The 115,343-nt window shown below is 38.6% G+C and carries 124 protein-coding genes and 1 pseudogene (1 of these 125 running past the window's edge); 102 read left to right on the forward strand and 23 right to left on the reverse strand.

What is annotated here, in order from left to right; translation table 11 throughout:
* The 7 genes from QFZ28_RS10215 to spo0A form a co-directional block, all read left to right on the forward strand.
* A protein-coding gene (locus QFZ28_RS10215; RefSeq protein WP_307194526.1) for a polyprenyl synthetase family protein crosses the window boundary here: on the forward strand, positions 1–839 show its 3' portion. It extends 55 nt beyond the left edge of the window; only the last 839 of its 894 coding nucleotides appear in the window; the start codon falls outside the window, past its left edge; the stop codon is at positions 837–839.
* Between the two features lie 169 nt (positions 840–1,008).
* Complete coding sequence (dxs, locus tag QFZ28_RS10220; protein ID WP_307196995.1) at positions 1,009–2,901, forward strand: 1-deoxy-D-xylulose-5-phosphate synthase; 1,893 nt, start codon at positions 1,009–1,011, stop codon at positions 2,899–2,901.
* A 2-nt stretch (positions 2,902–2,903) separates the two neighbouring features.
* Positions 2,904–3,743, forward strand: a complete 840-nt coding sequence (locus QFZ28_RS10225; protein ID WP_307194527.1) for a TlyA family RNA methyltransferase — start codon at positions 2,904–2,906, stop codon at positions 3,741–3,743.
* A gap of 146 nt (positions 3,744–3,889) precedes the next feature.
* Positions 3,890–4,339, forward strand: a complete 450-nt coding sequence (ahrC, locus tag QFZ28_RS10230) for a transcriptional regulator AhrC/ArgR (RefSeq protein ID WP_307194528.1) — start codon at positions 3,890–3,892, stop codon at positions 4,337–4,339.
* Between the two features lie 15 nt (positions 4,340–4,354).
* Positions 4,355–6,055: a DNA repair protein RecN gene (recN, locus tag QFZ28_RS10235; protein WP_307194529.1), complete on the forward strand. Its 1,701-nt coding sequence runs from the start codon at positions 4,355–4,357 to the stop codon at positions 6,053–6,055.
* Between the two features lie 97 nt (positions 6,056–6,152).
* Positions 6,153–7,451 (forward strand): SpoIVB peptidase, encoded by a 1,299-nt coding sequence (gene spoIVB / locus QFZ28_RS10240; protein WP_373428057.1) that lies wholly within the window; start codon positions 6,153–6,155, stop codon positions 7,449–7,451.
* A gap of 313 nt (positions 7,452–7,764) precedes the next feature.
* Entirely contained in the window at positions 7,765–8,556 is a 792-nt protein-coding gene (spo0A, locus tag QFZ28_RS10245) for a sporulation transcription factor Spo0A (RefSeq protein ID WP_307194531.1), read from the forward strand.
* Positions 8,557–8,616: 60 nt separating this feature from the next.
* Here spo0A and QFZ28_RS10250 read toward each other — a convergent pair whose 3' ends face one another.
* Entirely contained in the window at positions 8,617–8,754 is a 138-nt protein-coding gene (locus QFZ28_RS10250) for a YycC family protein (protein ID WP_307194532.1), read from the reverse strand.
* A gap of 42 nt (positions 8,755–8,796) precedes the next feature.
* Here QFZ28_RS10250 and QFZ28_RS10255 point away from each other — a divergent pair, with 42 nt between their 5' ends.
* Complete coding sequence (locus QFZ28_RS10255; RefSeq protein WP_307194533.1) at positions 8,797–9,525, forward strand: glycerophosphodiester phosphodiesterase; 729 nt, start codon at positions 8,797–8,799, stop codon at positions 9,523–9,525.
* 9 nt (positions 9,526–9,534) lie between these two features.
* Here QFZ28_RS10255 and QFZ28_RS10260 read toward each other — a convergent pair whose 3' ends face one another.
* Positions 9,535–9,777 (reverse strand): DUF2627 domain-containing protein, encoded by a 243-nt coding sequence (locus tag QFZ28_RS10260; protein WP_307194534.1) that lies wholly within the window; start codon positions 9,775–9,777, stop codon positions 9,535–9,537.
* Between the two features lie 194 nt (positions 9,778–9,971).
* Between QFZ28_RS10260 and QFZ28_RS10265 the strand changes: the two genes are divergently transcribed.
* The 12 genes from QFZ28_RS10265 (at position 9,972) to QFZ28_RS10320 (ending at position 26,079) form a co-directional block, all read left to right on the forward strand.
* Complete coding sequence (locus QFZ28_RS10265) at positions 9,972–12,047, forward strand: sigma-54 interaction domain-containing protein (protein WP_307194535.1); 2,076 nt, start codon at positions 9,972–9,974, stop codon at positions 12,045–12,047.
* A gap of 132 nt (positions 12,048–12,179) precedes the next feature.
* Entirely contained in the window at positions 12,180–13,088 is a 909-nt protein-coding gene (yqiS, locus tag QFZ28_RS10270) for a phosphate butyryltransferase (protein WP_373428123.1), read from the forward strand.
* 28 nt (positions 13,089–13,116) lie between these two features.
* Complete coding sequence (gene bcd / locus QFZ28_RS10275; protein WP_307194536.1) at positions 13,117–14,211, forward strand: branched-chain amino acid dehydrogenase; 1,095 nt, start codon at positions 13,117–13,119, stop codon at positions 14,209–14,211.
* A 59-nt stretch (positions 14,212–14,270) separates the two neighbouring features.
* The gene (gene buk, locus QFZ28_RS10280; RefSeq protein ID WP_373428058.1) at positions 14,271–15,407 is read left to right on the forward strand and encodes a butyrate kinase; all 1,137 of its coding nucleotides are present in this window, start codon (positions 14,271–14,273) and stop codon (positions 15,405–15,407) included.
* A gap of 20 nt (positions 15,408–15,427) precedes the next feature.
* Entirely contained in the window at positions 15,428–16,849 is a 1,422-nt protein-coding gene (lpdA, locus tag QFZ28_RS10285; RefSeq protein WP_307194538.1) for a dihydrolipoyl dehydrogenase, read from the forward strand.
* A 40-nt stretch (positions 16,850–16,889) separates the two neighbouring features.
* A complete protein-coding gene (locus QFZ28_RS10290) occupies positions 16,890–17,885 on the forward strand; it encodes a thiamine pyrophosphate-dependent dehydrogenase E1 component subunit alpha (protein WP_307194539.1) in 996 nt (331 codons plus the stop codon).
* A 12-nt stretch (positions 17,886–17,897) separates the two neighbouring features.
* A complete protein-coding gene (locus QFZ28_RS10295; RefSeq protein WP_307194540.1) occupies positions 17,898–18,881 on the forward strand; it encodes an alpha-ketoacid dehydrogenase subunit beta in 984 nt (327 codons plus the stop codon).
* Positions 18,882–18,896: 15 nt separating this feature from the next.
* Positions 18,897–20,210, forward strand: a complete 1,314-nt coding sequence (locus QFZ28_RS10300; protein WP_307194541.1) for a dihydrolipoamide acetyltransferase family protein — start codon at positions 18,897–18,899, stop codon at positions 20,208–20,210.
* A 131-nt stretch (positions 20,211–20,341) separates the two neighbouring features.
* Positions 20,342–22,222, forward strand: a complete 1,881-nt coding sequence (locus QFZ28_RS10305) for a methylmalonyl-CoA mutase subunit beta (protein ID WP_307194542.1) — start codon at positions 20,342–20,344, stop codon at positions 22,220–22,222.
* Positions 22,203–24,401 carry a methylmalonyl-CoA mutase gene (gene scpA / locus QFZ28_RS10310; protein WP_307194543.1) on the forward strand — a complete coding sequence of 733 codons (2,199 nt, stop codon included), beginning with the start codon at positions 22,203–22,205 and terminating at the stop codon, positions 24,399–24,401. Before QFZ28_RS10305 ends, scpA begins: the two co-directional genes overlap by 20 nt.
* Positions 24,402–25,520, forward strand: a complete 1,119-nt coding sequence (gene meaB, locus QFZ28_RS10315) for a methylmalonyl Co-A mutase-associated GTPase MeaB (RefSeq protein WP_307194544.1) — start codon at positions 24,402–24,404, stop codon at positions 25,518–25,520.
* Between the two features lie 121 nt (positions 25,521–25,641).
* Positions 25,642–26,079: a BrxA/BrxB family bacilliredoxin gene (locus QFZ28_RS10320; RefSeq protein WP_307194545.1), complete on the forward strand. Its 438-nt coding sequence runs from the start codon at positions 25,642–25,644 to the stop codon at positions 26,077–26,079.
* 368 nt (positions 26,080–26,447) lie between these two features.
* Here the strand turns inward: QFZ28_RS10320 and QFZ28_RS10325 are convergent, their stop codons facing one another.
* On the reverse strand, positions 26,448–27,614 hold the full coding sequence (locus QFZ28_RS10325; RefSeq protein ID WP_307193212.1) for an IS256 family transposase: 1,167 nt from the start codon (positions 27,612–27,614) through the stop codon (positions 26,448–26,450).
* 459 nt (positions 27,615–28,073) lie between these two features.
* On the opposite strand from QFZ28_RS10325, the gene QFZ28_RS10330 reads away from it, so the two are divergent.
* From QFZ28_RS10330 to QFZ28_RS10350, 5 genes are all read left to right on the forward strand, one after another.
* Entirely contained in the window at positions 28,074–28,856 is a 783-nt protein-coding gene (locus QFZ28_RS10330) for a transporter substrate-binding domain-containing protein (RefSeq protein WP_307194546.1), read from the forward strand.
* A 72-nt stretch (positions 28,857–28,928) separates the two neighbouring features.
* A complete protein-coding gene (locus QFZ28_RS10335; RefSeq protein ID WP_307194547.1) occupies positions 28,929–29,588 on the forward strand; it encodes an amino acid ABC transporter permease in 660 nt (219 codons plus the stop codon).
* On the forward strand, positions 29,581–30,303 hold the full coding sequence (locus QFZ28_RS10340) for an amino acid ABC transporter ATP-binding protein (protein WP_307194548.1): 723 nt from the start codon (positions 29,581–29,583) through the stop codon (positions 30,301–30,303). The genes QFZ28_RS10335 and QFZ28_RS10340 overlap by 8 nt, the downstream gene beginning before the upstream one ends.
* A gap of 57 nt (positions 30,304–30,360) precedes the next feature.
* Complete coding sequence (locus tag QFZ28_RS10345; protein ID WP_307194549.1) at positions 30,361–31,344, forward strand: aromatic acid exporter family protein; 984 nt, start codon at positions 30,361–30,363, stop codon at positions 31,342–31,344.
* 23 nt (positions 31,345–31,367) lie between these two features.
* Positions 31,368–31,883, forward strand: a complete 516-nt coding sequence (locus QFZ28_RS10350; protein WP_307194550.1) for a L,D-transpeptidase — start codon at positions 31,368–31,370, stop codon at positions 31,881–31,883.
* A gap of 45 nt (positions 31,884–31,928) precedes the next feature.
* Here the strand turns inward: QFZ28_RS10350 and prli42 are convergent, their stop codons facing one another.
* Positions 31,929–32,024, reverse strand: a complete 96-nt coding sequence (prli42, locus tag QFZ28_RS10355) for a stressosome-associated protein Prli42 (RefSeq protein ID WP_307194551.1) — start codon at positions 32,022–32,024, stop codon at positions 31,929–31,931.
* Between the two features lie 162 nt (positions 32,025–32,186).
* On the opposite strand from prli42, the gene mce reads away from it, so the two are divergent.
* From mce to QFZ28_RS10375, 4 genes are all read left to right on the forward strand, one after another.
* Positions 32,187–32,591: a methylmalonyl-CoA epimerase gene (gene mce, locus QFZ28_RS10360; RefSeq protein ID WP_307194552.1), complete on the forward strand. Its 405-nt coding sequence runs from the start codon at positions 32,187–32,189 to the stop codon at positions 32,589–32,591.
* A 7-nt stretch (positions 32,592–32,598) separates the two neighbouring features.
* The gene (locus QFZ28_RS10365; protein WP_307194553.1) at positions 32,599–34,149 is read left to right on the forward strand and encodes an acyl-CoA carboxylase subunit beta; all 1,551 of its coding nucleotides are present in this window, start codon (positions 32,599–32,601) and stop codon (positions 34,147–34,149) included.
* Positions 34,150–34,221: 72 nt separating this feature from the next.
* A complete protein-coding gene (locus QFZ28_RS10370; protein WP_307194554.1) occupies positions 34,222–35,343 on the forward strand; it encodes a tripeptidase T in 1,122 nt (373 codons plus the stop codon).
* Between the two features lie 76 nt (positions 35,344–35,419).
* Positions 35,420–36,697, forward strand: coding sequence for a DNA polymerase IV (locus tag QFZ28_RS10375; protein WP_307194555.1), 1,278 nt, complete (start codon positions 35,420–35,422; stop codon positions 36,695–36,697).
* Between the two features lie 43 nt (positions 36,698–36,740).
* Here QFZ28_RS10375 and zwf read toward each other — a convergent pair whose 3' ends face one another.
* Entirely contained in the window at positions 36,741–38,210 is a 1,470-nt protein-coding gene (gene zwf / locus QFZ28_RS10380; RefSeq protein WP_307196997.1) for a glucose-6-phosphate dehydrogenase, read from the reverse strand.
* A gap of 195 nt (positions 38,211–38,405) precedes the next feature.
* Here zwf and rnz point away from each other — a divergent pair, with 195 nt between their 5' ends.
* Positions 38,406–39,329 (forward strand): ribonuclease Z, encoded by a 924-nt coding sequence (gene rnz / locus QFZ28_RS10385; RefSeq protein WP_307194556.1) that lies wholly within the window; start codon positions 38,406–38,408, stop codon positions 39,327–39,329.
* A gap of 69 nt (positions 39,330–39,398) precedes the next feature.
* Here the strand turns inward: rnz and namA are convergent, their stop codons facing one another.
* Together namA and proC are read right to left on the reverse strand one after the other, a co-directional pair.
* Positions 39,399–40,418: an NADPH dehydrogenase NamA gene (gene namA / locus QFZ28_RS10390; RefSeq protein ID WP_307194557.1), complete on the reverse strand. Its 1,020-nt coding sequence runs from the start codon at positions 40,416–40,418 to the stop codon at positions 39,399–39,401.
* Between the two features lie 76 nt (positions 40,419–40,494).
* A complete protein-coding gene (gene proC, locus QFZ28_RS10395; protein ID WP_307194558.1) occupies positions 40,495–41,340 on the reverse strand; it encodes a pyrroline-5-carboxylate reductase in 846 nt (281 codons plus the stop codon).
* A gap of 302 nt (positions 41,341–41,642) precedes the next feature.
* On the opposite strand from proC, the gene QFZ28_RS10400 reads away from it, so the two are divergent.
* A complete protein-coding gene (locus QFZ28_RS10400; protein ID WP_307194559.1) occupies positions 41,643–42,605 on the forward strand; it encodes an MBL fold metallo-hydrolase in 963 nt (320 codons plus the stop codon).
* Between the two features lie 9 nt (positions 42,606–42,614).
* Positions 42,615–43,412: an SDR family NAD(P)-dependent oxidoreductase gene (locus QFZ28_RS10405; RefSeq protein WP_307194560.1), complete on the forward strand. Its 798-nt coding sequence runs from the start codon at positions 42,615–42,617 to the stop codon at positions 43,410–43,412.
* Positions 43,413–43,438: 26 nt separating this feature from the next.
* Here the strand turns inward: QFZ28_RS10405 and QFZ28_RS10410 are convergent, their stop codons facing one another.
* Positions 43,439–43,633, reverse strand: coding sequence for a YqzH family protein (locus tag QFZ28_RS10410; RefSeq protein ID WP_307194561.1), 195 nt, complete (start codon positions 43,631–43,633; stop codon positions 43,439–43,441).
* 165 nt (positions 43,634–43,798) lie between these two features.
* On the opposite strand from QFZ28_RS10410, the gene QFZ28_RS10415 reads away from it, so the two are divergent.
* Positions 43,799–45,058, forward strand: a complete 1,260-nt coding sequence (locus tag QFZ28_RS10415; protein WP_307194562.1) for a Y-family DNA polymerase — start codon at positions 43,799–43,801, stop codon at positions 45,056–45,058.
* 107 nt (positions 45,059–45,165) lie between these two features.
* Positions 45,166–45,501: a YolD-like family protein gene (locus QFZ28_RS10420; protein ID WP_307194563.1), complete on the forward strand. Its 336-nt coding sequence runs from the start codon at positions 45,166–45,168 to the stop codon at positions 45,499–45,501.
* Positions 45,502–45,551: 50 nt separating this feature from the next.
* Here the strand turns inward: QFZ28_RS10420 and QFZ28_RS10425 are convergent, their stop codons facing one another.
* The 3 genes from QFZ28_RS10425 to QFZ28_RS10435 all read right to left on the reverse strand — a co-directional run bounded on the left by QFZ28_RS10425 (position 45,552) and on the right by QFZ28_RS10435 (position 48,569).
* Entirely contained in the window at positions 45,552–46,676 is a 1,125-nt protein-coding gene (locus tag QFZ28_RS10425; protein ID WP_307194564.1) for a cupin domain-containing protein, read from the reverse strand.
* A gap of 79 nt (positions 46,677–46,755) precedes the next feature.
* Complete coding sequence (locus QFZ28_RS10430) at positions 46,756–47,706, reverse strand: fumarylacetoacetate hydrolase family protein (RefSeq protein ID WP_307194565.1); 951 nt, start codon at positions 47,704–47,706, stop codon at positions 46,756–46,758.
* Positions 47,707–47,807: 101 nt separating this feature from the next.
* The gene (locus QFZ28_RS10435; protein WP_307194566.1) at positions 47,808–48,569 is read right to left on the reverse strand and encodes an IclR family transcriptional regulator; all 762 of its coding nucleotides are present in this window, start codon (positions 48,567–48,569) and stop codon (positions 47,808–47,810) included.
* A gap of 179 nt (positions 48,570–48,748) precedes the next feature.
* Here QFZ28_RS10435 and QFZ28_RS10440 point away from each other — a divergent pair, with 179 nt between their 5' ends.
* Together QFZ28_RS10440 and QFZ28_RS10445 are read left to right on the forward strand one after the other, a co-directional pair.
* Positions 48,749–49,942: an FAD-dependent monooxygenase gene (locus tag QFZ28_RS10440; RefSeq protein ID WP_307194567.1), complete on the forward strand. Its 1,194-nt coding sequence runs from the start codon at positions 48,749–48,751 to the stop codon at positions 49,940–49,942.
* A 77-nt stretch (positions 49,943–50,019) separates the two neighbouring features.
* Positions 50,020–50,514, forward strand: a complete 495-nt coding sequence (locus tag QFZ28_RS10445) for a DinB family protein (RefSeq protein ID WP_307194568.1) — start codon at positions 50,020–50,022, stop codon at positions 50,512–50,514.
* A 53-nt stretch (positions 50,515–50,567) separates the two neighbouring features.
* On the opposite strand, the gene QFZ28_RS10450 is transcribed toward QFZ28_RS10445, so the two are convergent.
* Positions 50,568–50,774 (reverse strand): CDGSH iron-sulfur domain-containing protein, encoded by a 207-nt coding sequence (locus QFZ28_RS10450; protein ID WP_307194569.1) that lies wholly within the window; start codon positions 50,772–50,774, stop codon positions 50,568–50,570.
* 138 nt (positions 50,775–50,912) lie between these two features.
* Between QFZ28_RS10450 and QFZ28_RS10455 the strand changes: the two genes are divergently transcribed.
* Positions 50,913–51,245: an iron-sulfur cluster biosynthesis family protein gene (locus tag QFZ28_RS10455; RefSeq protein WP_307194570.1), complete on the forward strand. Its 333-nt coding sequence runs from the start codon at positions 50,913–50,915 to the stop codon at positions 51,243–51,245.
* Between the two features lie 392 nt (positions 51,246–51,637).
* Here QFZ28_RS10455 and QFZ28_RS10460 read toward each other — a convergent pair whose 3' ends face one another.
* The gene (locus tag QFZ28_RS10460) at positions 51,638–52,549 is read right to left on the reverse strand and encodes an alpha/beta hydrolase (RefSeq protein WP_307194571.1); all 912 of its coding nucleotides are present in this window, start codon (positions 52,547–52,549) and stop codon (positions 51,638–51,640) included.
* 358 nt (positions 52,550–52,907) lie between these two features.
* Entirely contained in the window at positions 52,908–53,048 is a 141-nt protein-coding gene (locus QFZ28_RS10465) for a hypothetical protein (protein ID WP_192649748.1), read from the reverse strand.
* A 217-nt stretch (positions 53,049–53,265) separates the two neighbouring features.
* Here QFZ28_RS10465 and QFZ28_RS10470 point away from each other — a divergent pair, with 217 nt between their 5' ends.
* The 4 genes from QFZ28_RS10470 (at position 53,266) to QFZ28_RS10485 (ending at position 56,200) form a co-directional block, all read left to right on the forward strand.
* Positions 53,266–54,453, forward strand: a complete 1,188-nt coding sequence (locus tag QFZ28_RS10470) for an acetyl-CoA C-acetyltransferase (RefSeq protein WP_307194572.1) — start codon at positions 53,266–53,268, stop codon at positions 54,451–54,453.
* A gap of 28 nt (positions 54,454–54,481) precedes the next feature.
* Positions 54,482–55,171, forward strand: a complete 690-nt coding sequence (locus QFZ28_RS10475) for a CoA transferase subunit A (RefSeq protein WP_307194573.1) — start codon at positions 54,482–54,484, stop codon at positions 55,169–55,171.
* Between the two features lie 23 nt (positions 55,172–55,194).
* The gene (locus QFZ28_RS10480) at positions 55,195–55,851 is read left to right on the forward strand and encodes a 3-oxoacid CoA-transferase subunit B (protein WP_307194574.1); all 657 of its coding nucleotides are present in this window, start codon (positions 55,195–55,197) and stop codon (positions 55,849–55,851) included.
* Between the two features lie 94 nt (positions 55,852–55,945).
* Entirely contained in the window at positions 55,946–56,200 is a 255-nt protein-coding gene (locus tag QFZ28_RS10485) for a YqkE family protein (protein WP_307194575.1), read from the forward strand.
* A 23-nt stretch (positions 56,201–56,223) separates the two neighbouring features.
* Here the strand turns inward: QFZ28_RS10485 and QFZ28_RS10490 are convergent, their stop codons facing one another.
* The gene (locus QFZ28_RS10490; RefSeq protein WP_307194576.1) at positions 56,224–57,135 is read right to left on the reverse strand and encodes an aldo/keto reductase; all 912 of its coding nucleotides are present in this window, start codon (positions 57,133–57,135) and stop codon (positions 56,224–56,226) included.
* Between the two features lie 64 nt (positions 57,136–57,199).
* Positions 57,200–57,331 (reverse strand): Z-ring formation inhibitor MciZ, encoded by a 132-nt coding sequence (gene mciZ / locus QFZ28_RS10495; protein WP_307194577.1) that lies wholly within the window; start codon positions 57,329–57,331, stop codon positions 57,200–57,202.
* Positions 57,332–57,403: 72 nt separating this feature from the next.
* On the opposite strand from mciZ, the gene QFZ28_RS10500 reads away from it, so the two are divergent.
* From QFZ28_RS10500 to QFZ28_RS10590, 19 genes and pseudogenes are all read left to right on the forward strand, one after another.
* Positions 57,404–57,958, forward strand: coding sequence for an NUDIX hydrolase (locus tag QFZ28_RS10500; protein ID WP_307194578.1), 555 nt, complete (start codon positions 57,404–57,406; stop codon positions 57,956–57,958).
* Positions 57,955–59,118 carry an endonuclease Q family protein gene (locus QFZ28_RS10505; protein ID WP_307194579.1) on the forward strand — a complete coding sequence of 388 codons (1,164 nt, stop codon included), beginning with the start codon at positions 57,955–57,957 and terminating at the stop codon, positions 59,116–59,118. The genes QFZ28_RS10500 and QFZ28_RS10505 overlap by 4 nt, the downstream gene beginning before the upstream one ends.
* A 125-nt stretch (positions 59,119–59,243) precedes the next feature.
* Positions 59,244–59,888, forward strand: coding sequence for a stage II sporulation protein M (spoIIM, locus tag QFZ28_RS10510; protein WP_307194580.1), 645 nt, complete (start codon positions 59,244–59,246; stop codon positions 59,886–59,888).
* 110 nt (positions 59,889–59,998) lie between these two features.
* Positions 59,999–60,463, forward strand: a complete 465-nt coding sequence (gene fur, locus QFZ28_RS10515; protein ID WP_307194581.1) for a ferric iron uptake transcriptional regulator — start codon at positions 59,999–60,001, stop codon at positions 60,461–60,463.
* Between the two features lie 148 nt (positions 60,464–60,611).
* The gene (locus tag QFZ28_RS10520) at positions 60,612–60,839 is read left to right on the forward strand and encodes a YqzK family protein (RefSeq protein WP_307194582.1); all 228 of its coding nucleotides are present in this window, start codon (positions 60,612–60,614) and stop codon (positions 60,837–60,839) included.
* Positions 60,840–60,844: 5 nt separating this feature from the next.
* Positions 60,845–61,762, forward strand: coding sequence for a site-specific tyrosine recombinase XerD (gene xerD, locus QFZ28_RS10525; protein WP_307194583.1), 918 nt, complete (start codon positions 60,845–60,847; stop codon positions 61,760–61,762).
* 217 nt (positions 61,763–61,979) lie between these two features.
* Positions 61,980–63,165 (forward strand): annotated as a pseudogene (gene deoB, locus QFZ28_RS10530) (phosphopentomutase).
* Between the two features lie 13 nt (positions 63,166–63,178).
* Positions 63,179–64,000 (forward strand): purine-nucleoside phosphorylase, encoded by an 822-nt coding sequence (locus QFZ28_RS10535; protein ID WP_307194584.1) that lies wholly within the window; start codon positions 63,179–63,181, stop codon positions 63,998–64,000.
* Positions 64,001–64,022: 22 nt separating this feature from the next.
* On the forward strand, positions 64,023–65,327 hold the full coding sequence (locus QFZ28_RS10540; RefSeq protein WP_307194585.1) for a pyrimidine-nucleoside phosphorylase: 1,305 nt from the start codon (positions 64,023–64,025) through the stop codon (positions 65,325–65,327).
* Positions 65,328–65,451: 124 nt separating this feature from the next.
* Positions 65,452–66,621, forward strand: coding sequence for a D-alanyl-D-alanine carboxypeptidase family protein (locus QFZ28_RS10545; protein WP_307194586.1), 1,170 nt, complete (start codon positions 65,452–65,454; stop codon positions 66,619–66,621).
* A gap of 140 nt (positions 66,622–66,761) precedes the next feature.
* On the forward strand, positions 66,762–67,112 hold the full coding sequence (gene spoIIAA, locus QFZ28_RS10550; protein ID WP_307194587.1) for an anti-sigma F factor antagonist: 351 nt from the start codon (positions 66,762–66,764) through the stop codon (positions 67,110–67,112).
* Between the two features lies 1 nt (position 67,113).
* Positions 67,114–67,554 (forward strand): anti-sigma F factor, encoded by a 441-nt coding sequence (gene spoIIAB / locus QFZ28_RS10555; RefSeq protein ID WP_034677305.1) that lies wholly within the window; start codon positions 67,114–67,116, stop codon positions 67,552–67,554.
* A gap of 12 nt (positions 67,555–67,566) precedes the next feature.
* Positions 67,567–68,325: an RNA polymerase sporulation sigma factor SigF gene (gene sigF, locus QFZ28_RS10560; RefSeq protein ID WP_034677308.1), complete on the forward strand. Its 759-nt coding sequence runs from the start codon at positions 67,567–67,569 to the stop codon at positions 68,323–68,325.
* Positions 68,326–68,412: 87 nt separating this feature from the next.
* The gene (locus QFZ28_RS10565) at positions 68,413–69,033 is read left to right on the forward strand and encodes a stage V sporulation protein AA (RefSeq protein WP_307194588.1); all 621 of its coding nucleotides are present in this window, start codon (positions 68,413–68,415) and stop codon (positions 69,031–69,033) included.
* Entirely contained in the window at positions 69,023–69,445 is a 423-nt protein-coding gene (locus QFZ28_RS10570) for a stage V sporulation protein AB (RefSeq protein WP_307194589.1), read from the forward strand. Before QFZ28_RS10565 ends, QFZ28_RS10570 begins: the two co-directional genes overlap by 11 nt.
* Before the next feature lie 62 nt (positions 69,446–69,507).
* The gene (locus tag QFZ28_RS10575; RefSeq protein WP_307194590.1) at positions 69,508–70,107 is read left to right on the forward strand and encodes a stage V sporulation protein AE; all 600 of its coding nucleotides are present in this window, start codon (positions 69,508–69,510) and stop codon (positions 70,105–70,107) included.
* Positions 70,070–71,554, forward strand: coding sequence for a spore germination protein (locus QFZ28_RS10580; RefSeq protein ID WP_307194591.1), 1,485 nt, complete (start codon positions 70,070–70,072; stop codon positions 71,552–71,554). Before QFZ28_RS10575 ends, QFZ28_RS10580 begins: the two co-directional genes overlap by 38 nt.
* Positions 71,555–71,719: 165 nt before the next feature.
* Complete coding sequence (lysA, locus tag QFZ28_RS10585) at positions 71,720–73,024, forward strand: diaminopimelate decarboxylase (RefSeq protein WP_307194592.1); 1,305 nt, start codon at positions 71,720–71,722, stop codon at positions 73,022–73,024.
* A gap of 375 nt (positions 73,025–73,399) precedes the next feature.
* Complete coding sequence (locus QFZ28_RS10590; protein WP_307194593.1) at positions 73,400–73,750, forward strand: GNAT family N-acetyltransferase; 351 nt, start codon at positions 73,400–73,402, stop codon at positions 73,748–73,750.
* 24 nt (positions 73,751–73,774) lie between these two features.
* Here the strand turns inward: QFZ28_RS10590 and QFZ28_RS10595 are convergent, their stop codons facing one another.
* Complete coding sequence (locus QFZ28_RS10595) at positions 73,775–74,365, reverse strand: DUF309 domain-containing protein (protein WP_307194594.1); 591 nt, start codon at positions 74,363–74,365, stop codon at positions 73,775–73,777.
* Between the two features lie 50 nt (positions 74,366–74,415).
* Positions 74,416–74,505: a YjcZ family sporulation protein gene (locus tag QFZ28_RS10600; protein WP_179156986.1), complete on the reverse strand. Its 90-nt coding sequence runs from the start codon at positions 74,503–74,505 to the stop codon at positions 74,416–74,418.
* A 198-nt stretch (positions 74,506–74,703) separates the two neighbouring features.
* Between QFZ28_RS10600 and QFZ28_RS10605 the strand changes: the two genes are divergently transcribed.
* The 17 genes from QFZ28_RS10605 to QFZ28_RS10685 all read left to right on the forward strand — a co-directional run bounded on the left by QFZ28_RS10605 (position 74,704) and on the right by QFZ28_RS10685 (position 90,624).
* The gene (locus QFZ28_RS10605; protein WP_307194595.1) at positions 74,704–75,477 is read left to right on the forward strand and encodes a segregation/condensation protein A; all 774 of its coding nucleotides are present in this window, start codon (positions 74,704–74,706) and stop codon (positions 75,475–75,477) included.
* The gene (scpB, locus tag QFZ28_RS10610) at positions 75,464–76,051 is read left to right on the forward strand and encodes an SMC-Scp complex subunit ScpB (RefSeq protein WP_307194596.1); all 588 of its coding nucleotides are present in this window, start codon (positions 75,464–75,466) and stop codon (positions 76,049–76,051) included. The genes QFZ28_RS10605 and scpB overlap by 14 nt, the downstream gene beginning before the upstream one ends.
* Before the next feature lie 102 nt (positions 76,052–76,153).
* Complete coding sequence (locus QFZ28_RS10615; RefSeq protein WP_307194597.1) at positions 76,154–76,573, forward strand: hypothetical protein; 420 nt, start codon at positions 76,154–76,156, stop codon at positions 76,571–76,573.
* A 33-nt stretch (positions 76,574–76,606) separates the two neighbouring features.
* Positions 76,607–77,095 carry a YpuI family protein gene (locus tag QFZ28_RS10620; protein WP_307194598.1) on the forward strand — a complete coding sequence of 163 codons (489 nt, stop codon included), beginning with the start codon at positions 76,607–76,609 and terminating at the stop codon, positions 77,093–77,095.
* A 106-nt stretch (positions 77,096–77,201) separates the two neighbouring features.
* On the forward strand, positions 77,202–78,092 hold the full coding sequence (locus tag QFZ28_RS10625) for a superoxide dismutase (RefSeq protein ID WP_307194599.1): 891 nt from the start codon (positions 77,202–77,204) through the stop codon (positions 78,090–78,092).
* Positions 78,093–78,237: 145 nt separating this feature from the next.
* On the forward strand, positions 78,238–79,383 hold the full coding sequence (locus QFZ28_RS10630) for a D-alanyl-D-alanine carboxypeptidase family protein (protein ID WP_307194600.1): 1,146 nt from the start codon (positions 78,238–78,240) through the stop codon (positions 79,381–79,383).
* Positions 79,376–79,963, forward strand: a complete 588-nt coding sequence (locus QFZ28_RS10635; RefSeq protein ID WP_307194601.1) for a nucleoside recognition domain-containing protein — start codon at positions 79,376–79,378, stop codon at positions 79,961–79,963. Before QFZ28_RS10630 ends, QFZ28_RS10635 begins: the two co-directional genes overlap by 8 nt.
* 5 nt (positions 79,964–79,968) lie before the next feature.
* Positions 79,969–80,505 (forward strand): spore maturation protein, encoded by a 537-nt coding sequence (locus tag QFZ28_RS10640; RefSeq protein WP_307194602.1) that lies wholly within the window; start codon positions 79,969–79,971, stop codon positions 80,503–80,505.
* 203 nt (positions 80,506–80,708) lie between these two features.
* Entirely contained in the window at positions 80,709–81,446 is a 738-nt protein-coding gene (rluB, locus tag QFZ28_RS10645; protein ID WP_307194603.1) for a 23S rRNA pseudouridine(2605) synthase RluB, read from the forward strand.
* A gap of 104 nt (positions 81,447–81,550) precedes the next feature.
* Entirely contained in the window at positions 81,551–82,075 is a 525-nt protein-coding gene (resA, locus tag QFZ28_RS10650; RefSeq protein WP_307194604.1) for a thiol-disulfide oxidoreductase ResA, read from the forward strand.
* A gap of 23 nt (positions 82,076–82,098) precedes the next feature.
* Positions 82,099–83,730, forward strand: coding sequence for a cytochrome c biogenesis protein ResB (gene resB / locus QFZ28_RS10655; protein WP_307194605.1), 1,632 nt, complete (start codon positions 82,099–82,101; stop codon positions 83,728–83,730).
* Complete coding sequence (ccsB, locus tag QFZ28_RS10660; RefSeq protein ID WP_307194606.1) at positions 83,731–84,915, forward strand: c-type cytochrome biogenesis protein CcsB; 1,185 nt, start codon at positions 83,731–83,733, stop codon at positions 84,913–84,915.
* Positions 84,916–85,089: 174 nt separating this feature from the next.
* Entirely contained in the window at positions 85,090–85,806 is a 717-nt protein-coding gene (locus QFZ28_RS10665; RefSeq protein WP_132089697.1) for a response regulator transcription factor, read from the forward strand.
* Positions 85,803–87,584, forward strand: a complete 1,782-nt coding sequence (locus QFZ28_RS10670; RefSeq protein WP_307194607.1) for an ATP-binding protein — start codon at positions 85,803–85,805, stop codon at positions 87,582–87,584. Before QFZ28_RS10665 ends, QFZ28_RS10670 begins: the two co-directional genes overlap by 4 nt.
* Positions 87,585–87,895: 311 nt before the next feature.
* Positions 87,896–88,447 (forward strand): RNA polymerase sigma factor SigX, encoded by a 552-nt coding sequence (gene sigX / locus QFZ28_RS10675; protein WP_307194608.1) that lies wholly within the window; start codon positions 87,896–87,898, stop codon positions 88,445–88,447.
* Positions 88,422–89,591 carry a hypothetical protein gene (locus QFZ28_RS10680; protein WP_307194609.1) on the forward strand — a complete coding sequence of 390 codons (1,170 nt, stop codon included), beginning with the start codon at positions 88,422–88,424 and terminating at the stop codon, positions 89,589–89,591. The genes sigX and QFZ28_RS10680 overlap by 26 nt, the downstream gene beginning before the upstream one ends.
* A 313-nt stretch (positions 89,592–89,904) precedes the next feature.
* Positions 89,905–90,624 carry a peptidoglycan DD-metalloendopeptidase family protein gene (locus QFZ28_RS10685; protein ID WP_307194610.1) on the forward strand — a complete coding sequence of 240 codons (720 nt, stop codon included), beginning with the start codon at positions 89,905–89,907 and terminating at the stop codon, positions 90,622–90,624.
* Positions 90,625–90,795: 171 nt separating this feature from the next.
* Here the strand turns inward: QFZ28_RS10685 and QFZ28_RS10690 are convergent, their stop codons facing one another.
* Entirely contained in the window at positions 90,796–91,044 is a 249-nt protein-coding gene (locus QFZ28_RS10690) for a ferredoxin (RefSeq protein WP_063251244.1), read from the reverse strand.
* Between the two features lie 235 nt (positions 91,045–91,279).
* Here QFZ28_RS10690 and QFZ28_RS10695 point away from each other — a divergent pair, with 235 nt between their 5' ends.
* The 5 genes from QFZ28_RS10695 (at position 91,280) to QFZ28_RS10715 (ending at position 95,614) form a co-directional block, all read left to right on the forward strand.
* Positions 91,280–92,317: a helix-turn-helix domain-containing protein gene (locus QFZ28_RS10695; RefSeq protein ID WP_307194611.1), complete on the forward strand. Its 1,038-nt coding sequence runs from the start codon at positions 91,280–91,282 to the stop codon at positions 92,315–92,317.
* Positions 92,317–93,825: a RecQ family ATP-dependent DNA helicase gene (locus QFZ28_RS10700; RefSeq protein WP_307194612.1), complete on the forward strand. Its 1,509-nt coding sequence runs from the start codon at positions 92,317–92,319 to the stop codon at positions 93,823–93,825. The genes QFZ28_RS10695 and QFZ28_RS10700 overlap by 1 nt, the downstream gene beginning before the upstream one ends.
* Complete coding sequence (locus QFZ28_RS10705; protein WP_307194613.1) at positions 93,822–94,430, forward strand: CPBP family intramembrane glutamic endopeptidase; 609 nt, start codon at positions 93,822–93,824, stop codon at positions 94,428–94,430. Before QFZ28_RS10700 ends, QFZ28_RS10705 begins: the two co-directional genes overlap by 4 nt.
* Positions 94,423–95,070 carry a LysM peptidoglycan-binding domain-containing protein gene (locus tag QFZ28_RS10710; RefSeq protein WP_307194614.1) on the forward strand — a complete coding sequence of 216 codons (648 nt, stop codon included), beginning with the start codon at positions 94,423–94,425 and terminating at the stop codon, positions 95,068–95,070. The genes QFZ28_RS10705 and QFZ28_RS10710 overlap by 8 nt, the downstream gene beginning before the upstream one ends.
* Before the next feature lie 88 nt (positions 95,071–95,158).
* A complete protein-coding gene (locus QFZ28_RS10715) occupies positions 95,159–95,614 on the forward strand; it encodes a DUF2663 family protein (RefSeq protein ID WP_307194615.1) in 456 nt (151 codons plus the stop codon).
* A 33-nt stretch (positions 95,615–95,647) separates the two neighbouring features.
* On the opposite strand, the gene QFZ28_RS10720 is transcribed toward QFZ28_RS10715, so the two are convergent.
* From QFZ28_RS10720 to QFZ28_RS10730, 3 genes are all read right to left on the reverse strand, one after another.
* Positions 95,648–96,217: a manganese catalase family protein gene (locus QFZ28_RS10720; RefSeq protein WP_307194616.1), complete on the reverse strand. Its 570-nt coding sequence runs from the start codon at positions 96,215–96,217 to the stop codon at positions 95,648–95,650.
* A gap of 153 nt (positions 96,218–96,370) precedes the next feature.
* Entirely contained in the window at positions 96,371–96,631 is a 261-nt protein-coding gene (locus tag QFZ28_RS10725; RefSeq protein ID WP_307194617.1) for a spore coat protein CotJB, read from the reverse strand.
* Positions 96,628–96,858 (reverse strand): spore coat associated protein CotJA, encoded by a 231-nt coding sequence (locus tag QFZ28_RS10730; protein ID WP_307194618.1) that lies wholly within the window; start codon positions 96,856–96,858, stop codon positions 96,628–96,630. The genes QFZ28_RS10725 and QFZ28_RS10730 overlap by 4 nt, the downstream gene beginning before the upstream one ends.
* Before the next feature lie 209 nt (positions 96,859–97,067).
* Between QFZ28_RS10730 and QFZ28_RS10735 the strand changes: the two genes are divergently transcribed.
* From QFZ28_RS10735 to fni, 15 genes are all read left to right on the forward strand, one after another.
* The gene (locus QFZ28_RS10735; protein WP_307194619.1) at positions 97,068–97,310 is read left to right on the forward strand and encodes a hypothetical protein; all 243 of its coding nucleotides are present in this window, start codon (positions 97,068–97,070) and stop codon (positions 97,308–97,310) included.
* 71 nt (positions 97,311–97,381) lie between these two features.
* The gene (locus tag QFZ28_RS10740; RefSeq protein WP_307194620.1) at positions 97,382–98,155 is read left to right on the forward strand and encodes a metallophosphoesterase; all 774 of its coding nucleotides are present in this window, start codon (positions 97,382–97,384) and stop codon (positions 98,153–98,155) included.
* A gap of 42 nt (positions 98,156–98,197) precedes the next feature.
* On the forward strand, positions 98,198–99,109 hold the full coding sequence (locus tag QFZ28_RS10745; RefSeq protein WP_307194621.1) for a MerR family transcriptional regulator: 912 nt from the start codon (positions 98,198–98,200) through the stop codon (positions 99,107–99,109).
* 71 nt (positions 99,110–99,180) lie between these two features.
* Entirely contained in the window at positions 99,181–99,762 is a 582-nt protein-coding gene (locus QFZ28_RS10750) for a genetic competence negative regulator (protein WP_307194622.1), read from the forward strand.
* Between the two features lie 214 nt (positions 99,763–99,976).
* The gene (locus QFZ28_RS10755) at positions 99,977–101,254 is read left to right on the forward strand and encodes a Glu/Leu/Phe/Val family dehydrogenase (protein WP_307194623.1); all 1,278 of its coding nucleotides are present in this window, start codon (positions 99,977–99,979) and stop codon (positions 101,252–101,254) included.
* Between the two features lie 86 nt (positions 101,255–101,340).
* Positions 101,341–102,300, forward strand: a complete 960-nt coding sequence (locus tag QFZ28_RS10760) for a YpdA family putative bacillithiol disulfide reductase (protein ID WP_307194624.1) — start codon at positions 101,341–101,343, stop codon at positions 102,298–102,300.
* A gap of 21 nt (positions 102,301–102,321) precedes the next feature.
* Positions 102,322–103,278, forward strand: coding sequence for an asparaginase (locus QFZ28_RS10765; protein WP_307194625.1), 957 nt, complete (start codon positions 102,322–102,324; stop codon positions 103,276–103,278).
* Between the two features lie 95 nt (positions 103,279–103,373).
* The gene (gene prsW / locus QFZ28_RS10770) at positions 103,374–104,063 is read left to right on the forward strand and encodes a glutamic-type intramembrane protease PrsW (RefSeq protein ID WP_307194626.1); all 690 of its coding nucleotides are present in this window, start codon (positions 103,374–103,376) and stop codon (positions 104,061–104,063) included.
* An 89-nt stretch (positions 104,064–104,152) separates the two neighbouring features.
* On the forward strand, positions 104,153–105,031 hold the full coding sequence (gene sleB / locus QFZ28_RS10775; protein ID WP_307194627.1) for a spore cortex-lytic enzyme: 879 nt from the start codon (positions 104,153–104,155) through the stop codon (positions 105,029–105,031).
* 14 nt (positions 105,032–105,045) lie between these two features.
* Entirely contained in the window at positions 105,046–106,398 is a 1,353-nt protein-coding gene (gene ypeB, locus QFZ28_RS10780; RefSeq protein ID WP_307194628.1) for a germination protein YpeB, read from the forward strand.
* Between the two features lie 64 nt (positions 106,399–106,462).
* Positions 106,463–106,639 carry a YpfB family protein gene (locus QFZ28_RS10785; protein ID WP_307194629.1) on the forward strand — a complete coding sequence of 59 codons (177 nt, stop codon included), beginning with the start codon at positions 106,463–106,465 and terminating at the stop codon, positions 106,637–106,639.
* A 153-nt stretch (positions 106,640–106,792) separates the two neighbouring features.
* Positions 106,793–107,467, forward strand: coding sequence for a (d)CMP kinase (gene cmk / locus QFZ28_RS10790; RefSeq protein WP_307194630.1), 675 nt, complete (start codon positions 106,793–106,795; stop codon positions 107,465–107,467).
* Between the two features lie 2 nt (positions 107,468–107,469).
* On the forward strand, positions 107,470–108,051 hold the full coding sequence (locus QFZ28_RS10795; RefSeq protein ID WP_307194631.1) for a lysophospholipid acyltransferase family protein: 582 nt from the start codon (positions 107,470–107,472) through the stop codon (positions 108,049–108,051).
* A 129-nt stretch (positions 108,052–108,180) separates the two neighbouring features.
* Entirely contained in the window at positions 108,181–109,320 is a 1,140-nt protein-coding gene (gene rpsA / locus QFZ28_RS10800) for a 30S ribosomal protein S1 (RefSeq protein ID WP_307194632.1), read from the forward strand.
* Between the two features lie 12 nt (positions 109,321–109,332).
* Positions 109,333–110,391, forward strand: coding sequence for a type 2 isopentenyl-diphosphate Delta-isomerase (fni, locus tag QFZ28_RS10805; RefSeq protein ID WP_307194633.1), 1,059 nt, complete (start codon positions 109,333–109,335; stop codon positions 110,389–110,391).
* A 30-nt stretch (positions 110,392–110,421) separates the two neighbouring features.
* Here fni and QFZ28_RS10810 read toward each other — a convergent pair whose 3' ends face one another.
* Positions 110,422–110,565, reverse strand: a complete 144-nt coding sequence (locus QFZ28_RS10810) for a YpzI family protein (RefSeq protein WP_306073551.1) — start codon at positions 110,563–110,565, stop codon at positions 110,422–110,424.
* Between the two features lie 110 nt (positions 110,566–110,675).
* Between QFZ28_RS10810 and QFZ28_RS10815 the strand changes: the two genes are divergently transcribed.
* The 5 genes from QFZ28_RS10815 (at position 110,676) to QFZ28_RS10835 (ending at position 115,039) form a co-directional block, all read left to right on the forward strand.
* Entirely contained in the window at positions 110,676–111,284 is a 609-nt protein-coding gene (locus QFZ28_RS10815) for a YphA family membrane protein (RefSeq protein WP_307194634.1), read from the forward strand.
* A 195-nt stretch (positions 111,285–111,479) separates the two neighbouring features.
* Positions 111,480–112,790 (forward strand): ribosome biogenesis GTPase Der, encoded by a 1,311-nt coding sequence (gene der / locus QFZ28_RS10820; RefSeq protein WP_307196998.1) that lies wholly within the window; start codon positions 111,480–111,482, stop codon positions 112,788–112,790.
* 23 nt (positions 112,791–112,813) lie between these two features.
* The gene (locus tag QFZ28_RS10825) at positions 112,814–113,869 is read left to right on the forward strand and encodes an NAD(P)H-dependent glycerol-3-phosphate dehydrogenase (protein WP_307194635.1); all 1,056 of its coding nucleotides are present in this window, start codon (positions 112,814–112,816) and stop codon (positions 113,867–113,869) included.
* Positions 113,870–114,112: 243 nt separating this feature from the next.
* Complete coding sequence (locus QFZ28_RS10830; protein ID WP_307194636.1) at positions 114,113–114,298, forward strand: DUF2768 domain-containing protein; 186 nt, start codon at positions 114,113–114,115, stop codon at positions 114,296–114,298.
* Positions 114,299–114,328: 30 nt separating this feature from the next.
* A complete protein-coding gene (locus tag QFZ28_RS10835; protein ID WP_307194637.1) occupies positions 114,329–115,039 on the forward strand; it encodes a hypothetical protein in 711 nt (236 codons plus the stop codon).
* The last annotated feature ends 304 nt before the right edge of the window (positions 115,040–115,343 follow it).

Below are 115,343 nucleotides of genomic sequence, written 5' to 3' on the forward strand. Positions count from 1 at the left end.
CAGAGCTTCGAATCTTGGTGGAAAAGCTGAATGCACCTCCTATTCTTAAAGAAGCGATGCAATATTCTCTTGAAGCGGGCGGAAAAAGAATCCGTCCTTTACTGGTATTTGCTACCCTTGCTGCTTTTGAAAAAGATCCAAAAATCGGACTCATGGCAGCCGCTGCAATTGAAATGATTCATACTTATTCGTTAATCCATGATGATTTGCCGAGTATGGACGATGATGATCTTAGAAGAGGCAAGCCTACGAATCATAAAGTATTTGGTGAAGCTATTGCTATTTTAGCTGGAGATGCATTACTAACCTACAGCTTCGAGGTAATCGGCCAAATTCCAGAGAAAATCGCTTCGGGTGAAACGAAACTCCAATTGGTAATCGAAATGGCAAAAGCTGCTGGCAGTGAAGGAATGGTGGGCGGTCAGGTGGCAGATATGGAAGGAGAGGGAAAAACTCTCACCATGGAAGAGCTTGAGTATATCCACATTCATAAAACAGGAAAGCTATTAAAATTTAGTGTTATAGCAGGAGCATTGCTAGGTGGGGCAAATCAAGCTCAATTGGAAAACCTATCTGCATTTGCCCATTATCTAGGGCTCGCTTTCCAAATACAAGACGACATTCTCGACTTAGAAGGAAATCAAGCGTTATTAGGTAAACCGGTTGGAAGTGATTCCACTAACGAGAAAAGCACCTATCCACAGCTATTATCCATGGAGGGCGCGAAGAAGGCGTTAAAACAGCAATTGGACCTTTCTAAACAATACCTAGAAGAGACTGGACTTAACATACATTTACTTAAAGAAATCGCTGACTTAATAGCATCAAGAGACCACTAAATAACTGGTATTTGAACAACAACGTAATTGTGTTATAATTATTGTCAATGTATAAAACGTTGTCAATGCCGTTACCACTTTTTTGTGTTAGCGGCTATTTTTACTAATTTGAGAAAAGAGCCTTATTAGGTGAACTGAAAGAAAAAGTATGAAAGTGAGTGGTCCAAACATGGATCTGTTATCAATAAAAGACCCTTCCTTTTTAAAAGGGATGTCAAATCAAGAATTGGAGGTACTAAGTCAAGAAATACGCCAGTTCTTGATTGAAAAGCTGTCTGTTACTGGAGGCCATATTGGACCGAACTTAGGTGTTGTCGAATTAACCATTGCCTTACATAAATGTTTCGACAGCCCCAAGGATAAATTTATTTGGGATGTAGGACATCAGTCCTATGTTCATAAAATTCTTACAGGAAGAGCTTGTGAATTTGATACATTGCGTCAATTTAAAGGACTGTGCGGCTTCCCAAAAAGAATCGAAAGCGAGCATGATGTTTGGGAAACAGGGCATAGCTCAACCTCCCTTTCAGCCGCAATGGGGATGGTTATAGCCAGAGACTTGAAAAAAGAGAGTTCCTTTGTCGTACCTATCATTGGAGATGGTGCGTTAACTGGAGGAATGGCATTAGAAGCATTAAACCATATTGGCCATGAAAAAAAGAATATGATTGTCATTCTGAACGACAATGAAATGTCCATTGCGCCAAATGTTGGTGCTCTTCATAATATTCTTGGTCAATTACGTACAGCTGGTAAATACCAATGGGTTAAGGACGAGCTAGAATTGTTATTGAAGAAGGTACCAGCTGTTGGAGGGAAACTGGCAGCAACGGCGGAACGTGTGAAAGACAGTCTTAAATATTTATTTGTTTCGGGCATGTTCTTTGAGGAGATGGGATTTACCTATTTAGGCCCGGTGGATGGACATGATTTTGAAGCTTTATTCGAAAACTTCCGGTATGCAAAAAAAACCGAAGGACCAGTCCTTCTTCATGTCATTACGAAAAAAGGGAAAGGTTTTCACCCTGCGGAAAGTGATAAAAAAGGTACTTGGCATGGTACGGGTCCTTATAAGATGGACACAGGAGCTTTTGTTAAATCAGATAAGGCCCCTCCAGCCTGGAGTAGTTTAGTAAGTGAAACAGTTCGCAAGCTTGCTCGTGAAGATGAGAGGATTGTCGCGATAACGCCTGCTATGCCAGTTGGGTCAAAGCTAGAGGGCTTTGCTAGTGAGTTTCCTGAGAGAATGTTTGATGTCGGGATTGCCGAACAGCATGCTGCTACGGTTGCGGCTGGATTGGCGACTCAAAATATGAAACCATTTTTAGCGATTTACTCAACCTTCTTACAACGAGCTTATGATCAGATTGTTCATGATATTTGCCGTCAAAATTTAAATGTTTTTATTGGAATCGATCGAGCAGGTTTAGTAGGTGCAGATGGTGAAACGCATCAGGGCGTATTTGATATTGCTTTCTTAAGACATGTTCCTAATATTGTTTTAATGATGCCAAAAGATGAAAACGAAGGACAGCATATGGTTTACACTGCGATGACCTATGATGGTGGTCCAATTGCGATGAGATTTCCAAGAGGTAATGGATTAGGTGTACCGATGGATGAAACATTCAAGAGCATTCCAATCGGTACATGGGAAGTCTTGAAGGATGGCGAGGATGCCGCAATCTTAACGTTTGGTACAACAATACCAATGGCCCTTCAAGCTGCAGAAACGCTTGAGAAACAAGGTGTTTCGGTGAAAGTAATAAACGCGCGTTTCATCAAACCCTTAGATGAAAAGATGCTCGATGAGTTATTCTCAAATAATATCCCTATCCTGACTATTGAGGAAGCGGTACTGCAGGGTGGTTTTGGTAGCTATGTTCTTGAATATGCGCATGAAAAAGGTTATTACCATCAAGCAATAGACCGAATGGGGATTCCTGACCAATTTATCGAACATGGTGATGTAGAGTCACTTCTAGAAGAAATTGGTATGACTACTTCAGAGGTTGTAAGAAGAATGACCATACTCGCACGAAAAAAACAACAAAGGGCCTAACCATGAAGAACAAAGAACGATTAGATGTATTATTGGTTGAAAGAGGATTAGCAGAAACGAGAGAAAAAGCAAAACGTTCAATAATGGCAGGACTTGTTTATACAAACGAAGAACGGTTAGATAAACCTGGCGAGAAAGTAAAAATAGATATCCCCCTAATGATTAAGGGAAATGTACTTCCCTACGTCAGTCGAGGTGGTCTTAAACTAGAAAAGGCATTGAAGGTATTTGATGTCTCAGTTAAAGATAAGATTATGCTCGACATTGGTGCTTCAACGGGAGGATTTACTGATTGTGCCCTGCAGAATGGTGCAAAAATGTCCTATGCGTTGGATGTAGGTTATAATCAGCTGGCTTGGAAGCTTCGTCAGGATGAACGAGTAGTAGTAATGGAAAGAACTAACTTCCGATATGTAACACCTGCAGATTTAGCGGGTGAAATGCCTAATTTTGCGACGATAGATGTTTCTTTTATTTCATTAAAATTAATATTACCTGTCTTAAAAACGCTGCTTGTACCTGGCAGTGACATTGTGGCACTTGTTAAGCCCCAATTTGAAGCAGGCCGGGAGCAAGTCGGGAAAAAAGGTATTGTACGTGATGAAAAAGTACATCTACAGGTAGTCAATAAAATTGTTGATTTTGCTCTTGAACAGGGATTCAATGCTGTTAATTTGTCCTTTTCTCCGATAACCGGTGGAGATGGAAATATTGAGTTTCTCCTTCACCTTAAATGGATAGGAGAGCAGCAAGCTGGTCAAAATCAATTACCTGCCGAGCCGGTGCAAATTGTAAAAGACGCTCATCAGGAATTTAAATCTAAACAAGATGTGGAAGGATAAGCCTGTGCTTGTCCTTCCTTTTTGATATTGACCTTTTTTCGAAAAATATTAATTGTACTTCCTTGGCAAAATGGGCTAACATATGGGTATAAGCGACATTTTTGTACAAATTACGTAAATGTTTTGATGATTATGGGGTGAATGGATTGAATAAGGGTCAACGTCATATAAAAATAAGAGAAATTATCACATCTAATGATATTGAAACACAAGATGAGCTTGTTGATGCATTAAAAAATGCTGGGTTTAATGTGACACAAGCTACAGTTTCTCGAGATATTAAAGAACTGCATTTGGTTAAAGTTCCGTTATTAGATGGGAGATACAAATATAGCCTTCCAGCCGACCAAAGGTTTAATCCATTGCAAAAATTAAAAAGATCATTAATGGATGCTTTTGTTCGCATAGATTCCGCGGGTCATTTGCTGGTAATGAAATGTCTGCCTGGTAATGCTATGGCAATTGGTGCACTATTAGACAACCTTGATTGGGAAGAAGTACTTGGAACCATTTGTGGTGACGATACCATTTTAATCATTTGTCGTACACCAGAAGATACAGAGACTATCACAAACCGGTTCCTTGACATGCTTTAATAGGGGGAATAAACCTTGTTATCAGAATTATCGATTAAGAACTTTGCTATCATTGAAGCCCTTTCCATTTCTTTTGAAAAAGGGCTGACCGTTTTAACAGGAGAAACAGGTGCAGGCAAATCCATTATTATTGACGCTATCCACTTGCTCGTAGGCGGCAGAGGCTCCGCTGAGTTTGTCAGACATGGAGAGGAAAAGGCGGAAATTGAAGGTCTTTTTCAAATTAATGAGGACCATCCTTGTCATTCAAAGGCTTTTGAGTTTGGGATAGAAATTGAAGAAGGAATGGTTATTTTACGAAGAGATATCTCACGTTCGGGCAAAAGTGTTTGTAGAATCAATGGAAAGCTAGTGACCATATCAACTCTTCGTGAAGTTGGATCAACGCTAGTAGATATACATAGCCAGCATGAACACCAAGATTTAATGGATGAAAGCAGGCATTTACTATTGCTTGACCAATTTGGATTTGAAGAGATTTCTCATTCACAGGCAGAATACCAGGAAGTGTTTCACCGCTATGAACAAACGTCTCAGAAGCTTAAATCATTAAGTGAAAATGAGCAAAAAACCGCACATCGCCTTGATCTCATTCAATTTCAGTTTGATGAGATTCAAAAGGCAAAATTAAAGCTTAATGAAGATGAACAACTCTTTGAAGAAAAAAGAAAACTTGCGAATTTCGAGCGTGTATTCGAGGCGGTTCAATCCAGTTATAATGCCCTTACAGGAGAACAAAAGGGGCTTGATTGGATTAGTATGGTTATGGGGCACCTTGAAGACGCTGCTGCATTAGACTCCTCTTATAAAGAAATATATGAATCCGTTATGAACAGCTTTTATCATTTAGAAGATGCTTCCCGTACATTAAGAAATGAATTAGACGGATTAGAATATGACCCGCAGCGTTTAAATGAGATTGAAGAGAGATTAAATGAAATTAATCAATTAAAGCGGAAGTATGGAAAAACGATTGAGGAAATTTTAGAATATGCCGCTAAGATTGAAGAAGAAATCGAAACATTGCAAAACAAAGAAACACATATAGGTCAATTAGAAAAGCAATTAACATCCATTAAAAAGGACTTAACCATTGAGGCTCAAGTGTTAACTGAGCTTAGAAAACGCTGGGCTGATAAACTAACTTCCTTAATACATAATGAGTTAAAAGAGCTTTACATGGCAAAAACGGTGTTCGAAATCCGCTTTGAATCGTTTTTACCTCATTTTTCAAAAAACGGAGTCGATCACGTAGAGTTTTATATCTCCACAAATCCTGGTGAACCGTTAAAGCCTCTATCGAAGATTGCCTCAGGCGGGGAGCTATCAAGAATCATGCTGGCACTAAAGAGTATTTTTTCAAGGCATCAGGGTGTTACCTCGATTATCTTTGATGAGGTGGATACAGGAGTCAGCGGCAGGGTGGCTCAGTCGATTGCCGAAAAAATTTATAATGTAGCGGTTGATTCTCAGGTATTATGTATTTCTCATTTACCACAAGTGGCTGCTATGGCAGATACACATCTTTTTATTTCTAAGGTTACCGAAGGCGGCCGGACAAAAACTTCAGTAAGTCCACTTAGTTTCGAAGAGAAAATAAAGGAAATTGGCCGCATGATTTCAGGTGCAGAGATTACGGATTTAACAAAGAAACACGCTGAAGAATTGTTGTTTTTGGCTTCCGAAAATAAAAAAATTGAAAAGCTTCCCAATTAGGGGAGCTTTTTTATGTTGTATCAGGTTATAAATGGCGCTGATGCAGGCAAAATTAAAGATGTAGCCATTTCTATAGTGTGAAACAGAAGCGAGGAGAGTGAAGATTTTGAAGTTAGAAATAATTAGAAAGATCATTGGTGGAATTCTCCTTGTTTCATTAATCAGCGTTTTATTTAATCAGCCATTACAGCAATACCTTGATATACCAAAGACCATTACAGTTTTTGAAGGACAAGATTATACTTTCCAAAAGGCTGTACCGGTTTCAGCCTCTTTAGTATCTCACAATCCGAATATCTCACTTGAACAAGATCAAAACTATGTTTCCCTAACAGCCAGCGAAAATGGCAAAGATGAAATGTTATTGGAATTTGCAGGAATTCCCGTAAAAAAGGTCGATGTAAATGTCTTAAAGGATTTCAGAATCCAGCCAGGAGGACAGTCCATTGGTGTTAAATTAAACAGTGTTGGCGTATTGGTCGTAGGTCACCATTTAGTTAATACCGAAAATGGGAAAAAATCACCTGGAGAAATTGCAGGAATAAAAATCGGTGATATCATTACCGAAATCAATGGAAACAAAATTGAAAAAATGACAGATGTCGCTCCCTTTGTACAAAATGCAGGACAAAGCGGGCAAGCATTGGATATGGTAATTAGCAGGGAAAGTGGGAAGTTCACCACGAAACTTACTCCACTAAAAGATAAGGGAGAAAACTCCTATAAGCTTGGTCTGTATATTCGTGATTCAGCAGCAGGTATTGGTACTATGACTTTTGTTCATCCGCAAACGAAAAAATATGGTGCCTTAGGGCATGTAATCTCTGATATGGACACGAAGAAACCAATTGTTGTTGAAGATGGTCAAATCGTTCGTTCAACCGTTACCTCTATTGATAAGGGAAGTAATGGTGATCCTGGTGAAAAGCTAGCACGTTTCTCTACAGATCGTGAAATTGTCGGAAACATCACAAAAAATAGTCCATTTGGCATATTTGGAGTGTTAAATAAAGACTTAAAAAACGGTATTATGGATAAACCGTTGCCAATTGCTCTTTCTCATCAAGTAAAAGAAGGGCCGGCCAAAATCTTAACCGTTGTAAATGATGACAAGGTTGAAGAATTTGATATTGAAATTGTCAGCACGATCCCGCAGAAATTTCCAGCAACAAAAGGCATGGTATTAAAAGTTACCGACCCAAGTCTTCTAGAAAAAACTGGAGGAATCGTTCAGGGAATGAGCGGAAGTCCTATTATCCAGGATGGTAAGCTGATTGGTGCCGTAACACATGTCTTTGTCAATGACCCAACCTCCGGTTACGGAGTACACATTGAATGGATGTTAAATGAAGCAGGAATTAACATATATGAAAAACCACAGGAAAAGGCAAGTTAAAAAGAAAACCGAAAGCGTCTAGGCGCTGTAACTAGAATTTTAAGATTAAAACAAAATAGGCGATGCACGCCTATTTTGTTTTATATTAGATTATTCGACAAAAGATTGGAATAATAAGGCATAAATGCAAATTTAGTCGAAATTTAAAGGAAAACAAAGAAAAGATAAGATTTTATCACTATTTTAAGAATTATTAAAAAAACTAGAGGAATTTTAGTTGCATTGTCGAATTTCTAATTTAGAATAGAATTAAGACAATAAAGATAAATGATAAATAGAGATATGACCATCTGGATTTGAGGAGGAAATAAAGGTGAAAAAGATTAAAGTATGTGTCGTTGACGACAATAGGGAATTAGTGGGGTTATTAGAGGACTATATTTCGTCCCAGGATGATATGGAGATTGCAGGTATCGCTCATAATGGTCAGGATTGTTTAGATCTACTTGAATCAACGGATACGGATGTACTCGTTTTAGATATTATTATGCCTCATCTGGATGGATTAGCCGTTCTAGAACGCTTAAGAGAATTGAAAAAAGGCGCGATTCCTAACGTTATTATGTTGACTGCATTTGGTCAAGAAGACGTTACAAAGAAGGCTGTAGAGCTTGGAGCTTCTTATTTTATCTTAAAGCCGTTTGATATGGAGAATTTAGGAAATCATATCCGTCAGGTTAGTGGTAAAAGCAGTCAGGTTAGCCGCAAGGTTCCGACTGGAAATTACCGGTCACATACTGAACACAAACCAAGAAATCTAGATGCGAGCATTACAAGCATTATTCACGAAATTGGCGTTCCTGCACATATTAAGGGATATTTATACTTACGTGAGGCTATTTCAATGGTTTACAATGATATTGAATTACTGGGGTCTATTACCAAGGTATTATACCCTGATATTGCAAAGAAATATAATACGACTGCAAGCCGCGTGGAACGTGCTATCCGCCATGCAATCGAGGTAGCATGGAGCCGTGGAAATATCGATTCCATTTCCTCTTTATTCGGGTACACCGTAAGCATGTCAAAAGCTAAACCTACAAACTCGGAATTTATCGCTATGGTTGCGGATAAACTTCGTTTAGAGCATAAGGCCTCTTGAAGAGATCAATAATATAAAGAAGAAAAGCCTTCATTTTCAAAATGAGGGCTTTTTCTGTGGTTATTTATTTTCTTTTTCTAGTTCCATTAATTTTTGAATAAGTATATGCTGAGGCATATGCATAAGTTGTTCTAACGGTACATTTAATTTTTTGGCAAGCTTAACAGCCGTTTCAGGTGATAATTGCAAAGGTTTCATTGTAAGATTCTGCCTCCAATTTTTTAGTCAGGAAGTGAAGAAATGACACAAATTTTTGCTCATCGAGGTTATTCTGCTCTCTTTGCAGAAAATACTATGAATGCGTTTATAGCTGCAGAAAAGGCAAATGCAGATGGTTTAGAGCTCGATGTCCAATTAACCAAAGACGGTGAAGTTGTGGTCATTCATGATGAAAAAGTAGACCGGACAACAACTGGTTCTGGCTTTGTAAAAAATTTTACATTTAATGAGATACGACAGTTTAATGCCAATAAAAAAGGTGTGAAAAAAGAACCCATCCCGTCTTTGGTTGAGGTTCTTGAATGGATGCAATCCAATCAATTAGTTTGTAACATAGAATTGAAAAATAATCTATTACCGTATGAAGGCATAGAAGAAAAGGTCATTAGGCTTGTTCGAAAAAATAACTTAATGGATCGGATTATCATTTCTTCTTTTAATCATTACAGTATCGTCCTATGTTATCGGACAGCACCCGAAATTGAGACAGCGCCACTATTTAATGAGCGAATTTATATGCCGTGGATTTATGCAAAATCTATCCGTGCAAAAGGGATTCACCCAAAATTAGCTTCGGTATCAGATGATATAATTAAAGGTGCAATGGAAAATGGAATAGCAGTTAGACCATACACTGTCAATAAAGAGGCAGACATTAACAGACTTTTAAAAATCAACTGTACAGCCCTTATCACAGACGATCCGGTAAAGGCATTAAAAATGAAGAAACAAATGGAAAGGAGACCCTAAATGGTCTCTTTATTTTTTTGTGTTTGAAAACCTCGTTTGTACTTTATTTCTCTTCCTGTCACGATGAAAAATGAAGCCGGCGACAAACCCTAAACCACCAATGAATAAAATCAGACCTAATAGAAATTGGAGCCATAAGAAAGGGATTGGGCTTTGTAAAATCCCAAATGTCATATCGCGCATTAATTTAATCCCATAACCAGCTAAAAAGCCTGGAATAACCAATATAAGTAGAGCAACAATCCGCCTCATAATTAAATCCTTCCAATTGTTTTATAAGTTATAAAGTTATAAGAATTATACCTTCAAAAGAAATATTAGTACAAGGATATAATTTGTCAAGGTAAGTAAAAAAATATAAAATAGATAATGAAAAATATTGCATGTTTTCGATTATGTTGGTGTGAAAAAGTTTTCTTTTTCAAATATAATAAAGGGGCGAAAAAATGCAAAATGTTATGATTGTTGGTGCCGGAAAGGGTGGTACAGCGGTCCTTAAATTACTTAATGAAACCGAAGTTCTGAATGTTCAGGTTGTCATTGACAGAAACTTAGATGCACCTGGGATAGTATTGGCACAAAGTGAAGGGATAAAGACCGGAACCGACTGGAGGCCATATTTAAATGAACAGATTGATATCATCATAGAGGTAACTGGAAATGAACATGTCTTTCAAGAGCTAAGGAGCACTAAGGATAAGAAAACGGTTTTAATTCCTGGTAGTGTGGCTTTTCTTCTCGCAAAGCTTCTTGAAGAAAAGGAAGAATTAATCGTTAAACACCAGAATTCCTCCTATCAGCAAGAACTAATCTTCAATGCCACAAATGATGGGATGTTGGTAATCGATTCTAAGGGGTTTGTGATTTTATTTAATCGTCGAGCAGAAGAAATGACCGGTGTAAAACGCGACCAAGCGATTGGTAAATACGTTGTTGAAGTAATTCCACAAAGTAGACTTCCTATAATTCTTGAAACCAGAAGAATAGAGAAGAATCAAGAAATGATTTTAGGGAACGGACGAAAAATTATCACAACCCGCATTCCAATCATTGAAGAGAACGGAACGTTAATTGGTGCATTTGCCGTTTTTAAAGATATCACAGAAGTAGTGAATCTTGCCGAGGAAATTACCGACTTAAAAGAAATTCAAACCATGCTTCAGGCAATTATCCACTCTAGTGATGACGCGATCTCAGTAGTGGATGAAAACGGAAGGGGTCTTCTCATTAATCCGGCGTATACCCGTCTAACCGGGTTAACACAAGAACAAGTCATTGGACACCCAGCAACAGCTGATATATCTGAAGGCGAAAGTATGCATATGAAGGTTCTTCAAACAAGAAGAGCAGTCCGCGGGGTCCCAATGCGAGTAGGAGCAAATAAGCGGGAAGTTATTGTTAATGTCGCCCCAATTATTGTAAAAGGGAAACTAAAAGGCAGTGTTGGCGTTATTCATGATATGTCAGAAATAAAATCTCTAAACCGGGAACTAAACCGCGCACGACAAATTATCCGCACGCTTGAAGCCAAGTATACCTTTGAGGATATTATCGGCAGTTCTGAGGAAATGATGCTTGCGATTGAGCAGGCTAAGCTTGGTGCTAAAACGCCGGCAACCGTCCTTTTACGAGGTGAATCCGGTACTGGGAAAGAATTGTTTGCCCATGCCATACATAATGCAAGTGATCGAAAATACAACAAATTTGTACGAGTTAATTGTGCTGCCATTTCAGAAACCCTTCTAGAGAGTGAATTATTTGGTTATGAAGAGGGGGCGTTTTCCGGGGCAAAAAGAGGGGGAAAACGGGGCTTTTTTGAAGAAGCAAATAACGGAAGTATTTTTCTGGATGAAATAGGTGAACTTTCAGCGAATACTCAGGCGAAATTACTAAGAGTATTGCAAGAAAATGAAATCATTCGGGTAGGCGGAACAAAGCCCGTTCCGATAAATGTTAGAATCATTGCAGCAACCCATGTGAATCTTGAAAAAGGAATTGCAAAAGGTTCTTTTAGGGAAGACTTATACTATCGTTTAAATCGTATGCCTATACATATACCGCCTCTCAGGAATCGAAAAGAAGAGATTCCTGTTTTGTGTGAAAGACTTATCCAAAAAATTAATCGTGATTATGGAAGAAATGTGGAGGGCGTTGCCCAGGCTGCGCTCATAAAATTAATGAATTATGATTGGCCGGGGAATGTACGGGAATTAGAGAATATTCTTGGCCGGGCAATGATTTTTATGAATTATTATGAAACATTCATTAATATACATCATCTCCCTGAACTAAGGCCTAAAAAAACGGGAACGGAGCCACAAGTATCGGACCATAGTGAATCAATCCAGCAAAATCGATCCTTAACTGCAATGGTTGAAGATTATGAATCTGAAATTATCCAGCAAACACTTCAACGTTTTAATGGAAATAAGACAGCCGCTGCTAAAGCGCTGGGTTTGTCCGTGAGAAATCTTTATTATAAGTTAGAAAAATACAAACTTGAAAATAATAGCATGCAATAAATTTCATAGTATGAAAATAATTGCACTACTTATTCTGATTTATAAAGCGTTTTCACAGTGTTTAACTTGGCACGGAATTTGCATATTACGTATATGGAGTGGGAGTTGAAGAGAGAAAGGGTTGATGACAACTTGTTGCTTGAATCGCTGATAAACAAAGCAGCCCAACTGGATGATATCACGGTAGCTGTTGCAGTGGCCGAAGATGAAGAAGTCATAGAAGCCGTGACCGAAGCATTAAAGAGTAATCTTGCCAATTTTATATTATTTGGTGATAATGAAAAAATTACTACGATATTGAATGTAAAAAACAAAGACGGACAAAAAAGCAACAAAAAACTTACTATTGTTCATACAGATTCAAACACGATGGCAGCAGAACTGGCAGTTAGGGCTGTGTCCAATAAGGAAGCAAATGTGTTAATGAAAGGGAATATCACTACCAGCGTTCTTTTAAAAGCTGTTTTAAATAAAGAATACGGTTTAAGAACGGGAAATATTCTATCACACGTGGCCGTGTTTGAAATTCCAGATTACAACCGGTTTACCATTATTACAGATGCAGGGATGAATATTGCCCCCAATTTAGAGGAAAAAGCACAAATGATAAGAAATGCTGCAGCCATAGCACGGGCCGTTGGAATAGAATATCCTAAAGTTGCTCCTATAGCCGCTGTTGAAGTGGTAAATCCAGCCATGCAAGCGACTGTTGATGCTGCCGCATTAACGATAATGAACAAACGAGGGCAAATCACCGGCTGTATTGTAGATGGTCCTTTAGCCTTGGATAATGCCGTTTCTGCTTTAGCTGCTGAACACAAAGGGATCCATAGTGAGGTAGCGGGTAGAGCTGATATTTTATTAGTTCCCGCCATTGAGGTTGGAAACGTCTTATATAAGTCATTGATTTATTTTGCAAAAGCAAAAGTAGGGGCTGTCATCGCCGGGGCAAAGGCTCCCATTGTATTAACCTCTAGAGCGGATTCGGCGGAAAGTAAGCTGTATTCACTGGCACTCGCTATCTGCTCTGTTACTAAATAGATTTTTAACTAAAGGGAGGATTTTTAACATGGAAATTTTCAAGTACTTAGAACAATATGATTATGAGCAAGTTGTATTTTGCCAAGATAAACAATCTGGATTAAAAGCAATTATTGCGATACATGATACAACATTAGGTCCGGCCCTAGGCGGTACCCGTATGTGGACATATGAATCAGAGGAAGCAGCCATCATTGACGCATTACGTTTAGCAAAAGGAATGACATATAAAAACGCAGCAGCAGGGCTAAATCTTGGCGGTGGCAAAACCGTTATTATTGGTGACCCGCGGAAGGATAAGAATGAGGAAATGTTCCGTGCGTTCGGTCGATATATTCAAGGGCTAAATGGAAGATATATTACCGCAGAAGATGTTGGAACAACGGTTGCAGATATGGATTTAATTCATGAAGAAACAGACTATGTAACGGGAATTTCACCAGCATTCGGTTCTTCTGGTAATCCTTCACCTGTTACTGCTTATGGTGTTTACCGCGGAATGAAAGCCGCTGCTAAAGCAGCCTTTGGTTCGGATTCTCTTGAAGGAAAAGTGATAGCAGTTCAAGGTGTTGGAAACGTTGCTTATAATCTTTGCCGTCATCTTCACGAAGAAGGCGCACAATTAATCGTAACGGATATCAACAAGGAAGCTGTCCAGCGTGCAGTGGAAGAATTTGGAGCGCGTGCAGTAGATCCAAATGAAATCTATGGTGTTGAATGTGATATTTATGCCCCATGTGCGCTTGGTGCAACGGTAAATGATGATACCATTCCACAGTTAAAAGCAAAAGTAATTGCTGGAGCAGCCAATAACCAGTTAAAGGATACTCGTCATGGAGATATCATTCATGAAATGGGCATTATTTATGCTCCTGACTATGTTATAAATGCAGGCGGCGTAATCAATGTAGCGGATGAGCTTTATGGCTATAACCATGATCGTGCAATGAAGAAAGTAGAGACCATTTATACAAATATTGAAAAGGTTATTGAGATTTCTAAACGAGATGGTATTCCTACCTATTTAGCTGCAGATCGTATGGCAGAGGAAAGAATCGAGAGAATGCGTAATTCTCGCAGTCAATTCCTCCAAAATGGTCATCATATTTTAAGCCGTCGTTAATAAAAGCGGAAAGGGCAGAGCGCTGAATGAGTACTTCAGCGTCTTTTCCCCATAACTAAATGTTAAATGTAAAAAAATGGAGGTCAAATACGTTGCCTGATACTAAATATCGAATACTCGTCATCAATCCAGGTTCCACTTCCACTAAGATCGGGGTCTTCGATAATGAAATTTCCATTTTTGAAAAAACAATTCGTCATGATTCAGAAATGATTAATTCATTTGATAATATTATTGATCAATATGAATTTAGAAAAAATACAATCCTGGAAACACTGGATAATGCCGGGATTAATATATCGAAGCTGAGTGCAGTTTGTGGACGCGGCGGTTTGCTTCGTCCGATCGAAGGTGGCACCTATGCAGTAAATACTACTATGCTGGAGGATTTGCGGACTGGTTTTGCCGGGCAGCATGCATCGAATCTTGGTGGTATTATTGCCTACGAAATTGCTTCTGGTTTAAATATTCCTTCCTTTATTGTTGACCCCGTTGTTGTAGATGAACTTGAACCAATTGCTAGAATATCTGGGTTTTCCTTAATTGAGAGAGTAAGTATTTTTCATGCTTTAAACCAAAAAGCTGTTGCACGAAGAGTTTCAAAAGAATTAGGAAAAAAATATACCGAATTAAACCTTATTGTTACCCATATGGGAGGCGGGATTACCGTTGGCGTACATAAGCAAGGAAAAGTCATTGATGTAAACAATGGCCTACATGGTGATGGTCCTTTTAGCCCTGAACGCGCTGGAACTGTTCCAGTGGGAGATTTAGTAGCACTATGCTATTCAGGTCAATACTACCGTGATGAAATCATGAAGAAACTGGTCGGTCAAGGGGGGCTTGTGGGTTACCTTGGAACCAACGATGCAGTGGAAGTTGAAAAAAGAATTGAAGCAGGCGATGAACAGGCGTCGCTGATTTACGAAGCAATGGCATACCAAGTGGCAAAGGAAATAGGAGCAGCGAGTGCGGTATTAGCTGGAAAAGTGGATGCGATTGTGTTAACTGGCGGTCTTGCTTATGGTAAAGGATTTGTGAAATCCATCACCGATAGGATTAATTGGATTGCAGATACGATTGTCCATCCAGGCGAAAATGAACTTCAAGCACTAGCCGAAGGTGCACTAAGAGTTTTGCGTGGAGAGGAAAGAGTAAAAGAATATCCTGGTACATTTAAAAAAGCAAAAATCTAATTACATGGGGAGGAAATACAGTGTCACAAGAATACGATTTAGTCATTCTTGGCGGTGGTACTGGTGGTTATGTGGCTGCCATTCGTGCCTCTCAGCTTGGCTTAAAAACAGCAATAGTAGAAAAAGGAAAACTTGGAGGAACATGTCTTCATAAAGGATGTATCCCAAGCAAAGCTCTTCTCCGAAGTGCTGAGGTTTATGCAACAGCTAAGCATAGTGAAGATTTCGGTGTGATTACAAGTGAAGTGTCCTATAACTTTGGAAAAGTACAGGAGAGAAAAAATAAAATCATTGAACAACTTCATAAAGGTGTACAACATCTTATGAAGCAAGGGAAAATTGATGTATATGAAGGGCTGGGCAGGATATTGGGGCCATCGATTTTTTCACCGATGCCGGGAACGATTTCGGTTGAAATGAATAATGGCGAAGAAAATGAAATGCTCATTCCAAAAAATGTTGTTATTGCTACAGGTTCAAGGCCTAGAACGCTTCCTGGACTTGAAATCGATGGAGAGTTTGTTATCACCTCTGATGAAGCATTGGAACTTGAATCTTTACCTGCTTCAATCATTATAGTTGGCGGAGGTGTCATCGGAATAGAATGGGCATCCATGCTTTCTGATTTCGGCGTTGAAGTAACAGTTATTGAGTATGCAGACCGGATTATTCCTACTGAAGATAAGGAAATCTCTAAAGAAATGCAGCGCCTGATGAAGAAAAAAGGTATTAAGCTGGTAACAGGAGCTAAGGTCCTGCCTGAAACCCTTGTAAAAGGCGATGGCGTTGCGATTTCTGCAGAGGTAAAAGCGGGATTGAAAGAATTTAAGGCAGATAAACTGCTCGTTTCTGTTGGTCGCCAGGCAAATGTCGAAGGAATCGGTTTAGAAAACACAGAAATCCAGGTTGAAAAAGGATTTATTGTAACGAATGAATTTTACCAAACCAAAGAGTCTCATATATATGCCATCGGTGATGTGATTGGTGGTATGCAGCTGGCACATGTTGCCTCCCATGAAGGTATAATTGCAGTCGAGCATATTGCTAGAAAAGATCCTTCCGAGCTTAATTACAATCTAGTTTCAAGATGTATATATAGCAATCCTGAGGTTTCAAGTGTTGGGATTACTGAGGAGCAGGCAACAGAAAAGGGTCATAAAGTAAAAGTGGGCAAATTTTCATTCCGAGCAATCGGGAAGGCTCTTGTATTTGGAGAATCCGATGGTTTTGTCAAAATTGTTGCTGATGAAGAAACCAATGATATTTTAGGGGTGCATATGATTGGTCCACATGTCACTGACATGATTACAGAAGCAGGGTTGGCAATGGTATTGGATGCTACTCCGTGGGAAATTGCTCATACGATTCATCCGCATCCAACGTTGTCAGAAGCGATTGGGGAAGCTGCACTAGCAGTGGACGGAAGAGCAATTCATTCTTAATTATTCATGTATGTAAAAACATATGGGAGGTAAAAAATAAATGGCTGAAAATCGTCATCATGCATTAGGTTTAAGTGATGAAAAGGTTTTGGAAATGTATGAAACTATGCTTTTAGCCCGCCGGATTGATGAACGGATGTGGCTATTGAATCGTGCGGGTAAAATACCATTTGTTATTTCATGTCAAGGACAAGAAGCTGCACAAGTTGGTGCAGCATTTGCCCTTGATAAGGAAAAAGATTATGTGCTCCCCTATTACCGCGATATGGGAGTAGTCTTAACATTTGGAATGACACCAAAAGAACTAATGCTATCTGGTTTTGCGAAAGCGGAGGACCCGAACTCAGGCGGCCGGCAAATGCCTGGGCACTTTGGGCAAAAGAGAAATCGCATCGTTACTGGATCATCTCCTGTAACCACTCAGGTTCCGCATGCTGTCGGTGTAGCGTTAGCAGGGAAAATGGAAAGGAAGGATCTTGTAACCTTTGTAACCTTTGGTGAAGGGTCTTCAAACCAAGGAGATTTCCATGAAGGAGCTAACTTCGCTGGTGTTCATAAACTCCCTGTTATTTTCATGTGTGAAAATAATAAATATGCGATATCTGTTCCGATTGAGAAACAATTGGGATGTGAAAAAGTATCTGATCGTGCTATCGGTTACGGTATGCCAGGATTCACTGTTGATGGAAACGATCCATTAGAGGTGTATAAAGTCGTGAAGGAAGCAGCAGAACGCGGCCGTCGGGGTGAGGGTCCATCACTAATAGAGACAATCTCTTACAGATTGACACCACACTCTTCTGATGATGATGACCGTTCATACCGTGCTCCAGATGAAGTGGCTAAAGCGAAAACGAAGGATCCAATTATTACCTTTGGTGCCTATTTAAAAGAAACAGGTGTAATGAATAATGAATTGGAAAAAGAAATTAACGACCGTGTGATGAAGCAAGTGAACGAAGCCACTGATTATGCTGAGAATGCACCGTATGCAGCACCTGAACACGCGTTGAAATACGTTTATGGTGATAAGTAAGGGGGATGTAACATGGCAGTAATTTCATATATAGATGCGGTCACAATGGCCATTCGTGAAGAAATGGAACGTGATCCAAAAGTATTTGTACTTGGTGAAGACGTAGGGGTAAAAGGCGGAGTTTTTAAAGCTACTCAGGGCTTATACGAACAATTTGGTGAAGAGCGTGTCATCGATACACCACTTGCTGAATCTGCGATTGCCGGGGTAGGAATCGGCGCTGCGATGTATGGAATGAGACCAATTGCTGAAATGCAATTTGCTGATTTTATTATGCCTGCTGTGAATCAAATTATTTCAGAAGCGGCAAAAATTCGCTATCGTTCAAATAACGACTGGAGCTGCCCAATGGTCATTCGTGCTCCATATGGCGGCGGCGTACATGGCGCCCTCTATCATTCACAATCAGTTGAGGCAGTTTTTGCGAATACACCAGGATTGAAAATTGTAATGCCATCAACGCCTTATGATGTGAAAGGGTTACTAAAAGCAGCTATTCGTGATAACGATCCAGTGTTGTTTTTTGAGCATAAGAGGGCATACCGATTAATCAAGGGAGAAGTACCGACCGATGATTACACATTGCCTATCGGAAAAGCGGATGTAAAACGTGAAGGTGAAGATATTACAGTAATTACTTATGGGCTATGTGTTCATTTTGCCCTACAGGCAGCTGAAAAATTAGCCAAGGATGGAATCTCTGCACATATTCTCGACCTCAGAACAGTGTATCCATTAGATAAAGAAGCAATCATTGAAGCGGCTGCTAAAACGGGTAAGGTATTACTGATCACAGAAGATAATAAAGAAGGCAGTATTATTAGTGAAGTATCTGCCATCATTGCCGAAAATTGCTTATTTGATTTAGATGCGCCAATTATGCGCCTTGCAGGACCAGATGTCCCTGCCATGCCATATGCACCAACAATGGAGAAGTTCTTTATGGTTAATCCAGACAAAGTTGAAAAAGCAATGCGTGAGCTCGCAGAGTACTAATAGGAGGTTGGGATCTTGGTAATCGAACAAATTAAAATGCCTCAGTTAGGGGAAAGTGTAACCGAAGGAACAATCTCGAAGTGGCTGGTTTCTGTCGGAGATAAAGTAAACAAATACGATCCATTAGCTGAAGTTATGACAGATAAAGTAAACGCAGAAGTTCCTTCTTCTTTCACAGGTACCATTAAAGAATTAGTTGCGGAAGATGGTGACACACTCGCGGTCGGAGAAATCATTTGTACCATTGAGGTCGAGGGAGGGACTGCTGAAGAAGTAAGTGTAAGTGAGCAAAAAGCAGATGTGTCTGAAACCGTTGCAGTTCCACAACAAACTGAGCAAGGTAACAAAGCCCGTTATTCACCTGCTGTTCTAAAGATTTCTCAAGAACATGGAATTGATTTAACGCAGGTGAAAGGCACCGGCGCGGGCGGCCGTATTACACGGAAAGATTTATTGAAATTAATTGAATCTGGTAACATTCCAACTGCAGTAGTAAAGGCAGAAGCACCTAAGCAGGCAGAGGAGGCTCAACCTGCTGCAGTACAAGAAAGGGTACCACCTGTTTCAACTCAGCCAGCTTCATCTCCAAAGAAGCCAGTTCCTGCTCCGAGTATCCCTGTCGCAGCAGGCGATATTGAAATACCAGTTACAGGAATTCGTAAAGCTATCGCTGCCAATATGCTTCGCAGTAAACATGAGGCTCCGCATGCCTGGACCATGATAGAAGTAGACGCAACCAATCTTGTAGAATACCGGAATTCCTTGAAAGATGAATTTAAGCAAAAGGAAGGCTTCAATTTAACATTCTTTGCCTTTTTCGTAAAAGCTGTTGCGCAAGCTTTAAAGGAATTCCCACAGATTAATTCCATGTGGGCTGGAGATAAAATTATCCAGAAGAAGGACATCAATATCTCGATTGCGGTTGCAACGGATGACGCATTATATGTACCAGTTATTAAGAATGCTGATGAGAAGACCATTAAGGGAATTGCCCGCGAAATATCTGAGTTAGCTATAAAAGTAAGAACCAATAAGCTTCGGTCAGAGGATATGCAGGGTGGAACGTTTACAGTCAATAATACTGGGTCATTTGGTTCAGTGCAATCAATGGGAATCATCAACTACCCTCAGGCAGCGATTCTTCAGGTAGAATCAATTGTCAAGCGTCCTGTTGTTATGAATAACAATATGATTGCTGTTCGGGACATGGTGAACCTATGCATGTCACTCGACCACAGAGTATTAGACGGACTCGTTTGCGGCCGGTTCTTACAACGAGTAAAGGAAATCTTAGAAAACACTTCAAAATCTACAACATCAATCTATTAGAAAATAACCGCCGCCGATATGGCGTCGGTTATTTTTATTGCTTGATATGTCCATCTATCTTACAATGAAACTAAGTTGAATTTATTGAATATTAGTTTAATTCTCAAATTTCTAGGAAGGGGAGGCTGTGTTTGGATAACTTTCGGAATCAAACTTTTCCTTTAAAGACGACAGAGGACTGGGCATCAAAAGCCGAGGAATCTTTAAAGGGGAAAAGTATTGAAACATTAAAAAGCAGTACTTATGAAAATATAATTTTGAAACCGCTTTATTCACGGCAAGATAATCAAAAAGTACCGGACTATCCAGGAGGTTCAGATTTTCGTAGAGGTATTGATCCATTAGGATACGTAACAAATGATTGGAAGGTAGCACAGCGAATTTCATATCATTCTATTGACGAATTAAAGGAAAAGCTCCATGGAGGAGTTGAAAAAGGTCAAACAGCTCTTTCATTTGAAGTTTCAGAGTCACTAATTGAATCAAAAGAAACGATAAATCAACTACTTGGAGATTTACCTTCTGCATTCCCATTTGCTGTTAATGGAAGAGGAATGCTGTCAACATGGCTAGCAGCATTAGTAGCACGTGAAGGAAGCCCAAACCAAGTTAGCGGCTATGTGGCAAGTGATCCCTTATCTTTGTTTGCGAAGGATGGATTCATTGCAGAAGACTTTTTAGAGGGTTGGATGGATGATATAAAGCTTGCAAATGAAAAACTACCAAAATTACGGACAGTATTAATAAATACCTCAACCTACCATCAAGGCGGTGCCAATGCCGTTCAAGAATTGGGAATTGCAGCCGCTACCGGTACATTCTATCTACAGAGTCTATTAGATAGAGATATGAAGTTAGAAGATGTTCTAGGAAAAATGATTTTTCAATTCTCAATTGGCAGTAATTTCTTTATGGAGCTGGCAAAAATGCGTGCAGCACGTATTCTATGGAATAAGATTACGCAAGTTTATGAGGCTGATCCTAAGGACCGGGGAATGCATATTACTGCAGAAACGTCTTCGTACACAAAAACAGTTTATGACCCATATGTTAACCTTCTTCGTGCTGGAAATGAGGGATTCGCAGCAGTAGTCGGAGGAGTCCAATATCTTCACATAACTCCTTTTGATGCTCTAACAGGGAGTTCCCAGCTTTCAGAACGAATAGCAAGAAACACACAAAACATACTGAAGGATGAAGCCCATCTTCGAACAATTGTAGACCCTGCAGGAGGCTCTTGGTACATAGAATCATTAACAACAGAACTTGCAGAAAAAGCATGGCAGTATTTTCAGCAGATTGAAGCAAAAGGCGGTATGTTGGAAGTATTGAAATCGGGCTGGTTACAAGACGAAATAGAATCTGTTCAGATTAAACGGGAGAAGGATGCTTTTACAAGAAAACAAAGTATTGTTGGAACAAACGTATATTCTAATCTTGCGGAAGTGGCTGGTCAGGTTATTGAACAAACATTTGATAAACATTTATGTGTTGATTCTGCTAATACAATTAAGATAAGGACAATTAAGCAAACGAGATTATCAGAACCATTTGAAAAACTGCGTAAAATTAGTGAAGAAATTGAAAGTGAATCAGGTTCTAAACCTCAAATCGGCATGATTTGCCTCGGGGAGTTAAAATACTATAAACCTAGGTTAGATTTCATGAGAGGATTCGCTGCTGCTGGTGGAATTGAAACGGTCGATAGTGGGTCTATTACCTCTTTAGAATCTGCCAAACAATTTGTTCTAAGAAAAGACACAAAATATTTTTGCTTGTGCGGCAGTAATGATCAATATGAATCATTTGGACACGAAATTCTATCTATGCTAAATAGAGAATTTCCAAATCGGACTTTTTACTTAGCGGGTTTGCCAGACAAAGAATTGCAAACAAAATGGGCAAATGAAGGGATAAGGCAGTTTATTCATATAAAAAGTAACTGTTATGAAATTCTTTCAACCATTCTTTCAGAAATGGAGGTGGCACTAAATGAGCGCACACAAGCCTGATTTCCAAAGTATTTCCTTGTTTGATGAACAAGACTTCATTACAAAAGAACAATGGCAGGAACAAGCTGAAAACGAAATTAACGCCTCCATTGATGATTTACTATATGAAACTAACGAACAAATTAAGCTTAAACCGCTCTATACATCTGTAGATCGAAAAGGGATAGAGCATTTGGATGATCTGCCTGGTGTCCCTCCGTATACACGTGGACCCTACCCGACTATGTATGTGAACCGTCCTTGGACAGTTAGACAATATGCTGGCTTTTCAACTGCTGAGGAAAGCAATGCCTTCTATCGCCGTAACCTGGCGATGGGGCAGAAAGGCTTATCAGTCGCTTTTGATTTAGCCACACACCGGGGCTATGATTCAGACCATCCGCGCGTTGTCGGTGATGTTGGCAAAGCAGGGGTTGCGATTGATTCAGTGCTCGATATGAAGACACTTTTTGATGGAATTCCATTGGACCAGATGTCGGTTTCTATGACGATGAACGGTGCGGTGTTGCCGATTCTTGCTTTTTTCATTGTTACAGCTGAGGAACAAGGAGTCACACAGGATAAGTTGTCCGGGACGATTCAAAATGATATTTTAAAAGAGTATATGGTCCGTAACACGTATATTTATCCACCTGAGATGTCAATGAAAATCATCGCAGATATTTTTGAGTATACTTCCAAATATATGCCAAAGTTTAATAGTATCAGTATTTCTGGCTATCATATGCAGGAGGCTGGGGCGCCTGCTGACTTGGAATTAGCTTACACTCTTGCTGATGGGTTGGAGTATGTAAGGACCGGGCTGAAGGCTGGTATTGAGATTGATAAATTTGCGCCGCGATTGTCCTTTTTCTGGGCAATAGGAATGAATTATTTTATGGAAGTGGCTAAAATGCGGGCTGCTCGTTTAATCTGGGCAAAAATGATGAAATCATTCGAGCCGAAAAATGAGAAATCAATGGCACTCAGAACTCATTCCCAAACTTCAGGTTGGAGTTTGACGGAGCAAGACCCATTTAATAATGTCATTCGTACCTTACTTGAAGCACATGCTGCGGCAATGGGACATACGCAATCCCTTCATACTAATGCTTTGGACGAAGCAATTGCCCTGCCAACTGATTTCTCAGCTCGAATAGCCCGTAATACACAATTATTTTTACAAGAAGAAACAGGTATTACCAATGTAATTGATCCTTGGGCTGGGTCTTATTATGTTGAAAAGCTGACACAAGAATTAGTAGAAAGAGCTTGGACACATATTGAGGAAATTGAAAATCTAGGCGGTATGGCCAAAGCGATCGAGACGGGCCTTCCAAAAATGAGAATCGAAGAAGCTGCGGCAAGGAGACAAGCACAAATCGATTCTGGCAAAGAAACGATTATAGGAGTTAACAAGTATCGTCTTGAGAAGGAAGAAGCCATTGATATATTGGATATTGATAATACGGCAGTTCGATTAAAACAAATTGAGAAACTAACAGGCTTAAAGGCTGGCCGTGATGATGCCAAGGTAGCAGAAGCGTTGGCCGCTCTAACAAAGGGTGCTGAAACGGGTAAAGGCAACTTGTTAGAACTTGCGGTTCAGGCTGCAAGAGTTCGCGCCACCTTAGGTGAGATTTCCGATGCGATTGAGAAGGTTTCCAAGAGACATAAAGCTGTGATTCGCTCTATTAGCGGGGTGTATAGTAAAGCATTTTCAAACGAAGAGGAAATTAGCGAAGTGAAAAAAATGACCGATGAATTTCTTGAGAATGAAGGCAGAAGACCAAGAATTCTCATTGCGAAAATGGGGCAGGATGGACATGACCGTGGTGCCAAGGTCATTGCCACCGCCTTTGCTGACCTAGGGTTTGATGTTGATATTGGTCCATTATTCCAGACCCCGGAAGAAACGGCCCTGCAGGCAGTAGAAAACGATGTTCATGTTATTGGAATGAGCTCATTGGCCGCAGGTCATAAGACCTTATTGCCACAACTTGCACTTGAGTTAAGAAAGCTCGGTCGTGAAGACATATTGATCGTCGTTGGCGGTGTAATTCCAGCACAGGACTATCAATTTTTATATGAAAATGGAGCCTCGGCTATTTTCGGACCAGGAACGATTATCCCAGTTGCTGCCCAAAAGGTGATAAAAGAAATTTATAAGCAGCTTGGCTATGAGGAAGTGGAAAAATAGATGTCTGAGGATAGGAAACCGGAATGGAGCGATCCAAATGAACCGGAAAAATTCTCAAGTATAATAAAAAGGGGACTGGAACTGGAAGGTCAGCCAGTCACCATTGATAGAAACACCGTCTACAAGAAACGCAAGTCTATGGAACCAACGATTGAAGCATTAGTTGATGGGGTTCTCTCGGGAAATAGAGGCCAGCTCGCTCGTGCCATCACACTGGTTGAAAGTAATGCTGAACAACATTTTCATAAGGCACAGGAGCTTCTGCAAAAGCTCCTGGTCCACAGTGGTAAAGCGGTTAGAATTGGGATAACGGGTGTGCCTGGTGCTGGGAAAAGTACATTTATCGAAGCGTTTGGCACCTACCTTTGTGACCTTGGCTTACGAGTTGCAGTGCTGGCGATTGATCCGAGTTCAAGTCTTAGCGGCGGTAGTATTCTTGGCGACAAAACCAGAATGGAGAAATTGTCTCGAAATCCTAGGGCTTTTATTCGTCCTTCGCCGACAGCTGGAAAATTAGGCGGAGTACATCGTAAGACTCGAGAGGCGATGTTGATATGTGAAGCGGCTGGATTCGATGTAATCTTAATCGAAACAGTTGGTGTTGGTCAGAGTGAAGTAATTATCCGGGATATGGTTGATTTTTTTATGCTCCTTGTACTTACTGGCGCGGGTGATGAATTACAGGGCATGAAGAAAGGAATTATGGAACTGGCAGACGCGGTCCTTGTTCATAAAGCAGATGGAGCTAATAAAGAAAAAGCAGAGCTTACTAGAAAAGAATATGGCCGTATCCTGCACTTTCTTCAGCCTGCTACAAAAGGTTGGTCATCAAAAGCTTATACCTGTTCCTCTCTAACCGGGGAAGGAATTAGAGAGATTTGGGACGTCATTAGGGATTTTGAAGCGAAAGGAAAGTCCTCTGGAGTGTTTGCAGAAAGACGAAAAGGACAGCAGCGTGATTGGATTTATTCGTTAATTACTGATCAACTTCATTACAGCTTCTTCCACCATCCTGGGGTAAAATCCAAATTGCCGCAATTAGAAAATGAAGTAATGGCTGGAGAAAAAACTGCTGCTACTGCAGTGGAAATTTTATTTAAAACATTCTTACAAAACTAATGCAAGCGACTGTTGATTAGTTGACAGTCCTCTTTTTTGAAAAATAGTCTAATTCATTTGGAAAAAACCTATTTTTACTGTTATCATATAGTTATATCGACATAAATTAGGAGTGAAAAGTATGAGCATGGATTTCAATTTTTTCATGAATGATGTTGTGACTCAAGCGCGTAATGAGATAACAGCAGCTGGCTATAAAGAACTAAGAACACCTGAAGAGGTTGAAGAAGCGCTTGAACAAAAAGGTACAACCTTAGTGATGATTAACTCTGTATGTGGTTGTGCAGGCGGCATAGCACGCCCAGCGGCGGCTCATGCCCTTCATTATGATAAACGTCCTGATCATTTTGTTACCGTTTTTGCAGGACAGGACAAAGAAGCAACAGAAAAAGCACGCAGCTATTTTACAGGTTATCCACCATCCTCACCATCTTTTGCCTTATTAAAAGACGGAAAAATCGTTTCAATGGTTGAAAGACACCAAATTGAAGGCTACGATCCGGCTACAGTAGTAGCAAGACTGCAAAAAGAATTCGAAGAAAACTGCGAAGAGCTATAAATAGTAATAAAATGGGCTAGTCTCCTTAACAGGAGGCTGGCTCTTTTTTTATTTAAGGCTCTGTTATTATTATTGTTGATTTTCGTGTAGGGTTGAGAATTCATAGGCGGAGAATTTCCGGCTATTGTCATAGAGGAAAGTCAAGTCCTTGATTTTGTGTAAATTTGCTAAACAATGTTTTCAACCAAAATTTTGTTATGTCAAATATATATGATCAGCCGACTTATCCCCTTAACATTTTTCGAGCGTTACTTCCATGGGTTTCAATCTCCATATCCAGTCAAGGGTGTCAAAGGCGGTTTTTCCTTTGATAGCCTTGACTGGATATGGAATAATCCATAAATGGAAGTACGTTGAAAATTAAACAACTACCTTTTAATAGATTTCTGCTTTGAATAATTGGTTTCTTGATAATGCATTAAAACAGCTCCTACTAAACGAAAGGCAGATTGTGTATTTGGGTAAATACGAATTACCTTTTCTCTTCTTCGGACTTCCTGATTTAATCGCTCAAGAGAATTTGTACTACGGATATGACACCGGATTTCTTCTGGGTATTCCATGTATTGTATGGTATCTTCGAAACCTTCATCTAATATTTTCAGAGCTTGTTCGTATTTAGGATTATCCCCAAACTGACTCATCAGTTCACCTTTAAAATTCCGCATATCCTCAATTGTGACTGCTTCAAAAATACGCTTAATCATCATACGTATTTCCGCTGAATCCTTTTTTGGAAGCCTTTCTATGATATTACGTTTAAAATGGACGTTACACCTTTGCCAGCTAGTCCCAATAAATTCACGTTGAATCGCTTTTTGAAGCCCTTGGTGAGCATCTGAAATGACTAGCTTTGGGGATTGAAGACCACGTGATTTAAGTTGTTGGAGAAAGCGACTCCAACTTTCATAACTCTCCGCATGATCCACACTTAACCCAAGAATTTCACGTGTTTTGCTTTCAGTGATAGCAGTTGCGATATAAACAGCCTTAGAGACGACACGATGATGTTCACGCACTTTTATGTACATTGCATCTACGAAAACAAAAGGATAATACCTTAAATTTAAGGGCCGTTTGGCCCAGTCATTAATAATAGGATCAAGCTTCTGAGTAAGTGAAGAAACAAACGATTTTGACTTACTTTCACCACAAAGTTGTTCCACAATATGTGTAACTTTACGTGTAGAAACGCCATTGATAACCATCTCTAGCATAGAGAGAACTAATGCCTGGTCACAACGTGCATATTTCTCAAAAACCGAAGGTGAAAACTCACCATTTCGAGTCCTAGGAACCTTAAGTTTTATTTTACCGATACTCATCGTTAAGTCACGTTCGTAGTAGCCATTTCGGTAATCACGACGCTCATCAGAGCGTTCATACGCGGCAGCGTGTAAATAATCATTTCTTTCTTTCTCCATGTACTCATTCAAAACCAGAACAACAGCTGATTTAACAACGTTGTCTATATTTGAATTCATTACTGAGTCTTTTAAAATTTCCATATCTAGGCTAAACTGTAATTGGGTCATTTTTATTCCTCTTTTCTATGTTTATCGTCGTTGTTAAACAATGTAGCCAAGTAGGATAAAAATGACCCCTTTTCTTTTTACACAATTATACGGACTTAATCTAGAGGAACCTTAAGAAGCAGATATAAGCGGAGATATTCCGGTTAACTGCTTTAAATAAGACAAATTCCAAGGATTTGGACACAATAAGCGGAAAAACTCCGCCTATTTTTAAGGAAATATGGTTATTTTCCAATTTAAACGGAAATTCTCCGCTTACTTTCCAAACACAGTAAAATCAACATTCAGTTTTAACAGAGCCTTATTAAAAAAAAGTAATAATAATTTTTTAAAAATATACTTGCATAATTATTTTACCTTGTGTTAAAATTCACTACGTTGCATAAATATTAAACTTAAACTCTTTAAAGTTAGTGTATTATTATAATTAATTTTCTGAAAATTATAGGAGGAAAACAAATGAAAAAGATAATTGGTTTATTCTTAATAATGATTTTAGCTGTTGGTGTACTGGCAGCGTGTGGTGAAACCAAAGAGGATAATGCAGGTGCAGGTGATAAAAAGACACTAGTGATGGCAACCTCAGCAGATTATGCACCATTTGAATATATTGAATCAGATAAAAGTGACGAAATTATTGGCTTTGATGTTGATTTAGCCAATGCGATAGCTGGAAAACTTGGCTATGAAGTTGAAATAATAGATATGGATTTTGGCGGTTTGATTCAATCACTTAAATCTGGACAAGCAGACTTTGTATTAGCAGGAATGACTCCAACGGAAAAAAGAAAGAAAAATGTAGATTTCAGTGATATCTACTATACAGCACAGCACATGGTTATCTCTAAAAAAGAAAGTGGAATTGCAACAGTAGAAGACTTAAAAGGTAAAACAGTTGGCGTTCAGTTAGGTTCTATTCAAGAAGGTAAAGCAGAAGAAATTAATAAAACAGTAACGATTACAGTGGAAAACCGTAACCGTATCCCAGAACTTATTCAAGAACTGAAAGCCGGTCGTTTTGACGCTATTATTATTGAAGATACAGTGGCTAAAGGATATCTTGATAAAGAAGCTGATCTAACTAGCTTCACCATCAGCGATAACCCAGAAGAAGCAGGATCAGCGATTGCATTTCCAAAGGATAGCGATTTAACAGAGAAATTTAACAAAGAGCTTCAAAAAATGAAAGAAAACGGTGAACTACAAGAATTGATTGTTAAATGGTTTGGCGGGGAAAACTAAGTTGTATCCAAGACGTTCAGAAGTCTTCTGAACGTCTTACTAATTTTATTATTTAGAGAGGACGGCAGATGAATGAACTTAGATTTCACGCAATTCATTCCTTCGATGCCATACATTTTAGAGGGAATACTTGTTACACTTAAGATTGTCATCCTGGCAGGGATATTAGGATTTATTTTAGGAATTATCCTTTCCCTATTTAAAATAAGTAAATTCAAATTTCTGGGCTGGTTTGCGGATATCTATACCTCGATTTTTCGTGGTACTCCATTAGTTTTACAGTTGATGTTAATCTATTATGGTTCGCCACAGTTGATTGGGTATCAAATTGAACCATACACAGCTGCGATTTTATCCTTTGCTCTTAATTCTGGTGCTTACATATCTGAAATTATCAGAGCAGGGATCCAGGCGATTGATAAAGGACAGCAGGAAGCGGCAATGGCTCTAGGTGTACCTTACACAAAAATGATGTGGGATATCATCCTGCCGCAAGCCCTTAAAAATATCCTCCCAGCATTAATGAATGAATTTATTACGTTAACGAAAGAATCTGCGATTGTTACCACAATCGGAGTAATGGATATTATGCGTCGTTCGTATCAAGTTGGAGCAGAAAACTATTCATTCTTCGAGCCATTATTGATTGCTGGTTTAATCTATTACTTAATGGTTGTGACATTGACCTTCCTAGGAAAAGCGGTTGAAAGGAGAATGAGACGCAGTGATTAAGGTAGAAAATTTGCATAAAAATTACGGTAAGCTTGAAGTTTTAAAGGGCATCACCACGGAAATTAAAGCTGGAGAAGTGGTTGCAATTATTGGACCTTCTGGTTCAGGAAAGTCAACCTTCCTGCGCTGCATGAACCTTCTTGAAAACCCAACAAGCGGAAGAATTCTAGTAGGGGACCAAGATGTAACCGATAAAAAGACCAATATCATGAAGGTACGGCAGAATGTTGGTATGGTTTTTCAACATTTTCATTTATTCCCGCATAAGACTGTTTTGGAGAACCTTACCTATGCACCAATTAAGGTAAAAGGATTATCAAAAGCAGAAGCAGAAAAGATTGCTTTTGATTTGTTGGAACGAGTTGGATTATCGGAAAAAGCAACAGAATACCCGACCAGATTATCTGGCGGGCAAAAGCAGCGGGTTGCGATTGCAAGGGCACTAGCAATGGAGCCGGAAGTGATGCTCTTTGATGAACCAACCTCTGCTCTTGACCCAGAAATGGTGAAGGAAGTATTAGAGGTTATGAAATCCCTCGCACATACTGGGATGACAATGGCTATTGTAACCCACGAAATGGGCTTTGCTCGTGAGGTAGCTGACCGAGTACTGTTCCTTGATGGAGGAGTGTTGGTAGAAGACGCAAATCCGCAAGAATTTTTCAAAAACCCCAAGAGCAAACGTGCACAAGATTTCTTGCAAAAAATGCTATAAAAAGGATAAGCTAAAGATGGTCAATGCTGATCATCTTTTTTTATTTAGGAGAAACTTATGAAATTTCGTATTGGTTACAGAACATTAAAAACAGCCGCAGGCACGGCCATTTCTATTTTGATTGCCCAACAGCTCGGTCTTGATAACTTTGCTTCTGCAGGTATTTTAACGATTCTTTGTATTCAAGTAACGAAAAGAAGATCATTACGAACAGCCTGGGACCGATTTTTAGCTTGTGTTTTGGTTATGCCCTTTTCTGCTCTCTTTTTTGAGACGATTGCCTATCATCCCATCGTCATTGGTATCATGCTGTTGTTCTTTATCCCGACTGTGGTTATGCTTAAAGCAACCGATGGTGTCGTTACCAGTAGTGTCATTATTCTGCATATATATTTGGCTAATCATATATCTTTAGCTCTTTTTCTTAATGAGCTTGGTGTGATTATAATTGGAATTGGCGTTGCGCTTATTATTAATGTCTACATGCCAAGTGCTGATAATAGATTAAAACAATATCAAACGAGAATGGAAGAGAACTTTAAAGTCATCTTTTGTGAAATGGTTAAATTCTTAAGAACTGGAGAAAGTGACTGGTCAGGTAAAGAAATCACCGAAACGGCGAAGTTGATTGAGGAAGCAAAATCGCTTGCCTATCTTGATGTAGAAAATCATGTACTGAGAGAAGATAATGACTATTTTCATTATTTTAAAATGAGGGAAAAGCAATTTGAACTTATAGAAAGGGTTTTACCAATTGTTACATCACTAACTGTGACGTTACCACAGGGCAAGATGATAGCTGAATTTCTTGAGGAATTGTCTGAAAATATAAAACCAGGTAATACGGCTCATATTTATCTCGGAAAATTAAAAGAGATGAAAAAGGAATTTGAAGAAATGGAGCTTCCAAAAACAAGAGAAGAATTCGAAGTTCGTGCCGCGCTTCTCCAATTAGTGAAAGAGATGAATGAATACTTGATTATTAAGAGTTCCTTTAAAACTTCAAAATGGAATAAAGCGAAGAAAGTTGAAGCAAGCTAAGGAAAAAATGGCAGGTGGATTTTATGATAAAGATACTATCGCCAATCCTGTTTGCTTTTTTTATTTCACCTCTTTGGCCGCTTGGACCAAATCCTCTCCCTGGTGACCCTTTCGTTATTGTCAATAAAACAACAAATGAATTGGCGTTGATTGATGAAAACAAAGTCCAAACAGTTGTGAGTGTTGGTACTGGTAAAACAAAGGAGTTAACACCAGAAGGGCTTTTTACGATAACGGTAAAAGCGGAACACCCGTATTATCGTCGTAAGGATATTCCCGGAGGCGACCCTAGAAACCCGCTTGGATCTAGATGGATAGGTTTTGATGCAGATGAAACAGATGGAAGAATATACGGAATTCATGGTACCAATCAGCCTGCCTCCATCGGTAGATATGTATCACAAGGATGTATTCGTACACAGAATGAAGTCATTTCTTCCTTGTACCCCTTAATTCCATTAGGTACAAAAATATTGGTCACTTCTACAAGTAAATCCTTCGAGCAGCTCGCGAAAGAAAATGGAGCCATCAATAAATAGTAAAAGGGACTGTTCTTCGGAACAGTCCCTTGTCTATGTTTTTAATTAAATAAATTGAGCAATCCCAATTAGGAGAGTTGAGGCTAACATAGCAATTAACATTAAATATACGACTATTTTTCTTGTTCTCTTCTTAATCATAGTGGGTTCCCCCTTTATATTAAATAGCTTTATTTATATTTTACAGGGAAAAGCCCAATTGAACAATGGAACAACCTCTCATTTTGGGAAGGAATTATGAATTTTTTAGCGAATATGGTAATTGTCGAAACTATTTAAATTTTTAAAAATAGAGGGGTAAATATGATAAAAAAGGTAGACCACATTGGAATTGCTGTTCGCTCACTTGAGACCACCCTGCCATTTTATACAGATGTCCTTAAGCTTCCTTTATTAGGGATTGAAGAAGTCGAAAGTCAAATGGTTAGAGTTGCTTTTTTGAAAGCAGGGGAAACAAAACTTGAGCTTTTAGAACCAACAACAAAGGAAAGCCCAATAGCCCAATTTATTGAAAAACGTGGTGAGGGGATACACCATATCGCTTTGGGCGTTAACTCTATTGAAGAAAGAATAATGGAGATGAAAGAAAAAGGTATTCGGATGATTGATGAAGAGCCAAGGATTGGTGCTGGAGGAGCACATATTGCCTTCATGCATCCAAAGTCAGCAACGGGTGTATTGGTTGAGCTATGCGAAAAGAAGGGGTGAAGGGTAAATGATAGATATCTACGAGAAAATAAATGAATTATATGATAAACGCCGGGAAGTCGAGCTTGGCGGCGGTGACGAAAGAATCGAGAAACAACATGAGAAGGGGAAATTAACTGCAAGGGAACGAATTGAGCTTTTGGTAGATAAAGGGTCATTCGTTGAATTAAGTCCATTTATTGAGCATAGGACGAATGATTTTGGTCTGGATGAACAGAAAGGCCCTGGTGATGGCGTTGTTACTGGTTACGGAAAAGTAAATGGGCGTCCAATCTACTTATTTTCACAAGATTTTACTGTATTTGGCGGTGCCCTTGGGGAAATGCATGCAAAAAAAATAGCGAATGTGATGGATTTAGCTGCTAAAAACGGTACACCTTTTGTTGGCCTAAATGATTCCGGAGGAGCACGAATTCAAGAAGGGGTTGTTTCACTAGACGGTTACGGTCATATATTTTATCGAAATGCGATTTATTCTGGTGTCATTCCGCAAATTTCTGTGATCATGGGACCATGTGCGGGAGGGGCAGTCTATTCACCTGCGATTACTGATTTCGTATTTATGGTTGAAAAAACAAGTCAAATGTTTATTACTGGTCCAAAAGTAATCGAAACGGTAACGGGTGAAAAGATTTCTGCTGAAGACCTTGGCGGTGCCCATGTTCATAATAGTATAAGTGGAAATGCACATTTTGAAGGTGCTTCTGAGCAGGAGGTATTAGAAGAGGTTCGAAAGCTTCTCAGCTATCTTCCACAAAATAATGAGGAAAAGGCACCAAGACTTGCGGCAGATGTTGAAAATGATTATCGTCCGGACTTGACGGATGTTATTCCTTTCGATGCCATTCGTCCTTATGACGTTCGTAAGGTAATTGAACAAGTAGCAGACGCGGACTCTTTTATGGAAATTCAAAAAAACTTTGCAAAAAATATTGTCGTTGGCTTTGCGCGGATTAAAGGGGAAACAGTCGGTCTTGTTTGCAACCAGCCCAAGGTTATGGCAGGCGGGCTTGACATTAATTCATCTGACAAAGCAGCAAGATTTATACGCACTTGTGACTCGTTTAATATTCCGATTATTACCTTTGAGGATGTGACCGGCTTCTTCCCAGGAGTTAAACAGGAGCATGGAGGTATTATTCGCCACGGTGCCAAGATTCTATATGCCTATTCGGAGGCGACTGTTCCGAAACTGACGGTTATTTTGAGAAAAGCATATGGAGGCGCATATGTAGCACTTAATAGTAAGTCAATCGGGGCCGACTTAGTTTTTGCGTGGCCAAATGCCGAAATTGCCGTAATGGGTCCACAGGGGGCTGCAAACATCATTTTTGCAAAAGAAATCCAGAATAGTGATAACCCTGAACTGGTTAGACAGCAAAAGATTGAAGAATACCGCGAGAAGTTTGCCAATCCGTATGTGGCGGCAAGCAGAGGGATGGTCGATGATGTCATTGACCCTCGTGAAACAAGAATAAAAATTATCCAAGCATTAGAAATGCTTCGTAATAAAAAAGAATCAAGACCATACAAAAAACACGGGAATATTCCACTCTAAGCTTTGATTTGATGACAACTATCCGAAGGAGTATACTTATACAGTGAGTACATAAAACGGAGGGTCATTCTGATGATTAATCATGAACGTCTTTTAAATGAATTTTTAGAGCTGGTCCAAATTGATTCAGAAACTAAATACGAAACTGAAATTGCGAAAGTATTAAAACAAAAATTTACCGATTTAGGTCTAGATGTGTTTGAAGACGATACAACGGCTGTAACAGGTCATGGAGCAGGAAACTTAGTTTGTACCTTAGCAGCGACTAAAGACGGCGTAGAACCTATTTATTTTACTTCTCATATGGATACAGTAGTTCCGGCACGAGGAGTTAAGCCATCTATTAAAGACGGCTATGTTGTTACAGATGGAACAACAATCTTAGGTGCTGATGATAAAACTGGGTTAGCCGTGATGCTAGAAACGATTCGTGTACTAAAAGAACAAAATATTCCTCATGGACAAATCCAATTTGTCATTACGGTGGGAGAAGAATCTGGTCTCGTAGGAGCTAAAGCACTTGATTCTTCATTATTGAAAGCAAAGTATGGCTATGCATTAGACAGTGATGGTTTAGTAGGAAATATCGTGGTTGCTGCACCGACCCAAGCTAAGATTAAAGCAGTAATTTACGGTAAAACTGCCCATGCTGGCGTTGCACCTGAAAAAGGAGTTTCTGCGATTACCATTGCTGCGAAATCGATTGCGAGAATGCCATTAGGCAGAATTGACTCCGAAACCACAGCAAACATCGGCCGCTTTGAAGGTGGTACACAAACGAATATCGTTTGCGACCGTGTAGATATTCTAGCAGAAGCCCGTTCACTCATTGCTGAAAAAATGGAAGCACAAGCTGCTAAAATGAAAGAAGCTTTTGAAACCGTAGCTTCTGAAATGGGTGGAAGAGCTGAAGTTGAAGTTGAAGTTATGTACCCTGGCTTTAAATTTGCCGAAGGGGATCAAGTCGTTGAGATTGCACGTAAAGCCGCAGCGAAAATTGGGCGAAGCTGTGAATTGCAGCATAGCGGAGGCGGGAGCGATGCCAACGTGATTGCAGGCTTTAATATTCCAACCGTTAACCTGGCTGTCGGTTATGAAGATATTCATACTACAAATGAACGTATGCCGATTGAAGAATTAAACAAGCTTGCAGAAATGACGATTGCGATTATCGAAGAGGTTACTAATCAATAAGGATACGTTAGAGGAGAGCGAAATCGTTCTCCTTTTTGTATACTAGAGATACCATAGTTTTAGGAGAAGTGCGCGTATGAAGGAAATGTATCCAAAAAAGGGCAGAGTCATTCTACACGTTGATATGAACAGTTTTTACGCTTCGGTAGAGATGGCGTATGACTCAGAATTGAAGGGGAAACCAGTTGCGATTGCTGGAAACGTGGAGGAGCGCAGAGGGATTATTATTACCTGCAGCTATGAAGCAAGAAAATTTGGAGTCAAAACTACCATGCCCCTGTGGGAAGCAAAGAAGCTCTGTCCGCAGTTAATTATTAGGAAGCCTAATTTTGATCGTTACCGGACAGCCTCTATCGCCATGTTTGAGATTCTTAGGAATTATACTGAAATGGTTGAACCTGTATCGATTGACGAAGGATATATGGATATTACTGATTCTTATGAGCTTGGCAGTCCGATTGAAATCGCCCAAAGTATCCAAAAAAGAGTTCTCGAACAGCTTGATCTGCCGTGCAGCATTGGAATCGCTCCTAATAAATTTTTGGCAAAAACAGCTTCTGATATGAAAAAACCGATGGGAATAACAATACTTCGTAAGCGTGACATCCCTTCCGTTTTGTGGCCGTTAAATACAAGCGAGATGCATGGTGTGGGTAAAAAAACTGCTGAAAAGTTAACGACCATTGGTATTCATACGATTGGAGAATTAGCAGCTGGCAATGAGATACAGCTTAAATCACTGCTCGGGATTAATGGAATCCGCATAAAGGAAAGAGCAAATGGAATCGATCATCGACCAGTCGATCCTGAATCGGTGTCTGATTTTAAGAGTATTGGAAATTCCACAACGCTGCCAAAGGATACAAGCAATCAACAAGAATTGTATCGGGTATTGGAAGCATTGGCAGAAACTGTTTCAGTAAGGTTAAAGCGAAAAAATGTCCTAGCTACAACTCTGGGCATTACTATTCGTTTTAAAGATCGAAAAACCATTACCCGCAGTAAGAAACTTTCTAATCCCATGCAGAACAAAGAAGATATTGCTTCTCTTTCGAAGCAAATTTTCCTCAAAGCTTGGAATGGGAACCCTGTTCGTTTATTAGGCATTACAGGCTATGATTTAGTAGAGCAGGATTTAGCCTTTAAACAGCTGGATTTATTTTCGTTTGAAAAAGACGCTAAAAAGGAACCGTTAATGAAAACACTAACCACTTTACGTGATAAATATGGGAAAAGTATTATTGGAAATGCTGGTACTCGAAAAGTAAGTAATACTGATAATGTTGGTACCGGAACGAGCTTTAATAAAGACTTTCTCCGTTCCTTCCCTCAAAAAAAGAAGGAAGACGACTAAAAGCTCCGCAATTGTTTTAATAACAAATGCGGAGCTTTTCGTATTATTTACAGATATCTACATCTAAATCGGTTACAGGCCACCAGAAAAATCCGTCTTTTTCTAACAGTTCATCAGCAGCTTTCGGCCCCATTGAACCAGATTCATAATTTGGATAGTCTTCGGCTTTCGTTTTTTCCCATACTTCAGAAATATTATCAACAAACGCCCAAGAATAGGCGACTTCATCCCAGTGTGTAAAGTTAGTTGCGTCACCGCGCATGCAATCATAAAGAAGCTTTTCATAGCCTTCAGGCGTGTTCATTGCATGAATTCCAGTGTTAGCAAAGCTTAATTTGACTTCCTGAGCATCGAGATGTCCACCAGCTTTTTTAGCGTTAAGATGGAGAGTGATACCTTCCTCTGGCTGAATATGGATGACAAGCAGATTAGGGTTCAACAGTTTCTCTGGCTGATAATAAAGGTTCATAGGAATGTCTTTAAATTGAACAACAATCTTTGTTGATTTTGTGGTCATTCTTTTACCAGTTCTAATGTAAAAAGGCACACCAGCCCAGCGGAAATTATCAATCATAATTTTTCCGGCTACAAAAGTCTCTGTATTGGACTCTTTGTCTACCATTGGTTCTGCACGATATTCAGGAACCTGTTGCTCATCGATCAAACCGGCACCATACTGTCCGCGGACAAAATATTTATTTATTGTTTCCCCTTTGATCATTCTTAATGAACGAAACACTCGCACCTTCTCAGAACGAACCTCATCTGTTGTCAATTTAATCGGAGGCTCCATTGCAAGAAGTGCCACCATTTGCATGATATGGTTTTGAACCATATCCCGAAGAGCACCGCTTGTTTCATAGTAACGGCCTCGTTCTTCCACCCCAAGTACTTCACTTGAGGTAATTTGAATATTGGAGATATAACGGTTGTTCCACAAAGGTTCGAAAATGGCATTTGCAAAACGAATTACTTCGATATTCCGAACCATTTCTTTACCTAAATAGTGATCGATTCGGTAAACTTCGCTTTCTGAAAATGCCTGGCGGATTTGTGTGTTTAACACCTTTGCAGATTCTAAGTCGTGTCCGAATGGTTTTTCAATTACCAATCGTTTGTACCCCTTAACATCTGTTAAACCATCTGATTTTAAATGTAGGGCGATTGGGCCGAAAAATTCAGGAGCCATCGCAAGATAGAAAATCCGGTTTCCTTCCAAATCATATTGATCATCAATTTGCTGTGCTAAATTTTTTAGGTTTTGATATGAGCCGGAATCAGCTACATCATGTGACTGATAATAGAAGTGGGAGATAAACTCATCGATATTCTCCTTTTTCCCAAGAGCAGTTAGTACCGAGTCCTTTACAGAATTCTGAAACTCTTCCGTAGTTAAAGGTCTCCTTGCTACGCCTATAACGGCAAATTTGTCTAATTTTCCTTTTTGAAACAATCGGTAAAGGGACGGAAAAAGTTTCCGAACGGCTAAATCTCCTGTTGCACCAAATATCATAATTAATGAAGTCATATTCTTAGGTTGTTCCACGATAAATACCTCTCTTTATATGTATTCAATTTAGATTTCGCAAAAATTAACTGAAGCATGTATTCAAATCTATTCCTTTAAAAGAGAATATACGTACAAAGGGCAATAGTGCAAGCGATATGCTATATTATTTATATTATTATTGGGAAAGGCGGGTTTAAATTGGACATCTTATTTTTAGGCACTGGTGCTGGTATTCCAGCTAAGCTTCGTAATGTTACTTCTATTGCCTTAAAACTACTCGAAGAACGAGGAGCCATTTGGTTATTTGACGCCGGTGAAGCGACCCAGCATCAAATTTTACATACGTCGATCAAGCCTCGCAGGATCGAGAAAATATTCATAACCCACCTTCATGGTGATCACATCTATGGTCTTCCTGGTCTATTAGCCAGCCGTTCTTTTCAAGGCGGAGAATCAGAAGTGATTGTTTATGGACCTAAAGGTCTAAAACAATATATCACCATAAGCCTTACAGTCAGCCAAACCTACTTAAAATACCCACTAAAAATCGTCGAAATCGACGAAGGGGTTATTTTTGAAGATGAACAGTTTACTGTCGAAGCTCGACTTTTAAATCACGGCATTCCCTCTTATGGGTATCGGATTATCGAGAAAGATAAACCAGGGACTCTTTTAGCGGAAAGACTTGTCGAGGCGGGAGTACAGCCAGGACCGATTTTCCGGAAAATTAAAGAAGGTGAAACCGTTACACTAGATGATGGTACCATTATTGTACCATCCGATTTTCTTGGTCCGGATATAAAGGGTCGGATTGTCACGATTCTTGGCGATACAAGGTATTGTGAGAACGCAATTCTTTTAGCTAAGGACGCAGATTTATTAATTCACGAAGCAACCTTTTCCAAGGGGGAAGAAAAGCTTGCCTTTGATTATTTCCACTCGACCACTCATCAGGCTGCAAAAGTGGCGAAACAAGCCGGCAGTAAGCAGCTCTGTTTGACCCACATCAGCTCACGCTACGATCGACAAGCCTGGGCTGAATTAGTTGCGGAAGCACAAGAAGTCTTTGCGGAAACAGACATTGCAGAAGACTTTAAAGAAATAAATATACCAAGTAAATGAATGATTTCGGGATATATCCGAGATGACTATATTCTAGCTATTAAGACGGCCAAAAGCCGTCTTTATTGATTATTTCCAGCCAAGTACATATTGTTCGGGTCCTTCAATCGATACACCCAGTTCCTTGGCTGCAGTTCTTGGCCAGTAAGGGTCACGTAATAATTCCCGAGCTAAAAATACTAAATCGGCACGCTCATTTTGAAGAATTTCCTCTGCTTGAATACCGGTTGTAATCAATCCCACTGCTCCTGTAGATATTTCTGCACCATTTCTAATGGTTTCAGAGTAAGGGACTTGATAGCCGGGATATACATTAATCTGTGCGGGTACAACTCCTCCAGAGCTTGGATCAATTAAATCTACGCCTTGTTCCTTCATCCATTGGCTGAAAAATACGTAATCTAGCGGTGTTAATCCCTCTTCATGATATTCATGTGCAGAAACCCGCACAAATAGCACTCCACCCCACACTGTTTTAATTGCTTCAATTACTTCACGAAGGAAACGGTACCGATTTTCAGGACTGCCACCGTATTCATCGGTTCTTTTATTTGATAGCGGTGAGAGGAACTCATTAATTAAATAACCGTGAGCACCATGTATCTCAATAACATCAAAACCAGCTTTTGCGGCCCGTCTCGCTCCTTTTTTAAAAGCTTCAACCGTTTCCTTGATATCCTCTTTTGTCATTTCTTTCGGCGTTTTCATTTTTTCATTAAAAGCTAAGGCCGAAGGGGCGATAATTTCACCTTCTAGGACTGCCTTTCTACCCGCGTGTGCAAGCTGGATACCTGTTTTAGCACCATGCTCCTTCATTAAGCTAACGAGTTCTGTTAAGCCTTCAATGTGGTCATCATTCCAAATTCCTAGATCCCTAGGCGAAATCCTACCCTGTGGAGAGACTGCAGTTGCTTCAACAATAATCAGACCTACTTGACCAACAGCTCGACTTGTATAATGAGTGCGGTGCCAGTTTTGAATATGACCATCTTCGTTATGACTGGAATACATGCACATCGGCGCCATTACAATTCGATTTTTCAGCGTTACATCCTTAATCTTATAAGGAGAAAATAATTTTGCAGACATTTTGAACCTCCTACATCATTAATTTTTGGCCACTTTTCATTGAGTTTTTACCCTAGTTTAAAGCAATAGATAAAAATTAGGAAGTTGGTTCAGTAACTTCGAGCTGTTCACGTAGTGCCGCTCCCATTTTTTTCGATTGGGCTGTTGCCGCCTTAATACAAGAAATGAACGCTTGCTGGACCTGATGTTCTTCAAGTACTTTGACACCTGCCTCTGTTGTACCGCCTGGGCTTGTTACATCTCTTCGTAACTGTTCAGATGATTTAGTGGAGTTTTTCACCATCTCAGCTGCTCCGATTAACGTTTGTACAATTAATTCACTCGCCATATCCTTATCGAGTCCAACCTCAACAGCACTTTTTTCCATTGCTTCTATAAGGTAATAAATATACGCAGGTCCGCTGCCTGAGAGTCCTGTAACAGCGTCAAGCTGTTCCTCTTCTACAAAAGTAGTCAAGCCGACTGTTCCAAACAGATCTTTCATTAATTCAATTTGCTGAGGGGTAACTCGTTCATTTACGGCAACGGCAGTGGCAGATTTACCAACGGCTGCTGATGTATTTGGCATTGCTCTAACAACCGCAATCGGTAATCTTGCTAATGTCTCAATCGTACTCATCGACACACCGGCTAACACAGAAACTACCAGCATACTTTCGGTTAAATATTCACGAATATATTGGATGGCGGTTGCGGAATCCTTTGGCTTCATCGATAAAATGACGATGTCAGCCCCTGCAAACAATTCGTTTAAATCGTAAGTGGTACGGACGCCATACGTATCACTCAGCCTTTTCAACCGCTCTTCATTTGAATTATTTGTAACCCATATATTCTTTCTATCAATCAAACTATTTTCAAGAATCCCTGAAATAAATGCTTCAGCCATCGAACCGGCACCGATAAATGCGATCTTTTTCATAAAAATTGCCCCCTCATATTTTCCTTATAAAACAAAAAGACCCCTCATCCGAAAAGGACGAAAGGTCTAGCTTCCGTTCATTTACTGGTCTTAATTATCGTGAATGACGAATCAAATTTTATTAGTGATTATCCAAGATAACGGCTCTTCTGTCAAGTGATATAAATCTGAATTTTTTATTTATTTTAAATTTATTATGCAAAAATAATGACAATCGAAAGGGAAATTCGTTACACTTACTATATAATAATTGTCAAAAAATGTTCACATTCTATTTAAAAATAACGATAGGAGTTTTTTTAATGGCAGAATGGAAAGATGGAATTGCGAAATTATCGATGCCGACTCCTTTTGCAGTCGGGGACGTTAATGCTTACTTAATTAAAGGGGAGCGTCTGACTCTTGTGGATGCAGGTATAAAAACGAAGGAATCTTGGAATTCCTTCAAAGCACAGTTGGGTGATTTACAAGTAGGTCCAGATGATATTGAACAGGTGATTATTACCCACCATCATGCAGATCATGTTGGAATGCTCGATTTTTTATCAGATAAGATTGAGGTGTATGGTCATCACCTGAATGAACGATGGATTAAACCAACAGAGGCATTCTTTCAAGAACAAGAGAATTTTTTTCGTGGACAATTTCATAACTTTGGTTTACCGGGAGAATATTTTCCGTCGCTTTCAACGTTAAGACAGTCATTCAAATATTCTTGTAACCGTTCATTGACGGGAGAACTGGTTGAAGGAATGATTCCGCCTGGGTTAAGTGAATGGAAAGTCATTGCTACACCAGGCCATGCCCAGAGTCAAATCGCTCTATTTCGAGAAAGAGATGGAATTCTTATTGGAGGGGATTTGGTTCTTGCACATATCTCACCGAATCCATTCCTAGAGATGCCAGCACCAGGTGAAATTGATAGACCCAAGCCTCAGCTGCAGCATAATCATTCGATGAAAAAGCTGTTATCTTATCCAATTCAATTCGTTTACACAGGACATGGCGAGGAAGTTTTCCAATTAAAAGAGCTAATTGAAAAAAGACTGATTCATCAACACGAACGGGCAATGAAGGTTAATAATTGGCTAAAAGAGGAGCAGCATACTGTATTTGAACTTTGCAAGCGGCTTTTTCCTGCGGCGTATAAGCGTGAATTGATATTAACATTATCGGAAACAGTGGGCCAGCTTGACTATTTAGCCTCAATCGGCGAGATTAGTAGTAGCGAGGATCATCAACCAGTCCTTTATCAAGCTAGATGAGGTGTGAGTATGGTTAAGGAACAACTTAAGGGTAAAAATATAGTCATTACCGGTGCATCCGGGGGGATAGGTGCGGAAATCGCCAAGCTTTGTGCGAAAAGTGGTGCCAACCTTGTCCTAATTGCAAGAAGTATAGAAAAGCTGAAGCAGCTGCAAATGGAATTGCAGCAAAAGCATCAAGTGAGGGTAGAGGTCTATCAATTAGATGTCTCTAATACTGATAAAGTGAAGGAAGTTTTTACAACTATTTTTACTGAGATTGGTGAGGTAGATATCCTGGTTAATAATGCAGGTTTCGGTGTATTTCGTGAAGCCCATGCAGCGACTATGGATGAAATTAAAGGGATGTTCGATGTCAATGTTGTTGGACTGATGGCGTGCACAAGCATGGTGCTTCCAAAAATGCGTGAACGCCGTTTTGGCCATATTATTAATATTGCCTCCCAGGCGGGTAAAATTGCTACGCCAAAATCAAGTGTGTATTCGGCTACTAAGCATGCTGTTCTTGGCTACACGAATTCACTTAGAATGGAGCTTAGTGACTTCAATGTTCTGGTAACATCTGTGAACCCGGGACCGATTGCGACAAACTTTTTTAACATCGCCGATGAAAAAGGTACCTATGTTAAAAATGTTCAAAAGTTTATGCTTCAGCCTGAATATGTTGCTCGGAAAGTTGTTGACAGTATGCTGACGAAAACGAGAGAAATTAATTTGCCGCGCTGGATGAACATGGGAAGCGTTGTTTATGTTCTCTTTCCAAGACTGTTTGAACGCATTGGAAAAAAAGCATTTAACAAAAAGTAAAACCGCGACAGCGGTTTTTTGTGTTTTCATCCTGTTAAAAATTCGTATACCGTGTCATTTACAGCCTCGTATAATTCTACCGTAGGCTGTTCTGCTTTTATTTGGATAATCCGTTCTGCAAGCGCCTCTAAATCATTACTGCTGATTGGCAGTGAATCCACTTCGGAATAGTATTGTTTAAAGCAATTTTTAACCATTTTAATAACCAATTTTTTCTCCATGAATGTGCACCTCACTCATAATTATACTGTTTTTTCCCTCAGAAAAATAACCATAACCATGAAACATGTCAAAAAATTTCCATTGAATACGAACGTATATTCGTTTAAGATGTGTATATAATATAAAGAACAAATGTTCGAAAAATAATAATAGGAGGAAAAGTCATGGTGGATTACAGCACGTTACCGCACAATCATATTCTATGCGTCGACATGAAGAGCTTTTATGCCAGCTGTTCCGCTGTCATGCATGGTCTTGATCCCTTGACTTGCTATCTAGCTGTGGCCGGTAACAAAGAACGGAATGGAAGTGTTGTGCTAGCGGCATCACCACGTTTGAAGAAAGAATTTGGAATTAAAACAGGTTCCAGACTATTTGAGATTCCCGATGATCCCCGCATTCAAGTAGTCGAGCCCAAAATGGCAACTTATTTGCGTATTTCTACTGAGATCACCCGCGTATTTAATCGTTATGTACCAAAGGAAGCCATTCATACGTATAGCGTTGATGAAAGTTTTATCAAGGTGGATGGGGCACTTCCTTTATGGGGGGACGCCTTTACGATTGCAGAGAAAATTAAGAATGATATTGAACGTGAGTTCCAGCTTCCCTGTGCGGTCGGAATTGGTCCTAATATGTTACTGTCGAAGCTTTGCCTCGATCTTGAAGCAAAGAAGCATGGAATTGCTGAATGGAAGTATGAGGACGTTCAAAAGAAGCTTTGGAAGGTTTCACCGCTAAGAGAAATGTGGGGAATCGGCAGGCGTGTAGAAAAAACGCTAAATGGGATGGGCATTTTTACGGTTGGCCAGCTGGCTCGCTATGATTTAGAAGCACTGGAAAAGAAATTCGGAATCATGGGAAATCAGCTTTATCATCATGCCTGGGGAGTAGACCTTTCAGACCTGGGAGCACCCCTGGTTGAGGGGCAAATCAGCTTTGGAAAAAGCCAAATTCTTTTAAGAGATTATAAAGAAGAAGAAGAGATAAAGCATGTAATTTTGGAAATGTGTGAAGAAGTAGCCCGAAGAGCGAGATCGCGCCGTAAAGCGGGGAGGACTATCAGCCTTAGTATTGGCTATAGTCAAGATGAACTTGGCGGCGGCTTTCACCGATCCAGAACCATCAAGCAGCCAACGAATGTAACGATGGATCTTTACCGCGTCTGTCTCGAATTATTCAACGAACATTATACAGGAAAGACGGTAAGGCAAATTGCCATTAGTATCGGAAATATCGTCGATGATCATGAGTTTCAGCTGGATCTGTTTGACATGGGTGCGGTTAAGCGGAGGGAGCTTGGCTATGTAGTTGATTCTATCCGCAGACGCTTTGGGTCAGGTTCCCTGCTACGGGCTGTTTCCTATACAACTGCTGGAACGGCAAAGCACCGGGCCACACTCGTCGGTGGACATAAGAGGTAAACAGAAAAGCGTAAGCGCCTATAGGCTGCTTGCTGCTTGGACAGCAAGAAAAGCGTAAGCTCCTGGGCTGCTTACGCTCCGACAACGTAGTAAGGAGGAGAGAGTGAATGATTCGTGACCGCGGAAGAATCAAATGGGTTTCGATGATGCTTCCTGAGCATATTAAATTGCTTAGAGACTGGGTGAAGGAAGATCAATATGAGGAGCGGAAAGAAATCGATGAGCAGCAGCTTGAACTCATGAATATGACTTTATCTGAAGCGATTGAATTCGACCAATTCGTTACCATTACTCATTATCGAAATCGAAATTATGAAATCGTCATTGGGAAAATTCATTATTGGGACGAAATGGCACAACGGCTTCATGTTGTCGATCGCTTTGAAGAAGTTCACCGAATTCCGATTACTGCCATTGCAGATATTAGGATTACAGATGTCTAAACATAACAAGAGCGGATCCTAATCGGATCTGCTCTTGTTTTTGATATTTATTAACGGAAATCCGCTTTAAATTCACCAGTAATTTTTTGGTGGCCGTTATTTTCTTCAAACGATTGCTCTTGTTCCAAGTCGAAACGATTCATAATTGGTAAATCGTTGACTGAGAATAGGTAGGAATCTTCTGAGGCAGAGTGTTCATACCAAGCCCAGTTTGGAACGACAAAGTAATCGCCTTTTTTCCAATCGAAGCGAACGCCATTGATTACGGTGAAACCTTCACCTTTATGCACTTGGTAAACAGTTGAATGTGTATGACGTAATGCTTTTGTTTGGAAACCTGCTGGTAAATGCTGCATTCTAGTGCCAAGCGTTGGGTTAGCGGATTTACCTGTAGATGGGTTAATGTACTCGACTGCATATCCATGATATGGATCTGGATCGAATTCCATCAAGCCTTTAATTCCTTCTACCGTGCGGTCCCATTTATAATTAGCAAGTGGAGCAACGGTAAATTTATCATCACCAACAGGACGAACCATGCCGCCGCGATAACGTCTCTCTGAAAAATTATCCGGAATATCTGGCTGCTGTAAACCATCTTCAAAAGGTTCAAAGAAGGTACCGCCAATTGCGTAAATAGTAGGAATATCTAAAGCATCCATCCAATACATAGGCTCAGTACCTAAATGGGCATGCCCATGCCATAAGCCCTTTGGAGTAATTAAAAAGTCGCCTTCTTCCATGAAAATACGCTCGCCCTGCACGATTGTATATGCGCCTGAACCTTCAGAAATAAAGCGTAATGCACTTTGTGAGTGCCGGTGAGATGGCGCTTTTTCACCTGGCAATAACATTTGCACCGCTGCATAAATCGTTTGAGTAGTAGATCCCCATCCCCAAGGTTCCCGATACGTTAAGCCGGGATTTTGAAAATAAATCGCACGACGTTCACCGCCGCGATCTGGTGTAAAGATTTGAGCCGCTTCACCCATTTTCTTTTTGATTAATTCATCGCTCCAAAGATAAGCTTGTGCTTGAGGCTTTGGCGTTTTATGCATAATTGTAGGAATTGCTTCCCAAAGGGGTCCTAAGTTGTATTGTTGAATATCTCTTGTGTAATCGGTTACAATCGAACTTTTCATAAATTCTTGAACTTCCGGATTTACTTCAGCCATTTCTCATTCTCCTTTATTAGTCAATTTGATAGAGAAGAGGGGAGCAGCGTAATGCTGCTTGACCCCTTACAATGCCTAATTAAACAGTAACTGCCGCTTCGGTTGCCTTTACTTTATTTTCAAGTGCACCGATTTGGTCGATTTCAATACGAACTACGTCTCCATCTTTTAAGAATTGCGGAGGATTCATCGCAACTCCAACTCCACCAGGAGTTCCTGTTAAAACAACATCCCCTGGCTCTAAAGTCATTAAATTGGATAAGAAAGCTACTAATTTCTGAACGGAGAATACTAGATTAGCAGTATTGGTTTTTTGACGTACTTCACCGTTTACTTTTAGGACAACGTCTAAGCCAGATGGATTTTGTAATTCATCGGAAGTAACCAAATATGGCCCCATTGGTGCACTGCCATCTACTGTTTTTCCTTGTAACCATTGAAGCGTGCGTCGTTGAATGTCACGATAAGTTACGTCATTTGTAATCGTATATCCTGCTACATAGTCTAATGCCTCTTCTTCGCTAACGTTACGGGCTTGTTTGCCAACAACAAAAGTAAATTCTGCCTCATAGTCAAGTTGATCAGAAATTGGATAGTGTGGAATATCGTCCTCTGGTCCTAAAATCGTATTAGCAAATTTAGCAAAAATAACAGGGTTGGATGGAATTTCACGACCCATTTCTAAAATATGCTCACGGTAGTTGTGACCAACACAGATAATCTTTCCAGGACGCCCGACTGGCGCTTCTACCTTAACTTCCTCGAGATTGTAAATCACTTTTTTATCAAAGCTTTCAGGATTAGCTAGGATGAAATCGATTGCATTTTGTGCTAGTTGAATCGATTCTTTACCACCTTGATATAATTCGTCGGTATTATCCGGCACATATGCTTTTGCGATTGCCTCGTATCGATATTTTCCTTCTGCTTTTAACTGTGCTTGGTAAGCATAGTTTAAGTCGATTACCTTGTTATCAACGATTGCCCCTGCACGTGTATATCCAGCGACAGTAAAATTAATAAGTTTCATAGTTGCCTCCTTGTTTTTTCACTAATTATGAAATTAGTTCACTATTTATAAAAATATTAAAAGATTTTAAAAAGATTGTCAATATTATTTGTTTTCAGATTTTATTTTTCAAAACCGAAATACTCTGAAATTTCCCTTGCTGCATTAAGAACGTATTGCCCAGTGTGATGGTCCGCCGATTTTGGTACTGTCTCTGTTATACCAACGATAGTAATCGCACCTAGTAGTTCATGGTTGTAATTTAGTATAGGGACACTAAACGAAGAGACGTGCTTTACTAGGGGTTCCGTTTTTGATACAAAAAACAGTTCTTTCGTTTTTTCTTTTTCACTTTGAAATTGCTGTAATTCACTTTCATTGAACTTCGATAATTCTTCTTCTTCCCATTCTTTCATTAGGACGTCTTTTTCAAAAACAGAAAAAACAATGCCAGTAGAGGAGGAGAGCGGTAAGTGTGTCCCTATTTGTGCACCGATATTTATTCCATAATCCGCACTTAAAATATATGAAACGAGTGGCCCCTTTTTAGAAGGAACAGCCAGTAGTACTGTTAGGTTCGTTTTCTCAGTGATCTTTTTGAAATACGGAATTACCACTTCTATTAAAGAAGTTTGACTTAAAGCAACATTTCCTAACTGTACTAATTTATGGCCAAGCGTATACGCGTTTGTATGCGGATTACGATAGATTAATCCAAATTGGGATAGTGTAGATAAATATTTGTACAAATTACTTTTTGTCATAGCAGTTAGGTTTTGAATATCAGTAAACTTTAGGGGTTCTTTTTCCATTGCTAAGATTTCTAATATGTTTAACCCAATTTGTAATGACTGAATACCGATTGTTTTTGTTTCAGTTGTCATAATGATCACCCCATTTTTCAGTTGATTTTGGATAGTAGTAGAAAAATTGATTAATAGAAATTTCTAAATTTTAAAAGTTTTTGTTGACGGATTGGTGAAAAATGATTTAAAGTTTTCTTATCAGGTAACAAAGTTCACTATTTGTGGAAGATAATAACTCAGTTGGAGGGGAAATGTCAATGACTAATGTAAGCGACATCATTATAGTAGGTGGAGGAATTGGTGGTTTAGCGGCAGCACTATCAATCCAAGAAACGGGTAAATCAGTAGCAATTTTTGAGCAAGCGCCTGAATTTGGGGAAGTCGGCGCAGGTATTCAGTTAGCGCCAAATGCATTAGAAGTTTTAGATCGTTTAGGTGTAAAGGAAGAAATCTTAAAACATGCGGTAATACCAAAACGCCTTGTCCTAAAAGATGTTTATACTGCAAAAGAATTAGCAACTCTTGATTTAGGGGAAGGTTTCCAAAAAGAATTCGGCCAGCCATATATCGTATTACATCGCTCTGACTTACACAGAGTTCTTTATGAAGCATGTCAAAAAAGCAACAATATCCAATTCTTTACAAACCAATGTATTCAAACTGCAGAACAAAATAATGATACTGTAACCATTGTTAACCAAAATGGTGAAACGTTTAGTGCAGAAGCAGTTATTGGTGCAGATGGGGTAAAATCAAACATGCGTAAGCAGCTAGTTGATGATAAACCTGTAAACTCTGCGTATGTAGCTTACCGTGGAACGATTCCAATTGAAGAAGTGGCTACTACCGCAAACTTAGACTTAGACGATGTAATCATGTGGATTGGACCAAACCTACACATGGTACAATACCCAGTTCGTCGCGGAGAGCTTTACAACCAAGTAGTCGTATTTAAATCATATGATGCGACTGTAGAAGACTGGGGAACACCAGAAGAAATGACACGTCGTTTTGAAAATTGTCATCCAAAGGTTGAAAACGCTTTAACTTACATTAACCGTCAATTCCGCTGGCAAATGTATGACCGTGAACCAATTGACAATTGGACAAACGGCAACATTACGCTATTAGGAGATTCTGGTCATGCCATGCTTCAATATTTAGCTCAAGGCGGCGTTCAAGCACTCGAGGATGCGTTTGTATTAGGTGAGAAATTAAAAGAACATAAATCCTACGAGGAAGCATTTAAAGCATACCAAGAAATTCGAATCCCACGATCTGCAATGGTACAAGGATCAGCACGCAGATGGGGCGAAATTATTCATGCGGAGGATCCAACGGCACTTGCACTTCGCAACTTTATTTTCGAAAAGCACAAACCAACTGATTACAATGTTGTTGATTTCCTATATGGCTATTTCAATAAAAATTACCAACGTGTAGATTGCTAGTTTATAAAAAAACGCGTTAGAGCTAACTCTAGCGCATTTTTTTAATTTGTGTAGTGGAATATAAGGAGGCTTATTTTATGACAAATACAGTACTGAATGAAAAATTGGAAGTGTTTAAAAAGAGTATAGATGATATTACAGCGGTATTGAATAATAAGGATGAGGCTGTACTTTATGTTAAACCTTCTGAAACAGAATGGTCCGCAATGCAAATTGTTTCACATATATTAGAAGCAGTTGATTTTTGGGTTGCTGATTTGGAAGCGCTGCTAGTAGTTCCTGGTGCAAAATGGGGACGTAATCATGAACATGTGCGTCGCTTAGCTGCAGTTGATGAAAACGTTGTATCACGTATTAAGAAAGAGGATGCGATAACTGCACTTCAAAAGTTAGTTCCGAAAGTAGAGGCAGCGCTTGTAAAAGTGACAGAAGAGGATTTAGTAAAAACAGCTCCAAGTTATAATCCAAACTTTGACGGAAAGCCGTTATCCTTTTTAGTCGACCATTTAATCGTTAAGCACGTAACGGGCCATTACGGACAACTTGTACGTCATTTAGAAAAAATTCAATAATTGATAGAAAAAAGGACTCCATTACCACGGAAGTCCTTTTTCTGTAGAAGACATTACTCTTCTTTTGCTACTCGCACTTGGGAGTCAAATTTCCCTTTATGAGAACCATCACAAAAAGGTTTGTTGTTGGAAAATCCGCAGCGGCAAAGAGAAAAGGCTGGCTTCGTTTCCATGACGTTTCCGGCACCATCGAGCAATTCTACCTCACCAGTAATCCGCAGTGAACCATTATCGTTTACTTTAATTTGTACTTTTGACATTTATAACACTCCTTTTAAAAGTAATTGCATTGTTTTCAGAATATATTGAATAGGAGGAAAACACAAGTAAGCAGAAATTCCAGCAACTGCAAAAAATTATGTTACAATCAGCGTATGCCAACTAGGGGGGATTTAAACATGGAGATTACCATAACAGCGGAAGCTGCTGAGAAGCTTAATGAGAAAATAAATGGCCGGGAAGGGTACTTAAAGCTTAAGTACGATACGGAAGATTGCGGGTGTGCCGTAAATGGTGTGATTGCATTGTGGTATGTACCCGAAGTTGATAAAGACGATATTACAATAGAGACAAACGAACAAAATGTATATATGGAAAAGTCGAAAGCCGTTTTCTTTGATGAAAAGATGAAGATTGATTTTTCAAAAGGAACAAATAGCTTTCAACTAAGAAGCCCACAGCAAATCTTAAATGGATATATGAGTTTTGTTGTTACAGAAAAGACAGACTGACCTACTTGGTAAAGGGTTCCGTTTCGTACCGGTATGCACCGAAATGAGGTTCTATTAGATTTTTGAGAAAAAACTCACTCTCTTTTAAGTTAAGATGTCTTGTCCTTAATCGAGTAATCTGCAAAAGTAAAATAAGCGGAGATTTTCCGGTTAAATGCAGAATGGAGCTCGTTCCGGGGGATATAAGGGGAGTTTTTCCGCTTAATCAAAGAAAAATCTCCCATTTTTGAATTTTTTGAGTCAATAGGCGGAATTTCTCCGTCTATTTAAGCCTTGTTTAATAATAATTACTAATTAAGCGGAAATTTTCCGTCTATCTATCAGCTCGGGTGCTTAACACTTGGGCAGTCTTTTTTTTAGGTAACGCAGATATATTCTATAAGTCACTGACGTTAAGCTTTCTCAACGTATTTTTGCAAAAATTCATCTATAACCGTTCGATATTCTTCAGGATTCTCATTGAAAGACTGAGCATGACGGCCGTTTGCAGCAAGATAAAGCATTTTCGGACCTTGTTTTTTTTCATATAACTCCTTTGTCATGTCAGGTAGAATAAAATCATCGTTTTCGCTGTGAATGAATAAAATGGGATGTTTAATATTTTCAATAACGGAAATTGGAGAGACGTGACGAATCGAATATTTTTCACGAAGGCGCAAAATAAAATCAGCAATGGGAATTAATAATGTTGAAACATTCTTAAATTCTTTTTTTAGTTGATAAGATACTTGCTCTTTCAAGTCAGAGAACGGACAGTCCGCTATATAAAAATCAGCGCCATCCTCAAGCATTCCGGCATACAGAAGCATCGTAGCTGCCCCCATCGATTCCCCATGAATACCGAGCGTAAGTGTAGGACCTTTCTCGTTTTTTAACCAATCAATAACGGCCTTTAAATCAAATTTTTCATAATGGCCGAAGCTGGTTGTCTTTCCGCCAGATTCACCGTGTCTGCGATGGTCGTAGATCATCGCATTAAATCCACGTTCTAAGAAAAGATTCATATATTTAATTGAATTAATTTTTGTTTCCGTCACACCGTGGGAAATAATGACGTAGCGATTGGACTCGTGTGGTTCTACCAGCAGAGCTTTAATGGGATAGCCAAAAGCGGAATCAATGATTACCTCTCGCTTAGGAAGTGATTCGAAATGCTCGGGATTAAATCTGCCTGCTTCCTTTTCACGTTGCACAATAAATTGTTCATCCTTTTTTTTCATATACATAAGCCTATTTGTAAAATAAAAACCTAAAGAAAATGTAATCAAGAATGAAATTAGAAGAGCTCGTAACGCCTTTCTCACAAGTACACCTCCAAAAGGTTCGTTTGTAGTCATTATTTGGTAATTAATGTTGGTTTTTATTTTAACATAGGAAAAGCCGCTAACTCCATTTAGCGGCTTAGAAAAAATTAATTATGTCTAGCTCCAGCGCCTAGAGGCTCGGGGTCATAAGCTTGTCTAGTTTCGGCTCCTTGGGACTCGAGTCATAAGCCGCCCCCTGAAGAAGGCAAAGAGCGCCTTCTTGCAGGGTTCGTCTTATGCCTTCGTCCCAGGGCAGTCGCCTCCACATTTCCGACAATCCGTCAAGAAGGTTAAAAAGCAACCTTCTCGCCGGCTAGTCTTATGCCTGTCGCCTCTGGACAAGGCGCTTTCGCATTTCTTATTGCTCAGCATTTTGTCTCTTCGTAGGATGAAGTGCTTTTTCTAGTTCCTCAGCGGCAATCATTCGCTTCCCTGTGCCCGCAGATTCTGCATAATCCTTCCCTTTTTGGCTGTATCCTTTATCACGCTTTTGGCTCATAACCGTCAGACTCCCTTCGAAGTGGTTTCATTAATAAGGTGCTTAAATGGAAGTGTGATTATTCATGTTAAAAAATAGATGATGACGAAGGACTTCATTTATATAGGTATTGAATTCTAATAATGAAGAATAAATGAAATTTTGAAAAATAAGAGGATTTTCAGAGCTCGTAATCGAATTAGTATAAGGAATAAGTACATAAAAGGAGAGAAAAAAAATGAGCCAAACAGAAGTAGTGATTGTTAGCGCTGTTCGTACAGCATTAGGAAATTTTAACGGAAGTTTAAAAAATGTATCGGCACCAGAATTAGGAGCAACAGTTATCAAAGGAGCACTTGAACAAGCTGGTGTAAGGCCAGAACAGGTAGACGAAGTTATTCTAGGAAACGTATTGCAGGCAGGTCTTGGGCAAAATCCGGCTAGACAGGCTGCTATTGCTGCAGGTATTCCTGATAGCGTCTCATCGATGACGATCAATAAAGTCTGCGGTTCTGGTTTAAAGGCTGTTCACCTAGCAACACAGGCAATTCTAGCAGGAGATGCTGAAATTGTTGTTGCTGGAGGTATGGAGAATATGAGCCAAGCACCATACCTATTAAAAAATGCCCGTGAAGGATTTAAAATGGGTGATCAAAAATTAATCGATACGTTAACAAGTGACGGCCTGACATGCGTTTTTAACCAATATCATATGGGACTTACAGCTGAAAACTTGGCTGATAAATATTCCATTACGAGAGAAGAACAAGACCAGTTTTCTGCATGGAGTCAAGAGAAGGCAGTTAAGGCAATTGAAGCAGGTATATTTAAAGATGAGATTGTGCCAGTCGTTATTCCACAGCGTAAAGGTGATCCCATTGTTTTTGATACAGATGAGTATCCGAAAAAAGGGACAACAGCCGAAAAGCTATCTGGATTACGCCCTGCATTCAGAAAAGATGGCAGCGTAACAGCAGGCAATGCTTCCGGAATCAATGATGGAGCTGCTGTTTTAGTTGTGATGAGCAGGAAAAAGGCAGATGAATTAGGGATTAAACCTTTAGTAACCATTAAAGGAAATGCAAGTGCTGGTGTTGACCCAAGCATTATGGGAATCGGTCCAGTTCCAGCAGTGAAAAAAGCTCTAGAAAAAACCTCAATTTCTATGGAAGAGATTGAATTAATTGAAGCAAACGAGGCATTTGCTGCGCAAGCACTAGCAGTTGACCGCGAACTTCAATTTAATAAAGATATCTTAAATGTTAATGGCGGTGCAATAGCACTCGGTCACCCAATCGGTGCAAGCGGTGCAAGAATTCTTGTTACGCTGATTCATGAAATGAAACGGAGAAACGCCCAAAAAGGATTAGCAACTCTTTGTATTGGCGGCGGTCAAGGGGTAGCAACGATCGTTGAGTTAGCATAAACCTTGCAATGAGGGGAGAAACGACACGATGAAGAAAATTAGTACATCCTTCCAAGAAGCTGTCGCTGATATTCATGATGGAGCGACGTTGATGGTTGGTGGTTTCGGTTTGTGTGGCATTCCTGAAAATCTAATCCAAGCATTGGTTGATAAGGGTGTGAAGGATTTAACCGTTATTTCAAATAACTGTGGAATTGATGATTGGGGTCTTGGGCCTCTTTTAAAAAATAAACAGATTAAGAAAATGATAGGTTCCTATGTGGGGGAGAACAAGGAGTTTGAAAGACAGGTTCTAGCAGGTGAGCTTGAAGTAGAGCTGACACCACAAGGTACATTAGCGGAAAAAATAAGAGCAGGCGGAGCAGGTATACCAGCCTTTTATACTCCTGCCGGGGTAGGAACACCGATTGCGGATGGCAAAGAAACAAAAGTTTTTAACGGCAGGGAGTATCTATTAGAAGAAGCACTTACTGCTGATTTTAGTTTTGTTAGGGCATGGAAGGGAGACAAGATGGGAAATCTTGTTTACCACAAAACCGCACGAAACTTTAACCCGATGATAGCGGCAGCAGGAAAAGTAACGATTGCCGAAGTAGAGACACTCTGTGAAATTGGGGAACTCGACCCGAATTTTATCCATACTCCGAGCGTTTACGTTCAGATGATTATTGAAGGCAAGCAAGAAAAACGGATTGAAAGAATGACCGTTAGGAAATAGATTGCTGCAGGGAGTGAGAGCCAATGGTCTCTGTTAGAGAGAGAATTGCAATACGGGCAGAGAAAGAAATCGAAAACGGTTTTTATGTGAACTTAGGAATCGGAATGCCGACGCTGGTTGCCAATTATATATCGGATAATAAGCAGGTTGTTCTTCAATCGGAAAATGGATTACTTGGAATTGGTCCTTATCCGACAGAAGAAGAAGTAGATCCAGATTTAATCAATGCCGGAAAAGAAACGGTTACAGCAATTAGTGGTGCTTCTTATTTTGATAGTGCTGAATCATTTGCAATGATACGTGGTGGTCATATCAATCTAGCAATCCTTGGCGGGATGGAGGTTTCTGAAACAGGAGACCTCGCGAACTGGATGATACCAGGTAAGATGATAAAAGGAATGGGCGGTGCCATGGATCTTGTCCATGGAGCACAAAAAATCATTGTCATCATGGAGCATGTCAATAAACGCGGAGAATCAAAAATCTTAAAACAATGCACCCTTCCGTTAACAGGAAAAGGTGTGGTTAACCGAATTATTACAGAACGTGCAGTAATGGATGTAACGGACACCGGACTGAAATTGGTTGAAGTAGCAAGAGGATTTACTGTCGAAGATGTAGTGAACTCCACAGAGGCAACACTAGCAGTGGACGAAAACGTGGTTCTAGAAGCTTATTAAAAAGCATGGCAGGCTGAGTAACATAACAGCCTGCTTTTTCTATCATAAATGATGCTATAATACATATGGAATAATGTTTATGGGGGATTTTAGGATGAAAAAGAAGACGAAACAAAAAAATCAATTTAAACCAAAAAAAGAAGAAGCAGCGGTAACGCTTAAAGATATGATTAATCCGGAATTAATCAAGCAGTTAAAAGAACAGCAGGACCAGCTCAAGGCAGCAGAAGAGCGTAAGAAAGAAGCAGAAGAGCAACGGAAACGCGAAGAACGCCGCCTGAAGGAAAAAAATAAATCATTTGAGGAACTGCTAAATGAGAGCGGGATGAACTGGAAGGAATTTAAATAGGAGACCAAATCGGTCTCCTATTTTTAACGATGTTCTTTGTATATTCCAGCCTTAGTAATCTCTTTAATAAAGGTAACTTCTTGTTCGGTTAATGGCTGGCTTTTAATGGATTGTGCATTGAGTCTAACTTGTTTAGGACTGCTAGCTCCAGCAATAACAGAAGCGACAGCAGGATGTGCCAAATTATATTGAAGGGCTATTTCGGTAAATGAGCGGTCCGATGCCAGCTTGTCCCTTAGGAGAGGTAAGACATCCAGCAGCTCTTTTTCACTATAATCTTGATATCCTTTTTGCGACACCTTTTCCAGCATTTTATCACTTAGTAACCCTTTTGCGAGCGGACCGCGAGTAACCACGCTAATTCCATTCTCATTCAGCAAAGGAAATGCCTCTTCTTCAGGACGTCGGTCCAAAATACTATATTGCATCATTACAGATACAACATGAGCCTTCTTAACATATTCGCGAATGACGTTAGGTCGAATGGATGAAATTCCATAAAAGCGGATATAGCCCTCTGACTTTAATTCTTCAAAAGCTTCTATTGTTTCATCAATATTATCTTCGACTGTGCCTCCATGCAGCTGGTATAAATCAATATAGTCTGTCCCAAGTCGTTTTAAACTTTGTTTGACGGCTTCCTTTATGTGCGATTTGGACGGATCCCAAGACCATCCTGTTTTATCTGGATTCCAGCGGTTACCAACCTTTGTCGCAAGTATGACGTTTTCACGCACTCCCTTTAAGGCAGCACCGACGATTTTTTCATTTGCGCCAAAATCATATAAATCTGCTGTATCAAAATAATTTATGCCCTCATCTAACGCTGTCTCAATGATCTCTCTCGCAGCCTTCTCCTCAGTTCCAATCGACATACAGCCTAAGCCTAACTCTGTTACCCATAAGTCAGAGTTTCCGAGTTTTCTTTTTTTCAAAAATGATCACCCCGTCCTTTTCTATAATTTTAGTTAAGTACGGGGTAAACTACAAATAGAAAGGTTATTTTGGGGAGACATTTTCAACCCATTCGGCAACTGTCGCATAATGCTTATTGTATTCTTTTAGCTTTTGGATTATCTCCCAACCCTTACCTACAAGAATAATTCCTTTATCATGCACGTATACCTTCATCCATACCCCTCCAAATAATGTATGGTAAAATGTATGAGCAGCATATAGCGAATTAGAACAGGAGTGACATAGATGACTAATCTTATTGAAAAAACGATACATAGCGAAGAAATATTTTCAGGAAAAGTTATTAGCCTTCATCTGCAGGATGTTGAGCTTCCAAATGGAAAACAGTCAAAAAGAGAAATTATTAAACACCCAGGGGCAGTCGCTATTTTGGCTATGACCGATGATAAAAAAATTGTTATGGTTGAACAATATCGTAAAGCTCTTGAGCGGACAATTGTTGAAATCCCAGCAGGAAAGTTAGAGAAGGACGAAGAGCCGGCTCTCTGTGCACGACGTGAGTTAGAGGAAGAGACAGGTTATGTTTGTGAAAGTTTGGAGCTGCTGATCTCGTTTTATACATCACCAGGCTTTGCAGATGAAATCGTTCATTTATTTGTAGCCAAAGGATTAACAAAGAAAGAAAATTCCGCTGCGCTTGATGAAGATGAGTTTGTAAACATCGAGGAAATATCACTTGATGAAGCCATTCAATATATAAAGGAACAAAAAATTTATGATGCTAAAACTGCTTATGCTGTCCAATACTTACAGCTTCAAGAGACAGTAGAAAGTAAATGAAACGTTATTATGTAGATTTACATATTCATATCGGAAGGACCTGGACCGGTAAGCCTGTAAAAATAACAGGTGCGAAATCATTGACGTTTACCAATATCATTGAGCACGCCCGGCATGAAAAAGGGCTCAATATGATTGGAATTATCGACAGCCACTCACCAGAAGTAATTCTTGAAATGGAAAGTCTAGTTTCAAGTGGAAGCATGGTTGAACATCGTGATGGCGGCTTAACATTTGGTGATTTAACGGTAATTCCCGGTTCGGAGTTGGAGATCTACGATGAACAATGCAATGGTCCGATACATGTCCTTGTGTTTCTCCCTACAATCGCCATCATGAGAGAGTTCTCTAATTGGCTGGCTGGTAATTTAAAAAATGTCCAATTAAGTTCGCAGCGGATATATGTAACAGGTCTTGAATTACAAAGAAAAGTAAAAGAACTAGGCGGCTTATTTATTCCGGCTCATGTATTTACACCATTTAAAAGCCTATACGGTAAAGGTGTCAATAAGTCCTTAACAGAAGTATTCGACCCTGCCTTGATTGATGGAATTGAGCTTGGTTTAAGTTCTGATACAAGGATGGCTGACCAAATTAGCGAATTACATAATTATACATTTGTGACGAACTCAGACGCTCACTCCCTGGCGAAAATTGCCCGTGAATATCAGGTTGTAATGATGAAGGAACTTTCTTTTAAAGAATTATGGAAGGCATTGAGAAATGTTGACGGTCGACATATTCTAGCGAATTACGGATTAGATCCGCTCCTGGGTAAGTATCATAAAACCGTCTGCGCAAAATGCCTACATCCGGCTGGTGAGGAAGATCAAATTTGTACTCAATGCGGAAGAAATCAGATTGTTAGAGGTGTAGCTGATCGAATTCTTGAATTGAAGACAGCAGATCAAATTCCTAAGGGACGTCCTCCTTATATCCATCAAGTCCCACTAGAGTTTATCCCTGGATTAGGACCAAAATTACTCGAGAAGCTCGTCAATCATTTTGGTTCAGAAATGGCTATTTTGCATGAAGTTCCATTTCAAGCATTGACTGAAGTAGTTCCGCCAAAAGTTGCTGAACTGATTATGAAAGCAAGAGAAGGAAAAGTGACCTTAGCAGCCGGCGGCGGCGGAAAATATGGAAAAATTTCAGAATAATGATTAAACCCGACTAATAAAAAGTTGGGTTTTTCTTTTATAGTAATTCTATTAAATTATCGTCATAGAAATACTAGAGAGGCATAAAATGTATTAACTGATTAGGAGAGTAGGAGGGACTGCAGATGAAGAAACGATTGTACCAGAACGATGCCGCTAGTTATTTCCGTGAGCATTCCTCAATTTTTTTATTTATTGTTATTTTATTTTTAATGGGTGTCATCTTTGGAGCAATTGTCGTAAATAGCATGAGCATCACCCAAAAAGAAGATTTGTTTTACTATTTATCACAATTCTTTGGTCAAATACTTAATGGAAAAGTAGCTGAGAATAATGACTTATTTGCACAAAGTTTTCTTCATAACAGCAAGTTCATAGGGTTAATCTGGATTTTAGGGATCTCAATTATAGGATTGCCTGTAATCCTTATTCTACTATTTATAAAAGGTTTAGTGGTAGGTTTTACGGTTGGTTTTTTAGTTAGTCAATTGGGTTTGAAAGGATTTTTGCTTGCACTTGTGTCCATTCTGCCGCAAAATTTGATTATCATTCCCGTTTTCATTTTGATGGCTGCTTTATCCGTTATATTCTCATTGAGAATGATAAAAAAACAATTCTTTAAGACATATGGACAACCGATTATGCCATTTTTTAAAAACTACATTATAACCTTTGTTGTAGCTGTCATTCTTATTTCTGCGGCTTCTGGTGTAGAAGCTTACGTATCACCATGGCTGATGAAATCAATGATGGGGTCGCTTAATTTATAATTATTACTATTTAAAAGTAAATATAATCTCTTGTTTATAATTATTTTATTTTGACACCTCTTTCTCATCTGTTATAATGAGAATAGCAGCGGCGAGGGAGGGACTTCGGGATGGAAACTAGGATTGAGAGAATTAAAAAGCAGTTGCATTCATCAAGCTATAAGCTAACACCTCAACGTGAAGCAACCGTTCGGGTATTGTTAGAGCATGAAGAGGATCATTTAAGTGCAGAAGATGTATACCTCCTCGTTAAGGAAAAGTCGCCTGAAATCGGATTGGCAACCGTATATCGTACACTTGAATTACTAACTGAATTAAAAATTGTTGATAAAATTAACTTTGGTGATGGAGTTTCGCGTTATGACCTTCGCCAAGAAGGGGCAGCACATTTTCATCATCACCTTGTTTGCATTGAATGCGGAGCGGTGGATGAAATCCAAGAAGATCTTCTTGAAGAGGTAGAAGCCGTAGTTGAACGTAGATGGAATTTTAAAATAAAAGACCATCGCCTTACATTCCATGGCATCTGCTACCGCTGTCAGGATAAAGAAAAAGATGAAGAAACTTCAGAATAATACCAAAAGTCCTTTTAAAGTAAAAGGGCTTTTTTTCTTCCGAAATAAACCCTGACAAAATTAATTCCTCCAAAACAGTAACTCTAGGTATAAAAGTTGGACAAATTGGCATATCTTTTACTAGGCTAAACTGTTTGGGGGAAGGTAAATGCTCTCTTTTATTAAAGTAGTACTACAAACCTTAAAGGTTTTTATCATATTCACTGGATGTACGATACTCTTTTACTATGGTATTATGTGGGTAAATGAGGAGTACCAAAATTATCACCGTTATGATTCACCGGAAGGATCTGCTTTAAAGGTTTCAACTTTAAATAAAGATGAGAATCCTGTCTGGCTGGATCGGCTGATTTTGTTTTACTTAAATGGGGAGTAGTATCAATGGATGATCATTTGAGAAATTTTATGCAGTTTTTACTCGTCGAAAAGAGAGTGGCTAAGAATACGCTGCTTTCATATGAACGTGATTTAAAAACGTATCTTCACTATTTAAAAAATGTAGAAGCAATTGAAACAAGTAATCAAATCCAGCGGGCTCATATTGTACATTTCCTTTCCTTTTTAAAGGAGCAAGGAAAATCCACTAAAACATTAGCAAGACATGTTGCTTCTATCCGCGCTTTTCATCAATTTCTGCTACGGGAACAGGTAGCGAATCAGGATCCTTCTGTCCTTATTGAACCTCCTAAATTAGAAAGGTCAATTCCAAAGGTTTTAAGCTTAAAGGAAGTTGAAAAACTTTTAGATTTTCCCAATGGACAAGGGCATTTTGGTTTAAGGGACAAAGCCATGCTGGAGCTTCTTTATGCTACCGGCATCCGTGTGAGTGAGCTTATTCAAATAGATGTAGATCATGTGAACGTAACTATGGGTTTTGTCACCGTCAGCGGCAATAATAAAGAACGTATTATTCCAATCGGAAAAACAGCAGCCGAGGCACTAAAAGATTACATGGATAAAGGCAGAATAAATTTTCTACGGAAAAATCACGCTGTGAATTTCCTAGAGGAAAATCACCTTAATACTGCATTATTTTTAAACCATCAAGGAAAAAGATTAACTCGTCAAGGTTTTTGGAAAATCCTAAAAAAGCTGGCTCAAGAGGCTGGTATTGAAAGTGAGTTAACACCGAACACACTTCGGCATTCGTTCGCGACACATCTATTGGAAAATGGTGCCGACCTAAAAGCAGTTCAAGAAATGCTCGGTCACGCTGATATCTCTACAACGCAAATATATACCCAAGTAACGAAGACAAGGTTAATGGATGTCTATAGCAAATTCCATCCGAGAGCTTAATAGGATACTAGTTACATAAATATAATAAAAGTGTCGAAAAGCTGCCAAAATTATTGGCAGCTTTTTCTTGTATTTTTGTTATTGTTTAGTAAAATAAAGAGGTCAGACTTCTGACATTACAATTTTTTAATTGGTTAATAATCCTATTTTAATAAGGGTACTCTATTTTTATTAATTAGAAAGGTTTCATTCGTTTAGAAAAAGGAGGAAGACTAGAATGGCTGGAAATACATATAAACGTATTTTTTTAATCGTAATGGATTCTGTTGGAATTGGTGAATCACCTGATGCGGATAAGTTCGGTGATAAAGGTGCCGATACGCTTGGACATATTGCTGAAAGAATGAACGGTCTAAACATGCCTAACATGGGCAAGTTAGGTTTAAGTAATATCCGTGAAATTAAAGGGATTGAAAAAGCCTCAAAACCCTTAGCTTACTATACAAAAATGATGGAAGCATCGAATGGCAAGGATACCATGACAGGGCACTGGGAAATAATGGGTTTAAATATTCAAACACCTTTTCGTGTATTCCCTGATGGATTCCCAGATGAGCTTCTTTCTGAATTGGAAGAACGCACAGGCAGAAAAATTATTGGAAATAAGCCCGCTAGTGGAACGGAAATACTTGATGAACTAGGGGAAGAACATATGCAAACAGGAGCATTGATTGTCTACACCTCTGCAGATTCAGTGCTTCAAATTGCTGCACATGAAGAAATTATTCCCATCGAAGAGCAATATAAGATTTGTAAGTTCGCTCGCGAGTTAACTCTTGATGAAAAATACATGGTTGGCCGTGTTATTGCTCGTCCATTCTTGGGTGAACCGGGTAATTTTAAGAGAACGGCCAATCGTCATGACTATGCATTAAAACCGTTTGATAGAACTGTAATGAATGAGATGAAGGACGCTGGCTTGGATGTCATTGCGATTGGAAAAATCTCAGATATTTATGATGGAGAAGGAGTTACCCAGTCCTTAAGAACGATCTCCAATATGGATGGTATGGATAAGCTTGTGCAGACACTGGATATGGAGTTTACGGGAATGAGTTTCTTAAATTTAGTTGATTTTGATGCGCTTTATGGACATCGCCGCGACCCAGAAGGCTATGGAAATGCACTTCAAGAATACGATGCCCCGCCTGCCGGAAGTGTTTGCAAAGTTAAGAGAAGACGATTTGTTAATTATTACAGCTGACCACGGAAATGATCCAGTTGCACCCGGAACGGACCACACACGTGAATATGTTCCACTAATTGTTTATTCCAAGAAAATGTCAGAGGGTAAAGAACTTCCTATTAGAGAAACATTTGCTGATATTGGAGCAACTGTTGCAGATAATTTTAAAGTGAAAATGCCTAACTTCGGAAAAAGCTTTTTAAATGAACTAAAATAAAAGGGGTATGAATATGAATATCGAGAAAATACAAAATGCGGCTGGCTTTTTAAAAGAGAAATATTCAAATACACCAAAAATCGGGCTTATCTTAGGCTCCGGTCTTGGTGTTTTAGCTGATGAAATTGAGAATCCTGTTAAGATACCCTACAATGAAATCCCTGATTTCCCGATTTCAACTGTTGAAGGCCATGCCGGACAGCTAGTTTTTGGGGTCTTAGAAGGAGTTGAAGTGGTTGCGATGCAAGGCCGTTTCCATTTTTATGAAGGGTACGGTATGGACAAAGTAACCTTCCCTGTACGTGTGATGAAACAATTAGGTGTGGACATGTTAATCGTTACGAATGCTGCAGGCGGGGTTAATGAAAGTTTTGAAGCAGGAGATTTAATGATTATTAGCGACCATATTAATTTTACAGGTGCTAATCCTTTAATCGGTCCAAATGATTCGAAATTTGGTCCCCGTTTTCCTGATATGTCAGAAGCCTATACAAAAGAATTAAGGTATGCAGCGAAAGAGATTGCAGCCCGCTTAAATATTAATGTAAAAGAAGGCGTTTATTTCGGATTTTCGGGACCAGTCTATGAAACTCCAGCAGAAATTAGAATGGTTAGAACGCTCGGAGGGGACGCTGTTGGTATGTCAACAGTACCTGAAGTAATCGTGGCTCGCCATGGAGGAATGAAGGTCCTTGGGATTTCTTGTATTACGAATATGGCTGCCGGAATTTTAGACCAGCCTCTATCACATGAGGAAGTTATTGAAACAACCGAAAGAGTAAAAGCTAATTTTCTATTATATATAAAAGAAATTGTTAAAAATATAGCTAAATAAACTTAACAAAGTGGTGAATAGTATGAGAATGGTTGATTTAATTGAGAAAAAAAGAGATGGGCAAGAACTAACTACTGAAGAGATAAAGTTTATTATCAATGGATACACAGATGGTTCTATACCAGATTACCAGGTTAGTGCCTTAACTATGGCAATCTTTTTCCAAGGGATGACAGAAAAAGAAAGAGCAGATTTAACGATGGCCATGGTTGAATCAGGCGATCAAATTGATCTATCACAAATTGAAGGAATTAAAGTGGATAAACACTCTACGGGTGGAGTAGGTGATACCACAACCTTAGTTCTTGGACCGCTTGTTGCCGCATTGGGTGTTCCTGTTGCAAAAATGTCAGGGCGTGGTTTAGGTCATACTGGCGGAACTATTGACAAATTAGAGGCAGTAAAAGGATTCCATGTTGAGATTGAAAACGAGGAATTTATTGAACTGGTTAACAAAAACAAGATTGCTGTCATTGGACAAAGTGGAAACTTAACTCCTGCAGATAAAAAGCTATATGCGTTAAGAGATGTAACGGCAACTGTAAATAGTATTCCGTTAATTGCAGGTTCAATTATGAGCAAAAAAATTGCTGCTGGTGCTGATGCCATCGTTTTAGATGTAAAAACCGGTGCAGGGGCATTCATGAAAACAATTGATGACTCGAGAGAACTGGCGAAGGCAATGGTGAGTATCGGAAACAATGTTGGAAGGAGAACCATGGCAGTTATTTCTGACATGAGTCAGCCACTTGGGTTTGCGATTGGAAATGCACTTGAAGTGAAGGAAGCAATTGATACCTTAAAAGGTGAAGGTCCAGAGGACTTAACAGAGCTATGTTTAACTCTTGGAAGTCACATGGTTTATTTAGCGGAAAAGGCTAGTTCATTAGCCGAAGCACGCACCATGCTCGAAAATGTTATTAAAGATGGCTCTGCCCTTGAAAAGTTTAAGGTGTTCCTGAGCTCACAAGGCGGAGACGCATCAATTGTGGATGATCCTTCTAAAATGCCGCAAGCTCAATTTACATTCGAGCTAGAAGCGAAAGAAGATGGATACGTTTCTGAAATAGTTGCCGATGAAGTTGGAACAGCTGCAATGATTTTAGGAGCAGGAAGAGCGACAAAAGAATCGGTCATTGATTTAGCTGTTGGGCTTGTTTTAAGAAGGAAAATCGGCGATCAAGTGAAAAAAGGCGAATCATTAGTAACCATTTACAGTAACTTCGAAGATGTGAAAGAGGTAAAAGAAAAGCTCTATGAAAATATAATTGTATCTTCTGAAAAAGTGGAGGCACCGATCCTCATTCATGAAGAAATAACTGAATAAAGCATAGATGTGTTGGTCCAGGAAAAAATCCTGGGCTTTTTTATTTTATTGACAGGAAAATACTGTATAAAGTTGTTGGAATTGGAAAAAATGGAATCTATATAAAGAATGGAGGGTTATGCGAATGAAACGATATATCTCTTTACTAGTAATAGCCTTGTTATTTACAAGTTTATGGATACCATCCGTATCCGCAGAAGAAAAAACGAGTACTGATATTACAGAAAATGTAAGATCGGCAATTTTAATTGAACGTGATACAGGTCAAATTCTTTATGAAAAAAATAGTAATGAGGAGCTTCCACCTGCCAGTATGACAAAAATTATGACCATGCTGCTCATTATGGAAGCAATTGATCAAGGAAAACTCAAATGGGATGAAAGTGTTCGAACAAGTGAGTATGCTGCTTCCATGGGAGGCTCGCAAATTTTCCTTGAACCTGGTGAAGAAATGACCGTAAAACAAATGCTCCAAGGCATTGCGATCGGTTCAGGAAATGACGCTTCTGTTGCTATGGCCGAAAAAATTGCCGGATCTGAAGAAGCCTTTGTTGACATGATGAATAACAAAGTAAAAGAACTTGGTTTAAAGAATACAGTTTTTAAAAATACAACAGGTCTTCCAGGAAGTGGTCATTATAGTTCCGCACATGATATGGCGATTATGGCCAAGGAACTATTAAAATATGAGGACATAACAAAATTTACTGGAATGTACGAAGCCTATCTTCGTGAAAATACAGATAAAAAGTTTTGGCTTGTTAATACCAATAAACTAGTTCGTTTTTACCCAGGAGTAGACGGTCTAAAAACAGGCTTTACGGCTGAAGCGAAGTACTGTCTGACAGCAACCGCTCAAAAGGATGGTATGCGTGTAATTGCTGTAGTTTTTGGGGCGCCGACCTCTAAGGAAAGAAATGCCCAAGTTACAAAAATGCTGAATTATGCTTTTGCCCAGTATCAGACACACCCAATGTTTAAGCGAAACCAAGTGATTGGTGACGCTCATGTTAATAAGGGGAAAGACAAAAAAGTTGAGGCAGTAACAAGCGAACCACTTTCTTTACTAACTAAAAAAGGCGAAAAGACTGAGGATGTAACACGTAAAGTGACACTTGATAAAAACCTTAACGCTCCTATTAAAAAAGGAGATAAGGTTGGAACCATCCAGCTTGTGAAAGAAGGAAAAGTAGTCCTTGAAAGTGAATTGGTGGCCAAAAACGATGTAAAAGAAGCCACATGGTGGACGCTATATAAACGTTCATTCGGGATGTTCACAAAAGCAGGCAAGTAGTGAACAAGGCGCTTCCGCTTTTCGTTTTGTCGAATTTCCACTTTTTTTAGCAAATATCAACTAGTTTTGTCTTGAGAGAAGGAGATTGCTCTAACGGTAACGAATTGACTCACTATACCAGATGAAGGAGGCTAGGAATAGTGAGTCTTAACATTGAAATGGAAATAAAACATGATGTTCTATGCTTGCGTTTAAGTGGTGAATTAGATCATCATACAGCCGATGAATTGCGTGAGCAAGCTGCTAGTGCAATAGAAAAAAATGATATTCGTCATATAGTTTTAAATCTAGAACAGCTTTCTTTTATGGATAGCTCTGGATTAGGAGTCATTTTAGGGCGGTACAAGCAAATAAAGCAGGTACATGGTGAAATGGTCGTTTGTGCAATTTCCCCTGCAATACAACGATTATTCGATATGTCGGGGATGTTTAAAATCATCAAGCTAGAACCGACTGAAGAGTTTGCATTGCAAAGATTGGGGGTGGCCTGAGATGAAGAATCAGATGAATCTTCAATTCAGTGCTTTAAGTCAAAATGAATCATTTGCCCGTGTCACGGTTGCAGCCTTTATTGCACAGCTTGACCCTACAATGGATGAACTCACTGAAATTAAAACAGTTGTATCTGAAGCCGTAACCAACTCCATTATTCATGGTTATGAAAATGACCCGGATGGAATTGTTTATATCCAGGTAACGATTGAGGATAATTTAGTGGATATTTCGATTAAAGATGTCGGATTAGGAATTGTAGATGTGGAAGAAGCTCGACAGCCATTATTTACAACGAAGCCAGATTTAGAAAGGTCTGGTATGGGATTCACTATCATGGAAAATTTCATGGATGAGGTTGAGGTTCTCACACAACCAGGTAAAGGAACCGAAGTAAGACTAAAAAAGCATTTACACACAAGCAAAATGCTATGCAATTAAGGAGACTTGCCAATGGATGTGGAGGTCAAAAAAGATAAAGCGCAAACGTATTTAAAGGACCATGAAGTGAAGGAATTGATTAAAAAAAGCCAAGACGGAGACCAAGCAGCAAGAGACCTAATTGCTGAAAAAAATATGCGTCTTGTTTGGTCCGTTGTCCAGCGGTTTCTAAATAGGGGATATGATCCGGATGATCTGTTCCAAATTGGATGTATCGGATTGCTGAAATCAGTGGATAAGTTTGATCTTTCCTATGATGTGAAATTTTCCACCTATGCGGTTCCAATGATTATTGGTGAAATCCAAAGGTTTATTCGTGATGATGGAACGGTAAAGGTTAGCCGTTCATTAAAGGAAATGGGAAACCGGATTCGAAAGGCGAAAGATGAATTATCGAAGACATACGGAAGAATTCCAACCGTTAACGAAATTTCAGAGCATCTCCAGCTGTCGCCGGAGGATGTTATTCTTGCCCAGGAGGCAAGTCGGACGCCATCTTCTATTCATGAAACCGTTTATGAAAATGATGGAGACCCTATTACTTTATTAGATCAAATAGATGATGGCAATGAAGGCAAATGGTTCGATAAAATAGCCTTAAAAGAAGCAATACGCGAACTAGATGAACGTGAGCGGCTAATCGTTTATTTACGGTACTATAAAGACCAAACGCAATCAGAAGTCGCTGTCAGACTTGGTATTTCCCAGGTGCAGGTTTCAAGACTTGAAAAAAAGATATTGCAGCAAATGAAAGACCGAATGGATCTCTGATGATCCATTCGGTCTTTTTTTTAGTAAAGATTAATTTTTTGCTCATACTAGTTATACAAGGAAATCAATGTGTGGGGAGTGAATGTTTTGGAAAAAACAATCTACATCCGCATGCGGAATCGTGTTCTAGCTAAACCTGAAGAAACTATCTATTTAGAGGATATAGCTCAGATCATTGCTCCGGAAACCATCATAACTAAATTGAAAAAACTAAAAGTCCATCAAATATCCATTAAGGACAAAAACATTGTGATCATTGATGTCATGAAAGTTATTAGATTGATTTCAAGTTTAATCGAAGGTGCAGATGTCCAAACCATTGGGCCGGCGCAAACGATTATTGAAGTCATATTAAAGAAAAAGCAAATGTCGTTACCATTCTTTCTCTTAATTTGGTTTTTATTATTTTTTGGGTCAGCCATGGCAATTATGAACTTTCATGACGATGTGAGTATGCGGAGTGTTCAGGAAAAGTTATACAAAATCATTACAGGTGTGGAAGATTCCAAGCCTTGGATATTTCAGATTCCTTATTCGATTGGGTTGGGTCTTGGCATGATTTTATTCTTTAATCATGTTTTTCAAAAAAGGATCAACGAAGAACCAAGTCCCTTGGAAGTCGAGATGTTTAACTATCAAATGGACCTGGATAATTATGTCATCATACATGAAAATAAGGAAAGTATGAAATGTACCAATGACGATTAAAGTAATTGCGGTTATGTTTATCGGACTTGCAGGTGGATTAGCAGTTGGTTCAGGTTTTGTAGCTTTTCTAACCGTACTTGGAATCATACCCAGGCTGACACAGTTATCGAAGACAATGCGAATGATTAGGCACTATGAGTGGGCTGTTGTTGTTGGTGCACTTACAGGTTGCATAGCGAGCCTAAGAGATCCAATACTAGGGATATCCCCGTATTTTATGCTTCCTCTAGGTTTAGTTGGAGGTGTCTTTGTTGGAATGTTAGCCGCAGGGCTGACAGAGGTATTAAATGTATTCCCCGTCCTTGCAAAGAGGCTGGGGATTGATGGAAAAATTATCATCTTAATCATGGCGATTGTTTTAGGGAAAATTGTTGGGTCTATTTTTCAATGGGTCTATTTTGTTCATCATTAACGTCAGCTGTGTCCAGCTTCAGGCGCCATCCGCATTTCGATAAGGAAAGGACATCTAAAAGAATGAGTATTCGTAGGCGGGTTATATTAATTACTGATGGTGATGAGTATGCAAAAAGGGCAGTAGAGCATGTCGCCCGCGAAGTAGGCGGGCGATGTATCACGATGTCGCAAGGTAATCCCTCTGTTTTAACAGGGGAAGAGCTTGTGAAATTAATTAAAAGAGCTGCTAATGACCCAGTATTGGTAATGTTTGATGACAGTGGACTTGTTGGTGAAGGTGCAGGAGAACGGGCATTAAAGTATGTAGCAACCCATAAGGATATTGAAGTATTAGGAATTATAGCTGTGGCTGCAAAAACCCATCAGGCAGAGTGGACAAGAATCGATGTAAGTATCGATCGAGATGGTGAATTAACGCCTTATGGTGTGGATAAACACGGTATACCAGAGCTCGAGATTGGAAGATTAAATGGAGATACGGTTTATTGCCTTGATGAACTTGATGTTCCAATCATCGTGGGAATCGGAGATGTAGGGAAAATGGCGCGGCATGACCACTATGAACGAGGGGCACCTATTACGAAAAAAGCGGTAGAGTTAATACTCGAAAGGAGTGGATTTCGTGACGAGAGAGAACGAACAAACCTGGCCGATTCCTGAGTCACTGCAAGAAATAGAACATTACATGAAACAGCGGGTCGGACTAGGTGTGAGTTTTGACTTTGGGGTCCGGAAGTTAAAAATTCTCAAAAAGGATGTACACTTCTATTGGATCACTGGTTTATGTGATACTCAATTTATCATAGAAACAGTTGAAGAACTTGTTAGAATTAATGACCATGAAAAGTTGTCATCGGATCTTTTTAAAATAGTTGAAAATAGGCTTGTGAATCAGTCTGTTCAGCAAGTAAAAACACTTGATGAAATGGTTACTCAAGTTTTATCTGGATTAATAGTAGTCGTGGTCGAGGGTTCAAATACCGGACTTGCTGTTGATGTAAGGAGCTATCCTGGTCGAACACCAATGGAGCCAGACACAGAAAAAGTTGTCAGAGGTTCTCGTGATGGTTTTGTCGAAAATATTGTACTGAATACGGCGTTAACCAGAAGAAGAATACGAGATGAACGGCTGCGCTTTGAAATTCTTAAGGTCGGTGAACGATCAAAAACAGATATTGCGATTGGCTACATAAATGATATTGCAGATTCAAACCTAGTGAATATTATTCGTAAGGAACTTAAAGCGATAAAAATTGATGGAATCCCAATGGCAGATAAAACCATCGAAGAGTTTCTTTTGAAACAAGGATTAAATCCTTACCCATTAGTGAGGTATACAGAACGTGCTGATGTCGCCGCAGCACATCTACTAGAGGGTCATGTCATTATATATGTTGATACCTCACCTAGTGTCATTATTGCACCAACTACTTATTTCCATCATGTCCAACATGCCGAGGAGTTCCGTGAAGCCCCTGTTATGGGGACGTTTGTCCGTTGGTCTCGATTTCTAGGGATATTAACATCAATATTTCTACTTCCATTATGGATGTTATTCGTAATAGAACCATCCTTGCTGCCAGAAAGGCTTTCATTTATTGGACCAAATGAGCATACCAATATTCCAATCGTACTACAAATTATATTAGCCGATTTTGGGCTGGAATTTTTAAAAATCGCAGCGATACACACTCCAACACCTCTTTCAACAGCAATGGGGTTAATTGCTGCAGTGTTAATTGGTCAGATTGCTGTTGATGTTGGGTTATTTGTTCCAGAAGTGATCCTATATGTTGCAATCGCAGGGATTGGTTCGTTTACGACACCAAGCTATGAGTTAAGTGTCGCAAATAAAATTGCCAGAATGATCCTAGTAATTCTCGTAGCGGCTTTCCATACACCTGGCTTTGTAATCGGTTCTACTCTGCTGTTTATTCATTTAGTAACAACACGAGCACTTAATACTCCGTATTTTTGGCCATTTCTCCCTTTCGAGCCAAAAGGATTTTTACAGATTATATTCCGCCGTGCCATACCCGGGTCGATATTTCGTCCTAGTATCGTACATCCTAGGAATCGATACCGTCAGCCGCCACGCGAACAATAACTTATTGCGGAATGCAAAAGGTTATGCTAAAGTATTTTTAATTGTATAAAAGGATAAAAAGCTAAATTAGGCAGTATCCTTTGCGGATTCTGTCTATTTATTATTACTTTTTTTATAGCATGGCCATACAATAATAAAGAGTCTTTTACGGAGAGAGGGAAGAAAATGTATTTTTACGGGACAACAGGCGTAAACGGCAAGGGTAATTTGGAAATAGGCGGAGTAGATGCAGTAGAGTTGGCCGAGCAATTTGGAACTCCTCTCTATGTTTATGACGTTTCATTAATGAGGGAAAGAGCTAGAGGTTTTAAAAAGACATTTGAAGAACAAAACGTCAAAGCCCAGGTTGCTTACGCAAGTAAGGCATTTTCGACGATTGCCATGCTTCAACTGGCGGAGGAAGAGGGTTTATCTCTTGACGTTGTATCTGGCGGAGAGTTATACACGGCGATTGCTGCTGGGTTTCCATCTGAGAAAATTCACTTTCATGGAAACAATAAAAGCAGAGAAGAACTAGAGATGGCGCTAGATCATAAAATTGGTTGTATCGTAGTTGATAATTTTTATGAATTAGAACTGTTAAAAAACATCTGCCTTGAAAAAAATGAAACGATAAGCATTCTGCTTCGGGTTACACCTGGAATTGAAGCACATACACATGATTACATCTTAACAGGGCAGGAAGATTCTAAGTTTGGATTTGATTTGCAAAATGGACAAGCGGAAGAGGCGTTAAAGACCGCGCTTCGATTTAACCATTTCGATGTTTTAGGTTTGCATTGTCACATAGGTTCGCAAATTTTTGAAACAACTGGTTTCTTACTTGCTGCTGAAAAAATTGTTGCTAAAATGAATCAATGGAAAAATTCCTTTAATTTTGAAGCGAAGGTTCTAAATCTAGGCGGTGGTTTTGGAATCCGTTATACAAGTGAAGATGAACCTCTGTTGCCTTCTCAATATGTCAGTGAAATTATTAAAGAAGTGAAAAGATTAATAGAACAATACTCCATGGAAATGCCAGAGATTTGGATAGAGCCTGGACGTTCACTTGTAGGTGATGCCGGGACAACCCTATATCAAATCGGTTCTTCGAAAGAAGTACCAGGGGTTAGAAAATATTTAGCTGTTGACGGTGGAATGAGTGACAATATAAGACCTGCTCTCTATCAGGCTAAGTATGAAGCTGTTTTAGCAAATAGGCCTTTAGCAGAAGCAATAGAAAAAGTTTCTATAGCAGGTAAATGCTGTGAATCAGGTGATATGCTGATTTGGGATTTACCGCTTCCAGAGACTGAAGATGATGACCTTCTAGCTGTATTTTGTACGGGGGCATATGGATATTCGATGGCGAACAATTACAATCGTATACCACGTCCTGCAGTGGTTTTTGTGGAGAATGGCAAGGCAACTCTTGTCGTTAAAAGAGAAACCTATGAAGATCTGCTTCGGTTAGACCTTCCCTTAAAATAATAAGCTGCCGCCATGCGGCAGTTTATTTGTTTAAGTAAAATGGATTATTTTTTAGATATAGTGTAGAATGACAACATGTACGCTATCTTCAAATTGCATTTGGAGGATATTTATGAAGAAAAGCAATTGGACTATTTTTGGTATCCTTGTAGGTCTTGCCTTAATATGGGGAATTATTTATTGGGTTTTTATTGTACCAAGATAATAATGATAAATGGGATTGATAGATAAACAATTATTATGTATGATTGACAATAATGAAACACTTTACGAATTTCACTACATATTATAGAGAAAACTGTTTATTTATAAGTTGGTTGGAAAAAATATACTATCCCCTAAACTGGGTTTATTTAATATAATGAGGGAGCTATTATGTTAATTCGTTATAAGAAAACATTTGAAAAAATAGCCATGGGCTTATTGTCCTTTATGCCTACTGAAAAGGACTTGAAGAAACTCCAACTCACCATTAAGGAGTATGAAACAGAAGAAAACTTGCAGCTTTTTCTTTGGAAAGAAGAAGATATTATCGGTCTTATTGGGGTTCAAATGAACGATAATGATTCTTCATTAATGATTCAACATATTTCTGTCAATCCCTCACATCGCTACCAAGGAGTGGGGAAACGAATGGTTAAAGCTTTGAAGGATATGTATCCAAATAAGAATATAACAGCGAATGATACTACTGCGCCGTTTGTTGAGAAATGTGATTTTTGCTAACCCTATAGTAGAGGCAACGAGATTTTATTCGTTGCCTTTTTTATTCTTGAGCGCTTCCACTCGTTCTTCAATAACGTTTGTACGGTCTCGCAACCTATGTCTATGAATAATAGATTCATCTTCTAAATTACTTTCCTGTCCCCAGTGAAATCCTTTATTTTGACATTCCTTTTTGCAGGCTTCTAAAAGTGAGGGATCAGAAATCGGCAAAGTAATGCTTTGATAGCTTTCTTTTTTATCGGTTTGCGTCAAAAGTTTTGATAGCATAGGGAAAAAAATATCACCATCCAAACCCAGGAGATTTGGCTCACGATCATGTAAGGAAAAGATTTTTATCGCTTTTTCCAATGTTCGTTTAGCACCATTAAAATTCTTGCGTCGGTGATGATACCTCGAAACCGCTAAAAGAATGAAGCCTACCCAAATAGAATCTTTACTTTTGTCTTTAGATTCTTTCCAATATTCTTCAAGTATTTCGTGGCATTCAAAATAATCCCTGTCTCCATTAAAATGGGCTAAAAATTGAATATACTGCTTTGGGTACAAAAAATCACCCCTAACTAATAAGATATGTACAGTGTAGCATATTATCGGTGTTTCTTCAGAATTACCCAATTGAAAAGCCCGCCTAAGAAAGACGGGCTCGCTTTTATTCAATCTCTATCTTAAAACCAAGAAGCACCAACGATAATTAACAGAATGAAAAGTACCACGATTAATGCAAAACCGCCTCCGAAACCGTAACCTTCAGCCATGTGTAAAAACCTCCTATACTTGTTTTGTTATTCTTTTCACTCTCATCATATGTAAAGTCCTCGTCCAGTGTTATGGGCAAACATCACATTTTCAACAAATACTCAAGTCAATAATTTTTCTATTGGATAACGTATTTGATTCCTCTATACTAATAATAGTCATAAATATGAAAATTACTTCAAGGATTCTGGTGAAAGATGATACACTATAATGTAAAAATTGATGCGTTTGAAGGACCGTTGGATTTATTACTCCATTTAATAAATCGTCTTGAAATTGATATATACGATATTCCTGTTGCCCAAATTACTGAGCAATACTTAATCTATATAAAAACAATGACAGAACTCAAATTAGATGTAGCCAGCGAGTTTCTCGTGATGGCCGCAACCTTATTAGCCATCAAAAGTAAAATGTTATTACCAAAGCATGAAGAAGAATTAGATGATTTAGATTCCGAAATCAGTTACGAAGAAGACCCAAGGGACGAGTTAGTTGAAAGGCTGATTGAATATCGGAAATACAAAGAGGCTGCTCATGACTTAAAGTCGCTTGAGGAAGAACGTGGACTCATTTATACGAAGCCTCCAAGTGACCTTTCAGATTTGGCAAAGGAAAAGCAGCCGGAAAAAACAGAATTAAATGTCACTCTTTACGACATGTTAGCCGCTTTTCAAAAACTATTACGCAGGAAAAAGCTGCAGCGTCCAATGGCTACAAAGATAGCTAGACAAGAAATATCAATCGAAGCAAGAATGACAGAAATTATGAATGAATTAAGGCATATAAAAGGTCGGAAAAATTTTAATGATTTGTTTCCGGTTGCGGCAAAGGACCATATCGTGGTGACATTTTTGGCGGTTTTGGAGCTTATCAAGAGAAACGAAATTGACGTGGAACAACATGAAAACTTTGGAGATATATTTGTTCATGCAGTGAAGGAAGGAGCAGAAGGGCTTGGAAATAGTTAATTGGCAAAGCATTTTAGAGAGTCTTTTATTCGCTGCTGGCGATGAGGGCCTTACATTGAAGCACGTGGCTGAGGTCCTGGAGGTAGAGGAACTGAAGGCTGGTGAGATTATAGAAGAATTAAGACAAGTATATGAAAAAGATACGAATCGAGGAATCATGATTGTCCAGCTAGCGGGTACTTATCAGCTTGCAACCAAAAAGGAAAATGCAGCCTATCTTAAAAGACTTGTTGACTCCCCAAATACTTCCGCTTTGTCTCAGGCTGCTTTGGAAACATTGGCTATTATTGCTTATAAACAGCCAATTACACGTGCAGAAATAGAAGAGATCCGTGGAGTAAAAACAGAAAGACCACTTCATACCCTTATGACGAAGGCGCTTATAAAGGAAGTTGGAAGGGCGGAAGGTACAGGAAGAGCATACCTATACGGCACGACAAAAGAATTTCTTGATTATTTCGGCTTAAAAAACATTCAAGAATTGCCCAAGCTTCCAGATAAAGTCGAAGAAGAATTCGTCCAAGAAGAAGCTGACCTCTTTTTCGAAAAGTTTCAGGAAAGTATTAATTCTTAAAAATAAAACAATTCCATTTACTTGTGATAAAATAGAATTACGATTTCAATGAAATTTCGAAGATTCAACTTATTCGTTAATGATTGAAGGAGAATGATTTAATTGTTAATAACACAATGTAAAGGATACGAATTGGAAAAGGAAAAATCAAACACTTCAGAAGACTTCTTCAATAGAAGTGAAGTAAGGTTTATTGATGGTTCTGAGGAAAAAACTCTGCACGTATTGTATGTTAGATACTTCGATGAGTTGTTTCAAGAATTTACTCCTTATCAGCAAAACCCAATTTTGACAAAAGACAATATTGAAGTGACCTTCAAGGATATTGTGGCATTAGTTTGTTTACTTAAGAATCCGAGCTTGCGTAATCGAAAACGGTTATACATTAATTCAAAACAGGAATTTGCTTCATACTTTCAAGATATTGATTTTCATAAATTACCTGAAATAGTACTTGCTGTTAAGCAAGACCATAAATTTGAACTCCGTTCTCCACTGGACTACATTAAGCAACCAAGGTAGGAAGGGTATAAAAGAATTTAAAGGGGTGTTTGAATGGGAAATTCATTAGTTAAGACACAGCTGAAAGATGTTGGAGGATTTTTAACCTCGACAATCGGAACACTAGAAAATTATTTAAATGAAACAACGCTCTTACATTTGGAACAAGAATTATCAGGTGATCGGAGTTATTATAAATTAATTCTTTCCAATTTGAGAAAATTACTTGTTTATTGTGAAGAAGGCCTAGATGCTTGTTCTGTAATTCTGCAGAGTGAACCGTTTCAAAAGCCAACTGCTGAGAAAACTCTTTATCGGATCTTTCATCAATGTATTGAGGAGTTTTTCTCTCCTAAAAACGATGCTTGGTTTGAGGATAGCCGTTCTGCCTATACAGGACGAAATTCGATAAAATTTTATAAAACTGTACCTGAAAGTGTACAAAAGTTAGTGAAAGGTCTAGAAGGAGAATTCCAAAGGGTTAGAGAAGAACTGGAATACTATGAAACTGATTACCGTACAAAAATGATTCAATCTAAATAAATGATTAAAAGAACTGTCCTTTTAATAAGGGCAGTTTTTTTGTTCATAATCCATCATTTTTTTCATACCTTTTAGGGGTAGATTCGAAATAAAAGGGTGGGATCGTATGAATCGATTTAGTCAATATGTCCACGAGTTATTTGAATGGAACGAGCAAATGAAGGAGTTTCTAGAAACAGATGATGTCAAAGATAACTTAGAGTTATGGGAGCAGCTCGAACATTTTACTGAATTGATTGAGAATACAAATGGATCATTGTCTAATCATGACATGCTAAGTCTTCAATCAAAAGCAGAAGAAATTCATGAACAACTAGAGAGTTATTTTTCGCGTAAAGAAGGAGTGGGGAATATTTGGGGTGAAAAAAAGACTGTCCCGCCTGGCGGTCATACACTCCCAGAGCTCCCATATGCCTATAATGCCCTAGAACCCTATATCTCGGAGGAAATTATGAGACTGCACCATGATAAGCACCATCGCTCCTATGTAGAGGGTTTAAACAAAGCGGAGGTAAATTTGAAGAAGGCTAGAGACAACAACGACTTCTCTCTCATAAAACATTGGTCAAGAGAATTAGCCTTTCATGGCTCAGGGCATTATTTGCATACAATTTTTTGGAGAAACATGAGCCCAAAAGGAGGAGGCAGCCCACAAGGACTGCTAAAAAAAGAAATAGAAAATTATTTTGGCAGTTTTGACAAATTTAAAAAACAGTTCTCTGAAGCAGCAAAACAGGTTGAAGGCGTTGGGTGGGCGATCCTCGTATGGTCCCCGCGTGCCAGGCACCTTGAAATATTACAATCTGAACGACACATGCTTTTAACACAGTGGGATACCATACCTCTATTAGTTTTAGATGTGTGGGAACACGCATATTATCTACAATATAAAAACAATAGAGCTAGCTATGTTGACAATTGGTGGAATCTTGTAAACTGGAATGATGTTGAAATGAGATATGATAAAGCTTCTGAGATTAAATGGCCAGCATTTTAATTCGTTAGGCAATCGGCTGAAGTCGATTGCTTTTTCATTTTTTGGGACAAATAGTCATATCAAGCCTTGTCCTGCATAAAATTTTAGAAAGCTAGACAGTAAGAATTGCTGCTAGAAATGTTAACGAAGGGGACGAGGTAAACTTATGAGAATGATTTGGAAGCTAGTCATTTTTGCCCTCATGGTCTCACTATTCATTACAAACATTCCTCAAAAGGTGGATGCTTCCGTTTCCGTAAGTGCACGTGGTGCAGTTCTAATGGAGCAAGAATCTGGGCGTGTCCTATTTGAGAAGGATGCTCACACAAAAAGAAGGATCGCTAGTATTACGAAAATCATGACGGCGATTCTTGCGATTGAATCGGGGAAAATGGATGAAATAGTGAAAGTAAGTGAACAAGCTACCCGCGCTGAGGGATCGTCTGTTTATTTAAAGCCTGGGGAAAAGATTAAGCTAGAGCATTTAGTATATGGTTTAATGCTTAGGTCTGGCAACGATACTGCCGTTGCAATAGCTGAACATGTGGGGGGAAGCCTGGATGGGTTCGTCTATTTAATGAACCAAAAAGCACGAGAGCTTGGTATGTTGAATACTCATTTTTCCAATCCACATGGTTTAGACGACCACGAAGACCACTATTCAACTGCTTATGATATGGCTCTATTAACTCGTTATGCTATGCAAAATAAAACATACCAAAAAATTGCTGGGACAAAGACCTATAAAGCGCCTAATCCTACTGAAAATTGGGATCGTCAGTGGAAAAATAAAAACCGTTTACTTACAAAATACAAATACACGACTGGCGGTAAAACAGGGTATACAAAACGTGCAAAAAGAACCCTTGTTACAACAGCAACAAAAGGGGACATGAATTTAATTGCGGTTACATTGAATGCTTCAGATGATTGGAATGATCACATTGCCATGTATGAGAATGGTTTTAAAACCTATGATATGGCGGAAGTGTTGTCAAAAGGACAGTTAGATATAAAAACAAATAAGGTTTATCAAAAACATCTATACTTAAAAAACACGATTGTTTACCCTGCTACTAATGAGGAAATGGACTTGTTTTCAATAAAATATAAATTGAATAAGCCAGGAGAAGATTGGGAGGACTCGAACCATAACGGGGAAGCTGTTGGTAAAGCCCAGGTTTTCCTGGATGGAAAAGTGGTAAGAGAAACACCTATTTATTATCAAGGAGATCCTGAGAAGAAAAAGGGACTGTTTGATTCTTTAAAAAGTATATTCCTATCTGTTATTGGCGTGAAATTACATGGTTAATTATATTTGGGTTTTTATGACACTTGTTGGTTTCGTTTTTGCGATGATTAACGGAACAATGCAAGAAGTAAATAAAGCGATATTTGATGGGGCGAAGGAGGCTGTGACTCTTTGTATTGGATTGATCAGCATTCTCGTTTTTTGGCTGGGGATGATGCGAATTGCCCAGGAATCTGGGTTGCTTGAGTTATTATCTAGGTTATTTCGCCCGCTTGTACGAAGATTATTCCCTGATGTGCCAACGAATCATCCCGCAATGGGATATATATTATCTAACATGATCGCCAATATGTTCGGCTTGGGTAATGCAGCCACGCCGCTTGGGATTAAAGCAATGGAGGAATTAAAACTATTGAATGGCGGCAAGAATTCGGCCAGCCGTTCAATGGTTACCTTCTTGGCAATAAATACAGCAAGTATTACCATCATCCCTACAACAGTCATTGCGATTCGAATGAACTATAATTCTGCATCCCCAACTGAAATAGTTGTGCCTACGTTAATTGCTACCATCATTTCAATGCTCGGAGCTGTTATGATAGATCGTTATTTTTATAATCGACGAAGTCGTAAAGGATGAATGGAATGGAATTTCTTTCGCTCATATCCCTAGGTTTTATCCCGGTCTTAATAGGAATTATCCTCCTTTATGGAACGATTAAACAAGTTCCGACTTATGAGAGTTTTGTTGAAGGTGGAAAAGAAGGAATCAAAATTGCGTTTTCCATCATTCCATTTCTAGTAGGCATGTTAGTGGCCATTACGGTCTTCCGGGCTTCAGGTGCATTAGAAGCATTAATGAATTGGATAAGACCAGCGATGGAAGCAATCGGTGTCCCAGCGGAAATTGTCCCACTCATCTTAATTAGACCCATTTCTGGAACAGCTGCACTTGGTATGACGAGTGATTTAATTGCTGTATATGGTCCTGATTCTTTTATTGGCAGGCTGGCATCTGTTTTACAGGGCAGTACAGATACGACCTTTTACGTGTTAACTGTTTATTTTGGCGCAGTCGGGATCAAAAAAATGGGCGACGCCTTAAAGGTTGGATTACTTGCGGATGTAGTGGGGATTATTGCAGCTATTGTAGTAGTAGTATTAGTGTTCGGAGCACAATAAAAAAATCATTAGAAGAAGCAGATTCCTAGGAGAGAATACTAGGGGGTCTGCTTTTTATTTTTCTACAAAGAGAATACCATTACTTTGAAAAAAGGCGATTTTGTGTCATAATTCATTAGGAAAGAATAACTAATTGTTTTCCTAATAAACTGTGGTGTTGCACAAGTATTCAAAATAAAGGTAAACAGCTGAGGTGGATCATAATGGAAAGATTGCAAAAGGTAATAGCACGAGCTGGAGTAGCTTCAAGAAGAAAATCTGAAGAGTTAATTAAAGAAGGTAAGGTAAAAGTCAATGGGAAGATAGTTACAGAGCTGGGTGTCAAGGTTACATCATCTGATAGGGTTGAAGTGAATGGAATCCAAATTGAGAAGGAGGAGCCTGTTTATTTTCTACTATATAAACCACGCGGTGTCATTTCGAGTGTAAGTGATGATAAAGGAAGAAAGGTAGTAACGGATTTCTTTCCATATCAACAAGAAAGAATTTTCCCGGTGGGACGGCTTGATTATGATACTTCCGGATTATTGCTGCTAACAAATGATGGAGAGTTTGCAAATTTGCTTATGCACCCGCGGAATGAGATAGAAAAAACGTATGTAGCAAAAACGAAAGGAATTCCATCAAAGGAGAATCTAAGAAAATTGGAAAGAGGAATCCGCCTTGAGGATGGAAAAACTGCTCCTGCTAAAGTCAAAATGCTTTCAGTTGATAAGCAAAAACAAACTGCAATCATCGAAATCATCATACATGAAGGGCGAAATCGTCAGGTTAGGAGAATGTTTGAGGCCATTGGACATGAAGTATTGAAGCTGAAACGAGAACGTTATGGCTTTTTAACATTGCATGGTTTATCTGCTGGGGATGCTAGAGAACTGACACACCATGAAGTCAAGCTATTAAGAGGACTATCATTGGAGTCTACGAAGAAAAATTCATAAAGCTGTCACATTTGTATTCGAATGTATTTACTATAGATATAGTGTAAAGTGATATAATTTAGACAATTGTGCTTAGAAATTATACCTTTCAGGGGGGGAGAAAGATGAAAAAGCGGCGATTAGTCATGAGGACAACAATCCTCGTTATTCTTGCTGCAGCCGTTGCCTACACGCTGTATGCCAACTTAACAAAGGATAATAGAATGAAAGTAGAGGTTGGTAAACAAGCTCCTGATTTTGTATTGGTTGATATGGAAGGTAAAAAACATAAACTTTCCGACTATAAAGGACAGGGTGTATTTTTAAATTTTTGGGGGACCTGGTGCAAGCCTTGTGAAGCGGAAATGCCTTATATTAATAATCAATATAATCATTTTAAAGATATGGGTGTTCAGGTGCTGGCGGTTAATGTCAGTGAGTCTGAATTGGCCGTTAACCAATTTATCGAACGCAAGGGACTCGATTTTCCTAATGTGATCGATACAGACGGACAGGTTCAAGCTGCTTATGGAATAAACCCGCTACCGGCCACATTTTTAATCGATAAAAACGGGAAAGTAGTTAAATATCATACAGGACAGTTAACAGAAGCAACTGTCGCGGAGTATATGGAGAAAATTAAACCTTAAGGGGTTGTAGGGAGTTTTTTGCAATGAAAGAGGTTAAATGTGAATGCGGACATGTTAATCCACATGGTACCGTATTGTGTGAGGCATGCGGAAAAGTTCTTGATGAAAAGTCACAAGATAAATCTCTGCTAGATATGCGGTATGAAGGCAGTGCCCGCCGATCACAAACATATAATAAATCCATAGTTGATAAAATATGGAACTTTTTTTCATCTGTCAAGGTAGGAGTATGGCTCATTGTCATCACATTGATTGCTTCTTCTGCCGGTACGATTCTTCCACAGGAAATGTACATACCGCCTACAATGCCAGCTGAAGAATACTATGAAGATCAGTATGGATGGTTTGGGAAATTATACTATGAGTTAGGCTTTAATAATTTATACAGTTCATGGTGGTATTTAATATTAATCGCGATGATAGGTATTTCCCTTGTAATTTGTAGTCTTGACAGGGTAGTACCCTTGTATAAGGCCTTGAAAGCTCAAAAGGTAACAAGGCATGAGGGTTTCTTAAAGCGTCAGCGCCTTTTTAGTATAAGTATAGATGCAGACAAAAATGATATAGCAGCAGTAAAACACCAATTAAAGGCTAAACGCTATCATGTACGGGAAGAAAATGGCGATTTACTTGCTGAAAAAGGTCGGTTTTCTCGTTGGGGGCCGTATGTGAACCATGTGGGATTAATTATTTTTTTAATCGGCGGCATGTTGCGATTTGTTCCAGGAATGTACATTGATAAAGTCTTATGGCTTCGTGAAGGTGAAACGAAGGTTGTCCCTGAAACGGATGGGCAATATTATGTCGCAAACGAGAAATTCATCTTAGAAAATTATGATAAAGAAAAGGACAAAACATTCGAAGCAGCGATTGATCGAGCTGGTATGGTTGTTAAAAATTATCAGACGAACGCAGTTCTTTATAAGAGAGTCGGACCGGCTATTCCAGGTGAACAGCCAGAATTGGAAAAAGTGAAGGAGCACAAAATTCGAGTCAATCAGCCATTGAAATTTGAAAAGTTTGCTTTATATCAAGTTGACTACAAACTTGATGAACTAAATACAATGTCCTTTTCTTTAACTGACAAAGAAACTGGCAAGACATTTGGGGATATAAAGGTTAATTTATATGATCCAAAGCCGAGATTTGACCTTGGAAATGGATATGCTGTTGAGGTATTGAGTTTCTTCCCAGACTTTGAATTTGCAGAAAATGGAGAGCCGAGAACAAAATCTCGAATCCCTAACAATCCTGCTTTCGTATTTCGAATGATTTCACCAGAAGTCCCAAAAGGTGAAACGAGCTTTGTAGCGATTCAACAAACCATTGAGCCATTAGGGGATAATCAATACAAAATGGCCTTTAAAGGAATTGAAACCAAAAATGTTACGGCCTTAACTGTTCGAAAAGACTTAACAATTTGGATCATTGTTTTAGGCGGTATTCTCTTTATGATTGGTGTCATCCAAGGTGCTTATTGGAACCATCGCAGGATTTGGGTGCAAAATAAAAGTGGTCAAATATGGGTAGCAGCTCATACGAATAAAAATTGGTATGGTCTAAAGAGAGAAATTGAAGCTGTACTCTCTGAAACGAAAATAAATATTCCTATTGATCAGATATCAAGGGAAAATGAGGATAAGGAGGGAGTCTAGTTGGTAACAATAAGTAGTAATTTACTCTATATTGCATTCGTTCTTTATTTAGTTGCGACCCTCTTCTTTGGTGGAGCCATCAAGGCTAAAAAAGATATCGGAGAGCAAAAAGGTACAAACCGCTGGGGGAAAATTGCCGTTTTTTTAACCATTGTCGGCTTTTTTTCTCAAGTGGGATATTTTATTACAAGATGGATTGCTGCTGGACATGCACCTGTAAGTAATCTATTTGAGTTTACAACCTTTTTCGGAATGTGTCTCGTTGGTGCATTCATAGTCATTTATTTTATTTATCGGACACCGCTCCTTGGGTTGTTTACTATGCCTGTTGCGATACTTGTTATTGCTTATGCAAGCATGTTTCCTAGAGATATTTCGCCATTAATACCTGCGCTGCAAAGTGATTGGCTTCATATCCATGTTACAACAGCAGCATTGGGTGAAGCAATTTTAGCAATAAGCTTTGCGGCCGGATTGATTTATCTAGTAAAGGTAATTGATCAATCTAAAGCAAGTAAGCGAACTTTTTGGCTTGAAACGGTGATGTTTGGGTTAGTAACAACGTTAGGATTTGTTCTTGTATCCACTTTATTCTCAGCTATGGACTACAAAGCAGAATTTAATTGGATTGATAAGAATGACCAAGCCGCGACAATTGAATATACAATGCCAGCCATTACTGGACCGCATGAAGGGGAACTCCTAACAAAAGGGAAATTTGAACCGTTGGTTGAAATGCCTGCATTAATAAATGCAAAGAAAATGAACTCTGTTATTTGGTCATTTATTGGTGGGTTAATACTTTATGGTTTATTAAGATTAATATTAAGAAAACGTATATCGGCAGCTCTCCAGCCTTTAGTTAAAAACATTAATCTGGATTTTGTTGATGAAATCAGTTATCGTTCCGTACTAATTGGTTTTCCTGTATTTACTTTAGGGGCATTGATTTTTGCGATGATTTGGGCACAAATTGCCTGGACAAGATTCTGGGGCTGGGACCCTAAAGAGGTATGGGCGTTAATTACATGGTTATTCTACGCAGCCTTTTTACACCTCCGGCTTTCAAAAGGATGGCATGGGGAAAAATCAGCATGGCTTGCCGTGATTGGTTTTGTCATTATCATGTTTAACTTAGTGGCAGTTAACCTAGTTATTGCAGGACTCCATAGTTATGCTGGATAATTAAAATTTTAAGTTTATAGCCTTTACTTTTTCCAAGTAAAGGTTATTTTTCACATAATAAGTTAGAAATTAGTTAATTTGTCAAAAATTCGACACTATTTGCAAAGACAATTACGTTTAGTTATAGATTAAAATAGTCACATTTTGTAAAATAACTGCATGGGGGGATTATTAATGGATAAAGACGTGAAAATTTTAGTAGTAGATGACGAGGAAAGAATCCGCCGTTTATTAAAAATGTATTTAGAGCGTGAGGAATATTCGATTGATGAAGCAGAAGATGGGAATGAAGCCTTAACGAAAGCGATTGCAAATGATTATGATGTCATCCTTTTAGACTTAATGATGCCTGGGAAAGATGGTTTAGAGGTTTGCCGTGAATTAAGGGAAAAGAAGGCTACACCTGTTATCATGTTAACAGCAAAAGGTGAAGAGGTTAATCGTGTACAGGGCTTTGAAGTGGGTACAGACGACTATATTGTTAAACCATTTAGCCCGAGAGAAGTAGTATTGCGAGTAAAGGCTCTATTAAGAAGGTCATCTCAAACTAGTTATCTTCAAACAGATACAACAACGAAGGATGTTATTGTGTTCCCGCATTTAACGATCGACAATGACGCACATAGAGTTTTGGCTGATGGTAAGGAAGTAAGTTTAACGCCTAAAGAATATGAATTATTATATTTCCTCGCTAAATCACCTGACAAGGTTTTTGACCGGGAGCAATTACTAAAGGAAGTATGGCATTATGAATTTTTTGGAGATTTGCGTACGGTAGACACACACGTTAAGCGTCTTCGTGAAAAGTTAAATAAAGTCTCCGAGCAGGCAGCAAGAATGATTGTAACAGTTTGGGGAGTTGGTTACAAATTTGAGGTAGTTAATGAATGACCTTTTTACGAAGTGTAGTTGGTAAGCTCTGGTTTACCATCATATTTTTGGTTGCCTTTATCCTTTTCATCTTAACTGTTATGCTACTTGAGTTTTTTGAGAATAACACCATTATGGAAACCAAAAATGATTTGACTCATCAGGCAGAGAAAATAGCGAAAGTGCTTGAAAATCATCCTGGTGAGCAATTTCCTTTAGGATTAGAAATCTCTTGGGAAATTATCGATGAAGTTACAAATGTGGTCATCATTAAAAATGACCAGGAAGTCTATTTCTCTCCCAACTCGGAAAAATCAGTAAAGTTATCGGTTCCAGACATCCGAAATGATGTCGAATTGTCGATAGTTTTTGAGGAAAACAGAACAGTTGAAAAAGTGTCTAGGCTTTCTTCTAATGAATCAAAAAATGACAGTGCGAAATATTCAATCATTGGAGTTCCACTGCACATGGATGATAATCAAAATGGTGCTGTTTTTATTTATCAATCCTTGGAGGTAGTGGAAGAAACTACTCATTCAACAACCAATTTTATTTTACTTGTTGCAGGTGTCGCAATTATTCTAACAACTATTTTTGCTTTCTTTTTGTCTACTAGGATTACAGCACCATTAAGGAAAATGAGAGAAGCAGCATTTGAAGTAGCAAGAGGGAAATTTGATACGAAAGTACCTATCCTAACGCATGACGAAATTGGGGAACTTGCTACAGCTTTTAACCAAATGGGGAGACAATTAAAGTTCAATATGAATGCCCTTAGTCAAGAAAAAGAGCAGCTCGCCAGTATCCTAAGCAGTATGGCAGATGGTGTAATAACCTTTAACCGTGATGGAACGATCTTGATAACCAATCCACCAGCAGACCGCTTTTTGCAATATTGGTACTATGAAAAAGGCGGATCAGGTAACACTTCTGGAGAAATACCAACAGAAGCAATGGAACTTTTTCAACGAGCTGTTGATACGGAGAAAGAGCAAGTAGGGGAAATCTCTCTTCAAGGCCGTCATTGGGTCATTCTGGTCAGCCCGCTTTATAGTAACCGATTTATTCGTGGAGCAGTGGCTGTACTTAGAGATATGACAGAGGAAAGGGTATTAGAAAAAATGAGGAAAGACTTTATTGCAAATGTTTCTCATGAGCTTCGAACACCGATTTCCATGTTACAGGGCTATAGTGAAGCGATTGTCGATGACATTGCGGAATCTCAGGAAGAGAAAAAAGAAATGGCTAAAGTTATCTATGATGAATCGTTAAGGATGGGCAGACTTGTTAATGAGCTGCTTGACCTCGCTAGAATGGAAGCAGGGCATATTCAATTAACACTAGACGAGGTTAACCTTCATTCGTTTATGATTAGAATCGTCCATAAATTTCAAGGGCTTGCCAGAGACAATGAAATTAACCTAAGTGCTGACCTTGAAAATGATATACCAAATATATTATTTGACCCTGATCGTATAGAACAAGTGCTAACCAATTTAATTGATAATGCTATCAGACATACACCACAGGGTGGATCAGTTAGATTACTTGTAAAAAAGGATGATTTCGGCATAAAAGTGGAAGTGTCCGATTCAGGTTCAGGTATACCGGAAGAAGATTTACCATTCGTTTTTGAACGCTTTTATAAAGCGGATAAAGCACGAACTAGAGGGAGAGCTGGTACTGGGCTTGGACTAGCTATTGCGAAAAATATTATTGATGCTCACCGAGGGCATATTTCAGTCCAAAGTAAAATTGGACAAGGAACGACATTTACCTTCTTGCTTCCACGAAAATAATAAAAAAATGGCGATTTCTCTTGATTCACGGGAAACAATTAAATGCGGAGGCGCCTTGTCCAGGAGCGACAAGCATAAGACAAGCGCTGACAGAAGGCGCTTTTTGCCTTCCGAAGCGTTTGGCTTATGACTCGAGCTCCTAGGCGCTGAAGCTGGATACATATTGAAAACTCATCTATTACTGGTGAGTTTTTTGTTTTTTAATGGTTCCAACGATTGCCTTCACTTTTTGGTTTAAACAGTCTATATTTAAGATGTGAAACTTTTTATACATAAGTATCGACTAATTCTATGAACGGGGAGGGGAATGGATGGACTCCGTTTTCGATGAACTATATCAAAAATATCATCATGACGTTTTTCAATTTTTATTTTATTTGGTAAGAAACAAGGAACAGGCAGAGGATTTAGTACAAGAAGTATATATCAGGGTGTTTAAATCCTATCATCGTTTTGAAGGAAAGAGCAGCGAAAAAACATGGCTTTTTTCTATCGCACGGAATGTTGCAATTGATTCATTTCGGAAGCAAAAAGGATGGAAGGGCAGGCTGCTCGAAAAGTTTGATTGGTCTAGCAGCCAAGTAAAAGATAAATACCCGATTCCAGAAGAAATTATGGTTCATAAAGAAGAAGTCAAATGGATTTATCAGTGCTTAGAGCATTGTACAGTGGATCAACGTTCTGTTGTGATATTACGTTTCTTAAATGATTTATCGATTACCGAAACTGCCGAAGCACTGGGGTGGACAGAAAGTAAAGTCAAAACAACACAGCACCGCGCATTAAAGGTTTTAAAGAAATATATGGAAATGTTTAATGAAAAGGAGGGATTAGAAAGTGAAAAAGTCAGAGTGGAGCGATAAGCAGCTCGAAGAATTACTAAGGCAAATGCCGAAAATACATGACCATCGCAATCCTCGTGACATATACCAAAATCTTTCTATAAAAAAGAGAAAAAGACCGGCGTGGCTAATTCCAGGTTTTGCAGCTGCAGCCGCCTTACTCTTATTTTTCTTATTGGTTCCTAAAATGTTGAATGGAACCCAAAATTCTTTTGATAGTGCAAAACAGGAAGACTCGTCAAGTGAATCAAAAATAAGCCAGTCTGATGATCAATCGTCGCTTTTGATGAAAAAAGAGGATAGTATATCAGGTTCTGAACCTGAAATGCGGATAACCGCAATCAATAAAAATGCTTTGTATGATGATGAAGTGGGTGATGGAACTGTATTCACCTATTGGATTCCTGATTCGCAGGCACAAAATCTTGTACCTATTTCTATTGTTGTTTCTCTAGATAATAATAAGGAATGGTTAACTGCCTTTACCGAATCAATGGAATTGTTAAATGAAGAGGAATGGGGACTATCTGATTATTATCCTGTAAATGCCAAGTTCGAATGGGATGATACTAAGAATACTGTCATTGTTGATGTACCTAAAAATCATCCTTATGGGCAAGGTTCAACTGCTGAATTTAATTTTATTACCACGCTAAAGAATAATATAGCTTCGAACAGCAATATAGATAAAATTATGCTAAAAACAGATGGTCAGCCCGGTATAGAACTTGGTAATTATGGCGTACTGCAAGAAATAGAAGTTAAACCAGAAGGAAAACACGCCTATTTCTTTTATACACCTGATGGGATGGAAACCACCTACCTCGTCCCTTCGGCTGATACGTATCAAGATATTAACGCTGCATTCGAAGCAATGAAGACAGATCATCAAGAGCTGGGTCTAGCAGCCTCATTGGTACCTTCCTTCCCTATTAAGGAGGTTACAACCAAAGAAAATAAATTAATCATCACCCTGGATGAAAACGCAGCAATGGAAAACAACAAAGAAACTCTGTACTCCTATGAAGCTATTTTATTAACTGCTAAGAATTTTGGAATAGATACAGTAACCATATTAAATGCTCCTATCAAGCTTTTAGGACCGTTTGATTTAACACAGGATATAACTGTTCCACTAGCACCGAATCATCTTCAAATCCAATAAAAAATCAGTTAAAAAAGATTGACCTTATCAAGGTTAATCTTTTTTGGTCTAGTTATAGGCGCCATCGGCTCGAGGTTATAAGTCAATCCGTCAAGAAGGTTAAAGAACAACCTTCCTGCCGGCTCGTCTTATGCTTGTCGCCGATAGGCAGGCGCCTTCCACTTTTCTATACTTTTATGAATAAAAAACCATTTCTCTCCAAATTATAACAAGTATGTTCAACCGCTCCTCATCAAACTATATGTTCTAAACATAAGTAGATAAACATATTGTTTGTGGAGGAGAGGACAAGATTAAGGAGGAAAAAAATTAAATGCGAGACTACATAAGGCGGCTTTTAATCGCCGCAATTATGGCGCTTTGTGTCAGTTTATTATTCTTAGGAGGTAAGCAGACGGAAGCGAGTGTGGAGGATTCAAAAGAAATAAAAGCAGGATGGATATGGCCCACCGATGGTGTCGTATCTGATACATATGGGACTAGGCATGGTACACATAAAGGAATAGATATAGCTGGGAGTCTTAATTCACCTGTAGTTGCTGTGGAGGATGGTATAGTAGGTAAATCCTATTATTCGAAAACATATGGAAATGTTATCTTTATTAAGCACCCCAATAATTTTGTTACCGTATATGCTCACCTAAATAATCGACTAGTAAACGAAGGGCAAGTGATCAAACAGGGTGATAGAATTGGAACAATGGGAAGAACGGGAGAATCTACAGGCGTTCATCTCCATTTTGAGAGTCATCAAATCGAATGGACGTATGATAAGAAAAATGCTATTGATCCTGAAAGGCTTCTTGGCAATGCCGAGGTAGGTGTGGCAGTAAAAGGTGGTATGGCTAACACAGAAAGCCTAGTAGCTAGTACGAATGTACCTGGTGATAAAGCCCAATATATTGTACAAGCCGGAGACACCCTGACTTCCATTGCAATGAAAAGTAATCTTACAGTTGAAAAGCTTAAGGAAGTTAATCAACTAAAATCGGATCTCATCATGCCTGAACAGGTCTTAGTTATCCAAAAATAAGTAATTATTGCACTAACCGTCACAATTGGTTAGTGCTTTTTCTTTTCAAAATTAATTTTAGGAAGTAATAATAATTATTATAAATTATTTATTGTCCTTTTATATTATAATAAATAACCCCCGCCTAAGTTGGCGGGGGTAGCAGCTTAACAATATTTTTATGACAAAATATTATTCGAATTTTGTTGCGTTGCCATCAAATGGTTCGTCAGCAACTTTAATTGAATCTGTAGGACAGCCTTCAAAAGCATCCATCATGTCATCAATTAATACATCAGGGATCTCAACAATACCCTCATTATCATCAAGAGTTACAAATGCAATACCCTCATCATCATAATCGTAAATGTCTGGTGCTGCTGCACCACATGCTCCGCATGCAATGCAAGTTTCTTTGTCAACAATCGTATACTTTGCCATGAAAAAAAAACCTCCCAATAAAATAACTTACTACATTCCATATATTATGGAAACGCATTACTCACTCCTATTGTAAAACTCTAAGAGTAACTTTTCAATAGAAAAATGCTCTGTAGGATTTGGATTCTGCTAATATTCCACAATTTTTAGCAACACGACTGTGAGTTTCATGATAGAATAAGGGATAGAAAAATAGGTGAATTTGTCGATTATGAGTAAAAAGTGGTGGAATAAAATGTGTAAAATTGAAAACATTTTGTTATATTGTTTAAAACAATTAAATGGTGAACGAACAATTTATTCCATCTATCATCTTTTAAATGGTAAAAAATCATCGCAAACACTTCAGGATGCCCATTTATTTTCACTTAAAAGGTACTTTCGGATACTTGAACCATTAACACGAGAATCTTTTGATGAGATTTTTAACCACTTACTTGAAAAAAAACTGGTTGAACCATGTGGGGAACAAAGATTTCTACTTACCTCAGCTGGGGAAAATTTTTTAATAAATCATGCACAGCCATATTATGTGAATGGCTGGCGGTATCAACCCTTTACTTTATTAGTTTGGGAAAGACTCTCATTATTAGTACAAGTAATTTCAAATTTTACATTCCAAGAAACGAAATATATCCCAATCCAAAAAAATGTAGAAGTTCATAACTGGTTAAAGGGTTTCCTTAAGTCTGCCTCTATACCAAAGAGTGAACTGGGAAAATCCCTTTTTTCGGAATTAGTTGAAATTCTTGAACAGGCAAGGGATGTCAATTCAGACGTCTTGATCTTTCGATTAACGGGATACAAGCAAATTGGAATGACCTCGTCCCAAATTGCAAAAAAGTTAAATATAGATTCAATATACTATCATCTTGAATTTATAAATATAATTCATTGTTTAATTCATTTTGTTGAAAGTAATCCTTCTCGCTTTAAAGTGTTATCATCGCTGCTGGATAATGTAGATCAAAAGGATTCTTTAACACTTTCGGCTCGGAAAACCCTGGTGCTTTTAAATCAGGGCTTTACCGCAGAGGAAATTGCAAGCATTCGGAATTTAAAAATAAGTACGATTGAAGACCATCTAGTAGAGTTTGCTTTGAATGTTAAAGATTTTTCCATTAATTCGTATGTAGATGAAGAAGTTCAGCTTAAGATTTTAGAAATTTCTAGGCAAGAAGCTACTAGGCAGCTTAAGGTAATTAGGAATACTTTAAAAACAGCTTCCTACTTTCAAATCAGACTCGTTCTTGCAAAGTATGGTGATAGGTAATGGAATTAGAAAATATTCTTTATAAGTATTTTGGTTATCAAACTTTTAAAACCGGGCAAAAGGAAGTGATTTCTTCTCTGCTTGGAGGGAACGACACGATTGCAATGCTTCCAACGGGCACTGGGAAATCCTTATGCTATCAACTTCCAGGGTATTGTCTAGATGGTCAAATCCTAATCATTTCTCCACTGTTATCTCTTATGCAGGACCAGGTGGAACAACTAATGAAGTTTGGCGAGAAACGTGTCATTGCATTGAACTCTTTTCTTGATTATGAGAAGAGAGGATACGTATTACGGAATTTAACAAAATATAAATATATTTTCGTCTCGCCAGAGATGTTAAGCATGCCCATTATTATGAATAAACTGAAGGCTCTTTCTGTTTCATTATTTGTAGTAGATGAGGCACATTGTATTTCACAGTGGGGATACGACTTCCGCCCAGAATATTCGAAGTTAGGTGAATACCGAAAACAATTGGGGAATCCCCTAACCCTTGCTTTAACAGCAACGGCGACCAAAAAGGTAAGAGAGGATATTATTCAATCTCTCGACTTACACCGTTTTACCAAAATCGAATCAACCATAGACCGGCCTAATATCGCTTTTTACATTGAAGAAGTACCTAACTATTATGTTAAACAATCTCGTTTGATTGAATTAGTTCTACAGCTTCAGAAACCGGGAATCATTTATTTTTCGAGTAAGAAAATGGCTGAACAAATGGCTTCTCTATTAGCGGAGAAGGGAATTACGAGAGCCATGGCTTACCATGGAGGCTTAGACCAGGAACAAAGAATTTTAATACAACAACAATTTATTCACGGACAACTTGATGTAATTTGTGCAACAAGTGCTTTTGGGATGGGAGTTAATAAGGAAAATATACGATTTATTATTCATTACCATATGCCAATGCAAATGGAATCTTATTTGCAGGAAATTGGACGGGCAGGACGCGATGGCGAGGATAGTATTGCTTATTTTTTATATTCTCCAGGGGATGAACAACTTCCTGTACAGTTAGCGGAAGGCGAATTACCGTCTGAGCTGCAAATTGACTGGCTATTTTCCTATTTTCCAAAGGAAGAAAAACTGAATAACCATTTTCTTGAAATGAATCAGCATTTAAGAGAGGATGGGGGGTTCTCTGAGGTTCAGTGGCGGATTATTCAAGACTTTATCAAAAAGCCTCTAGATTTTTCTAACCTAGAACAAGCAAAACGAAGCTTGAAGGATTTTGTTAATGAGAGATTGAAGGTTAAGAAGGACAGTATTGATTATTTAAAAAAGTGGATTAAATCGAAATCGTGCAGAAGAGAATTAATTCTAGGTTATTTTGAAGAGGAGCCTGTTGAGGGCAATAAACAGAAATGCTGCGACGTTTGTGGAATTGATTTAAAACAATACGAAGCAACTGATAATACCCAAAACCATACTGTTAACGATGAAATGTGGAAGGATTATTTATCCAATATTCTACTAAATCGTGAGTTGAGTATATGAAAAATAAATATAATGAACTAATTAAAGGATTAACCGATAGAGAACTACTCTCTCATCTATATATGACTCAGATATTACTGCTTGGTATTACTTTTATTTTAGGTATTCTATTGTTTGATCATTTTTCGTATTTGCAAAGTATTGACTTTTCTGATGTGAGAATTTTATTGATTGGCGTTCCAGCAGGTGCAGCTATAGTCATAGTAGATATATTATTAATGAAATTACTCCCGAAGTCATTTTACGACGATGGAGGTTTGAACGAAAGAATTTTTAAAAACAGAAGTGTTATTCATATAGCCTGGATTGCTGCATTTGTTGCATTTAGTGAAGAGTTACTCTTCCGTGGTGTCATCCAAACGAAGGTTGGACTAATCCTTGCAAGTCTTATTTTTGCAGTCATACATTATCGATATCTTTTTAATTGGTTTTTATTTTCAAATATTGTCATTCTTAGTTTTTTTATTGGCTCCGTTTATCAGTGGAGTAACAATTTAGCTGTTACGATAATCATGCATTTTACAATAGATTTTTTATTAGGACTTTATATTAAATATAAACACACCATAGATGTCGATGAACAGGAGGGGCTGCTTCATGAATAAGGAAGAACCTTTTAGAAGCCAGGCCGAACGGCTAAAGCGGCGAATAGAAAAAATAAATGAAGAAACAACTGAGGTTCGTGACCAATTACCTCCGAGAGAACAAATTCATAGGGAAAAAAGAAAGAAAACAAAATGGAAAATAAAGTATCCAATTATACGTATCTTGGTATTATTTTTTATACTTCTTCCTATTGTTATTTTTAGTGCTTACTCGTATCTTGAGGAGGGAAATGGCAGTAAGACTGAGAAAGTAAATGGGGACTCTTCCGGATATGAAGTTATTAACTTTGAAAAACCTGAAACTGAAAGTACCATTGAAACCAAAGTAGAGGAAAACGAAAATGCTTCAGTGGAGGATGATCAAGAGGCTATCGAAGTGCAAAAGTCTATCAGCCCGGATACAACAATTGAGAGTCCAGCTCCGGGACCAATAACTAATAGCGGGCAAGGCACTGATAAAAATGCTGAACCAGCGCCTCAAGTCATTTATCATACGGTTAAATCGGGAGAAAATCTTTATCGAATCTCTTTGAAATATTATCACTCAAAAGCTGGAGAGGATATCATCCGAAAAGCCAATAACATATCAGGTAATGAAATTCATTTAGGTCAAGTTTTAAAAATACCACTAAATAAGTAGCCGATCATTATTTGATCGGTTTTTTTTATGTATTTTTTCATAATTTATCGGACAAGTTCATATTTATGTTACTGAGGTGGTTGATAATATGGATAAACCAATCCGTTCACTGGAGCATACTGATGAGGCAACCAAACAAATGCTGGAAAACGTACGCAAAAGGAAAATTAAGTTTGATACAGCCAAAAGATGGCATTACTTAACGATTTATTCTATGCTGCTTAGTGCTTTCCTATTTTTTAGTTATTTCTATTTTATGATTGCAAAACAATACTCGTATTCTTTCTTTGCTATGTTTTCTGCCTCGGTTAGTGACGCAATAAATATTTGTTTGCTGGCCATTACAGCAATCCTTTATGGAGCGATGAATGTCTTAAGACAGCAAAAGGATAAAAAGGAAAAGGAATACCAGGAATTAAGGTGCGAAATCGTAAATCGCAGCAAGGATCTATGGAAAAAAGAAGAACATTGGAAAAATCGCCATATTGATTTTGAGGTTATGAAAAAAATCTATGACATAAATCTATATCACGAAAAAAAATAAGAAGCAGCCGTAAACTGCTTCTTTCGTCCTGTACTAAAAAAACTTCTTCTTTCCCTGTTCGTCCTTTAATATTTCCACTGCTTCACGGAAGCGCTGTGAATGAACAATTTCACGCTCGCGCAGGAATCTAAGACCATCATTTAAATCAGGGTCATCACTTAGGTTAATAATCCATTGGTAAGTAGCCCTCGCCTTTTCTTCTGCTGCAATATCTTCATATAGATCGGCAATCGGGTCACCTTTGGCTTGTATATAGGCAGCTGTCCAAGGTACTCCTGCAGCATTATGGTAAAATAACGCATTATCGTGATTGGAATAATGATCTCCTAGACCAGCAGCCTTCATCATTTCTGGAGTGGCGTCCTTCGTGAGTTTATATATCATAGTGGCAATCATTTCCAGGTGTGCAAATTCCTCCGTACCTATATCTGTTAATAATCCAATTACTTTATCAGGTATGGAATATCGCTGGTTTAAATATCTTAAAGCAGCCGAAAGTTCGCCATCTGCACCTCCGTATTGCTCAATTAAATATTTTGCTAAAGTTGGATTACAAGTACTAACGCGAACTGGATATTGAAGCTTTTTTTCGTATATCCACATGTACAACATTCCCTCCCTTTATAATATTAGATTACTATCTAGCTGCAGCGCCTAGGGACTCGGGTCATAAGCCAATCCGTCATGAAGGTTAAAAAGCAACCTTCCTGCCGGCTCGTCTTATGCCTGTCGTCCCTGGACAAGGCGCTTCCGCTTTTAAACTTGCCAAGGCCATGGAGGATCGTTCCAATTCCAAGGGTGTCCCGAGTAACTGTTGCCAAACTGCATAAGAGGGCCAAATTGACTTTCAAAAGCCTTTTTTAACGTTTTTCTTTCTTTTGCATAATGATTAAATTGTTTAATGGCTTCGAGATCGTCCGGATGTGTATCTAAATATAATTGTAGTTCAACTAAAACAAAGTCGACTGCTTGGAGCTGCTCTAACATCTGGTAATATTCGGCTGGAATTTGTTTCATCGCGGCAGTCCCCCCTTTGTTTTCTCAAAAGGATTGAAGTAAGGGTCATAAAATGGTTTCCATAAAGTCCCTGCTTTTAGTGCCTCAAGTGGTGTGAATTGTGGAAGATTTGGAGGTTGAAAACCGATATATAGATTCGGCGGAGTCGAATAAATCTTTTCTAGTATTGGTTTGCAAGGGTCAAAAGGACTGACGACGGGACAGTATGATTTATAAAGTGTAAACATTGTCTCCCTCCCTAAGTAAACATCAATAATAAATATGAAAATTTTCGAGATTCATGACATAATACTTGAATAAAAAGAAAGACAATATGTACCGGTTTACGAAGAAATTGGAAGAGCAAGGTTTCCGTATTTTAAGTATTCAGGAAGATTAGTAAATCGAAACGGAAAGAAATGAAGTCCTTCTCATAGAATGTATGGGAGGGATTTTTGTGATGAAAATAATCTGTCGGATATTTTTTATTTTTCTGTGTGGATATTTATTTATAGAATGGTTTCCCATTACTTATCCATTTGGTTTTACCGATATTTTGGTTGGTCCGATTATTTACCCATTGGAATTTTTAGCTGCCTCATTCGCTTTATTGTTAGGATTAGTCTGCAGTGTACAACTATTTCAACAAATTCTCAAACTTACAATAAAGGGAGTAAAGAAGAAACGGAGTAAGCTTTAGACCTTTTTAGTTTTAGTTTCCTTTATGGTATGATTTCCATAGAACATTTTAGATTGGAAAAGGGGAAATGAATGATTATTATTATTCTAGTTATACTTTTAATTTTGGGAATAGCCTTAATCTTATATATGGTAAAAGAAGCGTTCCTAAACAACGTGGTACTGCATGAAATGACCTTTGAAGATTTTCCAGAGTCGTTCGGAGCGGTATCAATATTTTTTATTTCTGATATACATAAACGTCTTATTTCGGATGAGATTATCAATACAGTTAAAGGGAAAACTGATATTGTAATTATTGGCGGGGATTTAATGGAAAAAAAGGTTCCTTTTGAAAGGGTTAAGCAAAACCTTGAGAAATTAAAACAGGTGGGTCCAGTATATTTTGTTTGGGGTAATAATGATTATGAAGCGGACTTTCGTAAATTGGATGCCATTCTTTTGGATTCTGGAATAAAAGTATTGGATAATACTGCAGCTATCTTTGAATCTAAAAATGGCGATAAAATATCTTTGCTTGGAGTGGATGAAGTAGGTCAAGGGCGAGACAGATTGGACTTGGCGTTGTTAGATGCAGATAATAAAAGCTTTAAAATATTGGCAAGTCACTATCCAGATATCATAGATAAAATATTGCCCGAACATAATATTCGTCTTGTGCTAAGTGGACATACCCACGGAGGACAAATACATATTTTGGGTTATAGCCCATTTAAAAAAGGGAAGGTAGAAAAATTAGAGAATACGACTATTTTAATTAGTAATGGCTACGGTACAACAGGGATTCCATTAAGGCTGGGGGCACCTGCACAGTGTCATTTAATTACCCTTAAAAAAGGGAGTTGACTTTCTTTAAGAATGGCTTGTAACTTATCGGAGGACTGAGGGATGGCGGACCAAGAAGGTAAATATAATATTAAAGCGGCTGCATTAATGCTGGGGATTCAGCCAGGAACGCTAAGAGCATGGGAAAGAAGATATCAAATGATTGCTCCAGTTAGAAATGAGGCAGGACATCGATTATATACAGAGGAACATATCAAAATATTGAAGTGGTTAATAAAAAAGGTTAACCAGGGATTTACCATCAGTCAGGCAGTCTCCTTAATGGGGCATAATCAATCGCAGATGGATTCAGAAGCCTTAAACCTAACGCAAGATAATCCTTTAATCAGTATGACAGATTCTCTGTACGAAGCCTTAGTCCATTTTGAGCATGAGAGAATAAACGAGATTCTTAATAAAATGTTTAGTATCTTTACAATGGAAAAAGTTATTATTGATATTTTTAGTCAGATTCTAAAAAAAATCGAGGATTCTTTCAATCTTGGGAAAATCATCCCTGCACAAAAGTTTTTTTCCAAATCGCTCATAAAAGCCAGGATTGCAACAATCATTCACAGTTTTCCTATTAATGTTCATCAGAATAAAGCCCTATGTATCGACTGTTCAAATGATGGGGATAATTTAGAGCTGCTAATGTTTACGTTTTATTTAAGAAAACGGGGTATACAAGTAATAAATATCGGAAAATTTAGTTCGGAAGATGAGAATGACAAAATAATGGATATGATTCAACCAGATTTTGTCATCATCTGTTGTGAAGTCCAAGAAGAGCTTAAAGAAGCACTGTTACTGGTTAATCACCTATCGAAGAAACATAAGGATCTTACCATTGGACTTGGAGGTAAGGCTGTAACTGCTTTTAAATCATCTGATAAAGATCAATACTCATCCTTCATTTTTGGACAAACTGTTAATGAATGGGAAATGTGGTTATTGGAACGGATGGTATTTTAGACAAAGCACCAACCACTGCCATTGACATACACTAGGGATAAGAGTTACGTCACGGCAGGGGGCAAAAGAGTATGCGCTTAGAACGCTTAACGGTCAATAAGATAAAAATTTTTTTAACCTCTGATGATTTAATGGAAAGAGGACTTTCCAAGGACGACATATGGAAGGATTCAATAAAATGGCATCAACTTTTTCACGATATGCTGGAGGAGGCAAGTGAGGAATTTGATGTTGAGATTCAGGGTTCAGTTGCAGTTGAAATTTTCTCCTTGCAGGCGCAAGGGATGATTATGATCATAACGGTTGACAATAATATTGAAGACGAAGAAGTCTTATTTGATGGGTTTGTAGAAATGCAAGTAAGGGTCGAAGGCTGTGAAAACCTGCTGTATCAATTCGAAAGTATAGAAGATATCATTGCTCTTTCTCACAGGCTGCTTTCATTTAACATAAATGGCGGCAGTTTATATTCCTATAACAATCTATATTACTTAAATATGAATAACATTGATCATTCTATTATAGAAAAAATTGCAGCATTTTTATCCGAGTATGGTAATCCATCGATTCTTAGTACACATGTACTTGAGGAATATGGAAATCTGGTTGTTGAAAATAAAGCGGTGGAGACGATTCGAAAATATTTCAAATAGAATTTGAAATACTTTGAGGATATGTAAATAGGAGTCCACCGCTCCTTTTTATTTTGCTAAAAACCCTTGTTTGACGGTGATGATAGCGGTTACAATATATAACTTGAAAATAGTGAAAAGTGAAATTTTCATCTTGCATAAATTCATTTAAACGTGTATACTTGTGTCTGAAAGCGACAACATTTGTTAAAGTGATTTTCTAGGAGGTTTACAAATGGTAGCCGAAAATAGTAATGAAAAAACTAATCAAGAGGAAGAAAATAATGTTTTAACTTCAACACAGACTGTTATACATAAAGCTCTTGAAAAGTTAGGTTATCCTGAAGAAGTATATGAGCTCTTAAAAGAGCCGTTACGTATGATGACAGTTAAAATTCCAATAAGAATGGATGACGGCTCAGTAAAAATATTTACCGGCTACCGTGCGCAGCACAATGACGCAGTCGGTCCGACAAAGGGCGGGATTAGGTTTCATCCAAATGTAACCGAGACAGAAGTAAAAGCCCTTTCTATTTGGATGAGCTTAAAGTGTGGAATTGTTGATCTTCCATATGGCGGTGGAAAAGGCGGGATTATTTGTGATCCTCGTGATATGTCATTTAGAGAATTAGAAAGACTAAGCCGTGGATATGTACGAGCAATTAGTCAAATCGTTGGTCCTACGAAAGATATTCCTGCGCCGGATGTTTTTACAAATTCGCAAATTATGGCTTGGATGATGGACGAGTATAGTCGTATAGATGAATTTAACTCACCGGGTTTTATTACTGGAAAGCCGCTGGTTCTAGGAGGATCTCACGGTCGTGAATCTGCTACTGCTAAGGGTGTAACTATTTGTATCCGTGAGGCAGCTAAAAGAAAAGGTATCGAAATTGAGGGTGCAAGAGTTGTTATTCAAGGCTTTGGAAATGCAGGAAGCTATTTATCAAAATTCATGCATGATGCAGGAGCTAAGGTTGTAGGTATTTCCGATGCGTATGGTGCTTTATATGATCCGGATGGACTTGATATCGACTATCTTTTAGATCGTCGTGATAGTTTTGGCACCGTTACAAAATTATTTAATAACACAATCTCTAATAAGGAACTGTTAGAACTCGAGTGCGATATTCTCGTACCAGCTGCGATAGAAAATCAACTTACAGCTGATAATGCTCATAATATTCGTGCGGGAATTGTTGTTGAGGCTGCTAACGGACCAACAACGCTAGAGGCAACTGAGATATTAACCGAGCGAGGTGTGTTGCTGGTTCCGGATGTACTTGCATCTGCTGGAGGAGTTACGGTTTCCTACTTCGAATGGGTACAGAATAACCAAGGCTATTACTGGTCTGAAGAAGAAGTAGAAGAAAAACTCGAGAAAGTAATGGTCAAGTCATTTAACAATATTTATGAAACAGCACAAACTCGACGTGTAGATATGCGCCTGGCTGCATATATGGTTGGTGTTCGTAAAATGGCCGAAGCAAGCCGTTTTAGAGGATGGATTTAAAAACTTACTATTGAAACATATTGGAAAAACTCCTATCATATGACGGTAGGAGTTTTTTTTGGAATAATAAATTGAGGTGATCAATTTTGCAACTAGAAGATATTATTATTGTCGGTGGTGGACCATGCGGCTTAGCTGCAGCTATCGCCTTTAAAGAAATCGGGCGTAACCCTCTTATTATTGAAAAAGGTAACATAGTAAATGCTATCTACCATTATCCAACCCATCAAACATTTTTTAGTACCAGTGAAAAGTTAGAAATCGGTGATATTCCGTTCATTACTGAAAGCTATAAACCAAAAAGAAATCAGGCCCTGGTCTACTATCGGGATGTCGTAAAGAGGAAACAACTGCGTATCAACAATTTTGAACAAGTTGTGAAGGTCGTGAAAGAAGAGGAAGGTTTCCTCATAGTTACCGACAAACAAACCTACCAAGCGCCGTATGTTGTAATTGCTACAGGTTACTATGACCATCCAAACTACATGAATGTTCCTGGGGAAGATTTGTCTAAAGTGTCTCATTATTTTAAAGAGGCGCATCCTTATTTTGACAAGGATGTATGTGTTATAGGTGGAAAAAACTCTAGTGTCGACGCGGCTCTTGAACTTGTTAAAGCGGGCGCTAGAGTAACCGTTTTATACCGTGGAACAGAATATTCACCGAGCATAAAGCCGTGGATTCTCCCGGAATTTGAGGCATTAGTACGAAATGGTACTATTCTGATGGAATTTAATTCTCACATCATTGAAATTACGAATGATCAAGTTAGATATAAAAAGGATGGAGAAGAAAAGGCTATATACAATGATTTTGTTTTTGCCATGACCGGATATCGTCCAGACCACCAATTCCTAAAAGCAATGGGGATAAAAATTGACGAAGAAACAGGAAGACCGCTATTTAATCCTGATACAATGGAGACGAATATTGAAGGAGTTTATATTGCAGGAGTCATCGCAGCCGGGAATAATGCTAATGAAATATTTATTGAAAATGGCAGGTTCCACGGAGGTCTTATTGCTCAATCTATTAAAGAAAAATAAGTTACGGGGTGAAGTATTTTTATGAAAAAGGTAGTTTTGTTAACAACTGGAGGTACCATTGCCAGCAAACCGAATAAGGATTCAGGAAAATTAGCTTCGGGTGAATTAACTGGGGAAGAACTTGCAGCGATGTGTAATCTTCCTACCGACATTGAAGTTATTGTTGAATCAGTATTTCAAAAGGCAAGCATTCATATTACTTTTGAAGATTTAGTTGCATTAAAAAATAAAATTGAAAAGTATTTTGAGGATGAAGGGGTTTCGGGAGTTGTCGTTACTCACGGTACAGATACCATGGAGGAAACCGCCTATTTTCTTGATTTAACTATCAGGGACCCGCGACCGGTTGTAATAACTGGCTCACAACGCTCTCCAGAGGATTTAGGAAGTGATGTCTTCATTAATCTAAGGCACGCTATTTATTCAGCCTGTTCAACGGATTTATTGAATGCAGGTGCAGTTGTCGTGTTCAATGAACGAATATTTGCTGCCCGATATGTAAAAAAAGAACACGCGTCTAATATCCAAGGATTTAACGTTTTTGGATTCGGTTATCTTGGAATTATCGATAATGATGTAGTACATATCTTTCAAAAGCCAATAAAGAGAGAATATTTTTCTATTCAATCACCTATTCCTCAAGTAGATATCGTAAAATGTTATATTGGTGCTGATGGTAAATTTATTAAGGCTGCAAGAGAATCAGGGGTAAAAGGAATCATCCTTGAAGGTGTTGGACGTGGTCAAGTAGCACCTCAAATGATGGAGGAAATTGAAAAATCACTTTCAGAAGGAATCGTCTTAGTAGTCACGACAAGTGCAGAAGAAGGTTCTGTCTATACAACTTATGACTATAAAGGCAGTGCCTATGACCTTTATAATAAGGGTGTTATCCTTGGCAGTGATAATGATTCCAAAAAAGCTAGAATTAAATTAGCAGTAGCACTTGCCAGCGGACTAGAGAAAATAAATTTTTAACGGGCTATTAATAAAAGGATATAATCTTTCATTTAATTAATGACAATATCATGTTAGGATAAAAGTAACGAATTGATTTGAAATGAGGATTAACCATGCTGGGAATATTATCAGCCGGTATTGCCCCCGGACTGGCCTTATTAAGTTATTTTTATTTGAAAGATGAATATGAGTCAGAGCCCATATCCGTTGTATTAAGAACATTCATGTTTGGAGCTTTGTTAGTGTTTCCAATCATGTTTATTCAGCATGTACTTCATACGGAGAATATAATTAAATCTGGATTTATTGAAGCATTCCTTTCCTCAAGTCTTCTCGAAGAATTTTTCAAATGGTTTATCCTTTTTTATGCTATTTACCAGCACGTTGAGTTCGATGAACCATTCGATGGTATTGTATATGGGGTGGCAGTATCACTTGGTTTTGCCACCGTAGAAAATATTTTTTACTTGATTGCAAATGGAATTGAACATGCGATGGCAAGAGCGCTTCTGCCTGTATCCAGCCATGCTCTATTCGGAGTCATTATGGGATTTTACATTGGTAAAGCAAAGTTTACTGAAGGAAAAAAGGCAAAATGGATAATAATTTCTTTGCTCTTGCCATTCATTCTTCATGGATTTTATGATTACATTTTAATCTCCCAGGAAAACTGGCTATATATTATTTTACCTTTTATGATCTTCCTTTGGTGGTTTGGTTTAAGGAAGGTTAAGATTGCGAGAATATTAACGACTAACCATAAGAAAAAACAATATTCAACTCAAAATTCCTTTCATTCTTAAATGAAGGGGATTTTTTTTGAATAAATTTGCCATTAAGACAAAAAATAGGGTTACATCTAAAAAGATTTACAACTGGGGGTTACTTTACCATGAAGAAGAAAATCGTTAACTTGACTATTCCAATCTTAATCTCCCTTTGTATAATGCCATTTGCGTTTCTGGAGAACAACAGGGCATTTGCATTCTCTAATCAGGTTATCCAACAAGGTGCGGTTGGAGATGATGTCATTGAGCTTCAATCCAGACTTCAGTATTTGGGATTTTACAATAAGAAAATTGATGGAGTGTTCGGTTGGAGCACCTACTGGGCTTTAAGGAATTTTCAGTATGAGTTCGGGCTGCCAATCGATGGTCTAGCAGGTACGGAAACAAAGGAAAAATTGGTCAAGGCTAGTAAATTTAATAAACAATTTGTAAAGGAACAAATCAATAAAGGAAATAAATTTACACATTACGGTGGAGTAGACCAAAAAAAGCAGAGTGCACCACAGCCAAAAGCACCGGCTAAAGCTCCTGCCAAAACACCTGCTGAAACGGCTAATCCAAAACCGGCTGCACCTGCTCCAAAAGCTTCACCAACTAAACCAACTGCGGCTAACACTCCAGGTGGATTCTCAAGTAATGATATCCAATTGATGGCTAATGCTGTATATGGAGAAGCGAGAGGTGAACCATATACAGGTCAAGTGGCAGTAGCTGCCGTTATTCTTAACAGGGTAAATAGCGCGTCCTTCCCTAACACTGTATCAGGAGTTATTTTCGAACCTGGCGCTTTTACTGCCGTCGCTGATGGGCAAATTTGGCTTACCCCAAATGAAACGGCTAAAAAGGCAGTTTTAGATGCGATTAATGGTATTGATCCTACCGGGGAAGCTCTTTATTATTTTAATCCTGTAACAGCTACAAGCAAGTGGATCTGGTCAAGACCACAAATTAAACGAATTGGGAAACATATTTTTTGTGAATAAGAGGGGTGAAAAGGATGATTAGAGGAATAATTATTGGTGTTCTAGCCGTGGGTGTTGCGGGTACCGCCTATTGGGGTTATCAAGAACATCGGGAGAAAAATGCGATTCTAATTAATGCTGAAAATAATTATCAACGTGCTTTTCATGATCTTACCTATGAAATGGATTTACTTCACGATAAAATTGGAAGCACTCTTGCAATGAATTCTAGGCACTCTTTATCCCCTTCACTAGTTGAAGTTTGGAGACTTACCTCTGAAGCTCATAGTGATGTAGGGCAGCTGCCGCTGACATTGCTGCCATTTAATAAAACAGAAGAGTTTTTAGCTAAAATCGGAAAGTTTAGTTATCAAACAGCGGTAAGAGATTTGGATAAAGAACCATTATCAGAAGAGGAGTATGAAACGTTAAAAGTTTTATACAAGCAATCTGGTGATATTCAGGGTGAACTGCGTAAAGTACAGCATATGGTGTTGGAAAATAATCTTCGCTGGATGGACGTTGAACTTGCGTTAGCGTCAGGGAAGGAACAAACTGATAATACGATTATTGATGGATTTAAAACAGTTGAAAAAACGGTATCAGGCTATGATGAAAGTGACTTTGGTCCAAGCTTTACGAACATGCAAAAGAAGGACGATAATTTTAAGAAAATTAAAGGGAAGACCATTTCTGAAAAAGAAGCAATCAGTATTGCGAAAAAATATATGAAATTTGATGGGAATGCTGAAGTTAAAGTAACTGAGAACGGGAAAGATTCAGATTATGGTTTTTATAGTGTATCAATAAGAAATAAGAAAACCGGTCAAGAGGGAAGCATGGATATTACCAAAAAGGCAGGGTATCCAATATGGTTTATTAATCATAGAGATGTTACAGAGCAGAAAATAAGTTTAAACGATGCAAATCTGAGGGCTGCAGCATTTCTAAAGGAAAATGGTTATAAAAATCTAGAGCTGTTTGAGAGTACTCAATATGATAATACAGGTGTATTTAATTTTGTGACCATTGAAAACAAAGTTAGAATTTATCCTGAGGCTATCAAAGTAGAAGTGGCGCTCGATAATGGCAACATAATTGGTTTCTCGGCAGAGGAGTATTTAAAATCATTAAATGATGAAAGAGAAATTGAAAAACCAGTGCTAACTAGTGAACAAGCTCGAGCAAAAGTAAATCCTAACTTTAAAGTAATGGAAGAAAGACAAGCGGTCATTGTGAACGATTTAAATAAAGAAGTATTATGTTATGAATTCCTAGGAACCATCGGTGACGACACCTATAGAATCTTTATCAATGCAGCAGACGGTGTCGAAGAAGAAGTAGAAAAACTAAAAAATGCCGAAGAAGTTTATGACGAGGTTATATAAGGTATAAGAATAAAATTATGCCATCACTCCAATAATAGTAATAATTGGAATTTGGAGTGATGGTATGAAAATTGTAGAAAGAATCTTAATAAAGGTAATTATTATCCAATTTATCTTTCTTTTTTTCGCTCAGCTATTCTTACACCAACTAGATATCTTTCCTCAATTAGAACAGTTAACAAAATATGAAGGTGTAAATGAAAATACATTTACAGAGATTCTACAAACCTTTAGTAATTAAAAAGCAGGATTCCTGCTTTTTTTTTATTCTCAAAGTGGGAACAGTATAAAAGAAAATCCCATATAAAAATGCTAAAAAAAAGAGGCAATCGGCTTTCTTATGGTAAAATAAATAAGAGTGTATCAAGCGAACATGAGTAACTTAGGAGGATCTATGGAAAAAAAATTATCAATCGCAATTGACGGACCTGCCGCAGCGGGTAAGAGCACAGTAGCAAAAGTTGTGGCAGAAAAGTTATCCTACATATATATAGATACTGGTGCAATGTATCGTGCCCTAACATATAAAGCACTGGTTAATAACCTTAACTTAGAAGATGAAAACTCTCTATTAGACACTCTATTAGAAACAAAATTAGAACTGTTTCCTTCACCCAAAGGTCAATTGGTATTTCTTGATAATCAAGAAGTAACGGAAGGGATTCGTTCATCAGAAGTTACAAATTCGGTTTCGATCGTAGCCAAGCATCAAAAGGTCCGAGAAGAAATGGTAAGAATGCAGCAATCCTTTGCCGTAAACGGCGGGGTTGTGATGGATGGCAGGGACATAGGGACACATGTGCTTCCAAATGCTGAAGTAAAGGTTTTCTTACTTGCAAGTGTAGAAGAAAGAGCCGTAAGACGCCATACAGAAAACCTCCAAAAAGGCTTTCCTTCCGATTTAGAACAATTAAAGGCAGAAATTGCCCGTCGGGATAAAATAGACTCTGAACGAGAATTTGCACCATTGAAAAAAGCAGACGACGCAATTGAAATTGACACAACATCCTTGTCGATCCCCGAAGTAGTAGAAAAAATAATGGCGCTCGTTCATGAAAGGGTTGGATAAGTGTGACGTTTTATTCGTTTGCAAGATCAGTTGTTGCTGGTGTTTTTAAACCGTTGTATCGAATTGAAGTTAGTGGATTAGAGCATTTCCCAAAAGATGGCGGCGTGCTGCTTTGTACAAATCATATTCATAATTTTGATCCTTTAGTCGTTGGTATCACGGCTCCTCGACCTGTCCATTTTATGGCAAAGGAAGAATTATTCAAGGTTCCTGTATTGGGTAATATCGTGAGAAAGTGCAACGCTTTCCCAGTAAAAAGGGGGAAAGGGGACAGGGAATCATTAAGAGCTGGATTAAAGGTATTAAAAGACGGAAACGTGTTTGGTCTTTTTCCTGAAGGGACAAGGAGTAAAACGGGTGAAATCGGCAAAGGTCTATCGGGAGCGGGTTTTTTTGCCCTTAGAACAGAAGCAGATGTAGTCCCATGCGCCATAATAGGACCGTACAAAAGTTTGAAAACGTTAAAGGTCGTTTATGGAAAACCGATAGCAATGGAGGAAATCAGGGCAGCCAAGGCCTCTGCAGAACAGGTGACTGAATTAATAATGTCAGAAATCGATAAACTTATAAAAGAGCACCGATAGGTTCTGCTTGACAAAAACGGCTATTTGTAAGAAGTTAGTAAAAAGAGATTTTATTAGAATATTCACTCGTTTATCATTTTTGATATTATATAATTTATTTAGCAGTAATTGGATTAAGGAGGAATACATATGTCGGAAGAAATGAACCAAGTAGAAGTGAAAAATTATACGATTGGTGATAAAGTCACTGGACAAGTTACGAAGGTAGAAGAAAAGCAGGTTATTGTAAATATTCAAGATAGTAAACATGATGGTATTATTCCAATCAGTGAGCTTTCTAGCCTTCATGTTGAAAAAGCCTCAGACGTTGTTTCTGAAGGCGATGAATTAGAACTTGAGGTATTAAAAGTAGAAGAGGATGCCCTAGTATTATCAAAAAGAAAAGTAGACGCTGAAAAGGCCTGGGTAAATCTAGAAAATCTTTTCAATAGCGGAGAAGTATTTGAAACGGAAGTAAAGGATGTAGTAAAGGGAGGTCTTGTCGTTGATCTTGGCGTTCGAGGCTTTGTACCGGCATCTTTAGTAGAAGCTCATTTTGTCGAAGACTTTTCAGATTATAAAGGTAAAAATCTAACTTTTAAGATTGTTGAACTTGATAAGGAAAAAAATCGTCTCATTCTATCACACCGTGCAGTGGTGGAAGAAGAAAAGGGTAAACATAAGAAAAACCTACTAAACACGATTACTCCTGGTTCAGTAATTGATGGTACTGTTCAAAGAATTACAGATTTTGGAGCATTCGTTGATATTGGCGGTATCGATGGCCTTGTTCATATTTCTCAATTATCATATCAACATATTGATAAACCATCAGATGTTGTACAAGAAGGTCAAAAAGTAAAAGTAAAGGTTCTTAATGTAGATCGTGATAATGAAAGAATTTCTTTATCTATTAAAGAAACTCAGCCAGGACCGTGGTCTGATATAGCTGAAAAAGCACCTAAGGGCAGTACATTAACAGGAACTGTTAAAAGATTAGTTTCATATGGTGCATTTGTTGAAGTTTTCCCTGGCGTTGAAGGCCTGGTTCATATCTCGCAAATTGCTCATAAACATATCGGTACACCACATGAGGTATTAAAGGAAGGGCAAGAGGTGCAAGTGAAAGTACTAGACTCTAACGAACAAGAGCAGCGACTTTCACTAAGTATCAAAGATCTTCTTGAAAAAGATGTGGAAGAAAACTTTGATTATGAACTCCCTGAGGAATCAAAAGGATTCCAGCTTGGCGAAATGATTGGCGATAAATTAAAGAATCTGGGAAAATAATGGTGATATAAAGTGTCTAGATCTGAACGGAAATGGGATCATATCCGCTATGCCCTAGAAACTGGGCAAAAGCGATCAACAGCATTTGATGATGTTCAATTTATTCATCAAAGTTTACCTAACATTAATGTTTCAGATGTCACCTTTCACCAAGAAATTGGCGGACTTTCTTTAAGTTCGCCAATTTTTATCAATGCTATGACAGGCGGCGGTGGCGAAAAAACCTATACCCTTAATAAGCAGCTGGCAATAGTGGCAAAGGAAGCAGGGCTTGCTATGGCAGTGGGATCACAAATGTCAGCATTGAAAGATCAATCTGAAAGATATACATATGAAGTAGTACGAAGAGAAAACCCATCTGGAGTGTTGATTGCCAATTTAGGAAGTGAAGCAACACCTGCTCAAGCAAAAGCGGCAATTGATATGATTGAGGCAAACGCCTTACAAATCCATTTAAATGTAATCCAGGAACTCACAATGCCCGAGGGAGACCGGGAATTTTCTGGTGCTTTAAAAAGGATTGAAGCGATTATTAAAGAGGTAAACGTTCCCATTATAGTGAAGGAAGTTGGCTTTGGCATGTGTAAAGAAACAGTGGAGTCTCTCTCGTCAATAGGGGTTTCAGCTGTGGACATCGGTGGTTTCGGGGGAACAAATTTTGCTGAAATAGAAAACAAGCGCAGTGAAAAATCACAAGCTTTCTTTAATCAATGGGGAATACCTACTGCCATTTCTATAACTGAAGCCTCACATGCCTCGAAATCGGTTTCAATCCTCGGCTCTGGCGGGATTACCTCTAGTGTTGAACTCGCTAAAGGAATAGCTTTAGGAGCTAGTGCAATTGGCTTTGCAGGCTTTTTCTTAAAAATCCTCGTTGATAAGGGAATAGATGCCCTATATGAAGAAATCTCGGCCCTTCATGATGAGTTAACAATCATTATGACAGCTTTAGGAGCTAAATCAATTCAAGAACTGCAAAGAGCGCCATTGATGATATCTGGTCAAATGCACCATTGGTTAAATCAAAGGGGAATTGATACAAGAACATACAGCCAGCGAACTATAAAATAAGCTCCCGCAGTCAGCGGGAGCTTATTTTTGTCAGCTATACTTATTATCGTTTAACCCACGTGCCTCTTCTGGGCTTTGAAGCTTCGTTGAACCTGGATAATGAAGCGCCTGATCACGGTCTACTCCTGCTCTGCCGCTTGCTTTAACCTTTTTTGCTTGTCGATCCTTTCCCATTTCTCCACACCTCCTACTATTAACATGATTTTGTTGAGGAAAGATTATTCAGGGAAGTATGAAACTACATAAAGAATACCGATAATGGAAATAGTAGGAGGTGTGTGATAATGGAGGGTTCAATGTTTTATTGGATACTTTGGGTATTTTGGGTATATGTAACTTTTGTTATGAACAAACAAAATCATTATCGTTCAAAATTAGCAAGTTTCATTTTAGTATTGATTATTCTTTCAAATGTACATTTTATGTTTATGAGCTATGAGTTTTATGCTAGTGGGTTATTTATGCTGCTATTATCTTATATTATTCTTAGTAAGAAAAAACTTGGTTCATTGCTATATGCCTTTATTTGTTCACTCATTGTAACGATTGCTTATGTTACCTTTAACTTGTTTGTCATTTATGATCCTGTATGGGTGATTTTTCAAAAGGAATGGATGATGGGAATATGTTTTAGCTGCCTGGCAATTTTTTTACTAACTTCTTTAAAAGACAGATTGTTGATTATTGTAACTGGTACCATGCAAGGAGAGATCCTCTATGCCTTTTATCTTAGTAAATTTGAATTTTCTTATCCAATTGGGTCCATTGCTTACCTAGATGTGTTTTCCTTAATTACAATTCTGTTGGTAAGCTGGAGCATACTAGAAAATGCAGGAACATACTCTCAAAACCATTTTCATTTTTTGGAGAAGAGTAAACAAAAATCTTCCTAAAATAATTCTTCCATGTTTTGGATTGCGGTTAAGGAATATCATTGCTAAAATAATATGGTTAGACCCTTCTCTTTGAAAGAAGGGTTTCTTTATCATTAGTACGCAATTGCTTGATTATATAAATTGAGTTTCTCTGCTTTAACGATAATAATAACAAATATTGATAATTATATGGATGAAAGGATGGCGATTATATTGGTAAAACCTGTTATAGCTATTGTAGGACGACCAAATGTTGGAAAATCAACTATTTTCAACAGAATTGTTGGAGAGAGAATTTCCATCGTTGAGGATATCCCAGGAGTAACACGTGATCGAATTTATAGCTCAGGGGAATGGTTGACACATGATTTTAATGTCATTGATACGGGTGGAATTGATATTGGCGACGAACCGTTTCTGGAGCAAATTCGTCAGCAGGCTGAAGTAGCGATTGATGAGGCAGATGTTATCATTTTCTTAACAAATGGCAGAGAAGGGGTAACGGCTGCAGATGAAGAAGTAGCAAAGATATTATATAAATCGAAAAAACCCATCGTATTAGCTGTTAATAAAATTGATAACCCTGAAATGCGTGAACAAATCTATGATTTCTATTCTTTAGGGTTTGGCGAACCGATACCAGTATCAGGATCTCATGGTCTTGGATTAGGTGATCTTCTAGATGAGGCAGCGAAACATTTTCCTAAGAATAAGGGGCAAGATTATGACGCAGATGTCATTAAATTTTCTTTAATCGGCCGGCCTAATGTTGGGAAGTCATCATTAGTGAATGCAATTTTGGGAGAAGAACGTGTCATAGTAAGTGATATTGCAGGAACAACAAGAGATGCCGTGGATTCACCTTATACATATAATGGCGATAAGTATGTCATTATTGATACCGCTGGAATGCGGAAAAAAGGAAAGGTCTATGAGAGTACCGAAAAATATAGTGTACTTCGTGCCTTAAGAGCAATAGAACGGTCTGATGTTGTTTTAGTTGTGATTAATGCAGAAGAAGGCATCATCGAACAGGATAAGAAAATTGCCGGTTATGCACATGAAGCTGGCAGGGCTATTGTAATTGTAGTCAACAAGTGGGATGCGGTAGAAAAAGATGAAAAAACAATGAAGGAACTTGAACAAAAAATTAGAGAGCATTTTCTCTTCCTTAGTTATGCTCCCATTGTATTCTTATCTGCTAAGACGAAAAAACGTATTCATACACTGCTGCCAATGATCAATACTGCTAGTGAAAACCATGCAATGCGCGTTGAAACAAGTGTTTTAAATGATATAATTATGGATGCGGTAGCCATGAATCCGACACCTACGGACAAGGGTCGTCGATTAAAGATTTATTACACCACCCAAGTAGCGGTGAAGCCGCCAACCTTTGTCGTCTTTGTAAACGAGCCGGAATTATTGCATTTCTCTTATGAGCGCTTCTTAGAAAATCGAATCCGGGAAGCATTTGGATTCGAGGGAACCCCGATAAAAATTTATGCAAGAGAAAGAAAATAATTTTACGGTGGGAGTGATCTAAAATGCAGGAAAAAAAAGAAGCTGTGGCCGTTATTGGAGCAGGGAGCTGGGGGACTGCACTTGCGATGGTCCTTGCAGACAATGAACATGAAGTCCGGTTGTGGAGCCATAATGAAGCTCAGGTGCAAGAAATCAATCAGTTCCATACAAATAAGAAATACTTGCCAGAAATCAATTTACCAGAATTAATTGTCGGTTATGGTTCTTTGAGTGACGCTTTAGCTGGAATCAAAACGGTGATAGTAGCGGTACCGACGAAAGCTATTCGCGAAGTACTTGGGAAAATACGTACCGTTCAAAACTCACCTTTGACCATTGCACATGTTAGTAAAGGGATTGAGCCTGATTCCCTTTTGAGAATATCGGAACTGATAAAAGAAGAAATGCCAAGTGAGCTTTTAAATGCAGTAGTTGTCCTTTCAGGACCGAGCCATGCCGAGGAAGTTAGCCTGAGGCATCCGACAACTGTAACGGTTTCGTCAGAAAATATGGCTGCTGCTGAAGAAATACAAGATTTGTTCATTAATCATAATTTTCGAGTCTACACCAATCCAGATGTAATCGGAGTTGAAATTGGCGGAGCTTTAAAGAACATTATTGCCTTGGCTGCCGGAATAACGGACGGGCTGGGATATGGTGATAATGCAAAAGCGGCATTAATAACCAGGGGACTAGCCGAAATCGCTCGACTTGGTACAAAAATGGGGGCCAACCCTTTAACCTTTTCGGGCTTAACGGGAATAGGAGATCTTATTGTAACTTGTACAAGTGTCCATTCAAGGAACTGGAGGGCGGGAAATCTCCTTGGTAAAGGGAAAAATCTTGATGAGGTTCTTGATAATATGGGAATGGTTGTTGAAGGAGTAAGGACAACGAAAGCAGCTTATCAGCTTGCCAAGAAGTATAATGTCAGCATGCCAATCACATTTGCCCTATATGATGTTTTATTTAATGGGAAAAATGCAAAAGATGCAGTTGATGTATTAATGGCACGTGGGAAAACCCATGAAATGGAAGATTTAGTGAATATTCTTGAAGAGAGAAACCTTGAAGATTAAAAATTGTGCATTTTCATTGAAAAATAGGCATTCACCTGAGTGCGTTTCCCAGCATAGTTGCATACAATGCAAGCGAAGCACACGTGTAGTATGAACCAACTGATTGGGTTGTTTAGTCACTAAGACTGAAGTAAGGAACTCGCCCCTCTTTACTTCAGTTTTTTTATTTATGAAAACAAAAATTTTTTTATGAAATGGTCCTGCTATGTTATAATAGCTTTCGGAATAAGGGGGGGTGTCCTGATGTCACCAGGTATGTTGAAAATGTGGATATCGATTGCAGGAATGGGAATTATGTTTCTTGCTATTATTACAATTTATTTGAGCCGTTATAAGTTAACAGGAATCCTAAAGTTTTTTACTGCGGTCCTTGCTTACATTTTTTTAATCATTTCCGGAATCACGTTGGTTATTGTCCTTTTTACATAAAAAACAGAAAAAGAAAAAATAGGTGATTGTATGAATTGGAAGGCCGTTGTCACACTGATCATTGTAACTTCTTTGTTTTTATCCGGATGTATGTATCCATCTGAGAAGTTAGCGGAAAATCAAATCCCATATACAGACCAAATCGCTGCAGTTCAACAAGCGGTAAATTCCTTTAAGGAGGATAATGGCGGAATCCTGCCGATAAAAACAAGAGATGCAGTGACTCCAATCTATCAAAAGTATCCAATTGAATTTAAAAAAATTTCTCCCCAATATATGGCTGAGCCGCCGGGGAACGCGTTTGAAAGCGGTGGGATCTTTCAATATGTCCTTGTCGATGTTGAAACCAATCCAACCGTAAAACTATTAGACTTAAGAATGGCTGACACAATTCGTGATATTAATCTGAGAATCCAATCCAATGGCTACCCGCCATATAAAGAAAGACTTGCTGATAATGTGTATTCACTTGATTTCAACAAATTGGGATATAAGCAGGAGCCATACGCTATTAGTCCATATTCAAATCAAAATCTCCCGTTTGTAGTAACAACAGACGCAGAAGTCTACGTTGATTACCGACAAGATTTATTTCAGAAACTGAAAAAAACGGACAAGAAGATAATACCAGGTGAGGATATTCGTAATATTCTTGTGGAAGATTCCATGTTTGTTCCAGCCTATTCTTTACCGTATACAGTCGATCCTGAGACAAACGAACCAGTTTTTTTAAAGCAATAAGTAATATCAATTAGTCATAACCCTTCTCCTTCGAAATATATTGTAGGAGAGGGGTTTTTTTGGGCACACAAATGCCATTTTCCAATTAGGTTAAAGACATACGGTTTAGGAGTCTCTCCCGTGTTACTTTACCAGAAACCCTCATTCAATCAACTGTTCAGACACAACAGATACTAGCATATTCAAGGAAAATATAGTCAAGGGGGTAAAAAAATTTTAAAAAACTGTCATAACAATATAGGACAACGTCATAAATATATATTGTCCAAAAATATCTTGATGGATAATATTATCCCACTTTACT

It is taken from the genome of Neobacillus niacini (assembly GCF_030817695.1).
Taxonomy (GTDB): Bacteria; Bacillota; Bacilli; order Bacillales; family Cytobacillaceae; genus Neobacillus; species Neobacillus niacini_F.

Excerpts from the sequence above, each read along its gene's own strand:
- QFZ28_RS10695 (WP_307194611.1), top strand. The coding sequence starts at position 91,280 with ATGTGTAAAATTGAAAACATTTTGTTATATTGTTTAAAACAATTAAAT.
- QFZ28_RS10740 (WP_307194620.1), top strand. The coding sequence starts at position 97,382 with ATGATTATTATTATTCTAGTTATACTTTTAATTTTGGGAATAGCCTTA.
- QFZ28_RS10500 (WP_307194578.1), top strand. The coding sequence starts at position 57,404 with ATGACTAATCTTATTGAAAAAACGATACATAGCGAAGAAATATTTTCA.
- QFZ28_RS10575 (WP_307194590.1), top strand. The coding sequence starts at position 69,508 with ATGAGTATTCGTAGGCGGGTTATATTAATTACTGATGGTGATGAGTAT.
- QFZ28_RS10435 (WP_307194566.1), bottom strand. The coding sequence starts at position 48,569 with ATGACAACTGAAACAAAAACAATCGGTATTCAGTCATTACAAATTGGG.
- QFZ28_RS10705 (WP_307194613.1), top strand. The coding sequence starts at position 93,822 with ATGAAAAATAAATATAATGAACTAATTAAAGGATTAACCGATAGAGAA.
- QFZ28_RS10335 (WP_307194547.1), top strand. The coding sequence starts at position 28,929 with ATGAACTTAGATTTCACGCAATTCATTCCTTCGATGCCATACATTTTA.
- cmk (WP_307194630.1), top strand. The coding sequence starts at position 106,793 with ATGGAAAAAAAATTATCAATCGCAATTGACGGACCTGCCGCAGCGGGT.
- QFZ28_RS10590 (WP_307194593.1), top strand. The coding sequence starts at position 73,400 with ATGTTAATTCGTTATAAGAAAACATTTGAAAAAATAGCCATGGGCTTA.
- xerD (WP_307194583.1), top strand. The coding sequence starts at position 60,845 with ATGGATGATCATTTGAGAAATTTTATGCAGTTTTTACTCGTCGAAAAG.
- QFZ28_RS10830 (WP_307194636.1), top strand. The coding sequence starts at position 114,113 with ATGTCACCAGGTATGTTGAAAATGTGGATATCGATTGCAGGAATGGGA.
- rluB (WP_307194603.1), top strand. The coding sequence starts at position 80,709 with ATGGAAAGATTGCAAAAGGTAATAGCACGAGCTGGAGTAGCTTCAAGA.
- QFZ28_RS10485 (WP_307194575.1), top strand. The coding sequence starts at position 55,946 with ATGAAAAAGAAGACGAAACAAAAAAATCAATTTAAACCAAAAAAAGAA.
- QFZ28_RS10720 (WP_307194616.1), bottom strand. The coding sequence starts at position 96,217 with ATGTGGATATACGAAAAAAAGCTTCAATATCCAGTTCGCGTTAGTACT.
- QFZ28_RS10570 (WP_307194589.1), top strand. The coding sequence starts at position 69,023 with ATGACGATTAAAGTAATTGCGGTTATGTTTATCGGACTTGCAGGTGGA.
- QFZ28_RS10685 (WP_307194610.1), top strand. The coding sequence starts at position 89,905 with ATGCGAGACTACATAAGGCGGCTTTTAATCGCCGCAATTATGGCGCTT.
- QFZ28_RS10715 (WP_307194615.1), top strand. The coding sequence starts at position 95,159 with ATGGATAAACCAATCCGTTCACTGGAGCATACTGATGAGGCAACCAAA.
- QFZ28_RS10405 (WP_307194560.1), top strand. The coding sequence starts at position 42,615 with ATGGTTAAGGAACAACTTAAGGGTAAAAATATAGTCATTACCGGTGCA.
- QFZ28_RS10520 (WP_307194582.1), top strand. The coding sequence starts at position 60,612 with ATGCTCTCTTTTATTAAAGTAGTACTACAAACCTTAAAGGTTTTTATC.
- QFZ28_RS10265 (WP_307194535.1), top strand. The coding sequence starts at position 9,972 with ATGCAAAATGTTATGATTGTTGGTGCCGGAAAGGGTGGTACAGCGGTC.
- resB (WP_307194605.1), top strand. The coding sequence starts at position 82,099 with ATGAAAGAGGTTAAATGTGAATGCGGACATGTTAATCCACATGGTACC.
- QFZ28_RS10290 (WP_307194539.1), top strand. The coding sequence starts at position 16,890 with ATGGCTGAAAATCGTCATCATGCATTAGGTTTAAGTGATGAAAAGGTT.
- QFZ28_RS10750 (WP_307194622.1), top strand. The coding sequence starts at position 99,181 with ATGCGCTTAGAACGCTTAACGGTCAATAAGATAAAAATTTTTTTAACC.
- sleB (WP_307194627.1), top strand. The coding sequence starts at position 104,153 with ATGAAGAAGAAAATCGTTAACTTGACTATTCCAATCTTAATCTCCCTT.
- mce (WP_307194552.1), top strand. The coding sequence starts at position 32,187 with ATGATAAAAAAGGTAGACCACATTGGAATTGCTGTTCGCTCACTTGAG.
- QFZ28_RS10745 (WP_307194621.1), top strand. The coding sequence starts at position 98,198 with ATGGCGGACCAAGAAGGTAAATATAATATTAAAGCGGCTGCATTAATG.
- QFZ28_RS10375 (WP_307194555.1), top strand. The coding sequence starts at position 35,420 with ATGAAGGAAATGTATCCAAAAAAGGGCAGAGTCATTCTACACGTTGAT.
- QFZ28_RS10785 (WP_307194629.1), top strand. The coding sequence starts at position 106,463 with ATGAAAATTGTAGAAAGAATCTTAATAAAGGTAATTATTATCCAATTT.
- QFZ28_RS10475 (WP_307194573.1), top strand. The coding sequence starts at position 54,482 with ATGAAGAAAATTAGTACATCCTTCCAAGAAGCTGTCGCTGATATTCAT.
- ypeB (WP_307194628.1), top strand. The coding sequence starts at position 105,046 with ATGATTAGAGGAATAATTATTGGTGTTCTAGCCGTGGGTGTTGCGGGT.
- buk (WP_373428058.1), top strand. The coding sequence starts at position 14,271 with ATGTTAAATGTAAAAAAATGGAGGTCAAATACGTTGCCTGATACTAAA.
- QFZ28_RS10450 (WP_307194569.1), bottom strand. The coding sequence starts at position 50,774 with ATGTCAAAAGTACAAATTAAAGTAAACGATAATGGTTCACTGCGGATT.
- QFZ28_RS10330 (WP_307194546.1), top strand. The coding sequence starts at position 28,074 with ATGAAAAAGATAATTGGTTTATTCTTAATAATGATTTTAGCTGTTGGT.
- QFZ28_RS10325 (WP_307193212.1), bottom strand. The coding sequence starts at position 27,614 with ATGACCCAATTACAGTTTAGCCTAGATATGGAAATTTTAAAAGACTCA.
- QFZ28_RS10810 (WP_306073551.1), bottom strand. The coding sequence starts at position 110,565 with ATGGGAAAGGATCGACAAGCAAAAAAGGTTAAAGCAAGCGGCAGAGCA.
- QFZ28_RS10345 (WP_307194549.1), top strand. The coding sequence starts at position 30,361 with ATGAAATTTCGTATTGGTTACAGAACATTAAAAACAGCCGCAGGCACG.
- zwf (WP_307196997.1), bottom strand. The coding sequence starts at position 38,210 with ATGATATTTGGTGCAACAGGAGATTTAGCCGTTCGGAAACTTTTTCCG.
- QFZ28_RS10465 (WP_192649748.1), bottom strand. The coding sequence starts at position 53,048 with ATGAGCCAAAAGCGTGATAAAGGATACAGCCAAAAAGGGAAGGATTAT.
- QFZ28_RS10295 (WP_307194540.1), top strand. The coding sequence starts at position 17,898 with ATGGCAGTAATTTCATATATAGATGCGGTCACAATGGCCATTCGTGAA.
- QFZ28_RS10665 (WP_132089697.1), top strand. The coding sequence starts at position 85,090 with ATGGATAAAGACGTGAAAATTTTAGTAGTAGATGACGAGGAAAGAATC.
- QFZ28_RS10440 (WP_307194567.1), top strand. The coding sequence starts at position 48,749 with ATGACTAATGTAAGCGACATCATTATAGTAGGTGGAGGAATTGGTGGT.
- prsW (WP_307194626.1), top strand. The coding sequence starts at position 103,374 with ATGCTGGGAATATTATCAGCCGGTATTGCCCCCGGACTGGCCTTATTA.
- QFZ28_RS10255 (WP_307194533.1), top strand. The coding sequence starts at position 8,797 with ATGACACAAATTTTTGCTCATCGAGGTTATTCTGCTCTCTTTGCAGAA.
- QFZ28_RS10635 (WP_307194601.1), top strand. The coding sequence starts at position 79,376 with ATGGTTAATTATATTTGGGTTTTTATGACACTTGTTGGTTTCGTTTTT.
- QFZ28_RS10545 (WP_307194586.1), top strand. The coding sequence starts at position 65,452 with ATGAAACGATATATCTCTTTACTAGTAATAGCCTTGTTATTTACAAGT.
- QFZ28_RS10445 (WP_307194568.1), top strand. The coding sequence starts at position 50,020 with ATGACAAATACAGTACTGAATGAAAAATTGGAAGTGTTTAAAAAGAGT.
- QFZ28_RS10505 (WP_307194579.1), top strand. The coding sequence starts at position 57,955 with ATGAAACGTTATTATGTAGATTTACATATTCATATCGGAAGGACCTGG.
- proC (WP_307194558.1), bottom strand. The coding sequence starts at position 41,340 with ATGAAAAAGATCGCATTTATCGGTGCCGGTTCGATGGCTGAAGCATTT.
- QFZ28_RS10250 (WP_307194532.1), bottom strand. The coding sequence starts at position 8,754 with ATGAAACCTTTGCAATTATCACCTGAAACGGCTGTTAAGCTTGCCAAA.
- sigX (WP_307194608.1), top strand. The coding sequence starts at position 87,896 with ATGGACTCCGTTTTCGATGAACTATATCAAAAATATCATCATGACGTT.
- QFZ28_RS10365 (WP_307194553.1), top strand. The coding sequence starts at position 32,599 with ATGATAGATATCTACGAGAAAATAAATGAATTATATGATAAACGCCGG.
- QFZ28_RS10320 (WP_307194545.1), top strand. The coding sequence starts at position 25,642 with ATGAGCATGGATTTCAATTTTTTCATGAATGATGTTGTGACTCAAGCG.
- QFZ28_RS10700 (WP_307194612.1), top strand. The coding sequence starts at position 92,317 with ATGGAATTAGAAAATATTCTTTATAAGTATTTTGGTTATCAAACTTTT.
- QFZ28_RS10480 (WP_307194574.1), top strand. The coding sequence starts at position 55,195 with ATGGTCTCTGTTAGAGAGAGAATTGCAATACGGGCAGAGAAAGAAATC.
- QFZ28_RS10730 (WP_307194618.1), bottom strand. The coding sequence starts at position 96,858 with ATGTTTACACTTTATAAATCATACTGTCCCGTCGTCAGTCCTTTTGAC.
- namA (WP_307194557.1), bottom strand. The coding sequence starts at position 40,418 with ATGTCTGCAAAATTATTTTCTCCTTATAAGATTAAGGATGTAACGCTG.
- dxs (WP_307196995.1), top strand. The coding sequence starts at position 1,009 with ATGGATCTGTTATCAATAAAAGACCCTTCCTTTTTAAAAGGGATGTCA.
- QFZ28_RS10535 (WP_307194584.1), top strand. The coding sequence starts at position 63,179 with ATGAATATCGAGAAAATACAAAATGCGGCTGGCTTTTTAAAAGAGAAA.
- QFZ28_RS10835 (WP_307194637.1), top strand. The coding sequence starts at position 114,329 with ATGAATTGGAAGGCCGTTGTCACACTGATCATTGTAACTTCTTTGTTT.
- QFZ28_RS10455 (WP_307194570.1), top strand. The coding sequence starts at position 50,913 with ATGGAGATTACCATAACAGCGGAAGCTGCTGAGAAGCTTAATGAGAAA.
- QFZ28_RS10225 (WP_307194527.1), top strand. The coding sequence starts at position 2,904 with ATGAAGAACAAAGAACGATTAGATGTATTATTGGTTGAAAGAGGATTA.
- scpA (WP_307194543.1), top strand. The coding sequence starts at position 22,203 with ATGAGCGCACACAAGCCTGATTTCCAAAGTATTTCCTTGTTTGATGAA.
- bcd (WP_307194536.1), top strand. The coding sequence starts at position 13,117 with ATGGAAATTTTCAAGTACTTAGAACAATATGATTATGAGCAAGTTGTA.
- QFZ28_RS10415 (WP_307194562.1), top strand. The coding sequence starts at position 43,799 with ATGGTGGATTACAGCACGTTACCGCACAATCATATTCTATGCGTCGAC.
- spoIIAB (WP_034677305.1), top strand. The coding sequence starts at position 67,114 with ATGAAGAATCAGATGAATCTTCAATTCAGTGCTTTAAGTCAAAATGAA.
- QFZ28_RS10670 (WP_307194607.1), top strand. The coding sequence starts at position 85,803 with ATGACCTTTTTACGAAGTGTAGTTGGTAAGCTCTGGTTTACCATCATA.
- QFZ28_RS10690 (WP_063251244.1), bottom strand. The coding sequence starts at position 91,044 with ATGGCAAAGTATACGATTGTTGACAAAGAAACTTGCATTGCATGCGGA.
- mciZ (WP_307194577.1), bottom strand. The coding sequence starts at position 57,331 with ATGAAGGTATACGTGCATGATAAAGGAATTATTCTTGTAGGTAAGGGT.
- QFZ28_RS10600 (WP_179156986.1), bottom strand. The coding sequence starts at position 74,505 with ATGGCTGAAGGTTACGGTTTCGGAGGCGGTTTTGCATTAATCGTGGTA.
- QFZ28_RS10605 (WP_307194595.1), top strand. The coding sequence starts at position 74,704 with ATGATACACTATAATGTAAAAATTGATGCGTTTGAAGGACCGTTGGAT.
- rpsA (WP_307194632.1), top strand. The coding sequence starts at position 108,181 with ATGTCGGAAGAAATGAACCAAGTAGAAGTGAAAAATTATACGATTGGT.
- QFZ28_RS10710 (WP_307194614.1), top strand. The coding sequence starts at position 94,423 with ATGAATAAGGAAGAACCTTTTAGAAGCCAGGCCGAACGGCTAAAGCGG.
- QFZ28_RS10350 (WP_307194550.1), top strand. The coding sequence starts at position 31,368 with ATGATAAAGATACTATCGCCAATCCTGTTTGCTTTTTTTATTTCACCT.
- lysA (WP_307194592.1), top strand. The coding sequence starts at position 71,720 with ATGTATTTTTACGGGACAACAGGCGTAAACGGCAAGGGTAATTTGGAA.
- QFZ28_RS10430 (WP_307194565.1), bottom strand. The coding sequence starts at position 47,706 with ATGAAACTTATTAATTTTACTGTCGCTGGATATACACGTGCAGGGGCA.
- QFZ28_RS10410 (WP_307194561.1), bottom strand. The coding sequence starts at position 43,633 with ATGGAGAAAAAATTGGTTATTAAAATGGTTAAAAATTGCTTTAAACAA.
- QFZ28_RS10420 (WP_307194563.1), top strand. The coding sequence starts at position 45,166 with ATGATTCGTGACCGCGGAAGAATCAAATGGGTTTCGATGATGCTTCCT.
- QFZ28_RS10260 (WP_307194534.1), bottom strand. The coding sequence starts at position 9,777 with ATGAGGCGGATTGTTGCTCTACTTATATTGGTTATTCCAGGCTTTTTA.
- QFZ28_RS10620 (WP_307194598.1), top strand. The coding sequence starts at position 76,607 with ATGGGAAATTCATTAGTTAAGACACAGCTGAAAGATGTTGGAGGATTT.
- QFZ28_RS10825 (WP_307194635.1), top strand. The coding sequence starts at position 112,814 with ATGCAGGAAAAAAAAGAAGCTGTGGCCGTTATTGGAGCAGGGAGCTGG.
- QFZ28_RS10765 (WP_307194625.1), top strand. The coding sequence starts at position 102,322 with ATGAAAAAGGTAGTTTTGTTAACAACTGGAGGTACCATTGCCAGCAAA.
- meaB (WP_307194544.1), top strand. The coding sequence starts at position 24,402 with ATGTCTGAGGATAGGAAACCGGAATGGAGCGATCCAAATGAACCGGAA.
- resA (WP_307194604.1), top strand. The coding sequence starts at position 81,551 with ATGAAAAAGCGGCGATTAGTCATGAGGACAACAATCCTCGTTATTCTT.
- fur (WP_307194581.1), top strand. The coding sequence starts at position 59,999 with ATGGAAACTAGGATTGAGAGAATTAAAAAGCAGTTGCATTCATCAAGC.
- QFZ28_RS10725 (WP_307194617.1), bottom strand. The coding sequence starts at position 96,631 with ATGAAACAAATTCCAGCCGAATATTACCAGATGTTAGAGCAGCTCCAA.
- QFZ28_RS10400 (WP_307194559.1), top strand. The coding sequence starts at position 41,643 with ATGGCAGAATGGAAAGATGGAATTGCGAAATTATCGATGCCGACTCCT.
- spoIIM (WP_307194580.1), top strand. The coding sequence starts at position 59,244 with ATGAAGAAACGATTGTACCAGAACGATGCCGCTAGTTATTTCCGTGAG.
- QFZ28_RS10815 (WP_307194634.1), top strand. The coding sequence starts at position 110,676 with ATGGAGGGTTCAATGTTTTATTGGATACTTTGGGTATTTTGGGTATAT.
- QFZ28_RS10625 (WP_307194599.1), top strand. The coding sequence starts at position 77,202 with ATGAATCGATTTAGTCAATATGTCCACGAGTTATTTGAATGGAACGAG.
- QFZ28_RS10630 (WP_307194600.1), top strand. The coding sequence starts at position 78,238 with ATGAGAATGATTTGGAAGCTAGTCATTTTTGCCCTCATGGTCTCACTA.
- QFZ28_RS10640 (WP_307194602.1), top strand. The coding sequence starts at position 79,969 with ATGGAATTTCTTTCGCTCATATCCCTAGGTTTTATCCCGGTCTTAATA.
- prli42 (WP_307194551.1), bottom strand. The coding sequence starts at position 32,024 with ATGATTAAGAAGAGAACAAGAAAAATAGTCGTATATTTAATGTTAATT.
- QFZ28_RS10755 (WP_307194623.1), top strand. The coding sequence starts at position 99,977 with ATGGTAGCCGAAAATAGTAATGAAAAAACTAATCAAGAGGAAGAAAAT.
- QFZ28_RS10470 (WP_307194572.1), top strand. The coding sequence starts at position 53,266 with ATGAGCCAAACAGAAGTAGTGATTGTTAGCGCTGTTCGTACAGCATTA.
- sigF (WP_034677308.1), top strand. The coding sequence starts at position 67,567 with ATGGATGTGGAGGTCAAAAAAGATAAAGCGCAAACGTATTTAAAGGAC.
- QFZ28_RS10425 (WP_307194564.1), bottom strand. The coding sequence starts at position 46,676 with ATGGCTGAAGTAAATCCGGAAGTTCAAGAATTTATGAAAAGTTCGATT.
- QFZ28_RS10540 (WP_307194585.1), top strand. The coding sequence starts at position 64,023 with ATGAGAATGGTTGATTTAATTGAGAAAAAAAGAGATGGGCAAGAACTA.
- QFZ28_RS10370 (WP_307194554.1), top strand. The coding sequence starts at position 34,222 with ATGATTAATCATGAACGTCTTTTAAATGAATTTTTAGAGCTGGTCCAA.